This is a genomic window from Cerasicoccus arenae (assembly GCF_014651635.1).
GTDB lineage: Bacteria > Verrucomicrobiota > Verrucomicrobiia > Opitutales > Cerasicoccaceae > Cerasicoccus > Cerasicoccus arenae.
This window is the reverse complement of sequence record NZ_BMXG01000013.1, coordinates 1-115,343: the sequence shown is the minus strand read 5'-3', so window position 1 is coordinate 115,343 and position 115,343 is coordinate 1. Positions and strand designations below refer to the sequence as shown.

The following is a 115,343-nucleotide window of genomic DNA, read 5'->3' as shown; positions in this document are numbered from 1 at the left end:
CGGGGCCTTGCAGGAAATCGGTGAGCAAGAAGACGATGGCCTTGCGCTTGATCATGCGATTCACGGTGTCTAGCGCCATGACCACGTTTGTTCCCGTGTGTTGCGGTTCGTGGAAGAGGATTTCGCGGATTACGCGCAAGACATGCTGCCTGCCTTTTCGGGGGGGGATGTATTGCTCGACCTCATCGGTGAAGAGCATTAGGCCGACCTTGTCGTTGTTTTTGGTGGCGGAGAAGGCCAGAACGCTCGCGATCTCCGCAGCGAGCTCACGCTTGGATTCATCTTCAGAGCCAAAAGCACCCGAAGCCGAGAGGTCAACGAGGAGCACAATGGTCAGCTCACGTTCTTCGCGGAATTTTTTGATGAATGGGCGATCCATCTTGGCGGTGACATTCCAGTCAATCGCACGCACGTCGTCACCCGGAGCATATTCACGAACCTCCTCAAAATCCATCCCTTGGCCCTTAAATACGCTGTGGTAGGCACCAGTGAGTGCGTCCGTGACCAAGCGATTGGTCCGGATTTCGATTTGGCGCACTTTGCGTAATATTTCGCGGGGAGTAGGCATCGGAAGATGAAAATGGAAAGGTTAAAGTTTCAGATAAAAGTCAAAGGAGGCGGGTTGGCCTTGTCGCACTTTAACCTTTAATCTTATTACTTTAATCTCCGTTCCGATCAAGGAACGGGCACTGTATCGAATATCTTGGCGACAAGCTGTTCGCTCGTGAAGTCTTCGGCTTCGGCTTCATAGGAAGGGATGACACGGTGGCGGAGGACATCGACGCCGATCGTCTTGATGTCTTGTGGAGTCACGTAACCACGGCCTTGGAGAAATGCCCAGGCTTTCGCGGCCAGGGTGAGAGCGATCGTGGCGCGCGGGCTGGCACCGAATTGAACGAAGTTATCAATATTCAGGCCAAAGTCACTTGGGCGGCGAGTGGCGAACACAAGGTCGACTACGTAGTCCTTGACCTTATCGTCGATGTAAATCTGGTCCACAACGGCGCGTGCAGCGAGGATATCTGTCGGGTTGATGACGGGCTCTACACTGAATTTAGGTGCGGTGGAGGCCATGTTGTCGAGTATTCGACGCTCTTCCTCGCGAGTCGGATAGCCGATCTTGAGCTTGAGCATAAAGCGGTCAACTTGGGCCTCTGGCAATGGATAGGTGCCTTCTTGATCAATCGGATTTTCGGTGGCTAGCACAAGGAAGGGGGCAGGTAGGAGATGAGTTTCGTCACCGAGGGTCACCTGTCGCTCTTGCATGGCCTCGAGCAACGCACTTTGCACTTTGGCGGGGGCGCGGTTGATTTCGTCGGCCAAAACGATGTTAGCAAAGATTGGGCCTTTCTTGGTGAAAAACTCGGCCTTCTGCGGATTGTAGATCAATGTGCCCACGATGTCGGCTGGCAAGAGATCAGGCGTGAACTGGATGCGCGAAAACTGCGCCTGCACCGCGCTAGCCAGTGTGCGTACGGAGAGCGTTTTTGCTAGGCCAGGAACGCCTTCGAGCAGGACGTGGCCATTGGCGAGGATGCCGACGATCAGTCGGTCGACCAAATATTGCTGGCCAACGATGACCTTGGCAATTTCTGCGCGCAGAAGGGGCACCCAAGAGGACGCTTCTTTCACGCGTTCGTTGACTTCAGAAAGAGTGGAAGCGGACATAGCTATGAGGTTTCGGTTAGAGCTGAAGCACCTTGCTTCGAGAAAAAGCAAGGCCGCTTATTTCCGAGACAAAGGTTCAGGATATAGGTTTCAAAAAAATGAGACGGAAAACGCCTCATTTATTCCGATTTATTCAGAAAAATCGGACTGTAGGGGTTGGTCAAGTCTTGCTTGGCCTGGAAATTAATCACGTTGGCGGATCGAAAAAAGCGAACCAGCCAACCAGACATCGGTATTGCGGAGGCGAATGCTGATCTCGCGGGCCAGATTCATGACGACCTGAGAGAAAGTCAGGATATCGTCTTCGGTGGCATCGTGAAGGTCTTCTCGGGAAAGAGACAAGCAAGTAGTTTCGTCTAGCGCACGAACCGTTGCTGAGCGCGGTTGGCTGTCCACCAGTTCCATCTCGCCGAATGTCTCGCCCTTTTGGAGGACGGCTATCCGCTCCGATGTAATTGCTTCCTTGTTAAAGACTTTCTTTTCGATGACCACGCGCCCGGAAGAAATCATATATAGCCTGTCGCCGGTTTCACCTTCACGAATAATTGCATCGCCAGCTTCAAAGTGATCACTGCGAAGGACCAGTAAGAAACGTTCAAGCGCTGCGTCGTTGATTTTATGGAACAATGCGTGGCGGCGTAGCAGCTCAGCGCCGACTTCGGTGACTTTGGCGTTAGACATAGTTTTGTGGTTATTTCTAGTTGGTAAGCGCCTGCTTTATCGTTTGTGCAATAAGTGCGGTCTAGACGTCGAAATACATGTTGAACTCATATGGATGTGGACGCAAGCGAATCGCATCGTGCTCCGCCTGCTTTATCTCGATGTAATTTTTAATGAAATCAGCGCTGAACACGTCGCCCTTGAGCAAGAATTCGTGGTCTGCCCTCAGGGCTTGCAGGGCACCACTTAGGCTGCTGGGGACGCGAGCGACATTGGAGGCGATTTCGGGCGGCAGGTCATAGAGATTCTTGTCCATGGCCTCGCCGGGATCGATTTTGTTCTCAATGCCGTCTAGCCCAGCCATTAGCAGAGCAGAAAAGGCGAGATACGGATTGGCGGAGGGATCAGGGCATCGATATTCAACGCGGATCGCCTTGGGACTGCTTGAGTAGGTGGGAATGCGGCAGATTGCAGAGCGGTTGCGTGCGGAATAAGCAAGCATGACTGGGGCCTCGAAACCAGGGGCCAGGCGTTTGTAGGAATTACTCGTGGGATTCGTCAGGGCACAAAGGGCCGGGGCGTGCTTGAGCAGGCCGCCGATGTAATAGAGCCCATTCTGAGACAGATTAGCGTAGCCTTCGCCAGCCATGAGTGGCTTACCGGATTTCCAAAGAGACTGGTGGGTGTGCATGCCCGATCCATTGTCCCCAAAAAGGGGTTTGGGCATGAAAGTCGCCGTTTTGCCGCGTCGATGCGCGACATTGCGCACTACATACTTGTAGACGCACATCATGTCGGCCATGCGCAGTAGCTTGTCGTATTTCAGATCGATTTCTGCTTGGCCACCAGTGGAGACCTCGTGGTGCTGGGCTTCGACTTCCAAGCCGAGCTCTTGCATGACAGCAACCATCTCATTACGAATATCCATGCCCTTATCCGCCGGTGGTGTTGGCAGATAGCCTTCTTTGGCACGGATTTTGTAGGCCAGATTGGGATATTCCTCCCGTCCAGTGTTCCAAGCGCCTTCAGCGGAATCAACGTGATAAAAGGATTCGTTGACGGATGAGCCGTAGCGAACGTCGTCAAAAATGAAAAATTCGGCTTCCGGTCCGAAAAAAGCAGTGTCGGCGATGCCACTGCCCAAAAGATATTGTTCAGCCTTTCTCGCAACACCGCGCGGTGAGCGTTCGTAGGGCTCACGGGTAATGGGGTCCTCAATATCGCAAAGCAAGCTCAGTGTCGCCAGCTCTGTAAATGGGTCCATCCATGCTGTGGTGGGATCAGGGATGACAAGCATGTCGGAGGCTTCAATGCCTTTCCAGCCGCGGATGGATGAGCCGTCAAAGCCAAGACCATCACTGAAAAGCTCTTCCGAAAGCTGGTTCACTGGGACGGTGAAATGCTGCCAGGCGCCGTGCAGGTCACAGAATTTCAAGTCGACCATTTTCACGTCTTTGGCCTGAGCCAGAGCGATTACTTCTTTTGGTGTCATTGCCTCCAAAGCAAAAGACATGTTTTTTATGTTTGCGAGCATTTAGCGCTCTCCCGTATGCACAGCGGTCTAATTGCCCCCAACATCCCCCCCTGCGTTCATGGCGGATAGATATTCAAAACATCATAAGGTCGCCTTTTTTGGCGACCTAACTCTAGCCAACTGCCTTGACTGGTGTGTTGTACTGTGTGTCAGCGGCTGGTTATCGCTGCTTATTTTCCAGTTGGGCGGTGCGCGACCAGACACGATGGTGATCTCTGTTGCGCTTCTGGGGGTTGCGTTGATGTTCCACACGCTTTGTCTGCTCGCGGATAATTCTCGGGACCCATTTACACTTAATCCGTTAGGCTTGGCTTTTTTTCCAGTGTTGCTCTACGTCGCACTGAATTTGTATCTGGTCAGTTCATACGGGTGGCGTGGTCAGGAAGAATTATTGGGACTGCTTCAGGGGATTGGTTTATTCTGGCTGACGGTTCAGAATTTCCGCACTCGAAATCACATCTGGTTCATGATGCTGGTCTTGGCTGGCGTCGCCTGCGTTGCTGTCCTGCTCGGAATCATGCAGTTTTTTCACCGTCCAGAGTGGCTTCCGCAGATATTTGATCCGCTTGAGAGCCAGATGTATCACGTTTGGCTGCCTACTCAATATCTGGGCCGTGCGACAGGTTCTTTTGGCGCTCCGACTTCTTATGCCGGTTTTTTGCTATTGATGGTGTTTCCGTTTTTGGTGGCAGGCTTCAGCCGCCGTTTTAGCCCGATGGCGCGCGCCTTCTTCGTGTATGCAGGTTTGATGCTTGTCGGGGCGATTTTCCTTTCGATGACGCGTGGTGCGCTGATTCTTTTGGCGATTGGGTTGTTCCTTTTACCCTTCGTCGTGAGGGCGAAGTTCAAGACCATTGTGATTGGATGGCTCCTGAGCGCATTGTTGCTTGGGGCTGCTTTTTTCCTCTTCTTGAACGTCAACGAGTCTTTTCGTGAACGCATCAACACTGCCATTGAAATCGGGGGTGAATCGAGCCGTCCAGTGATGTGGCATGCGGCGTGGAAGCAGTTTTTAGATGAGCCAGTCTTGGGTAATGGTGTCGGGGCATATGATTTCCTGTTCGAGGGACAGCGACCCGAGGGCTTCAATCTTTCGCCAGGCCATGTTCACAACGACTATCTAGAGACATTGGCCGACCAAGGTTTGATTGGATTAGTGTTATTTTGGGCTCCAGTGGCGCTGATTCTATATCTGGCTTTTCGTGAATGGCTTCGGCAGCCAGACACTGTAAGAATTAGCAGTATGCGGGATAATGGAGGTAATCTACGGATGCCCACGCCTAAGTTTCTTATCAGTGCGGTTGGGTTGGGGTTGATAATGTTTTGCGGTCATTTGTTCCTGGAATTCCATTTGCGGACGCCTGCCTTGTTGCTGTTGTTTTTTCTCTTTCTGGGGCTGCTCGCCAAGTGCGTTCCGATTAAGCGTGTGCAAATTAAGCGTACGGTTCCCTTGCGAATGGGCATACTGGTATGCGGATTTTCTCTAGCAATGTTGATCCCGCTGTGGGCGATTCCCCAATATGCGGCGCTCATCTATGTGCAGAATGGTCGGCGAATGATGACGGATTTCACCCAGAATCTTGAGGAGCTCAAGCGTGATGAGGCTTACTTTGATATCATGATCGGAACACTGCGGGAAGGTGTTCAACGCGCCCCGAAGAATGCCGAGGCTTGGTCAGATCTCAGTAATGCGATTGCCGCCCAAGATTACCTCCGGCCAGGACGGGGGGGGGAGTTTGGCCGGGAGGCGGAGGGATTTGCGCGCAAATCTTTGCAGCTAAACGCGAATCAACCACAGGCTTGGATTAATCTAGGTAATGCTTTGTCGCTGCAAGGGCGGATGATCGAGGCGGGCGAGGCTTACAGAAAAGCCACAGAAATCGCGCCGAACCGGTCCGATGTTTGGTATTTCTACGCCGCCCACCTGAATCTATTGATTTCCACCAGACCTCAGGCGCTGGAAGCTGTGGAGCATTCATTGCGTCTTCAGCCGGGACGAGAGGATTCCATTAATCTGCGCCGAAAAATTTTAGTGCCGTGAGCGCGACAGTCACTATTATCCGTCACTACAAAGAACGCTTGAGTAAGTGCTCGCTAGAGCCACTACGTGGGCGACCTGATTTGGTTTTTCTCAGAGCCAGGCCGGATTTTCGCTTCGATGCGACAGGCTATTTATTGCTGGCCCTTGATGCGCCTGAGCTCTCTCCGGCTGATGCAGGCTACCCGCTGTTGCTTTTGGATTCCACTTGGCGTCTGCTCCCTCAATTGATGGAAAAAATCGATGGCGAGCCGATCCTGCGCACGCTGCCAATGCATGTGCGAACTGCTTATCCGCGCGTCAGCAAGATTGCTGAGGACCCATCTCGTGGCCTTGCTTCGGTGGAGGCGCTTTACTTGGCGAAGCGGCTGCTCGGAGAAGATGATCCCTCGCTACTGGAGCATTACTATTGGCGGCAGGATTTTTTGCGTCAGTTCGGCGAGTAATCGATTTCTTCACTAAAAAAACGATTGATGCGCCTTCGCGCTGTTTAAAGGCTTCGTAGGAAATCAATCACTTGGTCGCGTTGAGCGCTGGGGAGCGTTCGAAAGGCTTCTTTGGAGGCTTCGCCTTCACCACCATGCCACAGAATGGCCTCGGTTAAATTGCGTGCGCGGCCGTCGTGCAGGTAGCGCGAATGACTGCTGACTTCTTCTGTGCGGCCAATACCCCATAGCGGCGGTGTCCGCCATTCGGTGCCAGCGGCGTCCCCCTCTTCCAAGGAGTCAGCTAAACCGTCTCCCATGTCATGTAGGAGTAGATCGGTATAGGGATGGATGCGTTGCCCGCTAAGCTCACTGAGTGGATGGTCATCAGTAGTAGTAACGGTTGGAACATGGCAGGCAACGCAGCCCATCGCGCTAAATAGTTGCTCGCCAGCAATGACGTCGGGATCGTCCCAATTGCGCCGCATCGGCACGCCTAGTAGGCGCGTGTAGTGAACCAGTGGGTCGAAATCGGTGTCGGTTAACTCCTCACCCGAATCTGGGTAGATCGGGTTGCTCACGCCGATGTCTTCGCGGAGGGCAATACCAGCCTGAGCACTTACTGAAGGCTGGGCAGCCTTCCAGCCGAACCGGCCTGGGGCTAGCTGATCAGTCTCGGGATCTGTTACCCAATTGATCCGGCCGGAAATGCCGTCGGCATTGGTGTCATTGGGGTCCTCCCAGCCTTCGAGCGTGCTCGTTGGGATCGCCTCAAGCAGGCCCATGCCGATGATTTTCGGAGCGACGCGAGGCGAGGTGATCGCCGTCAGGAAGCCCGGCCCTTGCAGCCCGGAAAAGGTATAAACGGGCTTGGCGAGAGAGTAGGCCCCCCCGTCGCCGAATGCGCCAGCCTGATTGGTGTATTGCACATGACCGCGCCCTTCGGGGAAGTTGCCCGTGGTCGCTCGGTCTTGCAACTGGACACCGTAGTCATCATGCGGAATTTGTCCGCTGGGCGAGGCCTTCGTCACTCTGAACAGCATGCCGTTCATCATCTCATTAATGGTGGTGGGGGGCTTGGCAGCGCCGTCGTTGGCGTGGCATTGGATACAGGATTTTGCGTTGTAGAGCGGTCCTAGCCCTTGGGATTCGTCAAACACGCGGTCAAAGACATTTTTGCCGGCCAGGAACTTATCCAAGGTTTCAGGAAGGGCGTTGTGAGCAGCTTGAGCAAAGGAATACTGAGTCTCGCTATAGACATCGACTGAAGTCGCCCCGCCGCTCCAGGCTACTTCGTCAGTGATGCGCTGGGTGAGCGCGCCTTCGCCGACGAAGAACCGGAAAATCGCGGTGTAATATTGCTGTCCCGTTCGCGTGCGTTGGAGAGTAAACTCAAGATCAATGAATTGGCCTGGGGTGACGGCGTCGATGCGCCAGTAGAATTTGCCATCGACCGGGATCATCCGGTGGCCCTCGGCGTAGTCGGCGCGCACGTCGATGCCACGTTCCTCGTGTGGCGTTTCGTCTAGGTCGTAGAGCTTGATGTCGACGAAATTCATGGGCTCGGCTGGATCGAAAACAACGTCCACGCCATCCCCATAATCCAGCAGCGTCAGGCCGAAATAGCTGCGATCAAAGTAATTTTCGACGTAGGGATCAAAGCGGAGTTCGTTCTCATGCCGGTCGCGGAAACGACCTGCCGCTAGGATTTCGAGGGGGGGGGGCTCCGTTGACTGGGTGGAGCCAATTGAGCGGGAAAATGTGGTGCTGCGGATGTGGTCCGGGGTGATCGAATAAAAATAATACTCCAGTAAATCACCGTCTTCAGCAGTTAGGGAATAGCGCCATTCGTCGTTGGTCTTCGTCATGAATTGCGCCTGCCAAGGGCCGCCATTACGGCGGAAGGTGACGATCATTGACTCCGGGTGGATGCCTGGCTGGATACGGATCGTTGCTTGGTCGGAGGCGAAATCAAGGCCGTGAGAGTAGCTTGCCGGGGAGAGGGGGGGGGGAAGTACGTCTTCGTACTCTGAACCGCTACCACCGCTACCACCGCCGCCACTGCCGCCGGAGTTGTCTCCTGCGATGATGTGTTGATAACTCGGGGTATCTTCCACGGGGCCTTCGCGATCGTAGGTGAAGTAGAAATTGACGCTGTCGCCGTCGGCGAGGGGGGGGGTATCGTAATGCCAACGCGGGCCATTGCCTGACATGCGGAGGTTTAGTTGGCTACCACCATTAACGGAATAATGAATGTCGGCGAAGTCACTGGGTACCAACGAGTAAAACTCAAATCGAAGCGTGCCATCGGCCAGTTCGGACACCCAAGCCACATAGTTTGGGCGAACATTGTCTGAGGCGGCGCTCTTAAAATTGTCCGCTGGTATGCGTAGCAGGCGGTAGAAAATGAGTTGCGGGTCGGTGTGTGGGACGTCGTAGGTGCGTTCTTCTCCATTGCCGAGTAGCACTGGTCCAATCGCGCTCCAATTGCTTAAATCAATCGAGTGCTCCATCAGGTAAACGGTGTCTGCCTGAGCGTTCCAGTGGATGCGGTGAATGTTTTCTAGAAATTCAATACGGGCGGCGAACGCCAGCATGGGAGCCAGGCCGATTGTGACCAGCAGGATCAGGTGTCGGTTCATGTGTTTGCTTGGGTTACTCGGGCGTGACGTCTGGTGATGACATCCACGAACCTAAGAGCACCCAAGTAGGGTTTTATTCCCAGTCTCCTGCGAATACCTCCCCGACCCCATACTTTCGCTTCCCCATGCTCTCCCCCACTCACCAGCGTTTACCCACTATCCTCCCCTCAGTCACACCGCGTCATCGTACCGTCGTCACTCCAGCACCTTTTGCGCAATTCGAAAAACTCTCGGTCAAGCGGGACGCTTGGTATGCTGTTCGTGGCGGAGGAGCCATTGCTTGCGGACGAGGCCTCCGGCGTAGCCGCCAAGTTCGCCGTCGGCGTTGATGACGCGATGGCAGGGGACAATGATCGCGAGTTGGTTGCACCCATTGGCGCTGGCGACGGCGCGGAACCCCTTGGGGTTGCCAACGTTTTTCGCAAGCTCGGCGTAGGCCCACGTGTCGCCGTAGGGGATCGTGGTCAAGGCCTGCCAGACGGTTTGCTGGAACGGCGTTCCGCGGAAGTGGATTGGGGTTTGGAAGCGCTGCAATTTACCCGCGTAGTATTCCTTGAGTTCCGCCTCGATGGAGTCGGTGATCGAGGTGCGTCCGGGGGCAATGGCGTAATGTTTGCGTTGGCGTTCGATCTCTCGCTCCAGTCCGCGGCGGTCGGTGAACTCCAGTAAATGCAGGGCCTTGTCGTCGGCGAGGGCGAGCATGGGGCCCAGAGGCGTGTCGAGCCATTCCGCGAGCAGGAGGGGGCGGCTCGAAGACTGTGGAGCCTCGCCCATGATGCGGGAAAAGGCGACCCGAAAACCACTCCCGGACTCGTATCCTGCGTTGAGTTGGGCGTCGATAACGGGTTCGCCCGAGCGAATGTTTTGTAAGGCTAGTCCCATACGGCGCGATCGTGCGTAGGCGACAAAGGTCATGCCGAAACGCTTTTTGAACTGACGGCGAACGGTGGAGGAATCGATCCCCAAGGCGCGAAAATCGGCGTCGCTCCAGCGTTTTTCCGGTTCGGCCTCGACGGCTTCGATGAGCTGGCGGACCAGTGCGGATTCCTGCTGAGGGAAGGCCATCGGGTGGCAGCGTTTGCAGGGGCGGTAGCCAGCGAGCAGTGCCTCTTGTGCCGTGTCAAAAAACTCGCAGTTCTCTCGCTTGGGTTTGCGGGCGGGGCAGGTGGCGCTACAGAAGATACCGGTGGTTTTAATCCCTGCAAAGAATACACCTTCGTAATGGCCATTCTTGGCTACAAGCGCCGCATAAAATTCGTCTGTCTGGTTAATCATCGTGGCAACAGCTTATCATGAAATCGGCATGTCGCCGCCGAAAATCAGGCACCGTATTTCGATTTTTACAATGCGTCTCATGGCTGAACTTTTAGCGATGAATATTAAGTGCGGGAGGCCGCTTTGCGCCGAAAGGCAATGATGGCCACGCCAGCGATGATCATGAACAGGGAGTAGAACGATCCACGCGAGAGGCCGAGAATCAGCGTGGCGTCCGGCTCGCGGAAGACTTCTCCTGCAATGCGTAATAGCGCGTAGCCGATCAAAAACTCGCCAGTCAATTGGCCGATGGTTCGCTTAGCTGGGTCACTGAGCCAGAACCGCGCCTGTAAATACACGGTGAGCAACAGGCCCTCCATGCCGGCTTGATAGAGTTGAGAAGGGTGGACGGCGGGCGTCCAGAAATACTCGCCATAGCCAGTCGTTGGGTTGCGCCAATAGTCGAGGAAGTGCATTGCCCAGGGGGCATCAGAGGGGCGGCCGTATAGCTCGCCGTTGATGAAGTTTGCGAGGCGGCCAAAAAAGACACCGGGGGGGCCAAGGGTCACGGTGATGTCGGCGACTTGCCAAAACGAGGCCTTGTTTTTGTAGGTAAACCAGACCATGCCGAGCAGAATCCCAACCATGCCGCCGTGGCTGGCCATGCCACCCTCCCACACACGAAAAATCATGAGTGGATCGTGCAAGAGTTCATCGAAACGGTAGAGCAGGTAGTAGCCCAAGCGTCCTCCGAGCAGGGTGCCGATCACGAGCGCGGTGAGCAAATCGGCTTGTTGCTCAGGGTTGAAGGGCGAACGGCCTTTCTTAAAGTAAAGGCGCAACAGTGCCCAGCCTGCGATGAACCCGGCGACGTAGGCCAGCCCATACCAGCGAATGCCGTCCACCGGCCAGCCCTCGGGAAAACGGAAGAGGAATGGGTCCAGTTGATGAACCCAATGCCCGGTGTCGGGGGGGGGGGGGGGGGGGGGGGGGGGGGGGGGATTTGCGCGATCACGCGGCTATCGATGCAGGGAGGGAGGAGGAGGTCAATACGGGAGATGTGCTTAGAGGGTGTCTAAACGCTTACATTGCAAAACACTGTCTATCTGTGTGCTTGGCTGAATGGTCTATAAGAGAGTGTCCCGTTATGCATTATCCGCTCTGTCTGACAGCGGATCAAGAGATCTCTGTTTTGGCAAATTGTAAGCCAGATTGTTTGCGAAATGCGACGGGAGATGTTCCGCGTAGACGAGCGAACGTCCTTGAAAAATGAAAGCGATCGCAAAACCCGCAACTGCTCGCAATGTCCTCAATGCTTTGTGTGCTGTGGTGTAGCAGTAGGCAACTGGCCTCTATCCTACGTTCGATTGCATAGCGGGCTGGCGTTGTTCCGGTCTGTTCCTTGAAGAGGCGGATGAATGCATTGGGATTCATGCCTACCTGTTGAGCGATTTGGCCTATCGGCATGGTACTGGTGGCCTGTCGATTGATGATTTGAATGGCGTCGAGTATGCGTTGATTGGGAGTCCTTGGCGTAATCCAGTCACTGAGAGGAAGCTGTGCCAAGCTCTGCGATACTATTTTGACAATCTCCCAACTATTCACCTGATCGCCAGTCATTGCTACGATGTCCTTTAAGCGTTTTTGCTCCTTGTTCGTAATTTCGACTTGCCGAGGGATGCAGTTCCTGCATTTGAGCGAATTGGTAAAATGCACAAAAAAATGAATGGTGGGGCTGTCCAGTTTGCAGGAGAAAGGAGTTTCGGGCGGGATAATAGTGATCCGGTTCGGGGGCAGCGAATATTCACTTTTATTCAGGTAGATGGTGGCACCACTCTTGTTGTTCCAGTAAAGCCGCCAGTAGGGAGCGCGTAAGTTATCATGGTTCCATTGTTCAATCTGCATCCAGTAGTAGCTGAGCACATTGAGACTGATCGTATCTCCTATGCTTTTACTCGATTGTAGATCGCCGAATGTGTGTATCATACATAAAATAGAATCTTATGTTCATTGATATACAAGCAGTATTTTTGTTAGAGTAAGGCATGTCAAATTCCCCTTATTCACTACGCTTTCGTCAGGTTCATTTAGATTTTCACACTTCGCCTATCATTCCAGGTATTGGTGAGCATTTTGATAAGAACCATTGGCAACAGACACTGAAGTCGGCTGCGGTGGATTCCATTACGCTTTTCGCAAAGTGTCATCACGGTTGGAGTTATCATCCGACCAAAGTTGGGAAAATACATCCTCATTTAGATTTTGATCTACTGCGTAAACAGTATGATGCGACGAAGGAAATCGGGATTAATGCGCCGATCTATCTTTCTGCCGGAGTGGATAATTTGGCTTCCTATGATCACCCTGAATGGCGTGAAATAAATAAGGATGGCGTTTTTACTGGGTGGTCGACGCGGATTCTGGAATCGGGATTTCACATGATGGATTTCCACAGCCCTTATTTGGATTACCTCTGTGAACAAATCCGTGAAGTGGTTCAGCTCTTCCCCGATTGCGATGGAATATTCCTGGATATCATTGCACAGCACCAATCTTGCAGTCGCTGGAGTCTTGATTTTATGAAAGCCAATGGGCTTGATCCTGCCTGTGAGGCTGATCGCAAGGAATCGTCACGATTGGCCGTGGAGCAGTATTATATACAGACCACAGCGGTGGCGAAATCGTTACGGCAAGATATGCCGATAATGCATAATTCGTCGCATATTTACCGTGGGCGACATGAGGTGTTGCCTTACTTTAGCCACTTGGAACTCGAGTCGTTGCCGACTGGTGGATGGGGCTATGATCACTTTCCACTGTCTGCTAAATATGTATCCAATTTGTCGTTAGATTTTCTTGGGCAGACCGGAAAATTTCATACTGCTTGGGGTGAATTCGGTGGTTATAAGCACCCAAATGCATTACGCTACGAATGTGCTGCCATGTTGGCTTACGGAGCAAAGTGTAGCGTAGGCGATCAGTTGCACCCGAATGGTATGCTGGATCAATCCACTTACAAGATCATCGGTGAAGCTTATCGAGAGGTTGAAGCGAAGGAGCCGTGGTGTCGTGGTGCAAAGCAATGCTTTGATGTGGCGATTTTATCCAGTGAAGCGGAAGGCGTTGGTGACCACAAGGCATCAGCGGATGAAGGCGCTTGTCGTGTTCTCCTTGAGGGGCACTTTTTGTTTGGAGTAGTCGACCGCACGATGGATTTTTCGGAATACAAAGCACTTTTGCTTCCGGATAATATTCGTATTGATGAGGCTTTGAAGGAGAAGCTAGATGCATATATCGCACAAGGCGGAAAATTGATTTTGTCCGGAGAAAGTGGTCAGTGGAAAGATCGCGAAAATTTTGCTTTCGATATTGGGGCTGACTACGAGGGGCTTAGCCCATGCTTTCCTGCGGACAGTGAGAGGAATCTAGGCCATGATTATTTTCTGCCAGTGCCTGAGTTGCGTGCTTCATTTGTTGATATGCCGCAAATTATGTATGAGCGCTCTCATCGAATTCGAGCGCAGGGAGGATGCTCGCTGGGGCAGATCTTTGATCCATATTTCAACCGGAACTGGTCGGACTTCAACAGTCACCAACACGCGCCAAATTTGCAGGAGTCTTCAGGTTATGATTGTGGGGTGAAGCATGGACCGATTTTGTATTTTAGCCATCCAGTATTTCGGAATTACCGGAGTTATGGCGCTGTTGCATATCGGCATTTTATTGTGAATGCCATCCGTTCATTCCTCGGAGGAGAGCAGCGGTTGATGACAAATATGCCTTCAACGGGACGCGCTTCCTTAACGTATCAAACAGACGAGCAACGATACGTGCTCCATCTGCTGTACGCGCCGACGGTGAGTCGGGGAGGGCCGATTCATTTATCCTTGGCGGAAGGAAAGAGGCTCGAAATCATAGAGGAATTACCAAGCTTGCATGGTATTGAAGTGAGTCTGAGATTAGCAGAATCGATCCGCACTGCTCGCTTAGAGCCTATGGGTGTGGACTTGCCATTCGAGCGGGTCGGTGAGCTGATCAATATCAAGGTCCCTGCGTTTTCCTGCCACCAGATGATTGTCTTGAAATCTTAATCAACGTATTGGCTACAACTGACTTACTCTAAGTAAACGGCTGGCTGGTGGCAGTTGCTGTTTAATCAGGAGTGAGCATTGTGCTGCCCCGTGGGATTAGTTTTAGAGGGGTCCGAATGGTATCTATGCGATTTTCTTTCATGCTATTTGTCAGCATCCGCAAAAGCGTTTGTGCATGGTCATTCGCCATTAAGTCAATGGAGCTTAGCGGTGGGTAGGTATATGGGCTGTGGACTGCATTGTTACAACCAATAATGCCGACTTGATTGGGGACTGAAATTCGTTGTTCTTGGAATGCCTGGAGTGCGGAAAATCCTACGTCATCATCGTGACTGAACACGCCTACTGGTTCTCTGGTCAATTGCTTTATGAGCTGGAGCGCCATCATTCGACCTCCATTGAAACCATACTCTTCGTCGTATATGATAATGTCCTTTGAGGGGATGCCTAATTCTTTCAGGAAATTGACAAAGCCGAGGCCTCGCATCCCTCGATAATCGCTGAGATAACCACCGAACACTGCGAACTTCCGATAGCCTTTCTGATATAGGTGCTCTGCAGCAATCCGGCCCATCGCATCCATATTGGGACTAAGGGACGAGCACTTTAGCCCATGGGAGTCGTCCAGATAGACTAGAGGGATTGGCAAGCGCTCGACCAATTCATTGACAAGTTCCTCTCCGCCGTAGCGAGACAGGACTAGTGCATCGCAGTAGTCGCCGCAAACGGCCTTATAGAGCATGCGATCAAATTGATCGCGGGGATAGGTGTATATCTGGACGTTGAAGTCAAATGACTCCTCAATCATCTTGATCTGCCTGACCAAGCTGCCTGAATAAAATGAGTCTCTGTAGGCAAAATCTAGATCGAGCAATAAATAGCCTATTTGGCGTTTGCGACTGTCAATGCGCTGATCGGAGCGCATTTTGTAGCGCAACTCGATGGCGGCGCGGAAAATCTTTTCACGGGTTTCATCACCCACCCTACCGTTGGGGCGATTGCGGAGAACGTTGGAAACTGTGGCTTGGACAACAGAACACCGATCCGCAATTTCTTGCATTGAGACACTCTGGTCTGAGCTATTTGTCTTTGCTGGCATGAGGAAAGGCAAACTAGCCTTTGATTTTTGAATCACGAGACATTTTTCTTAATTCTAAGCCCAGTCACGGTAGATTACCTCTCGCCTGTTCATGCGTATTGAGCTTCAAATTGCTTGGAGTGTAAGAGCGTTCATAATGCTTCTTGATGATTGCTTTGGCGGTTATGTTGGTCACTCAGATGTGTAAACATAGGCCTCTTTCATTGTAAGATGGTGATAAATAATCCAATTAATCATCTTAGGCGGTGTCTCGGATTTGATTCTGAGTATGCGTTTCATCTCAGATCGACGTTGTGTGGTGTTTGCGTAGAAATGGTGGGTCGGATTCTGGGGTAACATTCAAGATGGATGTTTGGTCGAGATCTTTCGGGATTATTCAGCGTGCCGGTTGAAGTTACTGATTCTAAGAATTCTTGTCATATAGGTGGTTAAAGGTGTGTGTGTGTGTGGTGATTTCCTGCTTCTATAAGGGCTGAGGGGATCTTTAAGTGACGCTGCATTTCGATTGGATTCTGTGTCTAGTTGCATCGCATAAAGTGAACTTTAAGAAAATAATTTGGCCAATTTATTTCTTTACAAGAATGAGGATGTCTATAGGATTGGTACTGAAATCAAAAAACATGTTAACCCCACTCTAAAAAAATCATGAAACTCATCTCTAAAATTGCTTTTCAGGCATGCTCGCTAACTTTGTTAGCCAGTTCACCAGCCTTGTCCGGTGCGACGCTCAACATGAGCGCAATACAAGACACCACGATTCTTACTGAAGGTTTCTTTCAGGAACTCCCTTGGGGCGGCAACGTACAGCTAGGGATGGCAGCTAACAATTATCAGGCTATGTTGCTGCGTTTTGATACCTCAAGCCTAGGTTCACTTAGTGGTGCAACAATCAATTCGGTGTCCATCACGTTTACTGCGGCAACAACGAACGCTGTGGCAACGCCAGGAAATGCAGGTAATCTGACATTCAGTCAATTTTCAGCTGCGAACAAGGGATGGGTAGAGGGTACGGGGACTGGAGATCAAGATGTCACTGGTGCCACCAATCCTTTTTCCAATAAAACCGGGCCGTTTGGCACGAACGAAGGTGTCGACTGGGCGAGTGGTGGAAATCTTATTGCAGGAGACACGCTGCTCTCTGGGCTTGATGTTTCTGCCAGCTATGATGCGGGTTCTTTTGCTGATGTCGTTTTTACTGCAGGGGAAACACAGACGTATACTATCAGTGGGGTAGACTCCGCAGCTCTTATCTCGGGCTGGTTGGGCGATTCTGATCTTGCGGATGCTGGGTTAGTGGTATCGATCAATGGCCCAGGGGGATTCTTTGGTGGCCGAGAAGGCTCAACTCTCGCATTCCAGTATGCATACAATAGTGTTCAAGCTGGAAGCGGTGCCGCCATTCTCACCGTTGATTATACGGCCATACCGGAGCCCTCCACTTATGCACTTGGTTTGGGTGTAGGCGCTTTCATCCTAATTGCGATGCGTCGTCGCTCGGCAAAAAGCTAAAGCGAAGGCCCGATGCGACTGATCTGTATTGGGTAATTTAAGTCCTATTTACAAGATCGACGCTCAACCCTCGGCTCCAGCGCCGAGGGTTTTTCTCCGTTTGATGTGTTATGCGCGAAGGGCGAGTGGGTTTGAAATTCTTCTTATAAATAAGTATAATTGAAGTATGATTATAGCGAAATCTAGCAATAAGTCATTGGAGTTTCCTGAATTGATATTGGGGTCTGCTTGGTATCCTGAGCAATGGTCTAAGGCGGTCTGGGAGCAAGACATGAGAGAAATGGTCGAACTTGGCTTTAATACAGTCAGGCTCGCAGAGTTTGCTTGGGCTAAACTGGAGCCAGAGGAGGGCTATTATCAATTTAAATGGCTGGCGGATGCATTGGATTTGTTGCACCAAAACGGTATTGGAGCAATTCTTTGCACGCCGACTGCAACTCCGCCGATCTGGTTGCTGAATAAATATCCTGAGATCGGATTTGTGGATGAAGACGACTATCAGCACAGGCATGGTGGTAGACAGCATGCGTGCTATAGCAACATCGACTTTCGCCGGTACTCTCGAAAAATCACCGAAGAAATCGCGATGGAGTTTGGTAAGCACCCAGCGCTGGTTGCTTGGCAAATTGACAACGAGTTGGGGTCGCATCAACAGCGCTGTTTTAATGAGGCGACCATAAAGCGTTGGGCTCAGTGGCTCGAGCAGCGCTTCGGAACGATTGATAATCTGAACGAGGCCTGGAAGACGGTCGTGTGGAGTCAAACCTACAGTGATTTCAGCGAAGTTCCCCCTCCGTATAAATTGCCATGCTACTCACATAATTTATCTCTGAAGTTAAACTACCGCCGTTTTATGACGGATGTGCTTGTCGAATTCCAGAGAGAGCAGATCGACATTATTAGGCAGCATAGTGATGCGCCAATTACTCATAACAGTACCTCGCACCACGATGAATGGCGCATGAGCCTTCATTTGGATTTTGCTTCTGTTGATGTTTACCCGTATGAAAATGCGCGGGAAGGGATACAGTATCGGTATGACTTAATGAGAAAGCTGAATCCAGCTGGTCGCTTTGTTACGATGGAAACATCGATTGAAGGAATCGTGGATGATGAGCTTTATCGGCAAGGATGGACGGGGTGTCATGCATTCATTAATTACTGTATGGGCTCTGGTGGGTTTAGTTTTTGGCCTTGGAGGCAGCAGGCTGGAGGTGCGGAGATTTTTCATCAAGCCATACTTCATGCATCTGGCCGTCGATCGAGTGGCTGGGAAAATGCGAAGGAAGCTGCTGAGTGTAGGAAATTACTGAGTCCACTGTTAAAAGACTTTTATCCTAAGAAGGCTGATGTTGCTCTTGTAGTATCTGATTACAATGCACGTTTCTGCTTTCTGGATCGTGCGGGAGGCATTGAACATAACTTTGATTACAGCAAGCGTATCCTTGAATGGTATTCCACGCTTCATGAATTGAGCGTTTGGCGAGATGTCATTTTTGATGAAGCTGAAATTGAAGACTATCGGCTCATCTTTTCTCCATACCTGCCATACGTCAGGCCTGAGCTACTTGATCGTCTTTGTGCGTTAGTAGAGGAGGGGAGCACCTGGGTGGTAGGCCCATACACTGGATTTTTGACAGAGGATAATGCGATTCCTGAGCAGGCGATCTTAGGTAATCTTGAACAACGAATTGGATTTAAAACGGAAACTCTGGTCATGCCAGGCGGACTTGATGTCGAGATTAATGGTCGGGCTGCGACGACTAGTCAATTTGCAGCTGTTTTTGATCCTTGTGAGGAAGATGAGGTCATCGGAACTTATACAACTGAGCGTTTCAAAGGAAAGGCATGGGGCTTGCGCAGAAAGTTCGGGAAAGGAACGATATATATTCTTGGAAGCCACATTGATGAGGTATCAAGACGTCATTTCTGGAAGGATTTGCTTCATCGAGAAGGTGTAGAGGTGAATGGTAATTGCGATGGTCTAATTGAGATCCCCATGGTGAACCACGATCATAGCAAAAGTGCACTGGGTATCTGTAACTGGACCTACGAAGAGGTGGACATCGAGATTCCTGATAAACAGCTTCTGGCTGCATCAAGTCGGACTAAATTGGTGGGAAGTAAACTTCACATGCCCTCACAAACTTGGGCTTTTCTTCAAGAATGAATGTGGCGCTAGGAATGACTGCCACAGATCGATAAAAATACTATAATTTATGAAAATCGAACGAATTTCTAATACGTATAAGCGACATCCGTCATGGGCAAATATGTCTGCTGATCATCCTGCTGAACGGGCGTCATGGATATGGGCAAGCGCCGAGGGCGAACAACGATGGTCCGTCATTCGCTTCAGGCTAGATATTGTTCTTAATGAAGATGCGGCTTTCCCCTTCCACATTTCTGCTGATCAGCGGTTTCAATTATATGTAAACAAGGAGTTGGTGGCGCTTGGGCCTGATCGCTCGGATGTGAACCATTGGTCAATCGCTAGTTACATGGCTGAATTGCCAGCCGGAGATTACTGTTTTGAGGTCATCGCGTGGTGGCTTCCAGAGAATTTGGCCCCAATGGCTCAAATGACTCATCGACCGGGGTTCATTTTTGCTGGCGAGGGAATGTGGACGGGTCGTCTTAATACTGGTGAAGCACCATGGCTGGCCTGCGATCTATCGCCCGCGATTGATTGTCAAGAACAGTCCGTCCCCGGCTACCACGCTGTTGGCCCTGAATTCCACTTCAATATGGAGTTAATTCATGACGGGCATCGAGCGGTACCAACGGAGGTTGTTCGCCGTGGATTGGAGCCGGAACGATTTGGAACGAGAGCCCCAGGCTGGAGATTACATCCTACAATTATGCCCGAGCAGAATGTCGAGCTATGGTTCGGCGGGCGGGTGCGTGCTGTCCGTGATGCTTTCCTGGGCACTTCCATTTCAGCGGCTGAAGCTGAAGGCAAAACTTCTCTAGTGCAAAGCTGGGATTCACTCCTGCAAAATCAAAATGGCTTAAAGCTTGATTCCGGTAGTTGTCATGAAGTGATTATCGATTTCGAGCAATACCTCTGTGGCTATCCTTACCTTGAAGTTGAAGGAGGAAGCGGAGCCAGTATCCGCGTGGATTGGGCCGAAAGTTTGTTTGAAGAAACCGACTCTAGCAATGTCACTTTATCGACAACGAAAGGCCATCGTGGCACCGTTATCGATAAATGTTTTGTGGGGCTAGGTGATGCGTGGATAATCTGCGGACAACGAAATGTACTGCCTGCTTTGTGGTGGCGTTCTGGACGCTATCTTCGCATTCGTATTCAGGCGGCCGATGAGCCTATACACGTTAACCGAATAGGAATTCGCACGACTGGCTATCCTTTCAATAATGAGGCTAGTTTTGATTGCGATTACAAGGAATTCTTGGAGTCATGGCCAATCCAGGTTGCAGGCATCCAGCAATGCGCCCATGAGCAATGGGTCGATTGCCCATACTATGAGCAGCTCTCCTATGTTGGCGACAATATCTGTGAGCTCGCTTTCTACTGTCTGACTCGCGATGATCTTATTACGAAAAGGTGCTTAGAGCTGTTTGACTGGTCGCGTCAGGATGGGGGCTTAGTTGCTGAGCGTTACCCATCTGCCTATCGGCAGGACTCTTTTACCTATGCGCTATTGTACCCGAGATTATTACGCGAACAAGCTTACTGGCGTGATGACGCCGATTTCATTAGTGAGCGGATTCCTGGCCTAAGGGCGTTAATGGAGGAGTGCCTATATTGGAGAAATAGCAACGGGCTAATTGGAAAAGTTCCGGGCTGGTCATTCATCGACTGGGTTGAAAGTTGGGATGAAGGTTGCGGGCCAGGAGTAAGGGACGGTGATTCCTCGCTGGTTAATCTACACCTTCTCTTCGCATTGAAAGATTACGCCGACATAGAAAATGGTTATGGAGAAGAATTTTTTGCCAATCGTGCACTCAGTCTTCTAGAGGAAATTGGCCAGAATCTTAAGGAACGTTATTGGTGTTCCGAAATGTCGCTTATGGCCGACGATAGTGCTAAAGAAAGCTTCAGTGAGCATGCACAAGCGTGGTCGATTCTTTCTGGAATACTTACTGAGAAAGAGCAACAAAGCTGCCTCGAGGCATGGCTTAAGCAGCAGGATCAATTGGCACCCATGTCGATTTACTTCTCCTATTATGCTTTGGATGCATTTTATAAGATGCGAGCGGATGATGCATTCTATGAGAGGCTAAGTTTCTGGGAGGAATTGCCGCGACTTGGATTTACGGCTACCCCAGAGCGTCCTGAGCCCTCGCGTTCAGACTGTCATGGCTGGGGAGCGCATCCGATCTATCACGCGTTTTCGAGTATAGCGGGGATAAGGCCGGTTTCAGCTGGATTCAATCGTGTTCATATCTCACCAATGCCTGGAGCGCTCTCGTTTATCAATATACGCATGCCACACCCCAAAGGCATGATCCATCTTGAATGGAAGCGGACTGAAAACCGTGAAGAATATAATATAAAATTACCGACAGGAGTAGCAGGCATCTGGGAGAGAAATAATCAGCGTCAGGAATTTACTGATTCGCTTTCAGGGAGCTGTGAGCTTTCAGGTGCCGTTACGGTTTCCTGAACAATGAATCAGATGGACAAGCTCGTAATTCAACCAAACCAATATGAATCATATGGACAATAATACCACAGTCAAAATCGGACTATTCGGCATTGGTCTTGATACTTATTGGGATCAATTTGATGGGCTTAAAGCAAGGCTTGAGGACTACCAAGAACAAGTTCGTTCAAAACTCGCGTCGTTTCAGTGTGAGGTTGTCGATGCTGGATTGGTTGACAGTGTTGAGCTAGCGCAGGTTACCGGAGAACGATTCCATGCTGAAAACGTGGATGTTCTGTTTCTTTTCGTCACGACTTACGCACTGTCATCAACCGTTTTGCCAGTGGCTCAGAAGGTTGGAGTCCCCGTGGTAATACTCAATCTTCAGCCTGTCGCGCAGCTGGATTATGATGCTTTCAATGCCATGGCTGATCGCGGTGAAATGACGGGTGTTTGGCTGGAGCATTGCCAAGCCTGTAGTGTGCCTGAAATCGCATGCGTCTTTAACAGAGCTGGTATCGATTATCATCTGGTTAGTGGTTATCTAGATGAGGATGAAGCATGGGATGAGATTCATGATTGGGTCGATGCCAGCCGTGTTCGTAAAACGATGCAGAACAATCGGCTCGGTGTACTAGGGCATTACTATTGCGGCATGCTTGATGTCTATAGTGATATGACGCAGCAGTCAGCGGTTTTTGGAACGCACTTCGAGATATTGGAAATGTGTGAACTCCATGCTCTCAGGGAGAAAGTGGTTACTGAGGATGTCACAAATGAAATCGATCGCTTTTATCGTGAATTCGACGTCTCTCCTAACTGTAGTCAAAATGAGTTAGTGCGTGCAGCAAAAACCTCCGTCGCTCTGCAACGTTTGGTGCAGTCGCATCGACTTGGTTCAATGGCCTACTATTATGAAGGGCAACCCGGCAACGCTTACGAGAACATTGTGACCTCGATGATACCAGGCAATACACTGCTAACTGGCGAAGGAGTTCCCGTAGCTGGAGAGTATGAGATCAAGAATGCACTTTGCATGAAAATTCTGGATACTCTTGGCATTGGCGGTTCCTTTTCAGAGCTTTACCTCTGCGATTTCAAAGATGACGTTATATATCTCGGGCATGATGGCCCCGCTCATCTTGCCATCGCCGAAAGCCGTGTGGGACTTGTTCCGCTTCCTGTTTATCACGGAAAGCCGGGCAATGGGCTGTCTATTCAAATGACTGTTAAGCATGGGCCAGTTACGCTTCTTTCGATTGTTCAACGCCGCGACGGTACACTGTTTTTTCTGATCGCGGAAGGGGAATCAGTTCACGGACCTGTCCTCAAGATCGGGAATACGAACAGTCGCTACAGTTTCCCAATAGGTGCCAAATCCTTCCTAAATGATTGGTCGAAAGCGGGCCCGGCTCACCATTGTGCCATTGGACTGGGCCATGTCTCGTCGAAACTCGAGAAACTTGCCGAATTGCTTAAGATCGATGCCATGAAAATTTGCTAGTTCGCTCAGGTCTTTGAGAGGTATTCGCTCCTCATTGAAAGCTTAGCTTCACGATGAGGGAAAATTTCTAAGTCCCCCCTCAACTGACTACTATTGAAAACATACCGCATGGTTAAATTTGTTTATCGTTATGAAACAATCAAAATCTAAAATCAGATCGGACTTACAACCAGCGACATGCCTTTGGCAAATTTATCAGCCTGATGAGGCGAAATATCGCTTTGCTGCAAAGGATCGTACATCGGCCAAGAAATGGACGAATCAAACCAGACAGGCACTTTCGCGCCAGATCGGCTTGAACCTTATTCCATCGGCTGATCCTAACGCATCTTTAGTCGAGGAGGTCGATAAAGGAGACTACATACGCCAGAAGTTATTGATTCGCACAGGTCCGAATTGTCTCATGCTAGTGTATCTTCTTTTGCCAAAAAAAAACGTACGGCCATTGCCTGTGGTCATGGCTTTTCACGGCCATGGATATGGTGTAAAGGACATCGTTGGCCTCTGGGAGGACGGGAAAGAAAGAAATACTCCAGATGGATATCATAAAGATTTTGCAGTGGACCTTTGCCGAGCAGGTTTTGCGGTCGCTGCGCCTGAGATCTCGTGTTTTGGAGAACGCGAGACGGACTTTTCTTACCTCAATGAAATCCCTGGCCAACCAGTTCCCAGCACTTGTATGCACTCGGCTCTATTGGCCTTTCATATGGGTTTATCGGTGATCGGTATGCGTGTTCATGATGGAATGCGACTAGTCGATTATTTGGAAACTCGGAAAGATTTGGATGTTAGCCGTTTGGGAGCGATGGGGATCTCCGGGGGTGGAATGCACACGTTTTTTTCCGCGTGTTTAGATACTCGTATTAAGGCGTCAGTTGTTAGTGGATACTACTCGACCTTTAGGGACAGCATTTTTGCAATGGCGCATTGCCCATGCAATGTAGTTCCGGGGTTGGCGAAGTTTGGGGAAATGTATGACCTAGTCGGTTTGATCGCCCCGCGACCGATGTTGATTGAAGCAGGTAGCTATGACCCGATTTTTCCGATCCGCTCAGTTCGAGCAAGTGTTGCCAGAGCCAGATCGGTCTATGATGTGTTCAATGCAAAAGACCAAATCCTGACTGATTACTTTGAAGGGCGGCACCAAATAAGTGGTAGAAAGGCCTACGCATTTTTGAAGCGCGAATTAGTAGCGTCATAGTAATCTGCGTGATGCGGTTAAGTCCTACTCTTGATTGGCTAGGCAGGCGTGCCTACTCATTGCAGTTGGCGAATATCTGGGCTCTCTGAGACTGTTGTTGGTCCAGAGTAAGAGCGCCCATCGAATTCAAGCGTTGTTCCAAGTGGCACATGAATAGTGATTTTGTCCGAGCTGATTTCAACTTGTATATCGCCAAATGGAGTCGGGACTGAAGCACAGGCCCATTCAAGGTCGTAGAGATTTGGTTCGACTGTAAAGCGCTTCCAGCCATCTGCTAGTGGACGAATGCCCATGACTGTGGCTGGCAGTATGGAAGCTGGGCCAGAACTCCACGCATGGCATAGGCTTTTGGCAAAGGGGCGTTCATAGAAGCTATAGATATCCTGATCTTCCTCCGCACTATTGTATGACTCCCAGAAAGTTGTCGCACCATGCTTCAACATGCCGCCCCAGTAGTATCTGATCTGAGAAATGGCGCTGTCTGAAGCTCCTAGACCGCTCAGTGCCATGCATTCGAATCCCTTCATGTACGGCGTGCCAACATCCGGGATACTCGTATCTAGTAGTGCCTTTTTAATCGATGATGCCTCATCGATCGTGGTCAGTCCAGAAATGACGGCCAGCAAGTTCGCGTGCCGCGATATATCTGAATTTTTCTGAGGATGAGCGCGCCATGCACTTGCTTTAGCATCCCATGCTTTGGAATATAGAACACCCTTCAGGGACGCGGCCTGCTTACGCCATTTAGATGCTAGAGATGATTCGTTCATGCGTTCAGCGAGGGCAGACCCACTGATCTGAGCCCACCACCAGAGAATCTGAAGCGCGGTCATTTTTTCCGCGTCAACCCAGTCGATAAATAGCCAAGCTCCAGGCTCAAGGGTGATAAGGCCTTCACTGTCACATCGATTATTAAGTAACTCTAGGCAGTTTTTTATCCGTGTCCATTCTCGGACGAGATGCTCATTATCGTCGAAATATAGCTGATAGAAATCTTCTGAAATAATCCACCAAAGTGAATAGTCGACGATTCCATTTATATCAGTGTCAGAGATGCCGGCACGTCCCAGAACAGTCAGGCTACGACGAATAATGTCAGCATCTGCAAAGCTATAAGAATTAGCCATTATGCTCATTGCCATGTCACCAGTCCAAGGTAGGCGATCACGTTTGATTCCATCAATCAGGAAGTCGTGCATGCACAACCGAAGAGTATAGGCGCTGTTCATCCAGATGCGAGTCAAGGTCTCATCAGAGCAGGCAAACGCACCAGCATATCGCGCAGGGTGAAACTGAGCAGTGCACCGTACATCTTTCGCTTCCCCTCCCGCTATGCGAACATACCGAAATGCCAGGGGATGTTTACTGGTCCATTGGCCATCGCATGTTTCTAGCAATTCGGTCGATTGCTCAAAGTCGGCGAGATTATTGTTCAACGCCTCTGCTGTGGATTCACCGACGAAAAGAACCGGTTTTTTGCAGCACGAAAAAACAACGTGACCGAGTAGTTCTCGCCCAAAATCAACCATTCCATTTTTTTCGGAAATAGGTGTCACATCTATGGTTGGTAGCTCTATTTTATGTGGTGCTATACCGGATTTTGTTTGAGAAAAAAAACGGGGTTTTGACCAAGTATTGCCATCAGAACTCCACTGCCAATCTGTGGGTTTATCCATTTCATTGCCTGTTTCTAATAGAAGGCAGGGTGGCTCATTGTTGTGTGTCCGAAGCTCAATCGATAGTTGGTGTTTTTGTGAAAATGCGACTTCTGGTATCTTGATCGTATGGGCAGTGTCAGTTCCATTTGCTCTGTGGATTACCTGTTCGTTAATTCTCACAATTATGTCGCCGACAGCGCGAAGCGTTAAGGTCTTTTTTTGCTGATTCGCTGGCTGGAATTCACAGCGAAAAATTACATGGCTAGCGGGCGTATGAAATGTCCCCGGATAGCTTACGATCAACTTCGCTGCTGAGACTTTTTTGCGTAACGCGGAAAGGCGCCAGCACTCAAGTTCTGCTTCGCCATATAGCCAGATTACTCTTGTTCCGTCAGCAAGATCAGGCTGTGGGTAAAGTTCCGCTGAAGAGTAAGCTGGGTCAATCTGCGCGAAAGACGATCTTTCATGAGCAGTCGATCGACGAGATTCTTCAATTGCTAGACCTTGAGTAGAGGGAGTCGACATCAGACGTTTTCTCTTTGATTAATCATTGGAGTTATTTCGCCGGGATTTCGATCAGCGTTAGCCATTCGATGCGGCCAGCTGGCATTTTGATTTCCAGCATTTGACGGTCAGTGATTACCAAGGTTACGGTTTCGGTTGGAGACCCATAGTCTCCAGGCTCTAGCGGTATACGAATTTCCGCACGTGATGATCCGGTGACTATTAGCTCGTCGCCCTCTCGGAAATTTTTCCCTTTGAATTGCAAGCGATAGGTTCCTGGTCTTGGCTTGACCATGAATATAGATGGTTGATCGAACCTTACGTAATCCTTTTCCAAGGGAGACCATAGCCATGTCGCAAATTCGTTTCTCCCATTGCTTTCGGGGGAGAACCCATAACGCTTCTCAGGGTCGTAAACATCTTCCGCAAGCACAGGAATGAACTGGCGAATTTTACCGACTTTCTTGGTGCCGATGTATTCAGTGGAACCAAAGTCAAAGAGTGCGGCTGACGCATTCGAATCGAAGACACTCCGTTTCTTACGAGCAACCTCCTGTTGGTTGGCTTTCTTTAGCAGCGATTCGATTGGCTGCATGTTCCCAATCTCGCTGATGTAAACAGGGAACATACTTAGAGGAAAATTCTTCGTGACTTCCATTTCGGTTTCTCCACCGAAAGCGTTAGTTACTAGGCAATGGCCAAGATCTAAGCCGAGAGTGCCTGAATCATTTGGAGCCCACGCTGTGAGCACATCGCCACCAGTCCGTTTCCAGTAATACATCCATACATTCGGATTCCCGGAGTCTAGTCGGGGAACGCGAGTTTCAGTTATGCCTTCAAACTGACGTATCTGTGTTGCTACGGTGAAATAAGAGGGGCGAATGGAGGCGTTGTCTCTTATGAGGCCAGCTCCAGCGTGCTGTGCTGGGACTGATCCAGTTTCTCGGTAAATGAATACTTTTTCAACTCCATTGGCGAACGCGAGCATGTTGCCACGTGGAAGTTTAGCCGCTTGGTGACGCTCCGTTAGTCCCATCGGCCCGCCAACATCATTGCCTAATTCAGTGATCCAAATTGGCATGCTGGGTTTTAGTTCGTCTCGCCAGTCTGCTAAGTCAGCGAGGTCTTTGACAAGTGTTTGGACTTCTTCAGGCTTAGCCCCATCTCGGTAGGCATTGGGATCTTCAGTGCTGGTTTCTGGCTCGTTTTTCCCAGAGTAGAAATGGGTGCTCATCACGTCGGTAAAGTCCAACGGTGTTTTGCCATCGGGGTATTGAAAGGTTCTCATCGTGTCTACCCATTCCATGGAGGATCCGGCCCAGCCTCCATTGGTTACGAGGGCATTCGGGTCAGCTTTCTTGGCGGCTTCTGCACCATTTCGAAAAAGCAGGTAGTACTCGCTCAGAGTGCCTACAAAAAATCCCCAGCCCGGGTCGGACAAATTCGGCTCATTCCACAGTTCGTAGGTGTTGACCATGTTCAGGGCACTCAGCTTGTCATCGGTCATGAGTTGATCGGCGGGCACGCTATTTGATCCATAGCGAGCCGCGGCCTGGAATATAGCTTTACCATAGTCGTCTAGATTTTTTGGAGGGTAGCCGCCGGAATTTCTTTTCACACCTGCAGGTGCGGAGCTTGCCCAATCGGGTGTGATGAAAATATAAGGCAGGATCGACATACCCGCCTCATTATATGCGGCGTAATATTCGTCAAAAGGGACATTCCATGGGGCAACGGAACCGTCGAAGCCAAATGTATCTGGTGCGGGATTGTAGAACGCCCACTTCATGTTTTCAAAGCGTACCCAGCCGAATCCTGCCCGTGTTAAAAGGGGGAGGTTGGTTAGGCCACTGACATTGATGCCGAAGCGGGATTCTGGCCTGATTTCCACGACACTTGCAGGCATGACAAAGTAGTCGGCAAGGGTCATCTCCTTTACGCTGCCCGCCTCTGCTATCATGCCAAAGACATAGGCATCTGGATTGAGAGGGGGAGTGGCTTTAAATGGAATCAGGCTAAAGTTCTTTGGCTCAACTTGGATAGTGATTGTTTCAGAAGTGATTTCCTTTCCGAAGGACGGAATGACAATGGCCTCATCATCAACTCCATCGTAGATAGTTAGCTGGGAGAGAGTGCGGAAATACTCCAGTAGACTGTTACCATCATTATGATAACGCAGGCGAATGAAGCGTGCCGGAAAGGGCTTGTCCGGCAGAACACTTTGCTCGCCCCACTTTTTGTGAAGATCAAGATTCTGTAGGCTTTCGACTTGCGAATAGGAATTTCCGTCGATGGATGCTGCGACATCTATTTTGTTTACCCAGTTAGAATCTCCGGCAATCCAAGCCAGTTTCGTGATTTCCCGAGTTTGTCCAAGGTCCACGAACTGAAAGATCTCGTTTTGCCCGCTTTTAGGGATGTTTGGATGAATGCTGGTCGGGCCTGTATTGTCCTCGTTGTCGGTTAGCGTGTTGTTGTCAATGTGTTCTCCGTTGATCTCCAGCCAGCTTGGTTGCCCTAGAGCATGGTCGCTGCCATGGATAGAGTCTGGAACCGTGAAACGCTTGTAAGTGGGATTCGTTTGGAGGCTGCTGCTGATTTTGAATTCCAGCGTATCCTCTGTGAAGTTGTGGATAGCGACTTGTCCCTGAAAAGGAGTTCCCGGTTCGCCCCAAGGAGGGGAAATGGATTGGATGCTGTAGGCCGTGGCCGTTGATTCAAATGTGCCTGAAGCAATCAGCGCATCGACACCAAAGTAGCTGGGGCCTGTCCGTTCTGTGAACCAGACTATGTGTACATTTCTAAGCGGAAAATCTGCTCTTCCTGTTTTGTCACCTTGATTGTAGGACTGTGAGAAGGTGTCGTCGAGAAGGTTGAATTCGAGCCATCGCCAGCCCTCCCAATCAGCAGCGACAAGCGCGGTCAGGGATTCATCCTCAGAATCGGAGATTTGGATGCCGACCTTACCGACATTGGATTCTGGAGCGAGATACACCCACATGCCGAGCATCTGAATCTCTCCGGGAGGATTGTCTATGATGCTAAAATCACCTTTTGCTCCAGCGATCTGGGCAACGCCTGAAAATTTAAGAACTTCTGCGCCGACTTTGGGTTCGAGGCCGAGGTAGGACTCGACATTCGTGGAACTTAGCTGCCATTTCGCCTGATAGCTTACTGCTCCGCGATCAAGGGAGGAAAGAAGTAGGCGTTGGGTACCGGCTGGTGCTGCGGCAATTCGAGAGTCTGGCGGGACTACGGGCTCGGTTTGGGCAAAAGATTGGCAGGCAATTGAGAGCACCAGGGCAGCTGATCCGACACCTTTCAGGGTGTTACATGAATAACAAGGAAGTGACATGAGTGTATGTGTGGGGGGTGAGGGGCTTAAATTTTTTCTAAAGAACTTGCATTCCAATAGTGATAATACAACGATAAATTTATCACCACAAAGAAATCCCTATTCATGAAAATTGTTCCTTACTCCTCTCATAATTCTTATTCTCGCTGGCTTGGTGGGCTTTACCTTCTTGTTGCGGCATTATGCTTCACGCCTGCACATGCTCAAAGCCGTGGAGGGGTCCGAAAAGTCTTAGAGGATTTTTCGGGCAGTGTGTGGCAACCTTCACGCTACAGTGCGGCGTCAGGCACTATTACGCAGGTTGATGACCGGGCCACTGATGTCTCTACGGGTGCCAGCATGGATGTCCGGATTCAGTTTAGCGGCCAAGGTAGCTTTGAGCACTTCACCGTGGAGCCAACAAAGGCTCTATATATCCCCGGTGATGTACAAAAAATTTCAATGCGGGTGAAGCGATTCGATAATCGAATTGGTCTCAAGGTAAATTTCATCGATGGCTGGGGGCGAGCGAAAGTTGACGGTAAAGAACTCGATTGGTCACCAAATCTAAATGACAATGCTGAGTGGCAGAAGGTTACATTTGATGTCCCCAAAGATTGGGTGCGGCCGATCGGAATATCTGGAATCTCTACGCATAATTACGTTTTTCAGTCCGAAAAGACTGAGGCACGATACTTGTTGGGCCGAATGGAAGTTGAAACTGATATTTCGGACGTAAATCCCGCAACGGGTGCTCTGAGGAGTTGGACACCTGAGCCAAAGCCAGCAGATGCGGCTAATGCGCTAAAGGAAGCTCCCAGCATTCCTTTGCTGCAGGCGAATCTCTCCACGGCGAAGCAGGCAAACATATTTGCTGGGGAATCCGTGGCATGCACGTTACAGGTGATCAATTGGAATGCTGGGACACTTAAGGGGAAGGCTAGTTTTCGGGTGATTGATCAGGACGGGCGCGTCGTTCAAATTTGGGAGGAGGCGCTAAGCGTTGAATCAATTCTGGCGCGGACGTATCCGGTGAAAGCTGACAAATATGGAATTTACCACGTCGAAACTCGCATAAAGTGGAGCGATAATTCGACGACAGAAAAAACGCTCACCTTGGCTAATGTGCCCTTGTTGCCTGAGCCAACCGAAGCTCAGAAGCTGACGTCGCCCTACGGACTTAATTACCATGGAGGAGGTGATCGACTCTTTGAGAGTTTCAAAAAGGCCGGCTTTTACTGGTACCGGGATTATGCCTTTCAGTTGGATTGGATGAGGCGGTCCAAAGGCGCTGATCGCAGCTACAGGGGTTGGCCGAACTTCCCGGAAATCTTGGCGGACTATGATCGTCTCGGATTGATCTGCATGCCCGTTTTATTCGCAGTGAGGCCCCCTCTTATGGAAGAAGGTAAAGTGGTTCGTATGGGTCCAAGTCGTCAATGGATTATGGACATTGCGGATATCATTGTCAGCTTTCCGAAAATTCGATTCTGGGAACTCGCGAATGAATATGACTTAGAGCACCCTGACGAAGAGCGCGCTTTGGGATGGGAAAATTACAATCTTTACCACAAAAAATTTGGTGAGTTGGTTTCTCTGTTGGGAGACGGTCAATTGACCGCAGTCGAGCAGGGAAGGGCGGGCATCTATCCCGTATTTATTGAGGATGCAGTAAGGGGCGGATATTTCGATGAAATTGGCGTCGTAAACTCGCATCATTACACTGGGACCGACGCTCCGGAGATCAATGTTGATAATTACAACAGTGGCGAGTGGCTTATTGAGGGCCGCAGGACTGGCTCGTATTTTGACGCATTGCGCATGGCAAAACGTGCGGCAAATGTTGACGGAATAAAGCGTGAGCATTGGTTGACTGAATTTGGGTGGGATACCCTTGCCGGCCCAGTGGTGACCCCTGCACAACAAGCCGCATTTCTCCAGCGTGGCTTCCTTCTCGCCTTTGCAGCAGACGCTGATAAAGCATTTTGGTTTTATAATTTTGACGTGGATCCAGTGACAGCTTCGCGCATCTTTGACGGCTGTGGGCTGATCACTCATTTGCATGAGCCGAAGTTATCCTTTGCCGCGATGGCTGGGCTTTCGTCTGTTTTGCCCCGCCCGGTCTATATCGGGAGCATCAATGTCGGCCCGAATACGGGAGGCTATGTATTTGAGAACGATGGAGAGCTTGTTGCAGGTTTATGGGTGATTGAGGGTGATGAAGGGCCAGTGGTCAATTTTCAGGCGGAGAGCCTTTTCGACTACCTTGGCAATGAGCTTGATGGATTGTCTGCGAGATTGGGGATGTTTCCGGTTTATGCGACGGGATTCAAAAAAAGCGATCCCCTCTATGCGCAAACCGCCTACAGTATTGAATCCAATCGTATGATCGTCACTTCGCCAGGCGACACGACTGAGGTGGACATTCGGGTTACCAACAATCGGAAAGAGTCTTTTAGTGGCTCGGTATCCATTGTCTTCCCACAAGGCTGGACGAAAGTATTAAATACGGCGGACTATATGGTGAAGCCTGGCGAGTCGCGTGATTTGAAGATGAATTTCACAGTCCCTCTCAATCAGGTGACTGGTGTTCTGCAGGCACGTGTGGAATGCACGGAGGGTGGTAAACTCGTGAAGTCGATGCCACTAGTCATCAAGGTTAGAAACCCTTATCGGATGGAGGTCTCGGCTTTAGAAGGTCGGCCGGGCCGCACCACGATTGAGGTCGGAATAGAGAATCGGTCCGTGCAAATGCAAGAGGGAGTGATCAGTGTAAAGCTTCCTGAGGCATGGCAATCCCACACGGGTGATCTAACAGTGTCTGCTTTAAAGCCGGGTGAACGCCGAGTTCTGGAAATCGATCTGACATGGACAGCGGATTGGAAGAATGATGAGAGCGCGATGGTGATTTTCCAGTCTCCCAAGGGAGCCTCCCTGCAGGCACCGATTATCCCGAATCGCTTCCCGCTCAAGAAGGCACGGAACTTGGAGTTGGACAGTGATCTCGGTGATTGGCCAGCGGAAGCAAAGCTGCCGGATTGGATGCTTGGATCCACGCGGATAAGCGCAGATGCCCAGCTCTGGCTGGCTTGGGCACCCGAAGGACTGTACGGTGCCGTGGCGGTAACAAATTCTCAAGCAGTGTCGAAGTATCCTCGATTATTTTGGGATGGGGATGCCTTGGAACTTTTCATTTCCACGCTCCCATCTAAGAAAAACAGTGCCTTTGAAAAGGGAGATCATCAGTTCTGGTTCGTTCCGAATTTTGAGGAAAATCGCGTTTATGTCGGACAGTGGAAAGTGAATGACGAAATTGAGAAAACAATTTTTGATATTCCTGGGATAAAAAGTTCTGCTCGGCAGACCGCCGATGGCTACATCATGGAATTTCTCCTCCCTTCCTCAGTGTTTCAATACTTCTCGCCGAGTGCTAATGCTGAATTTGGCGTGAATGCTAATCTTCTGGTTAAGGGCTTTGATGCTCCTCGCGAGGTGTATTGGCCGAGGAAAAAGGATACGACTGTCAGCCCTCAGCCGCTCAATTGGGGCAGAATGAAATTAACGGACTAGTTTTGAGTCCTCTTGGGGGGGGGGGCTACCCTCCAAGAGCTGAAAAGCATGGAATTTGTGTTAATTTCTCAGAAGAGACTTGCATTGGATTATTTGATGATATAGAAATCACTATATTATCAGTTCAGTGTTTGGGGGCTCCCCAAACCATGGCCCATTTAACCCCGTAGATATGATGCCCCCCCCCCCTCAATTGCCTTGGTCCCGCCAGATGTATTATTCATTGGTCATTGTTGTCATGGCCTTACTGTTCACGTCTCCTAGTGCGGATGCAGTCAGCTATCCGGAACTGAATGAGGAGAACTTTCCCTCCGCGAGTTATGATGACGGCAACGCCACAGTCCTGAAGTATCGCTATTTTGTTCCTGTGAACTACGACGCTGGGGATACGAGCACGCTCTATCCACTGGTTTTGTTTCTTCATGGGAACGGCGAGAAGGGCACGAATAACCATTCGCAGATGCGCAACAACGCCAATGGTGCGATGATCTTTGTTTCCAGCGACAGTCCAGACAATCAGACTGATTTCCCTTGTTTCTGGGTGGCACCGCAATGTCAGTTAGCTGACTGGGGTGACAGTTACTTGCCGGCCCAAATAGAAGGAATGCTCGATGATTTGATCGCAAATTACCATATCGATCCTGACCGAATATATATTACCGGCTTATCCATGGGGGGGGGGGGGGTTATTTCTCAAATCGATGCGTATCCCGGTCGTTATGCGGCGGCTAATCCCAATTGCGGTTGGGCTACCAGTGGTAGTGCGAATGCCTATGCTGATATCCCGCTCTGGGCCTTTCATTGTGCTGATGATGGAACAGTTGGTGTTAATGGCTCTGACCAGATTGCCAATCAAGTTCGCTCTGCAGGTGGCACAGCCATTTACACCCGCTATAACACAGGGGGGCATTCCGGTGCATGGTCACGCGCTTACAATGCAGCGACACCGCTGGTGCCTTGGATGATGTCCCAGCGCCGCGGTCAGGAGCCCTTTTCACTTGTCGGACCCTACCTCAAGATAACTTCACCGACGACGAGTGGTAATGTGTCTACTTCATCCGATAGCTTGGATCTAGGTGGCGTTGCTGATGCAGACACAACGGTCATTCGATACCGGAATAACCAATTTTTTAACGAGCCCCCCCCCATCATTAGCGGAACCGCTAGCTGGACCGTTACAGCGACTCCACTCCGTTCTGGGCAAATTAACCCAATTTATCTCGAAGCGGATACCATTGCATATGCCTCGCCGGGGAATGGAAAAACGACAACCAATGCCTACATTTATATCAACCGTGTAACGGGGGGGGATGCGGTCCAGCCGGTTGTCACCATAACTTCGCCAACAAGTAGTGCCACCTACGCGACGACTGCATCCACGGTGAGCATTGCGGGTTCGGCTTCAGACAATGTCGGTGTAACCAGTCTTACTTGGGGAAATAACAGGGGTGGCAGTGGTGTTATTGCCAATGTAGCTTCTTGGCAGGTGGATGATATTCCGCTGCAAGCTGGAGCAAATGTCATTACAATCACCGCGTTAGATGCCGCTAACAATATTGCGATGGACACGATTACGGTGACTCTTTCGACGAACCTGATTCCTCAAGTAAATGCGGGCGCAGATGATGAAGCGGCTTTGGTCGCTGGCACCGCAGAGGTCTTACTTGAAGGTATTGTGAGTGATGATGGCCTGCCTCTGGATGGAGAACTCACGATGCAGTGGACAGTCATCAGTGGGCCAGATGTAGTCACGTTTGCTGATGCCTCTCAGGCGGAAACAACTGCTAGTTTTGCGGCGACTGGAAGCTATGTCCTGCGACTTACGGCTGACGATAGCGAAGAGACCAATTTCGACGAAGTTACCATTGTGATCCACCCTGAGGGAACCCCGATTGGGATCAAATATCCGACCGTAAATGCGACCAATTTCCCGTCTGGAAGTTATGACAATGGTAACCCTACGACCTTGAATTACCGATATCTGATTCCCGAAAACTACGACGCGAACGATTCCGAAACGCTCTATCCTCTGGTCTTATTTCTTCATGGAGCCGGTGAGAAGGGAACGGACAATAGCAAACAGCTTGGGAATAATGCGAATGGCGCGATGGTTTTCATTTCGACTGCCAACCCAGACAATCAGGAAGATTTTCCGTGCTTTTGGGTGGCACCGCAGTGTCAGTTATCTGACTGGGGAGCGAGTTACTTGCCGGGTCAGATTCAGGGAATGCTGGACGACTTGATTGCCAATTACCGTATCGATCCAGATCGTATTTACATAACGGGACTTTCGATGGGCGGGCAGGGTGCGGTTGTCCAACTGAATAATTATCCCGATCGTTATGCGGCGGCCAATTCGAACGCTGGATCGGTTCCGAGCGCGACGGCAAACAATTATGCACACATCCCGATGTGGGCCTTTCATTGTGCTGATGATGGAACGATAGGGATCAATGGGTCTGACCAGATTGCCAATCAAATGCGTGCTGCGGGAGGCACGCCAATTTACACCCGCTATGACACGGGCGGCCATTCTGGTTCATGGACACGCGCCTATAGCACAGGGACGCCCTTGGTGCCTTGGATGATGGCTCAACGCCGTGGTCAGGAACCTGTTTCTCTCGTCGGCCCTTATGTGAAAGTGATCTCTCCCACGACGAATGGTAGCACAGCGACCTCGGCAAGTAGCCTTCTTTTGAGCGGGGTAGCTGACGCCGATACCACGGCTATTCGATATCGTAACAGTCAATTCTTTAACGATCCGCCCCCGCTTGTAAATGGAACGGCGAGCTGGAGTGTTACTGCCACACCACTACGAGGTGGAACAATCAACCAAATCTACCTCGAGGCAGATACTATTGCCTATTCTGCGCCTGGAAATGGGAAAACAACAACCAATGATTGGCTGAATATTAGCACAATTCGCTATGATGTCTGGTCGGTTGATAATGGGCTGGTTATCGGGAGTAACAGTGAATTAAACGATGATACTGATGGCGACTCTCTCATCAACCTTTTGGAGTATGCATTTGGATTGAATCCAACTGGTGGGTATGAGGCTGATCTTTCTCCGGAGAATCCTTTGTTTGCCAACAGTGGTTTGCCCAAACTGGATTGGGGGATTGATGGGAGCCTGCAATTTGTTTTCCCACGAAGAGTGGACTATGCTGCCGCCCAATTGACATACACGGTTCAATATAGTAGTGACATGCAAACTTGGATGGATAGCTCGGTGGCACCAACCGTTATTTATACGGATGGTGATATCCAAGTAGTTGAAATAGCCGATCCTCTTTTCCTCGAGGATGATGCAGGCAGCCATTTCCTTAGAATTTCAGTTACCGCTGACAACTAGAGTCTGAGGTTCTTGTTGTCGTATTCAGTGGGTGCTGTTGTCTTCTATGTGGGGCTGTGTTTTCCCAGGTTTTGATGATAAAATAATGAACTTATTACTTTACAGTTGCTGGAGGTATGATAGTCTTCTTCATAAAGAGTTGCCAGTTTCCCTCAGGCTTTATACTCTAAAACCTGCAATGAGCGGTTTTGTTGATGCAAAGTGGAAAAGGGAAACCGAGGTGATAATCGCCAAAACATACCATCTGTCTGGCAATGCATAATTCAATTAAATCCGCCCATCGCAGAGCATCGATTGGTTTAGTTCCACGAACTAAAGAAGCGGGTTTCGCGCTTGTGGTGTCGTTGCTCCTAATGGGATTCATACTGATGATGATCCTTAGCTTATCAACGATGCTACGGGTTCAGATATCGTCCACAGTGAATGAAGAGCATAGTATTCAGGCTCGGCAGAATGCACTTTTGGGTTTGAGTGTCGCGTTAGGTCAACTTCAGGCTCAAATGGGCCCGGATCAGAGAGTTAGCGCATCGGCGGAACTGATTAAATCTGGAGATAGCCCAGGAATTCCCGAGATTGCATCCAATGACCTGCGCCGTCACTGGCTGGGCGCTTGGGATGCATCGGAAAATGCTTATGCAGATACGGATACCTCATCCATGCTCTGGGTGAATGCTCCTAATGCGGCACATTTATCATGGCTAGTGTCGGGGGTCGAAGATACGGTCGGCGCTGTGCCCAGTACAGTCTTTAACTTGGATGAGAAGGGCATTCCTTTGGCCGACTCAGGTTTGGCGATCATGGCAGGTGGTAAATCTGTTGGTGATGGAAATCTTGAGGACTTTGTCTATGCGCCGATAGTTGATATACCAACTGATCCAGGTCGTAGCCTATCGTCTGGAGCCTATGCTTATTGGATTTCTGATGAGGCGCAGAAGGCTCCGCTCAATCTTGTTGATGCGCGTTACGTTGACGTCAGTGTTAGCTCGAAGTCACGAAGCGACCTTATGGCACCCGAACGTGTGGGCATTGAAACGGTTTCAGGGTGGAAGGAATATGATCTTAAGAATGGTGACTTGGCTCGTTCTCTGAATCGCTTAATGTATCTGAGCGATATCAATTTAGTAGAACAGGGCTACTGGGCGGATGCGATTCCTGACTACTTCCACGATTTCGGAATGGGGGCCACAATGCTGCAGACTGATGTTCGCAATGGCGGTCTCAAGAAGGATTTAAATCTGTTGTTTGAGTTATCTGACGAAAATTTCAATGGCTCACCATACGGTGGTAATCCAGACGCGGAACGTGTCGACAATCCAGAAACCGATGTTGGTTATTTAGATCCATACGAGGGCGGAGCTGTTAGTTACCTCTTCAAGCATCCCGTGCCAGATATTTCCGCAAACGCGTATCTCCGTGGCCCGACATGGCATTTTCTTCGTAGCTATTACAATTTGTATAAGGATGTCTCAGGCGCTGACGCAGCGCCATCAATTGCGTCTCGGGCCTATCGGCCGAACACCATCGATTATGCGAATGCCGCTGGCTATAATCATGATTTTGCCATGCGATACAGCTTTGTAAATGTAATGGGAAGTGCGAATAAAGGGAACAGCGATGCCGACATTGATCCTTGGGACAACTTCGTCAATACGAAGGTTAAGCCGATTAAGGAGTGGGAGATTAGAAGTGGTCCAGTGGATGTCCCGAGATTGACGGGGCACGAGGTCGCGCCTGTAGCGGTGCGCATGTATCTTGTCTTTAGTCTGGCTCAGGTTTCTTTGAATCATGTCTATCGAATCGCTCGTGACGAATTGGGTGAGCCGCTTTTGGCCACTTATATAGACGAAAATGGTGAAACTCAAGAGAGTGAGGATGGCTGGATAATGGAGGATTCAGGCCCCGGTAACATCATTGCGCTCAAGGTGCAGCCGGTTGCTGTACTATGGAACCCATATAACGTGAGCATTTCCTTTAATGCTTATAAGCTAAAATTCACGAATCCCAAGATGGCTTTTAGCTTTTCTTGGCGTGATGTCGGTTCGCTTACTACCGAAGGTTCTTACACTGCCACTTTTAATGATCTGATGAAATCTGCAGTTCCCGTGCATCATCTAGTTGACGGACAAGTCATTAACCGAAATCTGGATTACTTTGAATTCTTGTTCGGAAATCCACCCGATGGCGATGATCCCATAATTCTTCAGCCAGGTGAACAGCGGATATTTAGTGCTGCTGAGGAACTAAGTATGGCTGATGTTAGAGCTAGCGATAAGCCGCTTTTTATGGAGCCTGGATGGAATACCAATGGAGGCATACTCATGTATCGTAGTGAGCTCGATTCTCGTCATAGAATGACGCAGCGTGCAAAAAAAAATCCGGATGATGTCCCTCCTGCAGTTGAAATTGACAATATATCGGCTGAGTATGAAGTGAGCGTTGATGATGTGTATTGGGTAAGCAAATATAGCAATTTTGCCTCTGATCGCGCGGCGAATGACGAACGAATTATCCTCTTTGACTGGCAAGACTATTTGCTGACGGATAAGAACAGTATTAAAGAAGGAGGAGATTTTCTGAAAGAAGACTTCGCGCTTCGTGCTATGGGTGGAGGGTATTCCACTCCATCTGGAGAGAATCCGAGTGATGTATTCAAAGACATAAAAAACAACCGGATTTTGCCCTTGGATTTTGTTAATGGAACCTGTCCATTCATGTATATGGAAGTGCGGATTAATCCAGCCAATACTGATTTAGGCGTATCGGTTGAAATGTTAGGAAACAGCAATCCCTTTGCTCTGCTTGGATCTTCTATGTTTAGCGGTGATGTGGTTACGGATCGCTATGGTGTGTTCATGGGCCCGATGTCCGGGTTCGCCGATTATAACAATTTGAGGCCGCAGACTTTTCTCAATGATACGCGAACTTACTTTGGATACGGGTATGGAGTAGACGTTGGGTCAAGAAGTGTGATCCTTCAAGAAATTCCAACGATGCCATTATGGTCACTCGGCTCATTGCAGCATGCCAATATTTCCAGTAGTGGATATATGCCAAGGAATGCAATTGGGAATTCTCAGGCAACGCCTTTTGTTCCAAGTGATGAGCTGGATTTAAATTTCAAGATGCAGTGGGGTATCATGCAACCAACGATGTATGATGTTTCCTATTTGAGTAATGAGGTTCTCTTTGATTCTTATTTTTTCTCCAGTCTAGCTCCAGCATCAGAGGAATTGACGGTTAGTCAAAGACTCGATTCGATTGTTGAGGTTGCTGAGGATACTGGTGTGGATCCGGTACTTTCCAATCGGCGTTTTGCCTATTTTGGGGATGATGACTATAGTAAGCTTCGCAGTGATCTTATCGGGAACGATGGTTATACTAAGTCTGCTGCCTATTGGGCTCCTGAGGGTGGGTTCAATATTAACTCAACGTCAGTTGTCGCGTGGAAGGCTTTTTTGGCCGGAAATTTTGGCCGGGAATTTGATTACTACGATGGTACTTCAATAAGAAGCGATACCTCGGTGGGAGCTCTCTATTCGCGGGTTTCATTGCCGAATGCTGAAGTTGGCTCAAGTGGCAATATTAAGGATGACTGGAATGCGCCTATTAGCTTAACTGACTCACAGCTTGATGCACTGGCAGTGGCGATCGTTGATGAAGTGAAAGCGCGTGGTCCTTTTTTAAGCCTTTCTGACTTTGTTAATCGACGGCCTGGATCTTCTGACGTGAATCAACAGAGGCAGGGGGCATTGGCGCGGGCGATTGATCAATCTGGAATTAATAACGAGATTGGGGAAGCAGGAGATGACGCCTATGATTGGGTTAGTGATGCTCGATTTAATGTGGATAACACTCTTGGAAGAACATCAGCGGGCATTCCTGGTTGGCTCACACAGGCAGACGTACTGACGCCGTTGGCACCATATATTTCCGCTCGCTCTGATACATTCATCATTCGCGCTTATGGTGAGGCGACTACTGGGATTGAGGGAGATGTTGCCTCAAGAGCATGGTGTGAAGCATTAGTGCAGCGCGTCCCTGAATACATGGATCCCACTGGCAACGATCCATGGGCTGAAGTTTCTGATCTAGTGGATGGAGGGATTAATGAAACGTTTGGCCGGCGTTTCAAAATCATTGGTTTTCGCTGGCTGAGTAAAGACGATGTGTAATTTTATTTTGAAGTATTGGTCTCTCTATAGCGTCTTACTATCGGGCTTTATTTTTCCGTCGCTGGCTTGTGCTGCTGATGCGGTAGCAAACGTAGAAACTACCTTTAGTTGTGTAAGCTGGGGGAAGCCAATTAAAGATACCCTGTATGTTCGTTCGGACGGAGAAATGATTCCACTACGTGTTCATAGTATGAGGCGTTCGAGTGAGGTCGATTATCATGGATCGAATCCAATTGTGTTTTTCCGAAAAGGAAAGGATGGGCAGGAGCAGGACGCTTATCAACCCGTTGCGCAAGTTCAGTTAGATGGTTCGATCAAGAAGCCGCTTTTTTTCTTTGCCGGTGAAGGTGGGAATTATAAAATTGTGACTTTAGAAGATAGTTTCGATAAATACCCGACTGGCAGTTACCGATTTTATAACTTCACTGAGCGTGATTTGATCGCTAAAATGGGCGATGAAATATTGCAGCTCCCCCCTAAGAAAACAGCGTATTTGCCGCAGCCGTTTACTGGCACGATAGAGTATCCGATTGCCTTCGTCGTGCGTGAGCCAGGTGGCATTCGGCCTCTGTATACAAACATGTGGACTCATGTTGGACGATTTCGCTATCTGATTTTTGTATCCGATTCAGACTCCCGTGATACGGGTTCGATGAAATTCCGAATCCTGTCAGACTACGCGAAGTAAGTGTAGCTCCCTTATCTCGTGCGACTGCTTTAAGCTTTTTTCTGTGATGCCACGTTCTAATAGGATCTATACGCGCTTACATGGTGATAAGGGAGTCAATATATCCCCTTTTGGCTGGTTATTACTATGTATCCATCCATTTTCTATGCGTTCATGAATACTACAAGCACGTGAAATCGCGTAGGTTTTTCAGTTAAATAAAAATGAATTATAGTGTATCAAACAGATCTCCGATTATCGAACATGACACGAGTCGAACTTGGTCATGGTCTTGGAGAGAATTTATGGGCCCGGAGCCAACAGTTGAAGTCTGCGCTTTAAAGTATGGGAAACGCTGGGCTTACAGTTTGGATATCGATGATATGCCCGTGACTAATTACACTGTATCATTTCCCTTGCTTTCAGGTTATCACTTTACTGATGCGCCGCCCGGTGTTCGGGGAGGAAATCGTAAGCCTTTTGTTGGTAACGCAGCAGTATTCTCATCGCATGTGAATCCAGCCGATGAAATTTACAATTCGACTCTGTTGTGCTGGGCACAAATCCAAGAGATGTGTAAAGCGGGCTGGGCAGTTGCCAATCATGCTTATTCTCATGCGGACTACGGTTTGACGGAGGAGCAGATGCGTAACGAGGCATATTGGAACCAGGTTTTAATCGCATGGCACACGTCGAACACTCTGGCCCCAAACTATTTTGTATACCCAAGCGGAGATACTGCCTATCGCCCGTTTCTTAAAGATTACCAGTTACTGTCTGGTGGTCACGTGGGTGAGCCTGTGTCCAATATACATCTTAAGGACTTTGACTGGACGGACCTTAAGCGAATTTTCCTAGATGAAGATGAGTGGTCAAAAACCGATGACCCTTATCATCAATTCCCTGATCCAATCCAAGATGGAGATGTTGTTGTCGACATTACTCATGGAATGGATGTCGAGCCGAATCACCCTAACCGGATCCGTTGGGAGAGGCGATTAAGCATGATCCAGAGCCTTTATGGCGAGGGCGGGGCGGATGATATGTGGTCAGCGTCGATTGATGAAATTGTGGCCTATGATATTGCAAGGCGTACCGCCGCCGTTGATATTTCGGATAACCAGCTAACGCTCTTTTTGGATGAAAATGCGCCGGCTTCTCCGATTACTTTAACGATTGCCGGGATTCCAGAATCCGTTCACCTTGAAGCACCGGAGGGAGGTTTTCTTTACCGAAATAAAGATGTTGTCTGGGTAACGACCCCCTCGCTTGGTGGTCCGGTTGGTAGCCCTTTACCCACTCCAAATGTCCGCTGCATTTACAATGGCCCCGTTACGGATCTCGATTGGCCAGATGCAATTGAACTAGCTGGTGTGCGGGTTCTTCAATATGATGTTGAGAAAGGTGCCACACTTTCGATTGCTATTGTTACATTGAATGGCGCGGTTGTTGAAGTCGGATCATGCGGGGCAAGCTCAGATGCGGAATGGAAGCTATTTTCCTCGGTTCCAAATAAATCTCCGTGGTCCGCAAAAGGATTGCGTGTGGTCGGAAACACCGAAGCTCACAAGAAAATGGAAATTTGGGTAGTGGAAGGGGAGGCGAGTTCTTAATGAATAAAACTTCTGTATTTGGATTAGTCCTATGTTTTGCGGTGCTGATTAACGCCCATGCTGCTGATCGCGAGTGGTCATGGTCGTGGCCGGATTTTTCTGGGCCAGAGCCTATGGCTGAAGTCTGTGCGCTGAAGTATGATAAGCGCTGGGTCTATAGCCTTGATATTGATGACTCACCAGTCAGCACTTATACGATATCTCTGCCAGTTCTCGCAGAGTACCACTATACTGATGCGCCTCCAGGAGTCGAGGGTGGGAATCGTAAGCCTTTTGTTGGTAATGCGGCATTGTTTGCTTTGCGTATGAATCCTAGCGGTGAGAATTATCACATATACATGCTATCCTGGGAGCAGGTCCGTGAAATGTGCGAAGCTGGGTGGGGGGTTGCTAATCATTCATATTCGCACGCTGCGTACGATTTGTCTGAAGACCAGTTGCGTAACGAAATATATTGGAATCAAGTTTTGATCGGGTGGTTTACTCCTAACAGACGTGCGACCACTTATTTCGTTTATCCGAGTGGCGATACCGCCTATCGACCTTACCTTGCGGAATATGGATTGTTGGCTGGTGGAATTCAGGGTGGTCCAATGACCAATATCTATCGTGCCAATCTCGATTGGACCGACCTTAAGCGAATTTATCTAGACGAGCCAAGGTGGGCATCCATTGGTGATCCGTATTTTGATTTTCCCGACCCACTATTAGATGGAGATGTCGTGCTTGATTTTGCTCATGGTATGGAGCCAGAGCCGGATCACCCGAATCGAATCCGCTGGGCGCAGCGCCTTGAAATGATTGAGTCTCTGTACGGCGAAGGTGGAGCAGATGATGTGTGGTCAGCGCCGATTAATGAGGTCGTTGCATATGATATTGCTCGGCGAACAGCAGAGGTAAACGTTTCGGGTAATCATCTGACGCTCTTCGTGGATGAAGACGTTCCTTCATCGCCAATTACATTAAAAATTACAGGTATTCCAGAGTCGGTTGAATTGATTGCTCCAGAGGGGGGATTACTGTACCGTCAGGGTAATGTGGTTTGGGTGACAACCCCCTCACTTGGTGGTCCGGTCGGAAGTGCTTTGCCAACGCCGAATCTCCGCTGCATTTATAATGGACCGGTTGAGGACATCGACTGGTCGGAGGATATCGAGCTCGGAGGCGTTCGTATCCATCAGTTCGGTGGTGAGGCGGATGAAACCATCACAGTTGAAATCGTTGAACCCGATGGCGATCGGCTTGAAATCGGTTCATCGACTGGATACTTGCCGGCTTCCTGGATCTTAATTTCTTCAGTGCCGAACTCTGATCCCTGGGAGGCGAAGGGCTTACGTCTAAGCGGGGTTACTTCAGCGCACAAAAGAATGGAGGTTTGGGCTATTGATCCAATAGATGCATGGCGCAAAAAGTATTTTAATCAGGTAGAGCCGTCTGGTGATGCTGGTGATTATGCAGACCCGGATCGAGACAGTCATATCAATTTTGAGGAGTACGCGTTTTGCACTGACCCGAATAGCGGATCAAGCTTGCCCATTGTCCGTCCGATTCCTTGGTCTGAGGACAAGGGATTTGGAATAGAAATCGACTGCCGCTCTGGTTTGGTCGCGCCCGTCTATCTTCCTGAATACTCGGATGACTTGGCGGAATGGTCAGTTGGAGGAACACTTGATGGTGCGCCTTTTGAGAACGGAGATGGCACACTGACTGCGCGTTTTATGGCACCATTAATAGATAATTGTTTTCTGCGTGTTTCTGCAAAATAAGGAATGTCATAATGAATTTTTAGAATGAATCACAGCGCGCCCTTCTGGCGCATCTCGTTCCACCCTAACCTCATAAATAATGAAAAAGATACTTCAGGCAGTATATGCGTGTACGTTGTTACTCGCTATGCCTTACTTACAATCTCAGCAAATTCTGTTGGATTTTTATTACCCTGTCCCATCACAGCCAGATAACAGTGGCAAGTATTGGGAGGCGATTATTTCCTATGACCCAGTCGTCGACTTGACCGATAGCTCGGGCAATAATACTGGTATTTCGCTTGAGTTTTCAGGATACTGGGGTGCCAACTCTTCCGGTACGCTTGATCCTGCTTCGAGCCTTGGTGCATTGGCCGAATTGAATGCCGTTAGCGACTGTTTCTATGTCAGCTCAGCAGGAGGTACTTTAACGTTCTCGAATTTGGATCCAGCACTTCGTTATACGTTTAATATATTTGGATCACGTGATACGACCATTGTCCGTGAAAGCGGCTATGAGGCCGTTGGAGCCAATACTGTTTCAAGTAGCATCGTTTGTAGTGGCCCGGGTATTGGTATTGGTAGCCGCCCCAATGCGAATAATGATTCGATTGCATCACTTTCCGGTTTGATACCAGATGCGCAGGGGGAGGTTCAATTGAATGTGTCGGTTCTCCAAGGAGGTTACGCTTATATTAATGCCATGGAGATTATTGCTGAGTCGCCAATCGCCACAGAAGTTATTCCGCCAAACAGCATCATTGCAGGACTGGGTAGCAATGTTCAGCGCGTCCTCCTAAATCCGCTAGAAGATGGTGGTGTTTTAGCGACATTTAGTTGGAACATGCTCTATGCAAATTATGAGCCGTACAATGAAGTAGATGCGAAGGCAGGCATTACAGCACTTGAATTTTTCGGAGCATCGACAAGTAATGCCAAAGGTGATTTCAGGCTCAACGAGAATGTCCCCGGAATAATCGATTACTTTGGCATTTGGGTTTATCTACACTCCGAGTCCAATGTGTATGAGGTAGGCATTCAAGTGGAAGATGCTGAGGGAGAGCACCTTTTCTCGCTGCATAATGCGACTTGGGAAGGCTGGAATTGGCTAGAAATACCCACGACTTCAGAAAGCTTCCGAGAGTCCTTCGCCCAGCCAGATAAAAATGGTATCATTGATTTCCCCATCAGAAATGTGTCATTTGTATGGTTTACAGGTGGTGCCGGGACAACATCGCTCGGCGTTGATGGCCTAGTCATTGCAACTCAAATTACGGGTGCTCGGGATGATATTGAAGTCGAGTTGGCCAGCCCAGATTGGGGCTATGCAGACACTCCCTTTCAAGGGATGATTGTGGTCAATAATTATAGCGACCAGACTGTGCCGGTAACTGTCGATTACTCAATACAGACGAATCGAGAACTGTATGATGAAATGTTAGTGGACCCTGTCTTTGGTAATGATCATGCGCAGGGCGCATTGAGCTGGGTCGTGCAAGAAGGGGTTACTATACAAGACAACTCACTCACGGATGACGATTCTGCGACTAGCTACAGCACGCCTTGGCATAATTCTGGATTCACTGATCTATTCCAGTATGTCGATTTGGGACAAGTCCGAGACATTGTCAAAATGAACTACCTATCTGGTGACGCGAACTGGGCAAGGCTCGTTGACTTCAGTTATTCGCTGGATGGTGTCAATTACACGAATATTCCTGAATTGGTGGATTTTGATATGGAAGGGAAATGGTCAATGGTCGAGTTGCCGTTTACCGGAAGCTTTTCAGCACGATACATTAGGCTGCACCATCATACGGCTGTTGGACAGAGTCTCGAAGTACTTCGCGCACCATCATCGTTATTCGTTTATGACGGTACCGCTGATGACACGGTGGCAATCCCTGCTGTAGGTGACAATATTGAGTCTCGTACTACCAGTGTGACGGTTGCACCACACTCGTTTGAAATGGTCTCACTTTCCACATCGACTCCGCTAGAGACTGGTTCCTATTATCTAGGAATCGATGCGCAAAGTAGTGTTGGGCGAAAGCTGTTTCAGTCCAATTATTTCATCATGCCGGATACATTGGTGGCTCGTTCTGCTGCTTCGCGTTTTGGGATGAATGTTTCCCTTCCGGAATACATTGGGATCCATGAATGGCTTGGGGTCAGTTACGTGCGTTTTGAGAATATGAAGTGGCCTTTCTTCAGTACTTCGGAAAATGACTATGATTTCTCTGGTGGTGTTGCACCCTGGCATGTTGACCTCACTTCATACATGCAAGAATACAAGGATGCAGGGTTCTTCCCACTGCCATATATCTTATACACGCCAGATTGGGCGACTACTGCTCCAGTCGGGGTGACACAAAATCGGGGTGGCTATCCTCCTGCCGATAATCAGGATTACGCCGATGCCGTTTTCCAAACGGTTGCTCGTTTTGGTGCACAGACCCATCCGGTTGGTGTGCTGAAAACCGCAGATGGGCTAAGTGGATTAAACACTGTTAATCACTTCGAGCTTTGGAATGAGCCGAATCTGAATGCGGCTAGTTGGGGCTTCTTTGTGGGCACGATGCCAGAGTATTTTGAAATGTTCCGTGTGGGTGCAGAAGCAGCACTCCTTGCTGACCCAACGGCCACGATTAGTCATGGTGGGTATGCGGGCATCGACTTAGCGACGGTCGGCCAACTAGCCACGTATCAATATTCAGATGGCAAGACGCCACTTGATTTCACGGATATCATTAACGTTCACTATTACAGTGGGCAACAAGATCCAGAGACGGCGACCAGTGATGCGAACAATGGCGGTAATCTGAACTTAACTTATGAGGAGCTATTGCAAGAGCTTTCAGATTGGCGTGATATTAATGGATCAGGCAAGGAAATCTGGATGACGGAAACCGGCTACGATGTCGGTGGTCCTATCGGTCGTACAGAGCGCCATCAGGCCGCCAAGCTACCACGCAACCTGATGATTATATTGGCGAATGGTGTGGAGAAAGTTTTCATCTACCGCGAGACCGGAAGTCATGCTTCACAGCATTCAGGTTCTGGATTGATGCGCAATGACGACTCGATCCGCCCGTCTTGGTTTACTACCGCGACGCTGATCCGTCAGCTTGATGGGGTCAGCGCGTTGCATACGCCTCGACTTGCAATGGCAAACACGGATATCTGGGCCTATCTCTGGGACAAGGGAACGAGCGAGGTCTTTACGGTCTGGGTGCCGGATGTCGCACAAAGCACAACACTTGGCATTGATCTTGGACTTTGCACTGTAACGGATGCATTTGGCAATACTCGTCAGCTGAATGTGGATGCGAATTTCCCGGTTACTGACATGCCGGTTTACATCACCAATTTTGGTGACGATACCGCGCTGACTGCATTGCAGCCAGTGCAGTAGATTAGTCTTAGTCGGAATTAATCGGTGCGCCTTCTTTCGGGAAGGCGCACTTTTTTTGTTTCTGGTAAATCGTCGCTGTTGGTAAATTGCGTGACGCTTTCACCGCGTTTTCGATTCTATCATTCTTTTGCTTGATAAGTATCGTGAGACGATGCAATTTCGGATCCTTTTTTATCGAGCCTTGAACGGTAGAGGAGAAAAGGTATGTTGCATGAATCGAGTTAAAAATTGGCTAGGAATTGAGTTGGACGTTGTGAGCCAGCGCGAGAAGTTCGTATCCCTATTGGGCGGATTGATCGCGATTAGCGCATTGATATTCATCGTGAATAATATCTGCGACTTACCTCAGGGGACAGGTCTGATTGCTTCTATGGGTGCGTCCGCGGTGCTTTTGTTTGCAGTTCCTCATGGCCAGCTTTCACAGCCCTGGCCTGTGGTAGCTGGGCATACGGTATCGGCTCTCATTGGCGTTACTTGTGCAAGGTATATACCAGGGCCAATATTAGCCGCAGGATGTGCAGTCGGCTTGTCAATTTGGGTGATGCATCAAATGAAATGTATCCATCCGCCTGGTGGGGCGACTGCGCTTGTTGCGGTATTGGGCGGAGAGGCGGTTCATGGCTTAGGCTATCGGTTTGTTCTAGCACCTGTTTTGGGCAATGCCGTGGTCATGGTTATGCTGGCCGTAGTCATCAACTATGTTTTCAAATGGCGACGTTATCCAGTTGGGCTAAGCGTTGGTGTGGAGGCGACTCTGGGTAGTGAAGCGGGTGACAATACCAGCCATGAGCATATATTGTCAGCACTACGCCAAATAGATCTGTTTGTTGACGTGGCTGAAGACGATCTGGTGAAAATTATTCATGCCGTTAATGCGGGACAGGCGCAATCGCATCAGTCGAATTCAGATAACGGGATAATGACGGGCACGGCACCAGTAGTTCCCCTTCGATCAGAACAGGATGAAAAGGCGCAACTCAGCGTATTCGATTTACCGAAAAGCGGAACCATACCTAACGCAACAAAAGAAGAGGCTCTCGTAGAAATGCGATGAAGAGGGGCTGGCCAGAAAGGTTTCCAGTTCGCTAATCAGCAGAGATGGGCATCTTTGTTATTTCCCGAGGCCAAGCGTAAGTCGCCTAAGGATACACCGGAAATTTAGCGGTCCTTTGAGCGGCGTTTCATGTAAGATGCGATGTAAGAGCACTGGGCAACAATTTCGTATTGATTCTGTTCGGCGTATGTGAGTGCGGTCTCAGCTAATTTCGCTGCTATCCCGCGTCCTTGCATGTGAACAGGAACGCTAGTATGAGTGATGACAAAGCGCCGTTGCTCTTCAATTTCGTATTGGAGTACCGCATCGCCCTTACAGATAAACTGCCTATTCTTTGGTTGATGCTCTACCTTAGGGGAATTGTCCGAATCACTGTCCATCGTATGTTTAAATTGTTCCTGCAATGCCGATTTATCAATTGCTCAATAAATACGAATTTCCGGCCTGGCAAATGGTCAAGGAGAGGCAATGCGCCCCCCCCTTGATTCTCAGAACACAAGATTGAGAGCAAGAGGATTGACCCGTATTTGGCTGATTGCATTCTATTAAGTCTCCAGTATGCCACCCAAGCTTTCAAAGAAGGATTTCGAGCTGATTTCTGAGTTCAGATACACGCTACGGAAATTTCTCGGATTTAGTGAGGCAGCGGCCGCGGGCTATGGATTGAGTTCGCAGCAATATCAGGCCCTTCTGGCCATTGAGGGCTTTCCTGGACGCAACTGGGTGACCGTTGGCGAGCTTGCTGAGCAGTTGCAGATTGCACATCACAGCGCTGTGGGGTTGATCAATCGGATGGAGAAAATCCAGTTGGTTTCACGAGAAAAATCCTCGGAGGACCGTCGCCGTGTCCAGGTATCCCTTACGCCCAAAGGCAAAGGATTGCTTGAGAGTCTTTACTGGGCCCATCAGATTGAGCTAAAGACGATCGGCCCCAAAATAGTTAAACTACTTCAGCGAGCATCATTGGATGAATCGCCAGGTCGGAAAAACGCCAGCCCGGTTTGCTATCTTGACGAAATTGAGGACTGAGATTCTCCATAATTCTCTAGCACCGGATGGTTTGTGATGGCTTGCTGTTTCTAATTCCTGAGAAACATCCCCCCTATGAGTATCTCCGATGCTGAATGTTTCGCATCGAGGTACGAAAAATCGCAAAAAAAAACGCCGCAGTCCATGAGGGTTGCGGCGTTCTGAAAATCTCGATGATCGCTTAAGCACCAGCTTTTGCTGCAGATTCGACCAGCTTGACAAAAGACTTGGCGTCGAGTGAAGCACCACCAATAAGGCCGCCATCAATGTCAGGCTTGGCCAGTAGGCCATCGGCGTTCTCTGGCTTCATTGAGCCGCCGTAGAGGATGCGGATCTTATCACCAGTAGCCTTGCCGAAGCGGTCACGTAGTAGCACGCGGATGACACCATGGACTTCTTGTGCCATTTCAGGCGTAGCGGTCTTGCCAGTGCCAATTGCCCAGACGGGTTCGTAGGCGATCACGACTTGTTCGGCCTTTTCAGTTGGAATGTTCACCAATCCACCGAGTAGCTGAGTTTCAACGACCTTGAGCGTGTTGCCGGCTTCGCGCTCATCGAGCTTTTCTCCAACGCAGAGAATCGGTTTCAAATTGCTTTCGAGGGCGGCAAGAACCTTTTCGTTAATCTCTTCGTCCGTTTCCTTGAAGTATTCGCGCCGCTCACTGTGCCCAAGAATTACGTGGCTTACGTAGAGCTGGCGGAGCATTGCGGCGGAGATTTCACCGGTGTAGGCTCCACTGGGCTTGGCATGCATGTTCTGCGCGCCGAGCTGGACATTGCTTACCTCGCTGAGGACTTTGGCGCTGCTTTCCAGCGATGTGAAAGGTGGGCAGACTACGACGCCAACGCCGTTTTTGTCACCGAGCTCGAGCACAATGCTCTTGATCAGTTCTTCGGCGTCTGCCGCCGTTTTGTTCATCTTCCAGTTGCCTGCGATCAGGTATTTGCGTGTGTTTGCCATGTTGATAAATCGTTATTTGGTTTCGAGTGCAGCAACACCTGGGAGGGTCTTGCCTTCGAGGAATTCGAGGGAGGCACCGCCGCCCGTGCTAATGAAGCTGACATTGTCGCCATTGCCGCTCTTCTTCACGGCTTTGACGGAGTCACCGCCGCCAATGATCGAGATGCAGTCTGCCGCAGCAACTGCGTCGGCAACTGCAAAGGTGCCTTGGGCACAGGCCTTAATTTCGAAGACGCCCATGGGGCCGTTCCAGAGGACTGTCTTGGCGCTTTTGACGGCGTCTTGATAGATTTCAATGGTCTTTGGGCCGATGTCGACGCCTTCCCAGCCTTCAGGGATGTCGCCTTCGACGACCTTGACTGAGTTCACTTCACCTGCGCCAAAGTCGAGCTTGTCAGTGATCAGGTTGTCAACGGGCAGAAGAAGATTCACGCCTTTGGCCTTGGCCTTGGCAATGGCTTGCTTGGCGGTGTCTACTTTGTCGGGCTCAGAAAGGCTGTCGCCGACTTTTTTGCCGTTGGCTAGGGCAAAGGTGTAGGCCATTGCACCCCCAATCAGCATGGTGTCGCACTTGTCGAGAAGTGTGTCGATCACGGTGATCTTGTCGGAAACCTTGGCACCGCCGAGGATAACAACGAATGGGCGTTCAGGAACCTCAGTTTTGCTGCCGAGATATTCCAGTTCCTTTTCGATGAGCAAACCAGCCACCTTCGTTTCTACGAGGTGTGCAACACCTTCGGTGGAGGCGTGGGCGCGGTGTGCGGTTCCGAAGGCATCGTTGACGTAAGCGTCGGCAACGCTCGCAAGTTCCTTGGCGAAGGCTGGGTCATTGGCTTCTTCACCAGCGTAGAAGCGGACATTTTCCAAAAGGACGACATCACCATTAGTCATGGCAGCGACTGCGGATTTAACGGACTCGCCAATGCAGTCATCGACGAACGTGACGGGCGCACCGAGTTTATCTGCGAGTTCCACGGCGATGGGTGCCAAGGTGAAATCGAGGTTCTTTTTCCCCTTGGGACGACCCAAGTGAGAGCAGAGAATTACTTTTGCGCCTTGTGCGACGAGGTGCTTAATGGTCGGCAGGGCACCAACAATTCGAGTGTCATCGGATATTTTGCCTTCCGAATCAAATGGAACGTTGAAGTCGCAACGCACGAGAACGCGCTTGCCGGCGAGATTGACATCTTGAACAGTCTTTACAGTGGCCATAGGGCGTCCGATTCTCGCCGCCTCTGGGTTGCTGACAAGACGAAACTTGGCTTCTGGGCGTAAAGTTTACCTGACTAACGCAATCGTTAGCCGTGCTAATGTCCTTAGAGCAGATTAAGCCTTAAGGGCTTCTTCTTTCTTGGGTTCAGATGCAGCAGGCTTATCAGCCTTGGCTTTTGCCTGCTCATCTTCGTTGAGGGCCTGCTTAAAGGTGTCTTCCGCGCTTTTGGAAGCGTTTTTGAATTCACGGATGGCTTGTCCAGCGCCGCGAGCGAATTCCGGCAGTTTTTTGCCGCCGAATATAATCAGACCAAAGATCACCAGCAGGGGGATTTCCCAGCCCTGTAGATTTCCAAGAAAGCCCATAGGCAGGCTGTTTAGAAACATGTTCATAGGATTAATGTAACTCAAGTTTCGCCGAAGTAAACCCTCAAAATCAATTCGAGTTGCAGGGGGGGGGGGGCTACTTGAGGCGGAAGGTGATTGTCATCAGGCCATCCCAGCCGGATGGGCGGGGGCCAATGGAGATCGTGCTTTGGACGGCCTGTTTGATAGACTCGACAAAGGCGGTAGGGCCGTTGGAGCGGAGAATTGTGACTTCACCAATGCTGCCATTGGGATAGACGCGGAAGCGGACATCGGCAGTTTCCTGGCCGGAACCAGCGCTGGGCTTGTTCCAATTCAGTTCAACTGCGTTGCGGAGTCGCTGCTGGTAGCTGGCCAAGAAGGGGGAAGCAGCTTGGGCGGTGTGGCTGGGTTGCGCGGAGGTGAGGTTGGAAAGGTCAGGCTTGATGTTGATTTTCGGGGCCTCGACTTGGTGCTGTGGAGTGGGAGCAGGCTTGGTTTCGCGGCGTTTGTTATCCTTGAGGAAATCCTTGAGATCGACCATCTGCGGCTTGCGCGGCTCTGGTTTTACTACTTCAGGCTTAGGTTCTGGTTTGGGTGGGGTTACCGGTGGGGAGGGGGGGGGAGGGGGTGTTTCGACGATTGGCTCTGGTTCGGGTTCGGGCAAATTGATGTCCGGCATGTCGCGGGGCATGATCTCGTTTACCTGTATTTTCTCGACCTCAAGCCTTGGCGGGGCGGGGGTGGCAGGAGTGAGAGGGGACTCGTCAGGGAGTATCACCAGTTCCAAGACAATGGGTTGCTCCTCGGCCTTGATTGGGTTGATAAAGATGACTAACGCCAGCAAACCAATCGCAATGCTATGCAGTACGATTGAGGCAATAAAGGCTTGGCGATTGTTATTCATTAGGGAGTCCAATTCTGTCTCAGTACTAAGGAAAAGAAAAGCGGGTAATTTGTTTCCGCAAATTTTCCCTTATCTGATTCCGCCCCCGGGGGGGGGGGGGGGGGGGGGGGGGCTGAGTTATCAGGCCGACAGAATTTCGCTCGTCTACTGATTGGGGAAATGAATCTCGCCAAGTGTCGCCATTGAGACGCTCACTTCACTTATCTAAGAATGCCGATTATCGGGTATCGCGCAAGTCTTTTATGGTGAAAATTTGGGCATCTAAATAATTAGATGCTTTCAGCAAGTTCTGAGGGGGTGGCGCCTGCGCTGACTTTTTGGAAGCTGCGGCGGAGCTTGGCGACAGCCTGCGTGTGGATCTGGCAGATGCGTGCCTCGGTAACGCCGTAAACTTCGGCAATGTCCGACAGGCGTTTGCCCTCGTAGTAATATTGGATGATGATCGAGCGCTGGCGTTCGGGTAATTGATTGATCAGTTCGGCGACTTCGCCGATCATTTCATTGCGCTCCAGGCGCTGGAAAACTGGTTCATCGCGCTCATCGGCGATGGTTTCGTGGAGATTTGGCTCGTCGTCGCGTTTGGTGGCGTGGCTTTGGTCAAGGGAGACAAAATGGATCGTCTCAGCGTTGACGCGAAAACGGTCATATTGCTTGGCCGACAGCTTAAGCTCTTTGGCAATTTCGGAGTCGTTAGGGGCGCGACCTAGCGTTTGCTCCAGTTTGTCAACGGTTTGGCGCAGTTGGCGGACCTTGGCGCGGCGGGTGCGTGGAAGGGCGTCCATGCGGCGCAGTTCGTCTAGAATTGCGCCGCGGATGCGGGTGCCTGCATAGGACTTAAAGGTCTTGGCGTGCTTCGGCTCATAGCGGTCAATGGCGGCAACGAGTCCGGTGACTCCAACGCTGTGAAGTTCATCGGCATCGGCGCACGAAGGCAGGTGGGCCAGCATGCCATTTACAACGGCTCGCACAAGAGGGTAATATTCTTCAATCAGCTCATCACGGGTGGGCTGTGCGTTTTGATTGTCAGATGAATCGGAGATTGGGTGGTCGGCGTACATGATTTTTTAAAGTTTAATTAACAAACAATTAGCAGAGCACATGCCACATTTTTTATTTAATTGTAAATCATTGATAATTAAGATGATATAAATAGCCCTACAAAAGTAGGGTTTTTAAGTAAGACTGCTGTGCATTGTAAATGCATTGTAAATGCAATGCCTATGCCTTGCTGCAATTGTTTTAGAGGTCGATTCACGCCGTTTTGGCTGAAAATCCCTTCGTGGCTAGCAAAAGCTCGGCAAGATGCTGAAACGGGTTGAATCAGCCTCAAATAGCATGGCTTGAGCGCTGTAATCTTTGCAAAATGCAGCGCAATTCATCGCCGGGTAACTATAAGGCTACGAAAGCTTATGGTGCAGAATGCACTCCTACGTGTGCGCGGAGAGGCAGAGTCTCCTCTATCTAGTGCCGTGAGTCAGGTATTGACTCTGAATTCATGAAAGCAGCCAACTACGCCTAATTTACTCAAGACACCCAGACGTAACCTTATGAGGAGGTTGGCTTTCGTTACGGCTCTGCGCCTTTGCTGGTGATTTGCGGGTTTGAGCCGCGTTACATAAGATCGGGGTTTGGCTGGTGCCACTTGGTGGTTTGCGAAGCTGGCGGTGGCATCGTAGTTGGGCCGACAACCTCCAGAATATATGGCGTGCAGGTTCCTTGTGTAATGCGTTTTTCAACGACACTAAACCGCGCGCCTGACTGGTAATCGAAATCGGGCAAATCAGAGCGGGAATAGGACGTCACTCGACCGTTAATCAGAAACCGGACTTGTTCGTCGTCACTGTCGGAAACGACCGCGACCGCCGACGTGCTATCATATTTGCATGGGCCGCCAATCAACTCGGTAGCGGGCGGTGGTGTTTGAGTGCGTGGTTGGCAGGCGGCGAGCAACGCCGCAGCGCCGATTAGGAAAAGAGTACAGTGTGGACGCATGCCCGTAGACTGCCAACTGGCGGCGGTGGGGTCAAGGTTGGTAAGAAGGTTAAAGTTGGGAGGTTAAAGGTTAAAGTCAGCCATTCCCAAGGTGGAGCCTGGTGTCCCAACCGGGCTGTTTCATCCTATTGATGAGTGAGGCAAGGAATGCCTGGTTGGGACACTGCGCTCCACTTTTGATTAAACAAAATTAGAAAAAGGGCCCCCATTGCATAATCGCGAGGACACTGAACACGCGACACTCGAAGTTAGCGTTAGCGACATGGGCCAGCGCATCGGACTTTAACCTTTAGCCTCCTCCCACCCAAGCGGCATAATCTGTCGAGCTGCTGTCGGCCAGGGTGACAATCCACTGGGGAGTGTCGTAGGGATGCAGGGCCAGCAGTGCGTCGCGGACGGCTTCTTGCCGATTGGCGGAAAACTTCAGTATGAGGCGAAATTCTTCCTCTTGGCACAGCTTGCTTTGCCAGCGGTAGATTGATGTGACGGGGCCGGTGACCTGAGCGCAGGCAACGAGCTTTTGGTCAACCAGAGCTCGGCCAATTGATTCTGCCACTTCGCGCTGGGGAGCGGTTGTCCAGCCGATGGCGATTTTTGGGTCTGCGGGATTCATTAATCAGTAATTTATAGAATAATCAATCGATGCAGAAGGAAAATAGTAGGTGGGAGGTGGAGCGAAAGAAACGACGATTATTGCAACCTATTGCGTTCGGCTTTCCTTGTCCCTCGATTGGAACATGGATTCAATATTGCTTATTAAACTAATAGTAATCCGTACTGCTTGTGCACTACCTAGTGGCAAACAGACTTCCCCAGTGTATCAATGAATAAACTATTTTCTCGCGCGCTTTTCCCTCTCTTGTTGGCAGCTTGGTTTGCGGCTCAATCCGCCATGGCCCAAGACGTTGTTATCGCCCAAGCAGAACCGATCGTCCCGAATACCGGATTTGAGACGGATCTTGATGCCGACGGTTGGCCGGACTCTTGGGCCAAGCTCAAGACTGGTGGTAGCTGGGAAGAGGAAAACGGTAATCGTTTCTTGCGCTTAACCAGCATGGAGCCAAACGGCACGACGATGCTTTACCAGGAAATTTCTATCCCTGAAGGGGTAGGAGCGATCAAGATGACCTGGAAGCAACGCATTACCGGCCTCCAACGTGGTAAAAATTCGTGGTTTGATGCTCGTATCATGATGGAATTCATGGACGCTGAGCGTAACAAGGTCAGCCCTTCGCCACCAACTCCGCATTCTGGCAAGGACACTGACGGTTGGGAGGAAAAGGAAATCGCGTTTCTCGTGCCGGACGGTGCTACGATCCTTAAATTTATGCCGAGTTTGTTGCAGGTTCAATCAGGCACGTTCGATATCGACGACTTGACGCTGATGCCGACTGACCCTGAGCCACTTCGTGAGGCAGCGGAGGTCGCACAGGCGGCGAAGGCGATCAAGGATCAGGCTCATCTGGAGAAAAAACAGGCGAAGGCCGCTAAAGTTCTCGCCGAAAACGGCACACTCGTTCCCCATTGGAACCACGAAAATAAGCAGGCTGGCAAGGGTAACATTGCTGAGGAAGACGGGAACAAATTCCTGCGCCTCGTCAGTCCTGAGCCAGGTAAAATGGTTATGGATTACCGAGAGGTGGACATTCCTGCCGGAGTGGAGGCGCTGGAGCTTAGCTGGAAACAGCGCGTTACTGGCTTGAAAAAAGGCGATAAGCCGTGGTTCGACGCCCGCATTATGATGGAGTGGAAGGACGCCCACGGCAAGAAACTCAGCACGAAACCATCTCCGCCCTACACTCAAAAAGACACCAATGGCTGGGTGGAGAAACGCACTGATTTTCTGGTGCCCGATGGCGCTGTAACGCTGGTGATGATGTCTTGCCTCTTTCAAGCAAAGGCTGGCACTTACGAGTTGGACGATTTCATTCTCAAGCCAACGGATCCGGCAGACATTCTGGAGCGTAAAGCTGCCCGTGAACGACAGATTGCTGCACGCTTTGTGCCTGATGAAAAGCCTGACAAAAGCAAGTGGCCCAAGATGCTGAAGGTTGTGGGCAATCGCCTCCATGACACCGATGGCAACGAAGTCTGGCTACAAGGCGTCAATGCTGGCGGCTTGGAAACCCTGCCCCAGGATGACCAACCCGTGAAATCTCTCGTCGTCGCCATTGACGAATGGAACTCAAACTGCGTCCGCGTGCCAATGAAGGAAGAATTCTGGTGGGGCAAGAGCCCCTATCAGCAAGACGGTGGCAAGGCCTTTCGCGAAAAAATCGACAAGATGATCACGTTGGCAGCCAACCGAGGGGCCTACATTGTGATCGACCTGCATCGCTACCGTGCTCCCAAGCAGGAACACGCGGACTTCTGGAAGGAATTTGCAGCCTTATACAAGGATCATCCAGCGGTGCTATTCGACGTTATGAACGAGCCACACGGCATCTCTTGGGAGGTTTGGCGCAATGGTGGTTTTGTGGGTGAGGAGAAGGGCCAGGATGAATCCGCATTCCTCACCGATGATGAGAAAAAGAAGAACCGGGGGTTCCAGTCCGTTGGTATGCAGGGGCTCGTGGATGCCGTGCGCTCTACTGGGGCCAAGAACATCGTCATCGCGGGTGGTATTTTCTGGTGCAACGACTTGAGGGGCATCGTCAATGGCTACGCGTTGGATGACAAGGGCGGCAATGGTATCATGTATTCCTGGCACACCTATAACTGGCATGAGGGCTGGGAGGAGAAGGTGTTGCCCGTCGCCGAAAAATACCCAATTTTCCTAGGCGAAGTTGGTGCTGACCCAAAGAAGATGGAATTCGTCCCGGCTGACGATCAGGAAGATCCCGCAACTTGGGTGCCCGACATGCTAGGCTTCATCCAAAAGCATAAAATCAATTGGACTGGCTGGTGCTTCCACCCACGCGCGACACCGCGCATGCTGTTGGATTGGGACTATACGCCCACGCCATTCTGGGGCGTTCCGGCCAAGGAAGCCCTCGCCGGTAAGCAATTTGAAATGAAAAAAATGCGCTAGGGACCTACGGCTTTATCCAACGATTTACTCGTTGAGCAATGAAGCGGTGTAGGCGCAATTCACAGACATTTTGCACAGGCGCGCAGTCTTCACCGGACTGCGCGTCTTTAATTTTTGCTGGGCAAAAATCTTTGGATGCAATGGTCGATTGCCAGAGCTAGGTCGATTAGGCCCGCAGCTCGCCGGAGGTCATTTCTTCAAGGAAGCTGGCGTAGGTCTGACGAACGCCAGCAGGCAAATCGATTTGTGGCGTCCAGCCGAGAGCGCGCATGCGGGATGAGTCCATGAGCTTGCGCGGGCTGCCGTCGGGGCGGGAAGTGTCCCAGACCAACTCGCCTTCAAAACCCACGACATCGCGGATGATTTCAGCGAGTTCCTTAATCGTGACGTCCGAGCCATAGCCAACGTTGACCAAGTCGGGCGGCTCTTCGAGCTCGAGTAGATAGACAAGAGCGGCGGCGAGATCGTCCACATGGAGGAATTCACGCATTGGCGAACCAGTGCCCCAGAGCGTGATGCTAGGCGCGCCGGACTCTTTGGCCTCATGGAAGCGGCGGAGCAGGGCAGGGAGCACGTGAGAATTCTCGCCGTGGTAGTTGTCCCGCGGTCCGTAAAGATTGGTGGGCATGGCCGAATGATAGCACACGCCATATTGCTTGCGGTAGTATTCGCAGAGCTTGAGGCCCGCGATCTTGGCGATGGCGTAGGCTTCATTGGTAGGCTCCAGTGGGCCGGTGAGTAGGGCGTCCTCGCGCATGGGCTGCTCTGCGAGCTTCGGGTAGATACAGGAGCTGCCGAGGAAAAGCACGCGGCCGACGCCATGCTTGTAGGCACCGTGGATGCAGTTTTGCGCCGAGGCTAGGTTTTCGTAAATGAACTCTGCCGGGTAGGTGTTGTTGGCGTGGATGCCGCCCACCTTGGCTGCCGCAACGACGATGACGTCGGGCTTTTCGTCGGCGAGAAATTGATCAACCGCCACCGAGTTGGTTAGGTCGAGCTCAGCTCGGGTGCGGGTAACAATGTTCGTGTAGCCCTTAGCCTGGAGCGCGCGGACCGTGCCAGCGCCAACCATGCCGCGGTGCCCAGCAACGTAGATTTTGGAATCAGAATTCATTGGGTAAAAATTTCTGGCAAAAGAGAGAACATAGATTGCGGACGGGTCAAGCCAGCGTTCCGCCAGACTAAGGTTTTACGCAATGCGCAGAGCTGGGGGGGAAACAAGAGATGTGCTAAAACCGTCGCGCCACGCCGGTGGCGTTTTGATAAGCAAGCTCTTGCTGGGCGAGTTCGAGGTCGGCGTCGACCATGATCTGGACGAGCTCCTTGAACTTAATCTTGGGCTCCCAGCCGATTTGTTTCTTGAGCTTGGCAGGGGCGCCGATGAGCAAGTCGACCTCGCTCGGGCGGTCGTAGCGGTCGTCGTAGTCCACGTATTTCTCCCAATCGAGATCGAGTCGGGCAAAGGTTTCCTGGACGAATTCGCGGACGGAATGGGTCTCGTTGGTCGCGCAAACGTAGTCATCGGGATTGTCCTGTTGGAGCATCAGCCACATCGCTTCGACGTATTCCTTGGCGTAGCCCCAGTCGCGCTGGGCATCGAGATTGCCGAGGTAGAGCTTGTCTTGCAGTCCGACCTTGATGCGGGTCGCGGCACGGGTGATTTTACGGGTGACGAAGGTCTCGCCACGGCGCGGAGATTCGTGGTTGAAGAGGATGCCGTTGCTCGCGTGCAAGTTGTAGGCTTCGCGATAATTGACGGTGGTCCAGTAAGCGAACACCTTGGCGCAGCCGTAGGGCGACCGCGGCCAGAACGGAGTGGCTTCGGTCTGAGGAACCTGCTGCACCTTACCAAACATTTCCGAGGAGCTAGCCTGATAGTAACGCACATCTTGCGTGAGGCCAGCTTCGCGAATGGCCTCCAGGATGCGGACTGTCGACAGGCCGGTAACATCGCCTGTATATTCGGGGTTGTCAAAGGACACGCGGACGTGGCTTTGGGCACCGAGGTTGTAGATTTCGTCGGGCTTGAGCTCGTAGAGCAGCTTTACCATGCGACTGCTGTCGGCCATGTCACCATAATGAAGGAACAGGCGGGTGTTCTTCAGGTGAGGGTCGCGGTAGAGATGGTCAATGCGCTCGGTGTTAAAGGTCGAGGCCCGGCGGATGACGCCGTGCACTTCGTAACCTTTTTCGAGGAGTAATTCAGCGAGGTAGGAACCGTCCTGGCCGGTGATTCCCGTAATCAGGGCTTTCTTGGGCATGGCGGACTTTATAACAACATGGTCTGCATTGGCTAGCGCGAATCGACTGCTTGAGCAGATGAGGGAATTTTCTCACGGAGACACGGAGCTCACCAAGGCCACTCCAACGAATTCTTCTTTACCAAGCTAACCTCTGTGAACTCCGTGTCTCCGTGAGAAAATTCCTCGTCGCGTTCGTTATCAAAGGTAGCAAAATCCTCCGGTTTGAATTGCCCTTGGGCGAGGAGGGCATCACTGTTCGCCCATGGAAAAAAGCGAGATTGTCGGAGTGTTGGAGGAGATTTCCGAGTTGTTGGAGCTTAAGGGGGAGAACCCATTTAAGGTAAGAGCTTACCAATCGGGTGCCCGCGCGCTGGAGTCGCTGGAGGAAGATCTGGGCACGGTTATCGAAGACAAACGCCTCGGCCAGATTAAGGGCATCGGTAAGGCGCTCGTGGAGAAAATCACCTCGCTGCATGAGACAGGCAAGCTGGCTTATTATGACGAGCTCAAGGCCTCAGTGCCCGAGAGCATGATTGAGCTGCTGACTATTCCCAACCTTGGGCCCAAGAAGATTAAAAAGCTCCACGACGAGCTGGGCATCGACAGCATTGACTCGCTCAAAGCTGCCTGTGAAGCGGGCAAAGTTGCTGATTTGGCGGGCTTTGGGGCTAAGACCGAGAGCAAGCTGCTGACGGGTATTGCCAACCGCGTGGCCTACCAAGCGCGCCACCATTGGTGGACTGCTGCCACCGTTGCCGAGCCAATTGTCGAGGCCTTGCGCGAGCTGCCCGAAGTCGACCGTGCGGAGGCGGCGGGCAGCCTGCGTCGCAAGCGTGAAACGGTGGGCGATCTCGATTTTATTGTGGCCTCGAAAACACCGAAGCCGGTTATGGATTGGTTCGTTGGACTGGAAGGCGTGGAAGAAGTCACCGCTCATGGACAAACAAAATCCAGCGTCCGCTTTCAAGGCGGTTTACAGGCAGATTTACGTGTCGTGCCGCCGGAGCAATTTGCCTTTGCGCTGCTGCACTTCACGGGGAGCAAGGAGCACAATGTGCACATGCGCCAACGAGCGTTGGAGCGCGGCTGGTCGTTGTCGGAATGGGGCTTGTTTGACAAGGATACCAAGGCGGATGATCCGGATCGCCAGTCCGTTATTCAGGCCGAATCCGAGGCTGATATCTACGCGAAACTTGGTCTGAAATTCGTGCCGCCGGAGCTTCGTGAAGACCGTGACGAGATCGCAGTCGCGGAGAAGGGAGATTTTCCGAAGTTCCTTGAAATCGAAGATATTAAGGGCGTTTTTCACAATCACACCACTGCCAGCGATGGGCACAACACGCTCGAGGAAATGGTTACCGCTGCGCAGGAACTGGGCTTCGAATACCTGGGCATTGCCGACCATTCCAAGGCCAGCTTTCAAGCCAACGGCCTCGACGAAGAACGCCTTGCTGCGCAGATTGAGAAAATTAGCGAGCTGAACGCCAGCGGGAAATTTACCTGTCACGTCTTTGCCGGCAGCGAGGTGGACATTCTCAAGGACGGCAGTCTGGATTTCGCGGACGACGTCCTCGCGAGCCTGGATTACGTCGTCGCTTCAGTGCATAATTCGCTCACGTTGAGCGAAGAGGAGATGACCAAGCGGATTATTCGAGCGATTGAGAACGAGCACGTCACCATGTTGGGACATATGACTGGCCGCTTGCTGTTGAAGCGTGAGGCTTATGCGGTGAATATTCCCAAAGTGATCGATGCCGCCATTGCGAACGACACCATTATCGAGCTTAACGCTAACCCTTGGCGCCTTGATCTGGACTGGCGCTACTGGCGTCAGGCGGTGGAGAAGGGGTTGCTGACATCAATCAATCCTGACGCGCACGATACAGATGGCCTCGGGCTGTTCGTGGCGGGAGTTAATGTGGCGCGGAAAGGCTGGATCGAACCTAAGCACGTGCTCAATACCCGCCCGTTGGCTGAGATTAAGACGTATTTGGGGCTGTAGCGCCGGAGTCGTTCGGAACAGATTACGCTGAGGTGTCGGCAAGGTAAGAGTTTGGTTACGGGCAGGCTTGGTCCTTGTCTGTTGGGGCGGTTTGGGTGATGTGATTGGGTCGACGCCGTTGCGGCGCAAAAACCAAGAAAAGACTCATGTATTCTCCAGACACACCGCCCACAGAGTCTGAGCTGTATCAGGAAGCATCGGCGAAGACCGTGCAGGAATACATTGATGAATGCCCCGTGTGGTCAGACGGCACCAAGTCATCCGTTACGCCGATGACAGTTATGCAGTGGCGCATCTGGATGTTGGCCTCAGCGGGGAAGTTTTTCGAAGGCATGGTGGTCTTCATGACGGGCGTTTGCCTGCCCCTTATCTCGGTGGAGTTCGGGCTATCGGCGGCGGATAAAGGCTTTGTAACAGCGGCGACATTAGCGGGTATTTTGGTGGGGGCCTCGGCGCTGGGCGGGCTCTCGGATTTGGTAGGCCGTAAAACGATGTTTATCGCCGAGATGGTTATCTTCACAGTGTTTTTGATCGCGCTGTCGCTGGCACCCAATTTCTTCTGGCTGGTGGTGTTTCTCTTTGGGGTCGGGGTGGCGCTAGGCTGCGATTACCCGACGGCGCACCTCGTCATTTCAGAGAGTATCCCCACGTCGATGCGGGGTCGACTCGTGCTCAGCGCGTTTGCTTTCCAGGCTATTGGCGCGCTGATGGGCACGATTATTGGTTGTATTATTTTGCTGAAAGACCCTGCACCGAGTGCCTGGCGATGGATGTACGCTACGGCGATTATTCCAGCGGTCCTCGTTGTTATTGGCCGTTTTTTCGTGACCGACAGCGTGCATTGGCTGGTGTCAAAAGGGCGCATGGAAGATGCTGAATATGAGACAAAACGGCTGCTCAATCGCCGTCCGCAGTATCCTAAGGAGGTGAAGCTTAGGCACACCCACGACGCCAAGAAGCCCCGGCCCAAAGCGCACTACGGCCTGTTGTTTAACAAAGACAATCGCAAGGCGACTATTTTGGCCTCACTCCCTTGGTTTTTGCAGGACCTGAGCACTTATGGCATCGGCATTTTTACGCCAACAATTCTGGCAGCGATGATCGGAGCCAAGACTTCAGAAACGACGATCAAGGACATCATCCATAACGACATGCTGGCCTCGAAGGGGTCGGCGATTATGGATATCCTGTTCGTTTTGGGGATTGTCTGTGCGATCATGCTGGTTGACCGCGTTGGGCGGATCAAGTTGCAGATCATTGGCTTTATCGGCTGTGCGCTGGGGCTCTTGCTGGCTGGGTTATCGATGAATGCGGACGGCGGGAACAACATGCTTCTGCTGTTCGTTGGCTTCATGCTGTTTTTCTTCATGACGAATCTCGGGCCCAATGCGATGACTTACCTGATAGCGGGCGAGGTCTTCCCGACGCACGTGCGCGGTATGGGGGCTGGGTTTGCAGCGTCATTTGCCAAGATTGGCGCAGTGTTGACGGCTTTTCTGTTCCCGATCTTGTTGGCTGATATTGGTACGGAAATGCTGCTCTTTTTCCTCGTGGGTGCCTCGGTGCTGGGGGCCGTGGTCACTTTCATTTTTGCGATTGAGACGCGGGGGCTGAACCTCGAAACGATTGGCCAGCGCCAGACTGACGAGGAAGTTGAATTTGAGCGAGAGGCCGACGCCGAACTCGCTTGAGCCTCGACGCGATCCTTCGTGTCTGCCAGATTTCTGGACGTGAAATCCATCTCCTCGCTCAAACCTGAACCACCGCACTTGGCCTTCGCTGATGCTCGGGCGTGGGAGACATGGCTCGCTGCCCACCAAAACGACGAACTGGGCATTTGGATGAAAATTGCTAAAAAAGACAGCGGTATTGCCACCGTTGATTATCAGCAGGCGTTCCGCGTTGGCCTATGCTACGGCTGGATCGACGGGCAGAAACGGAAGTGTGACGAGCAATATTTCCTTCAGCGCTTCACCCCACGTCGCGCCCGTAGCCTATGGTCACAGCGCAATGTGGGCATTGTTGCAGAGCTAATTGCCGCTGGCAAAATGCAGCCGCGTGGGCAGCAGGAGGTCGACGCTGCTCAGGCGGATGGTCGTTGGGCGGTGGCGTATAAGGCCTCGTCTAAGATCGGCGTGCCGGATGATTTTCAAGCAGCACTCGACGCTGACCCACATGCCAAGGCGTTTTATGAGTCGCTGACGAAGACTCGCCGGTATTCGTTTCTTTTTCGGATCACCACGGCCAAGCGCGCGGAAACGCGCCAGCGCTGGATCGACCGTTCGATCGTCATGTTGGGGCAGGGGGAGACCTTTAATTGACAATTATTAAGTGGCTTCTGTGGCCCAATCATTTGCTTGCTTCATCTGAATTTTATCCACCACTTTAACCTTTAAGCTCACCACTTTAACCTCCCTGCAAAAGGAGGGTGCGCCTTTTTTTATCGCCTCTACAGGCGCTATTGATTACGCCACATCGTTTTTCTAGACGGTAAAAACGATTCGCATTTCCCGAAACTGCCCAATTTATGAATATTTGTTGTATCGGAGCTGGCTACGTGGGTGGACCCACGATGGCCATGATCGCCCTTAAATGCCCGGAACACCGCGTGACGGTGGTCGACATCAACGAAAAACGCATCGCTGCCTGGAACTCCAACGAGCTGCCCGTATATGAGCCTGGCTTGGATGAGGTGGTCAGTGAAGCGCGGGGCCGCAACCTCTTTTTCTCGACCGATGTCAATGGGAGCATCGCCGAGGCGGATATGATCTTTATCTCGGTCAATACGCCCACCAAAAGCTACGGTGTGGGTGCTGGGCGTGCGGCAGACCTGAAATTCATCGAACGCTGTGCCCGCCAGATTGCCGAAGTTGCCAAGGGCAACATTATCGTTGTGGAAAAATCCACCCTGCCAGTACGCACGGCGGAGTCTATCCGTCGGATTCTTGAGGGTTGCGGCGGCGAATTCACTTTCCAAGTGCTGTCCAATCCAGAGTTTCTGGCCGAAGGCACGGCAGTCCCTGATTTACTCAATCCGGACCGCGTGCTTATTGGCGGCGAGCAGACGCCTGAGGGCGACGAAGCCGCCAAGACGCTGGCCGATGTCTACGCGAAATGGGTGCCACGAGAACGCATTCTGACCACCAATGTCTGGTCTTCCGAGTTGTCCAAGCTGACCGCTAACGCATTTCTGGCTCAGCGAGTGTCGTCGATCAATGCGATCAGCGCCCTGTGCGAAGCGACCGAGGCCAATGTAGACGAGGTGGCGCGCGCCATTGGGACAGACAGTCGCATCGGCCCCAAGTTTCTCAAGAGCTCAGTCGGTTTCGGCGGTTCGTGCTTCCAGAAGGACATCCTGAACTTGGTTTATCTGTGCGAACACTTTGGCTTGCCGGAGGTCGCGGCTTATTGGGAGCAGGTTATCATCATGAACGACTACCAGAAGAGCCGTTTTGTGCGGCGCTTGGTGCGGACGTTGTTCAACACGGTTTCGGGCAAGAAAATCGCTATCCTCGGCTTCGCCTTCAAGAAGGACACCAACGATACGCGTGAATCGCCAGCGATCTACGTCTGCCGCGATCTGCTTGAGGAGCAGGCAGAGGTCCACATCTTCGACCCCAAGGTCAAGGCTTCGCAGGTTTTTGCGGACCTGCAGCAGGATGCCCTCAATGGGAATGGCGAGCCGAACCCAAACATTATCATCGAAGAGGATGTTTATGCTGCCTGTGAAAATGCACATGCTGTGGCCATCCTGACAGAATGGGACCGCTTCCGTGATCTCGACTGGCAGCGCATCTACGATAATATGCTCAAGCCTGCCTTTGTCTTCGACGGTCGCAACATCCTGGACGCGCCTGCTTTACGTAAGATGGGGTTTGAGGTTTACGGAATCGGTCGGTAATATAGGCGTTTTATATGTGTGGAATTGTTGGATACATTGGTAAGCAGCGGGCGAGTGCCATTCTGCTGGAGGGTTTAAAGCGACTTGAGTATCGAGGCTATGACTCGGCGGGCGTAGCCCTGCTGGACGACAGCGGCATCGAAGTCATGAAGAAAACCGGGCGCGTGGAGAACGTCGCTACGATCGTGAACCGCCGCAATTCCACGGCCCAGATTGGCATCAGCCACACCCGCTGGGCGACGCATGGCGGCGTCACTGACGCCAATGCCCACCCACACCTTTCCTGGGATGGCCGAATCTCAATTGTGCACAACGGCGTTATCGAAAACCACGATGCGTTGCGGCGCTTCCTCAAGGGCGAAGGCATCGAATTCGTGAGCCAGACGGATACCGAAGTGCTGGCTAACTTGATTGCCTATCACTACGCCCGGGAATCTCTGGAAGGTGAGGGGGCTACGCGCCTCATTGCCGCTGTCCGCCACAGCTTACGTCTGATTGAGGGCACTTATGGCATCGCCGTCATCTGCACCGAATTGCCCAAGGACATCGTTGGCGCGCGCAAGGGCAGCCCGCTTTGCTTGGGGATTGGCAACGGGGAAAACCTGTTGGCCAGTGATGTGGCAGCCTTTGTCGGGCGCACTCAGAACGTTGTCTATCTGGACGACGGCCAAATCTGCCACCTTACCGCGGACGACTTTTCCATCACCACGGTCAATGAAGCCGAGGAGTCGGTGGACCCAGTCATCAGCCAGATCGACTGGAAGATTGAGCAAGCCGAGCTTGGTGCCTTCACCCACTACATGGAGAAGGAGATTTTCGAGCAGCCGATGGCACTGGAAAACGCCATGCGTGGCCGCTTCTCCGACGATGAATCGACTTCCAAATTTGGCGGTTTGAATCTGGATGCGCGTGAGTTTCGTCACGTGGACCGCATTGTTTTTCTGGCCTGTGGCACTGCCTGGCACGCCTGTCTCGTTGCCGAATATTTAATCGAGAAATATGCCCGTATTCCCGTTGAGGTGGAGTATGCCAGTGAATTTCGCTACCGTAATGCGCCGCTGGACAAGAATACGCTGGTCTTCGTGATCAGCCAAAGCGGTGAAACCCTCGATACGCTGGAGGCCCTCCGCGAGGCCAAGCGCAAGGGTTACCGCGTGCTCGGCATCACCAATGGCGTCGGCTCCACGATTGCTCGTGAGACCGATGGCGGTGTTTACCAACATGCGGGGCCGGAAATCGGCGTCGCTTCCACGAAGGCATTCACCTCTCAGGTCTTGATCGGCGGTATGCTCGCCCTGCATTTGGGCCGAATGCGTGATTTGTCCTTCAGTGATGGCCGGGAGATGGTTAAGGCCTTCCGCAGCTTGCCAGGCTTGGTTAGCCAAGTCCTCGGGCAAGCCGAGCAGATTAAGGAAATCGCCAGTCGCTACACCGATTACGAAGACTTCCTATTCCTCGGTCGTCAGAGCATGTTTCCGATTGCGCTCGAAGGAGCACTCAAGCTCAAAGAAATTTCCTATATTCACGCCGAGGGCTATCCAGCGGCGGAGATGAAGCATGGGCCCATCGCTCTGATCAGTGAGAAATGTCCGAGTGTGGTGTTGTCTCCGCATGGTGACACGTTTTCGAAAGTGCTCTCCAATATCCAGGAAACGCGGGCGCGTAAAGGCCGTGTAATCGCGATTACCAGCGCGGGCAAAGACTTCCCGGAAGAGGGTGCCGATGACGTCATTCATATTCCGCATGCCCACGATTGCGTCATGCCAATCTTGGCGACGATCCCGCTTCAGTTGCTGGCCTACTACATCGCCGTCAATCGTGAGTGCGACGTCGATAAGCCGCGCAACCTCGCCAAGAGTGTCACGGTGGAGTAAGTAGCGATGGCCAAGCCAAAAATCCTCGTTACCGGCGGAGCGGGCTTCATTGGAAGCGCGCTGGTTTGGGCACTGAACGAACTTGGGCGCGATGACATCCTTGTGGCTGATTTCCTCGGTGAGGACGAGAAATGGAAGAACCTCGTGCCGCTTAAATTTGCGGACTACGTTGAGGCGGATGAGTTGCTCGAATTACTCGAGGACGATGCCTTGACGGACATTGAGCTGGTCCTGCACTTGGGGGCGTGCTCGGCCACAACGGAGCGCGATTGCCGGTATCTCATCCAGAATAATTTTGAATACACGAAGTCGCTGGCCAGCTGGGCGCTGGGGCGCGGGGCGCGGTTCGTCTATGCCTCCTCCGCTGCAACTTACGGCGACGGTGCGCAGGGGATGGATGACCAACTGGAGGATCTGCACGCACTGCGACCGCTCAATATGTATGGATATTCCAAGCACCTGTTCGACTGTTACGCGCAGCGTGAGGGGTGGTTAAATAAAATCGTCGGTCTAAAGTATTTCAACGTTTACGGTCCAAATGAAGACCATAAGGGCGACATGCGCAGCGTCGTACATAAGGCTTTCGGGCAGATCCGTGAAACGGGCAAGGTGTCGCTCTTTAAGAGTTACCTCCCAGACTATGCCGATGGCGGGCAGATGCGCGACTTCCTCTACGTGAAGGATGCAGTGGCGATGACCCTTCATCTGGCAGAAACGTCTTCCGCCAATGGTTTGTTCAACTTGGGCAGCGGTCAGGCGAACACTTGGATTTCCCTCGTGACGCCAATTTTCACGGCTCTAAACTTGCCAGTGAATATTGAGTTCATCGAGATGCCCGATCAACTGCGCGGGAAGTATCAGTATTTCACGAAAGCCGACACCACAAAGCTGCAAGGTAGTGGTTTTGCGGGTTGCCAATATTCGCTTGCGGAGGCGGTTACGGACTACGTGGCGCAGTATCTCACGCCGGGTCGTCACCTCGGCGATTAAATTCAGCTGCCGCCTCGAAGCTACTCGGCATCGAGGTCAGCCTGATCTACGACGACGAGACCGGCCTTGGGCTTGCCCTTCCATGCCTCGTTGACAGCCTGTTGGAGTTGCCGGTTCAAGGCATTATACTCTTGTTGGCCGGCGGCTATTTGCGTTTGGATATTACTCATCTCGGATTGTCGCTGAACTCCCTCGGGATTGGCCACCGGGCCCATGCCCATCGGAGCGCCAATGCTGGAGCCGCGTAGGTTAGGCGTTCTCGCTTGCTGTTGGCTAATCTTTTTCTGGAGCTTTAACTGCTGAACATTGTCCAAGACCTGCTCCATTTGCTGGGCGATTTTTTCGACGGCTGGATCACTCTTTTCGGCAATTCTGTAATGGGATTCCTTTACTGCGGCATCTCCACAGCGCTTTGCCATGTAGAGGGCGACGTTGGAGTCTGAATTCGAGAATGAAATGGTGATGGCCCCCGCTTGCTCGGGATCAGTGTTCGCCGTGATGTTCTGTTGAATGCTGTTGGTGATGGCGTCCGAGTTCTGGTAGTTGTTGATGCCCACGCTGTTGGCATATCGTTCCTTCCATTCATTGGGCATTTGGCCCACGGATTTGGCAAAATCACTGGTTTGGAGGTAGGTCACTGCTTTGCCGATCACTTGCTCTTGGTTTAGGCCAAGCATGTCCGTGGGCCAGATGAGCTGTAGCGTGGTGGTGGCGGTCGCGGCGCTTAGTGTCTGAGTAGAGAGCCAAACAAGAAAGACTAACGGTGCGAAGATTTTTTGCATTCAAACAAATTGCAGCAAAAATAGCCTTTGTGCAATGCGTGTTTTGCGGCCCTTGAAGCTGGGGCGTTCATCTTAGTAAAAAATGTTCAAGAAAACTTGAACATTGTCGTGTTTTTGTATGTCATCTACCTTGTGTCGAAGGTTTCGCCTCAGTCTACCCCCCCCCCCGAAGGAGTCGTTCCAGCGCCTCCCGGACTTGTTTTGGATGAGTGGGAATTGACGATCATTGAAACCTTCGTCCACGCCGCGCAGCTAATCGGCATCCCAAAATCGGTCGGGCAGATTTACGGCCTGCTTTTTTGCAGGGAAGAGCCGTTGTCGATGGACAGTATCATGACGGCTTTAGGTATTAGCAAAGGCTCTGCGAGCATGGGGCTAAAAACCCTCCGGCAGATTGGTGCTGTCAAAACCGTTTTTATTATCGGGGATCGTCGGGACCATTATTCGGCGGAACTCCGCCTGCGTAAATTGGTCTCCGGTTTCATTAGCGACCAAGTCCAGCCCCATCTGAATGGCGGAAAAGAACGCCTGGAACACTTGGAAACTTTGTTAAAAGATTTGCCCGAGGAACGCCGTAGCGTTGCCGAACAGCGCTTGGGCTATCTACAGTCATGGCTTGGCAAAACCACGACTCTGCTGCCAATCATCCGAAAATTGCTCTAACCGAGCACCATTTTGTTTCCTGGGAAACTACCCAGAAACGCCCTTATGGGCCTTAACACAGTAAACCACTTTTTAAATTGGCTTTCCGCATCTCGCGGTCCCGGCCAAGGGCGGCAGCTTGATTAAATCACTGATGGAAGCGCATATACTAAAGCAGATCAATGAGCTGGGCGAAGTCGTAGCGGCTAGTCGCTCTTTGGCACCGAAAATTAGTGATTCTGGCCGCCATCTCATCAAGGTCCTTCGCTCCGGCGGGAAAATTCTTACCTGTGGTAATGGTGGTAGCGCTACGGATGCCTTGCACCTGGCAGAAGAATTTGTTGGCCGCTATGATGGCGAACGCGCTTCGCTGCCAGCGATCTGCTTGAGCGCCGATGTGTCTGTGCTGACATGTATCGCGAATGACTATGGTTTCGAGGCCGTTTTTTCGCGTGCTGTCGAGGGGCTCGGCCATCCCGGCGATGTGTTAGTTGGCATAAGTACCAGTGGTAATTCCGCCAATATCCTCCGAGCGTTTGAAGCCGCCAAGGCGAAGGGGATGACCACGATATTACTCAGCGGAAAAGACGGAGGTAAAGCGCGTGGCCAGTGTGACTACGAAATCATCGCTCCCAGCGAGACGACGGCCCGCATCCAAGAGATTCACACGCTGATTTTACACTGCTGGTTGGAAATGGTTGAAGCCGAGACTTGGTAAATTTTTTATGGATTTAGACGCCATTATTAAGAAGCTTCCTGAGGCGAAATTGCTCGTCGTCGGCGACGTCATGCTTGACCACTACATATGGGGCGATGCAACCCGCATTTCACCCGAGGCACCCGTGCCTGTGGTTCATGTTTTTAATGACACTTGGCAGGCTGGTGGTGCGGCAAATGTCGCGCTCAATCTGACCTCGCTGCAAGTCTCCACCACGATCATGGGCGTTTGCGCCGACGATGACGCTGGTACCAAGCTCAAGGAGATTTTCACTGATCGAAAGGTTGGCTACTCTGGTTTACAGACAGCAGCCAATGCACCGACCATCCTCAAGACCCGTGTCGTCGTGCAGAAGCAGCAGATATGTCGCATTGACCGTGAGGCTGCGCCAGTTGCATATGCTTTACAGACTGGTGATGCGCTTCGCTCTGTCTGTGATGGAGTGAATGCGGTTATCGTTTCTGATTACGCCAAAGGCGTTGTGACGGGGGACCTTCTGACGGAGCTTACTGCTATTTGTGCCGACCAAAAATGTCTGCTCGCAGTAGATCCCAAGCCACGTCGTCGATTGGATTACAAGGGTGCTGATCTGATGACGCCCAATCGTAGTGAAGCCCTTGAACTCGCCGAAATTTCGATCGGTCTGCATGATGAATTCCCAGCTAAAGCTGTTTGTCAGGCGATTTGGGAGCGCTACCAACCGCATCGCCTCGTTGTTACATTGGGTGGCGATGGTATGCTACTGGCCGAAGAGGGTAAGATTCTCGGGCGTTTGCCGACACGTGCTCAGGAGGTCTTTGATGTTTCTGGTGCCGGAGACACTGTAATCGCGGTGCTCACTGCTGCATTGGCAGTTGGAGCCAGCTTACTAGACGCCGCGCACCTAGCCAACGCCGCCGCTGGCGTAGTCGTCGGTAAATTTGGTGCCGCTACAGTTTCGCCCGATCAGCTTGGCAATGCATGCCGCGATTCTCATTTGCCATTGATTGATTCATCTCCAGCCCTCAAACAAATCTGATGCCCGTTCAACTTGTCACTGGCGCTGCCGGTTTTATCGGCCAGCAAACAGCCTCCCAGCTTTTGGCCCGGGGTGACCACGTTATTGGCGTGGACAACCTCAATGATTACTACGACGTTCGTCTTAAAGACTATCGTCGTCAACAACTTGATAACCACGAGAACTTTAGCTTTCGTCATATCGACATCGAAGATGCGGCGACGGTAGACGCGTTATTCGACGAATTTCCGATCGAGACGGTCTTCAATTTGGCTGCTCGTGCTGGAGTTCGTTACAGCATGGAGAACCCTCACGTGTATTTAAGCACAAATGCTGAAGGCACGCTGAATCTCTTGGAGGGGATGCGCCGTCATGACTGTCAAAAGCTTGTGCTCGCCTCGACTTCGTCGCTCTATGCGGGGCAGAAAATGCCTTTTACGGAGGACCTGCCCGTTAATACACCACTTTCACCCTACGCGGCCTCTAAGAAAGCGGCTGAAGTGATGGCCTACAGCTATCATCATCTTTATGGTTTCGATGTGTCGGTCGTTCGCTTTTTCACGGTCTTTGGCCCGTGCGGTCGACCAGACATGAGCATCTATCGATTCATCAAATGGATCGACGAAGGTGTGCCAATTTTACTCTTTGGCGATGGTGAGCAGAGCCGTGATTTTACCTTCGTCGAAGATGTTGCTGCTGGTGCCATTGCGGCAGAAAAAAAGGTCGGCTACGAAATTTTCAATATAGGGGGGGGGCGTAATCCAATTTCGCTCAACACGATCATTGGCTGGATCGAAGAAGCCCTCGGCAAAAAGGCTGAATATGAGCGTAAACCCTTCCATTGTGCAGACATGATGGAGACTTGGGCCGACATCTCAAAGGCTGAGCGCCTCCTAGACTGGACGCCAAAGATTGATGTCCGCGACGGCCTCCAACGCTGTGTCGATTGGTATCTGGAGAATAAGTCCTGGCTTAAGGATATCGAAGTTTAACATGAAGCCGCTCATTTTTATTGCTGGGCCTTGCGCTCTGGAAAACTGGGATATCTGTGCGCCCGTTGCTGAACAGCTTGTTCGTTGGCGAGATGAATTTGCCTGCTTGCAACTGACTTTCAAGGGGTCTTTCGACAAGGCCAACCGCACATCTCTGGATAGCCCTCGTGGGCCTGGGATAGATGAGGGGCTGGCCTTGCTGGCTCGTGTAAAACAAGAATTTGGGCTACCTGTACTGACCGATTTCCATTTGCCGCAGCAAGCGGCAGCAGTGGGGGAGGTGTGCGATGTATTACAGGTTCCGGCATTTCTCTGTCGGCAAACAGACTTGCTCGTGGCTGCCGCTGAAACTGGCCGTATCGTTAACGTCAAAAAGGGCCAATTCCTCTCGCCGTTTGAGATGGAATACGTTGTCCGTAAGTTGGAAGGGGCCAATGCCAAGGAGATTTGGCTCACGGAACGGGGCTCGACTTTTGGTTATCAGAACCTCGTCGCCGACATGCGTAATTTCAGCATCATGGGGCAATGGGGGCACCCAGTGATTTTCGACGCCACGCATAGTGTCCAGATTCCGGGTGGTGCTGGAGGTCAGAGTGGTGGGCAGCGTGAATTTGTCCTTCCATTGGCCCGGGCCGCCTTAGCTGCGGGTGCCGATGGGCTTTTTCTGGAGACTCACCCCGAGCCATCCCAAGCAATTTCTGATGCGCAAAGCCAAGTGCCGCTCGAAGAGTTGAAAGAGACACTGCCTGCGTTGGTACGACTTTGGGAAGCATTGAATTAGAAAATGAATCGCAGGTTTTGCGATAACATTAGACATTTGAATCACTACGAAACAGCCCAACAAGTCTTCCGAGACGAAATGGCTTCGCTGGACCTGACGCTTCAGCGCATCAGCAGTCAGTTTAATGAGGCGGTAGACCTTATCCTCTCTGTGAAGGGTAAAGTGGTGGTGACTGGCTTGGGCAAATCTGGACTCATCGGAGCGAAGATCGCCGCGACATTAGCCAGCACGGGGACACCAGCAATATTCATGAATGCAGCAGAGGCACTGCACGGCGATTTAGGTTACGTATCTCAGGGGGATGCAGTGCTAATGCTATCGAATAGCGGCGCTACCATTGAGCTAGTGAAGATGCTGCCGAGTTTGGACCGATTGGGCGCGCCGATCATTGGTCTTTTGGGAAAATGCGATACGCCGCTGGCTCGGCGCTGTGACGTTGTGCTTAACGCTGCGGTAGAAAAAGAAGCATGCCCTTTGAATCTAGCGCCGATGAGCAGCACTACGTGCGCATTGGTCATTGGTGATGCGCTGGCCGCGGCGTTAATGAAAGCACGAGGATTTCGCCCAGACGAATTTGCACTGCGTCATCCTGGTGGCGGTTTGGGTGTTCGCCTCCTGCTCAAGGTGAGCGATCTCATGCACCGTGGTGATGAGCTTCCGAAGATACTGCCGAATGCTTCTTTTCGTGATGTGATCGCCGAATCGACTCGTCCTAATTTGGGTGCGGCGTGTGTGGTTGATGAAGCTGGTGCCCTCCAAGGGATTATCACTGATGGAGATGTTCGTCGCTCACTTTTGCAGCCTGACATCATTCAAGCCCTTGCCCGTGAGCTTATGACAGTCAACCCAGTGGCTATTGATATCAGTACCACGATCAATGATGCACTGGAACTGATGGAGGCGCGCAAAATTTACGTGTTGCCGGTTGTTGAAGGCCCGAAACAGATATTGGTGGGGATGTTGCGGATGCACGATATTCTGGCAGACTTCTCGCCAAATTCTCGTCGGAGTTGAGTATTGGAATGAAGATATTGGTTACAGGTGGTTGTGGTTTTATTGGATCAAATCTGATCCGTTTGCTGGTGTTGGAAAAATCCGAAAGCGTGGTTAACGTAGATAAGCTAACTTACGCTGGTAATCAGGAATCTTTAAAAGATTTGGAGAATCATCGGGCTTATTCATTCGAGCAGGCTGACATCGCATCGGCAACCGATTTGAACCGTCTATTTGCGCAGCATCAACCGGACGCAGTGCTTCATTTAGCAGCAGAGAGCCACGTGGATCGCTCAATCGACGGTCCGGCCGAATTCATACAGACCAATGTCGTCGGTACGTTTGTTCTCTTGCAAGCTGCGCGTGAATATTACGAATCACTGGCGACTGAGCGTCGTGAAGCGTTTCGTTTTGTCCATGTATCGACTGACGAAGTTTTTGGCTCGTTGATGGCCGATGATCCAGCTTTTTCAGAGAGCACGGCTTACGACCCTCACTCTCCATATTCCGCGAGTAAAGCGGCGTCAGATCACTTGGCGCGGGCTTGGGGCGAAACCTATGGCCTACCAGTCATTGTTACCAATTGCTCTAATAATTACGGGCCTTTTCAGTTTCCGGAAAAGCTGATCCCGGTGGTAATCCTCAAATGTCTTCGAGGCGAATCAATCCCGGTTTATGGACGGGGTGAAAATGTCCGCGACTGGCTGTATGTAACCGACCATGCCGAGGCATTGTATACGGTGCTTACACGCGGAAGAGTCGGTGAGACTTATAACATTGGCGGGGGAAATGAACTGAGGAATATCGATCTTGTTCAGACGCTTTGTTCGATCATGGATGAACTCGTGGAAGAGGCTCCGGCGGGTGGACACGCATCGCTCATTACTTTTGTCTCGGATCGGCCTGGTCATGATCTGCGTGTTGCGATCGATGCATCAAAGATCGTGCGTGAACTCGGATGGTCACCACTTGAAGGAGGCGGAAACGGTTTTCGTAAAACGGTTCAATGGTATTTAGAGAATCGCAGTTGGTGGGAGTGTATTCTGCGTGGCGATTACCAACTCGAGAGATTGGGTAAAATCGGATGAAGGGAATCATCTTAGCTGCTGGTACTGGGACTCGTCTATATCCGATCACACTCGCTGTTTCCAAGCAGTTGATGCCGATCTACGATAAGCCGATGATCTATTATCCGTTGTCGGTACTCATGCTAGCGGGCATACGCGAAATTCTGATTGTCACAACTGCCGAAGACGGGCCAGCTTTTCAGAGGCTTCTAGGGGATGGTAAGTCTTTAGGGTGTGAGTTTCATTACGCAGTTCAAGAAGTGCCTAACGGTCTTGCGCAAGCGTTTGTCATCGGCAAAGAGTTCATTGGAGATAGCAAAGTTGCTTTGGTGCTTGGAGATAATATTTTTTACGGATCTGGCTTTAGCGAACTTGTTCAAAGTCATACGGACCCGTCTGGCGCGGTGGTGTTTGCTGCCCCCGTACAGGACCCTCAGCATTATGGCGTAATCGAATTTGATCAAAGCAAGCATGCGATTTCTATCGAGGAGAAACCGCCCCACCCAAAGTCCAATTATGCGGTTCCCGGTCTCTATTTTTACGATAACGATGTCATCGCTATTGCAGAGTCAGTAGAGCTTTCTGCTCGAGGTGAATATGAAATTACCGCGATCCATCAGGCTTATCTGGATCAAGGGCGATTGAGCGTGGAAATTTTTAACCGTGGTACTGCTTGGCTCGATACAGGGACTTTCGCATCCCTCAATGAAGCTTCGACCTTTGTTCGTATTGTCGAGGAGCGTCAGGGACTTAAGATCGGTTGTATTGAAGAAGTGGCCTATCGTAGTGGATTTATTAACGACGAGCAACTACTCGAGTTGGCATCCAAGCTAGATAAATCCGGCTATGGAGAATATCTACGGACGATTCTTCAATGAGGCAACAAAACTCAATTGGCTTGGGTGAGGCCTAGTCAGCGAGACTGTCGAATTTTGTTATCCATTTGAGCAAAGCCCTATCAGTCGAAGCCTATCGGCAAGCTACGGACCCGAACCGTAAATCAAAATTACGGATTGAGAAGGAGGAATGGTTTGCTTTGGCCGCGCTAGCGCCGGCGGTGGTGATTTCACCCTTTCTTTTGGGCGGCATGGTTTGGTGGTCACAAGTTACAATTGCTTGTCTACAGGTTCTGGCTTTTGTTCTGGTTGCCACGCCCATAACGGGCCTCGCTTCTTGGCGCGGACGAATGGTGCGTTTACTGCGCTTCCCACCCTTTTGGTTGGGCGGCTTATTTGTATTATATGTTACCATCCAGGCGCTCAATCCGAGTTGGGAGCAGATCTACATCAGCGAGACACAGTCTTACGTCACTGAGCGAAAGCCAGAATATTTTATTCAGTGGCTACCCACGAGCATGAACACAAATTTCTACACCATGAACGCTTGGCGTATGGTGGTGTTCTGGTCTGGCGCTTGGCTGTTTGTCGCTGCGATGTGGATGGGGCTGAAGAACCGCTCAGCTTGGTTGGCATTGGGGTGGATCGCATTAGTAACTGGTGCGATTCTAAGCTTGGCCAGTATCGCGCATCATTTGTCATCTGATCCGAATCTGTTTTGGCTTTCAAAATATAAGCGAAGCATTGGAGCTTTTGGGCCCTTTGTTTATCGAAACCAGGGAGCTGTGTATCTGTATCTGACGATGGGACTGGGATTAGCGATGTTCCTCCATTTCCTCCGGCGAGGCCATATGCGCTCAGGATTGCCTTGGGTTGCCTTGGCATTATCTTTTGCCTGCCTGCTGGGGGTGGCTCTAAACCCCTCTCGGGGCGGTTGGTTAGGCGCAGGGGGGATATTGGCGTTATTCCTTGTCCTGTTGCCGTTTTCAATACGTTGGACTCAGGGTATTTCTCTGCCGGTGCTTATTAGTTCGGCAGTGATTGTTTTAGCACTTCTTGGAGTTGGCTTCTGGGTGGCGCGAACTATGGATTTTTCTGAAATAGAGAAGAAGTGGGCGACTTTTAGTGAAGGAGATGATGTGTCGTTTAATGCACGCTTTATTCTGAGCAGATTGACTTGGGAGATGTTTGAAGAAAAACCATGGACAGGTTGGGGGGCTGGAAGTTTTCAATACCAATTTCCATACTATGGGCTTTCTTATCCAGAGTTATATTTTGCCGGGAAGCCAGGTTGGAAATCCTATGGTAAAGTAACAAATAACTATAAGCAGTCGCACAATGACCTTTTCCAGTTTTTGGCTGAATATGGAATTTTTGGCTGCTCTTTGCTCGTTTTATGCGGTGCATATTGTTTGTTTTTTCCTGCGATGACAGGCTCAGTCTTAATCAACTTATTGATGGTGGTAGGAGTGAGCTTTGTGTTTTTAGTGCACAACATGGGTGATTTCTTCCTGCAGAATTCAATTAGTCTCAGTGCATGGCTTCTACTTTTAATGATTGGCTCTTGCATGTCATCGAAGAGTGTATCTAGGAATCCATTGCAGCTAAGATGATTAATTACTGGCATATTAAGTTAAGAGAAGACGGTTAATATGAGATTGTTCTCAGTAGGTATACCAGCAGTTTTTCGGTGGGCAGGTATTGATAAAGCAATTTTCCTCTCAATCGTACGTCAGGGCTGGGGTGCTCTTGCAGGGCCAATTACCCTGTTCTTTATAGTAACATTTCTCACATTACCAGAGCAAGGATACTATTATACAATGTTCAGTCTCATTGGTGCTAGAATGCTCTTTAATGCCGGTCTTGGCCAAGTCCTCGCTCAATACATTGTCCATGCATTGTCGGGGAAATCAGTTGAAGCAGATCTTAGTAAAATATATAAGATATCGTTTGTTTGGTACGGATTGTCCTCGGTTGCTTTATTTTTTGGGGTCGCAATTATTGGCTATTATATCTTTTCAGCTAAGTCTGATGATGTGGCTTGGCAAGTGCCGTTGGTCTTGGTGAGCATCGGAGCATCAATTGGTTTGGCTTCGACCCCACTGAGTTCAATCGCCACTGGATTTAACCGAGTAAAAGATGTTGTGGCAATCGGCCTGATTTCCACAGTCATTCTCACGCTTGTTAACTGGGGATCGCTGGCTTTGGGCTGGAAATTGTATTCTGTCGGTTTCTCTTTACTTGTGGGCAGCGTTATATCTTTGGTTCTCCCTTTTTACATGTTTCGATCCGAATTGAAGCGGTGTCGTTCCGGAGATTCTTCAACAAGCCAGATTCACTTTTTAAGTGATGTGTTACCCCTTCAGTCTAAAGTTGCCTGTTCATGGGCATCTGGTTATGCCCTAACACAAGGACTGACGCCAATTGTCTTTGCAGCGATGAGTCCAGCAATTGCGGGACGATTTGGTTTCGTGTTATCAGTAGCACTTTTGGTTACTAATCTGGCTATGGCTTGGGTGTCTACTAAGGCACCACTGTATGGGAATTTGGTGGTATCGCGTGATTGGCTTGGGCTAAGAACTCATTTCCAGAAATCTTGTTGGCAAATGATGGGCTTTTGCTTGGGTGCGTTCGTTCTGTTGTACCTGGCTTTTGCGCTGATATCACAGCTACATCTGCCATTCTCAGATCGAATTTTGGGAATGACTGACATCGCATTTGTATTCATTTTCTACTTCTCTCGTCTGCCTGCTGTAGCGATGAATATCTTCAACTGTGCGTTTAAGAAAGACTGGATTTATCAAGTTCAGGCGGTCAACGCAGCATTTGTGCTGCTATGCGCATATGTCATGCTCGGGGTATATGATACGAGTCTACGCACGACATTGCTGGTTCTATCGGCCTCTCAATACTTCTTCTTTTTGCCGATAATGATTGGGGTGACTTATCGAGGTGTACGTCAGTATATTGCCAGATCGATGGATCCAACATTCTAAAGCTTTTGGCAATAAATTAATTACTCAAAATTACTTTAAATTTATGTTTGGTTTTCTAAATAATTATAAAAATGTCAGTTGCATATTGGCATTTCTTGTAGGTGCAACCATGGGATTTGATGTTACCCTTATTGGACGGGTTGCTGTGGCCGAGCTAATAATTGCTCTCTCAATTATACCACTTTTCATGTGGCGGAAATGGAACTGGTTTAACGCAAATTTTTATCGGGCTTTTGCGCTGATTTGTTTGTGGGTTTTTGGAGTTATGATTTGTGATCTCATTAATGGAACTCCATTTTTCCTTTTTTTGAGATCTGCTGCGAGGCCTGTGTTTGTGCTGTTATATGTACTGTTTTTTATTGGTGTTTTAAGTCAAAACCCTCGGTCCATACTCGCCTTCGCCTATGGTAATGTCATTACGGGAGTCGTTAAATATTTTCGGCCTTCCTCGTTTGAATCGGAGGTTGCTCTTGATGTTGGAAGCTATGCGGGTATCGTTTTTCGTGTAACTCCGATGGTTCTGGCTATTTCGATTGCTCTGGCAATATTAGTGTACCAAAAAAGCAAGTATCTGTCCAGTCTAGCGCTTTTATTGGGCGGAGTGGCTATGGTGTTAGTTGGAGGTGCGAGATCAACGCTGCTTATCATGGTGCTGTCATCAGCTGTAATGCTTTTTTTGGCCGTTCTTTCGGGATCTAGGAGGCGATTCCAAATGAACTTTGCCCGTAAGTCATTTCTGTGTGCAATTGCTGCGACATCACTGGTGATTATTTATGGGTTTTATGTCTACGCAGCACCAAAAGGTATGCTAGGTGACGATCAGCAACAAAAATTTGAAAATCAGAGACGAACTGTTTTTGGTGTTACTCCACTGGGCTTTTTCTTGTCAGGGCGTCCACAAGTTTATGCAGCAATGCTAGGTATTGTGGATAAGCCAATATTGGGCTTTGGTTCATGGCGACAGGATTTGACCTCATATTACCTTCTGGAGGCTATTTCTTCCTTAGGTACTGATGCTCAGGTGATTGATCGGCTGCGTTCAAAATCGCTTAAAGGTGGGGCTGGCCACTCAGTGTTATTTCAAACATGGGTCGAAAACGGACTGATTGCGGCTATGTGTGTAATTGCTATTGGCTATCTCTCTGTTCGTGTATTCGCATATTATCTGTCCTTTGATAATCCAATATTGGCATTCATTATCCCAACTATGGCGATGTTCTTCTGGGACTACTTTTTCTCGCCACCCTCCATTTCTGTTCGCTTTACAATGGGATTTGTTTTGGCGAGTTATGTAGTTTACATGGATCGATCGTCAAATCGTAATAAAGGGCTATTGATGGCTTTGAAGTAATGGTGGGATTACGTCTATATGCGCCTCGTGGTATGTGGGTTATTGTCTTATTTTATGCATATTTGTTTTTTAACATACGGTAGTATTTCGAAAATTGCGACATTGAAACGGGCAACCGGAATGGCTGGCCCGTTGATGGAGCGTGGGCACAAAGTCTCAATTCTTATTCAAGATACAGAGGAAAATCGATTGCGTGTGCAGCTTGAATGTCCGACTGTACATGCCTATTATATCAAAGCCGGGGGAGTGCGAGAGGATTTGAAGGCTCGAATTGGAAAGGTGAACGAAATTAAGCCAGATTGTGTTTGGGTTTGTGGCCCTGGAATCAGGAATTTTGTAACGAAGATAAAGGGGTGCCCAGAAGGATTAGTTATTGCTGATCACTCTGAATTGTTGTCTGCGATCAAGAATCGGCATTTTTTTAGGCGTGCTTACGATTATCTGGTAGAGACGTTCTTTGCTTCAGTCATACAAGAGCACGTTGTTTCGAGTGTATATCTCAGAGATAACCTAAAAAGGCGTTTGAGGATGTTAGGACGCAAGGTGGACCCTTTTTATTTCCCTTATGCTTTTAATAGCAAAGTGATGTTAACCGAAAATAGTTCTATTAATAAAAGTATCGTATCAGAGCATGCGAGGTACCGCTGTATCGTTTACCTCGGGACATTCTCTGAGAACTATGGGATATTTGATATGATACGAGCGATTTCTGAGGTCAGTAAGAATTATAGTGATGTGCGATTGATTTTGATGGGGCAAGGGCGCGAAGAAGAACGTGCGAAGATACTAGTGAAAGAGTTGGGTTTAGAGGAGCATGTGAAGTTTGCAGGCTACGTTCCCGAAGAATTACTAGCTACGTATTGCTCTCTTGCGTACGCCTTTATTTGTCCGCTACGTGACACTGTCCAAGATTGGGCTAGGTGTCCTAGTAAATTGTATTTATACCTGCCTTATCGGAAGCCGATTATCACCTGCAAAATTGGCGAGGCTGCACAAATGTTTAAGCAAGAGGACTATCTTTACCAACCAGGTGATTTGAAATCTATGGCGCGGGCTATTGGAAAAACGCTTTCTGATGAAGCGATTCCACTTGGAGTTGATCCATCAATGCACACTTGGGAGGCAAGGGTAGATGCTTTTCTTGATTGGGTTTCCGTAAATCATCCACGGTTAACTAAAGTGTAGCATGCCTATAAATTATTAATTTACACATCAGATGATTTTTTCAGGGGATAGACTGTCTAACGGCTCCAAACACTATTTTTTCGGGTTTCATGACATTGTTTGCTCAGACGAGTTCGGGCGGTACGTTCTAGCATTAGAAACGGAAATTATTGATCGTCCGCCGATTCCTGGTCAATCAGTGAGTGTCGGTTATATCTCAACCGAGAATGGTGAATTTACTAAGCTTTCGGAAACTGAAGCGTTTAATTTTCCACAGGGCGCTCGGCAGCAATGGATACCTAGAACGCTAGAATTTGTGTTCAACAAAAAAAATGCTGATGGTTGGGGTGCCGTACGTATGGATTTAGGCGGACACGTCGTAATGGAATATGACCGTGCTATTTACGCGATTAGCCCCGGCGGGGATATTGCGATGTGTCTCAATTTTGAACGGATGCATCGTTTGGGTGGATATGGATATATAGGCATTGAAGATGTCTCTCAAGCAGATGACGCAGAGAGCGGTGTCATATTTATTGATGTAAAAACTGGCAACCGACTGGATTCCTTCAGCTTAAGTGAGGTGATGGCGTGCGGTGACTTTACTGTGACTGATGCATCTTTGCACTATCTGACTCATGCCGTATGGAGCCCAGACGGTCGACGAGTTGTGTTTTTGCACCGCTACTGGCTGCCTGATGGCGGCTTAACGACTCGCGTCCTCTGTTTTAATATAGAGAGTCGAGAGTTAAAGCTATTGGCCGTTGGCGAGTATAGTCATTCCGCTTGGCAGAATGAACAATCAATCATGATTTGGGGGCGGCGTAAAAGCGCACTGGATGCAGCTCGCTCCATGCGTGGGACAAGTGCAAGGTTGATATCCCCATTGTTGGCCGTGGCGCGGAAGTTTAAACGTCGCATAACGCGTCGTGCCTTAGCTACTGGAAGAAGCAGTTATTTGAGGATTAACGTGCTTGATGGTTCGATTGAACCTATAGGTGTATCTAAGCTCACTCGAGACGGGCACCCAATGTGCAATCGCATTTATTCGGATTGGGTGGCAGTGGACGATTATCCTGATGCTCATGGTGTTCGAAATCTGATGCTATTTAATTTCCTGACTGAGCAAGTGACTCATTTAGGATCATACAGGAAGCTTGACGCTCTCGCGGATATGGAGAGCATAGAGCAGGCCCAGTACGGTATGGATCCACGTGTCCTTAAGAAGTTTGATGTAAATGAGTTTGCTTTCACTCGGAGTGGTTTGCATTGCGATTTGCATCCACGTTGGGGAGGTGATTTCAAGCATATTTGCTTTGATTCGATTCATGAAGGCACTCGGCAAATGTACTGGATGGATGTTGCCGAGTTTATTTCAGGAGCTTCTGGAGGTGTTTCTTCTCTGAGTGACTAAGTACTTTCCAGGTTTCGGCTATTTGCGAATCGTAGGAATTGTATCTGTCATATGGATACACTCTTGCGATACAGCACCGGTGGCTCAGGCATTGAATATATTCAATCAATATGCTGTGCCTGTGTTTGTTTTGATGGGTGTCTATCTGATCGGAATACACCAAATTCCGCCGCAGGATAAGGTTGCTTATCTTCACAAACGTTTGATTAGGCTATTTGTTCCCTTAATTCTATGGTCAACTGTCTATATGGTTGCATGATACGCAAAAGGCATTTTTCTAGATCAAGAGCTGCCTCAATTGAGCTTCATAGGATTGTTTGAAGGAAAGGCTTCATATCAATTATGGTTTCTTCCTGCTATTTTCTTATATCAACTAATGTCGATGATCTTGACGGACAAAAAGAATAAACGCTACCTGTCGATTTTTGTTTCTAGTCTGTTGTTAATTGTCCTGACATACTTGGTGTTGTCACCATTGTTCGATGGCTTTTCGAGTGGATTTGAGAATCGTTTTTTTTATCACTTACCTTTTGCGTTTGTAGGCATATTGTTGGCTATTAGCTATCGTGTAGGAATTGATGTGCAGCGGCAGGTCACTTACATCGCTATTATGTCACTGTTGTTTGTGGCTTCCTCTTTTATCTCTGATCAATTTTTTCTTTTTGAGTTAGCTTACGGGACTATGATATTTGGGGCAGGATTATGTATTCGATTGAAGCCCCAAAAATGGATCAAGTTAGTCTCTAAATCTGTGATGGGCATTTACTTGATTCATGCGCTATTTATTGAATCACTTCAGGTCTTATTGGCTCGGATTGGATTCGCCAGTGATAGTCTGTTGTTTGTATTAATGATAACTGTTTTGGTTTTTATACTGTCTCTGACGACGACTTTATTCTTAAATCAATTTAAGATAGTTAAGCGGATTCATTTGTTCGGATGATCGTTGTATGATCGCTATTATACAATCTACAGTGCTTGAGTATCGACTTGGATTATATCGTATCTTGCGCGAACAGTTGAGTAATGACTTAAAGGTGGTTTGCGGTGAGCAAACAACCGATCCGAATCAGCGTACACCGGTTGAGGTGTGGGATTTTGCATCAAAGGTTAGAAACCACTATTTTGCCGGTGATCGTTTGCTATGGCAGCAGGGTGCGTATCGGCTTCTAAAAGATTGTCCTCTGGTAGTGGTTGATTCTAACATGCGTTTTGTTTCAACTTTATTGCTATTGCTCAGTCGTCGACTGCGTGGATTGCCTACAGTTGCATGGGGACATGCTAGTGGTAAAAGTCGTATCGGTCAGTTTTTTAGAAAATATTACTATGGCAGGTTCTCCGGGATTATTGCTTATACAGAGAGCCAGAGACTAGAGCTTAGTGAACAGCATAAGAACTTGCCGATATGGTCGATGTGTAATGCTTGTTTGGGCATAGAAGATTGTGCACCTGCGCCAGTGACATTAGCTGAATACACCGATTTCATTTTTGTTGGACGATTAACAGCTCGAAAAAAACCGGCCCTTCTTATTAAAGCGTTTGTTAACGCAGTGCAACGTGAGTTGATTCCTGCGGTCGCACGGCTAGTGCTTGTCGGAGATGATCAGGCCCGCTCAGATTTAGAGGGCTTAGCGGCGGACAGTGGAATCGCAGATCGAATAATTTTCACCGGATCTATCCATGATAAGTCACAACTTCGAAATTTATACAAGCGCGCGATTGCGGCAGTATCGCCTGGATACGTTGGCTTATCAGTTACTCAGGCAACGGGTTTTGGTGTGCCTGTCCTAGTGGCTAGAGATGAACCTCATTCCCCAGAGATTGAAGTTTGTCGTGATGGTTTCAATTCTCTCTTTTTCCCATCAAATGATATTAGTGCTCTAGCGGATCTGATTGGTAAAGTTTACAGCGAACGTGAGCTATGGCATTCACGTCGTGGGAGTATTGCCGAGGACACGGCTAATCGTTACAGCTTTGAGCGTATGGCCGACACTTTTTTACGAGTTGAGAGACATTTTAACCGTTCTGTTATCGAATGATCAAACTATTGCATTCAGTTAGTGCTTTTCAAGTGGTTGATGGCGGCGTGCCTCGAGCGGTAGCGGGTTTGATTGACCCGATTAGTCATTTTCCTGAGTTCGAAATTCAACTGCAGCATGGTGAGGATGGTAAGCAGCAGCCATATCCCGTTGACCCTCTCATTCAGCGGCGGCCAATACCTTTCATTGCACGCAAGCCATGGCAGCGGATTTTGCCTACTGGGTTCAAGCAAGCCACCTTGCTTGCAAACAGTAGTAGCCGTTTTGATCTAGTGCATCATCATGGGGTTTGGTTACGCACCGCTCATGATGTTAGTGTCGCCTGTCGCGAAGCCGGTTTACCTTTGGTGATTTCGCCGCACGGGATGTTTGAAAAGTGGTCTTTGGCGCACAATCGCCTAAAGAAACGGCTCGCGTGGAATCTATACCAAAAATCAGATTGCCATGGTGCACGGGCTTTTCATGCGACCTCAAAGATGGAAGCTCAGGCAGTACGTGATCTGGGGATGAAGCAACCCATTGCACTGATCCCTAATGGTGTGTCAGAAATTTCTGCTCAGCCTTTAGATCCCGAGGCCGTGAATAAGACCAAGCAGCGCCGAATTGCGCTTTATTTCTCACGACTTAGCCAAAAGAAAAATGTGCCTACTCTGATAGAGTCATGGGCTAAATTGCGACCAAAAGACTGGGAATTGATCATTGTAGGTAATGATAGCGAAGGAGTTACTCCGGAACTCATTGCCATGGTTGAGAAACTTGGATTATCAGATTCTATTTCGATACCTGGCCCCATGTTCGGTGCCGATAAGGACACAATTTTTCGCCGTGCGGATTTATTCGTACTACCCACTTTTTCTGAGAATTTTGGCATCGTTGTGACGGAGGCGCTACAATATGGTCTTCCTGTCATCACCACTACTGGAACGCCCTGGGAGGAATTGTCAGTGAGAGGTTGTGGCTGGTGGGTGGAGCCAACAGTTGACGCCTTTGGCGGTGCATTGGGCGAGGCTCTAAACATGACGCCTGAAGCTCTGAGTGCGATGGGCGAAAAAGGAATTCCATGGGTGCACGAATCATTCCTCTGGGAGCCACTCGCACGGCAGCTTGCTCAGTTTTACGAGTGGCTACTTGGTCGAGGTGATAAGCCCCAATGCGTCATAGACGAGTGACAAAGATCATCCTCAGTGTTGTCATCCCCACGTTCAATAGTGCCCAATATTTGGTCGATTGTTTGGATTCAGTGGCGCGTGAAGCGACGGCTGGCGTTGAATTTATTCTGGTTGATGGGGCTAGCTCCGATGAAACCTTAGATATTTGTAAGCGTTATCGTGACGTGTTAGACGTAATTATGTCCGAGCCAGATAGCGGGCAGAGCGAAGCCTTTAATAAAGGATTTCGGCGGGCTAGGGGCCGCTACTTTACATGGCTAAATTCAGACGACGTTATTTGCCCAGGCTCGCTTAGAGGAGTATTAGATTTTCTATCGAAAAGTGATGAGGCATGGATTACGGCGAATACTATTTACTTGAATGCCGATGGTCGCGTCATTCGCTATTTGTGTGGAGGTGGCTTTGAGGCGTTTGCAGTGCGTTTGGGGTTGTTGAACATTTTTGGCCCCAGTTCGTTTATACATCGTGATCTATACCAGAAAGTTGGCCCACTGAATGAGGAGATGCATTACTGTATGGATGCCGAGTACTGGTGGCGGATTGTGAGCAGCGGTCAACGTTTTATACGGATGCCGATTTATTTTTGGGGACTGCGCTTGCATGATCAGGCTAAAACAGCCAGTGCCGTTGTGGGTGGGGAGTGTCCGCCTGCGATGGCTGCAGAAGCGCTTCAAATTCGGAAGCAATACCATCCTTGTAAGTCATCCTTTGCTCGCTGGTTGGCGTTATGTCTTGTCAGGATGTATCGGATTTTAAATTTCTCATTACCTCGCTCCATATTGGCAACGCTGCGTAATCGTGGGAAATCTTTAGTCAATGGGTAGATCTCTAATTATAGGTACTCAGGGGAGACTTATCTACAGTGGCCCCGGTACATTCATGCGCTATCTAATTGAAGGAATCGGTGCCGAGAGGTTGGATGCGGAAATCCTTTACCCCCATTCGCACGTGGGCGTTTTTGGAGCAGATCGCCCATTTATAAATTTTTTGCCTAGCGCTGAACCATTTTACAATAAATTTCCGGGAAGCTGGATCATTGCTAGTTTTATTGTGTATCTCCGTTTGCGAATCGGTGGGCGCTATCGTAGTTGCTCGAACGTTTGGTTTGCCGATCGTTTTTTTGCGCTTTTTTGCGTGATGGATCGACGGCTACGTCGTTCTGTTGTTGTAATGGTCAATGATGGTACACGAATTATGGAATTGGAAGGAGCGGTGAAATTAGCGCCTACTGTCAGTAACTTTTTCTGTCGAATTCGGACTCGGATTTTTTTCGCCTTGGATAAATTCATTACGCGTCGGGCTGGTTTGACGGTAGTGAACTCTCATTTCCTCTCCGATCAACTGGCCAAATGCTACGATCTACAGCCATCCAAAATGGTGCATTTGTATAAAGCTGTCGACTTGGATGCCTTTCAGCCTAGTCCAGTGAAAGCCAAACTAACGTCACCCTATCGAGTGCTGTTTGTTAAAAATCAGTGGCATATAGGCGGGCTGGATGTTCTTTTGCAGGCGTTGGCAAATTTATCGACTCGGTCGTTTACGCTTTCTGTCATTGGGGTAGCAGACGAGACGGAGCAAGATGAGATTCGTAAGTTGGCTAGTAAAGCCGGGTATCTAGGTGAGTTAATTCAACTCGGGATTGTGCCTCGCGAGCAGATTATCGAGCATTACGCTACAGCGGATTTTTTTTGTGTACCTTCTCGTCGGGAGGCACTGGGGGTCGCCTTTCTCGAGGCATTGGCAGCGGGCTTACCCGTGGTCGCAACTGATGCAGGAGGTATTCCAGAAGTCTTGAAACAAGGGGAGGCAGGCTTTATGGCAAGGCCGGGAGACGTTGATTCGCTTGTAGTCGAAATCCAACAATGCCTCGACAATGACGAAGACCGGCTCAGTCGGCGACAAGTTGGGCTGGAGCACGTTAAGTCATTTTCAAAAGAGCGCATGTTTAAACGAATGTCCGAGATTATGGCCAAAGCAAATGCTCAGCCCAAAGAACGAATCATTACATGAGGACTATGTCGCATATGCGAAAAATTCGAATTATCACCTATCACCATCCTGCTAACTTCGGCGCGGCATTACAGGCATATGGGCTACAGCAGGCCATTGCAAAGATGGGGTATGAAGTCTCGTTCATCGACTACCGGCCAGATCACTTAACGAAAGGGGGAGGCTTAATCTGGCCGCGAGATCGTTGGTCTCGGCGCGCTAATTTGATTAATGTTTATCTCCGTGTGATGCATCTTCGTAAGCAGCTCATGGGAGACGGTGGTAAAACAAAGAAATTTGAAGAATTTCACCGCACACATCTACGTATCGAAGGCACAACTTATGATAACCTTCAAGATTTGAAAGCCCGCCCGCCCGAGGGCGATGTCTATGTGTGTGGGAGTGACCAGATATGGAATGCGTCGGAGCAGTTCGGTATTGATCCCGCCTATTTCTTGGATTTTGGATCGGCAGAGGTGAAGCGAATTTCTTATGCGGCCAGTTTCGGTCGCCCTTACGTGCTGCCGCGTTTTCAAGAGGAAACTGCCCGCTTGATAAAGCCACTCGACGCGATTTCGGTTCGCGAAAAAAGTGCAGTCCCTCTAGTACAAGGCCTGTGTGGGCGATTGGCTGAATGGTCGCCCGACCCTACATTATTAGTTGATGACGGTTATCCTCTGGCGATTGAACCAGACAGCGATAAAGATTATATTTTTTCTTATACACTTCGTAGCCGTGAATTCGTACAGCAGATTGAAGAGAAGGTCGCCAGTCAGACTGGGTTTTCGGTTATATCTCCGGAAACCCTGCATGAGCGTAAGGAGAGGATTGGCCCACTTGAGTGGCTGGGCTATCTAAAGAATGCTCGTTTTGTGATCACCAACAGTTACCATGGCACCTTGTTTAGCATTATTTTTCGTAAGCCATTTTTCTTTGTGGGACTACAAGGAAAGAAGAACAGTTTCAATGAACGTTCTCTGTCATTACTTGAGCGATTGAATTGCACCGATCGGTTTGTGTCTAGCGATAATGAGGTTGATCTCTCTGCTTTAGCCGCCCAAGAAATTGATTACGAGCGTATTCATGCAGCTGTGGCGATCTGGCGCTCGGATGCCCAAAAATATCTTAAGGATGCCATTGAAGGCTAAGTTTTTCTACATGCTAAAGGTCATACAATATTTCTGGGAGTACCTGCGTGATTTCCGCCTGACGCTGGGTTATAGTTATCATTCGCCTTTCGAAGAAGAGAATCGGCGACTGTATTATCGGATCATCATTCTTGCCCATGCAATCGAGAAGGGGCTTTCCTTGAAGGATCCACGCGATCTATTTGGGATCAAGAAATTGCGCGATATGATGGGCCTTCTCGATCGTTATGATGTCGGCTTTTCGCCCTTCCCAGTTGAAATGGCTAAAGGTGCTATCGAGTCCTATGTGAAGCTTCATCGAAGTAAGACTCCGGATGCCCCATTTCTTGAAGAACTAGAGGCGTATCTCGCCAATTCTGAAACCCTATCGCAATGCGAAGGTAATGGGGGCGCTCGCAATATTGAGCCTGGGCATTTCCCGAGTGAAGCGTCACGTCAGGTCGGGCAGGTTTTTATCCAATCCCGATTCAGCTGCCGGAACTATGCGCCAGTGAAAGTCTCAAAAGAAACTATTCGCAAGGTTCTGGAGATTGCTCAATCTGCTCCTTCGCAGTGTAACCGCCAGTCAGTTCGCGTTCATTGTTTTCAGTCTCCTGATCAGATTAGCAGCCTCTTGTCATTACAGGGGGGGACTTCAGGGTTCACCGAATCGATTCATAACCTTTTTGTTGTTACGTCTGAACTGACTGCTTGGGGTGGTTATGGCCAACGAAGCCAGAGCTACGTTGATGGCGGACTCTTTTCACAAAACCTTATGCTGGCACTTCATGTGCATGGGCTGGCTTCCTGTCCGCTCAACCTAGCGATAACCAATGCGAAGGAAGCGAATATTAAGAGGATTTCGGGCATTCATCAACGAGAGCGATTGATAATGATGATTGCGTTTGGGGAGCCGGGTGAGGAAAACTTACTGGCAGCCAGATCGGCCAGAATCCCACTCGAATCAGTATTGTTGTTTCATCCATAAATTCGCCATGATCGAGGAGATTAAAAAATACAAATATGAGAATAAGCTATCTTATTCCAATCGTATCATGCGGTTGATTTGGCAGTTAGTCTCAATTGTATTTTTTCGTTTTACACCAGAGTGTTGCATGCATGGCTGGCGGCTTTTGCTCTTACGAATGTTTGGGGCGACTCATGGTCAAGGTTGTCGTGTGTCCCCCTCAGCGCATATATGGGCACCCTGGAATTTGAAATTGGGTAACTTTGTTTGTATTGCGGCAAGTGTTGATTGTTACAATGTGGACAAGATTGTGCTTAAAGACAAAGTTACTGTGAGCCAACGTAGCTTTCTCTGCACGGCGTCACATGACATCGATTCTTTGCAGCGGCCTCTGATTCATGCCCCCATTACTATCGAACAACACGTTTGGGTTTGTGCTGAGGCGTTTGTAGGGCCAGGCGTGACAATCTTTGAGGGAGCAGTTGTGGCAGCTCGTGCTGTGGTTATTAAAAATGTCGAGGCCTGGGCCGTTGTTGCTGGTAATCCAGCTAAGAAAATTAAACATCGAAACTGCGTAGAAATGCAGACGTGAAAAATGTCGGTATCCGTTTTAATATTAACTTATAATGAGGAGGTGAACCTCCAGAAATGTTTGGAGTCGGTGGCTTTCTCCGATGATGTATGGGTTTTGGATTCCCAAAGCTCTGACCAAACTGTAGCGATCGCCCGTAGTGGTGGTGCAACAGTGCTTACTCGTGCTTTCGATAATTATGCGGCACAACGTATGTATGGTCTCCAGCAGGATTTTAAGCATGATTGGATCCTTATGCTCGACGCCGATGAGCGTATCTCACCCGAACTTGCGACCGAAATACAGAGCGTTATCCAAAGTAATAACTCCTCCGTCACTTTGTATCGTGTGCGGCGGAAGGATATGTTCATGGGGAAGTGGCTTCGCCGATCGAGCGGTTACCCGACATGGTTTGGGCGGCTTTTTCGTCGTGGAAAAGTAAGGGTGGAGCGAGAAGTAAACGAAGAGTATTATACCGATGGTAAAGTCGGTTTGCTCCGGGAGCATCTGATTCATTATCCCTTTAATAAAGGCATCGAATATTGGATCACCCGTCATAATATATATTCCTCAATGGAGACGGATCGGCTTGAAATGGAATTGTCCAGTCAGAGTATTCCTTGGAAATTGTTTTTAAATAAAGACCCAATGCTGCGTCGTCGGGCGCTAAAGCAGTTCGCCTATCGGATGCCATTCCGTCCCTTTGGGGCATTTATTTATTTGTATATTGTCCGGGGTGGATTTCTTGACGGGGCGGCGGGATTCAGGTTCAGCACGATGCGAGCTGCTTACGAATTCATGATTGATATTAAGCTACAAGAGGCGAGGTATCGCCGTAAAAATGAGCAGGGGTAGCTGGATTATTTTGAATGCGCATCTGGATTGTTAACCCTTTCGACGACATCCCTGGCGAGGGCACGCCACAACGTTATCGGACGCTCTGTGCGGTGCTTGCGCAACGAGGGCATGAAGTTATCTGGTGGTCTTCGCGGTGGAGTCATCGTCGTAAGCAGAATCGGGATCAACCTACACTTGGCAGCGAATCATATAGCCTTCGATTGATCGACGCGCCAGCTTACAGCCACAATGTTAGTTGGGCTCGCGTTCGCAATCATCGTCAGTTTGCACGGCAGCTTCAGGTAGCGGGTGATGAACAAATTGCCGCTGGGTATGCGCCCGATTTGGTCCTCTTCAGTTGGCCGCCGATGGGAACCGCCACGGCGGCATTTCATTGGCGCGAACGCTGCGGCTGCCGAGTCACCATTGATTTAATGGACGCCTGGCCTGATAATTTTTTAATGCTGGTACCAAAACTACCCGGCGTCCGTAGATTATTGCGTGGGCTCCTCCAACCTTGGTTTCGGCGCGCGACCGAAGTTTGCCAGCTAGTTGACGCCGCTTCTGCCCAATCTCAGGCTTTTGCGGATTTTGTCCGCCAATATGGCGGGCCGGATGGTGTACACGTTTGTTATCTCGGCGCATCTACGCAAGGAACTCATTACGTAGATCGTCCACTTGGCGGCGATTTACGAATCCTCTATTTGGGAGCGATGGGTTCGGCCTACGATTTAGAAACCTTGCTGTATGCGATCAGTCAATTACGATCCGAAAACTGGTCTGTAAGGTTGGATATTGCGGGTGAAGGAGAACGCCAAGCATTGCTCAAGGTGCTATGCGATGAACTGCAATTGAATGAATGTGTTACGTTTCATGGCTATCTGCAAGGGCAGCCGTTGAACGATTTGTTGGCAGCGAGTGATGTCGGCGTTATTCCGATGTTGCCGGATTCACTAGTGGCCGTTCCCTACAAAGCTGGGGATTACCTTGGCGCGGGATTACCAGTGATCAATAGCTTGCCGGGAGAACTGAAATCCCTGCTCGAAAGCGCGAAATGCGGTCGGTTTTATCAAGTGGGTGATGCAAAATCCTTGGCCAATACTCTTAGGCCTTATGCCATAGATCGTCAACTCGCTCGCCGAGAACGTCCTGCTGCAAAAAAACTGTTTGCTGAGCATTTTGACCGTGCAAAGACTTATCCCCGCTGGGCAGATTGGCTTGAGCGTCAAGTGAGCTAGTTGTGGTATGATCGCCAATAAAACAGACAAGCGGGTGATGCCATCCGTCGCCTATCATTATCGCCAAGAAGGCTGCGCTTTCAGCTTGGAGCAGGTATTTTCTGACGTGCGTGGTGCCTTGTCCGAGGGGATTCAGCAAGAGGCGTTCTACTGTCCTCACCGACGTGCTTCGCCATCCGCGATGTGGGCCAATGTCCGACAGGCTCGGCGCAGCCAATGCGTGGTGAATCACATTACGGGCGAGGTACATTATCTGGCGCTCGCATTACCACGACGCGGTCTCGTGCTGACGATTCATGACAGTGGCGACACCAACGCCTTTCGTGGATGGAAGCAGGCGATTTTCCGCTGCCTCTGGTATACTTGGCCGATTCGTCGCGCCGCTGCCGTTACTTTTATTTCCACCTTCGCTCGTGAATCAGTTGAGTCGTTGGTCGGCTTTCCGATTAAGCACGCTTGGGTGATTCCTGATCCCGTTTCGGCCCGCTTCGTTTATTCGCCCAAAGTATTTCCCGAAAGTAATCCACGTGTTCTCTGCTTGGGAACGAAGACGAACAAGAACATCGAACGCTTGGCCGAAGCCGTGGGTGGTCTGCCGGTCGAACTGCGAATTATTGGACAGCTAAGCGAGTCTCAGAATGCGGCGTTGGCCAAGCATGGCGTCCGCTACACGACTGCCGCGAAGCTGACGGCGGACGAGATTTTTGAAGAATATCAGGCAGCGGATATTGTGTCGTTGGTTTCAACCTTTGAGGGGTTTGGTTTGCCAATTGTTGAAGGGCAGGCAATTGGGCGACCGGTGATTACCTCCAACACCTGCGCCATGCCTGAGACAGCGGGGGAGGGGGCGCTTTTGGTGGATCCAATGAGTGTCGACGACATACGCGAAGGCATGAAGCGTCTTCTCGCTGAGCCAAGTTTACGCGCCGATTTAATTGAGAAGGGCCTTGCCAATGCCCAGCGTTTTACGGCTTCTTCGGTCGCCCGCCAATATGAAGCTGTTTACGCCGCCATCGCTTAAAATGAAAAAACGTCTCCTCATGATCAGCCAAGTCTACGTGCCCGATCCGGCGGCCGTGGGCCAATACATGGCCGAGGCTGCCGAGGCCTTAGCGGAGCGCGATTGGCAAGTTCGGGTGCTCACTGCGGATCATGGCTATGACGATCCCACGCAGCGTTTTCCCTCTCACGAAGAACTGGGCGGGGTTTCTATTCGCCGCTTGCCATTTTCGTCGTTGGGCAAGGCCAGCATGAAGCAGCGCTTAGCTGGCCAATTACTCTTCTGCGCACAGGCATTTATTCATGCGGTTTTTACGCGTAAACTAGATGCAGTTTTGGTGACGACCTCTCCGCCGATGGGCGGCATCTTGGGCTGGGCAATAAGCCTGGTGCGGCGCGTCCCCCTGAAATATTGGGTCATGGATATCAACCCGGACCAGGCACTCGTAATGGGCAAGGTTACCGCTAACTCACCTATGGCACGGCTGCTGGAATGGGGAAACAAGCGGGTCCTCGCGCGTGCGTCCGATGTCATCGTTTTGGATCGCTACATGGAGGCGACGATGCGCCAAAAACTATCCACCAGTCCCGCGCGTTTCCACGACATCCCACCTTGGCCGATGGAGGGCCATCTGGAAAAGATTGCCCATGCCGAGAATCCCTTTCGGAAAGAGCATCAGCTAGATGGCAAATTTGTGGTGATGTACAGTGGTAACCATTCCATGGTCCACCCGCTCAGTACGATTTTTCAAGCAGCCTTGCGCATGCAGGACCGCGAAGACATCGTATTTCTGTTCATTGGCGGCGGGGTAGGGAAGGAAGAACTGGAGGCGCTGATGGTTGAGCATCGCCCGAGCAACATCCGCTCGTTGTCGTATCTGCCGCTCGATCAGATTAAGTATTCCCTATCGGCGGCAGACGTGCACTTGGTCAGCATGGGCGACAACATGGCGGGCATCGTCCACCCCTGTAAGTATTATGCCGCACTGGCCTTGGCCAAGCCGATCCTGCTCTTGGGGCCGGAGCGTTGCCACATTGCCGATGTACTGGCCGCGCGCAATTGCGGTTGGCGTGTTGATCATGGGGCGGTAGATGAAGCAGAGCGTCTTCTGCGTTCCTTGGCGGATTTGTCTCCGGAGGTCTTAAAGGCCAAGGGCGAAGCGGGACACCGGGCGCTTGAGGAAGGCATGGGGAAGGCGTATCTCATGGACAAATTTAGTGTTTGTATTGAATAATACAGTAGTCATTTATTTCTTAACAAATTGTTATGCTTTTACTCCGCATTCTAAAAAGTATTTTGGATCATCCCATGAATAAGGGGGCGTCAGTGCAGGCATTGATGCGTTTTGCAAAATGGCAAATTTCCAGCCGAATCGCTCCAGGCGCTATTGCATATAATTGGATAAACGGCTCAAGGATTCTCGTACATCCCGGAGAGACCGGTCTAACCGGAAATGTCTATTGTGGGCTACATGAGTTTACGGACATGGGATTCCTATTACATTTCCTAAGAGATGAGGATGTCTTCATTGATGTTGGAGCAAACGTAGGTTCATACACCGTCTTAGCTTGTGCCGTTGTTGGAGCGCATGGTTATGCTTTTGAGCCGATACCCACGACTTACTCGCGACTAGTCGATAATGTGCGCCTCAATAAAATGGAGGACATTGTTGTTTGTATTAATAAAGGCGTCGGTGCGGAAAAGGGGGAATTGAAGTTTACGTCTGGTAGGGATACGATGAATCATGCCATTTCCGAGGGTGAGCAGGAGCAAGCGGTTGACATGATCTCAGTTCCGGTCACGCGTTTAGATGACGAATTAGCGAATGTGTCTCCAGCCTTAATGAAGATTGATGTTGAGGGCTATGAATGGCCAGTATTACAAGGCGCGGATTCGATTCTGGATTCATCCTCTCTAAAATGCCTGATTTTGGAAACAAACGAGCTTGGTATGCGATATGGGTATGATGAATCGTTGATCATCAATTTACTCACTAGTAAGGGGTTTCAGGCCTATAGCTATGATCCATTTATGAGGAAATTGACTCCTCTTAAGAGTGGTAGCAGTGAGAAAGGTAATACTATCTTTATTAGGGATCATGACTACGTGCAGGAAAGGCTGAAAAGTGCTAAGAAATACACGGTTTTGGGTACTCAATTATAGCCTAATATTGGCATGGGGCGATTCTCAACTCCACTCATCTTAGTTGCGGGCGGCGGCGGCTTCATTGGCGGCCATTGGATTGACCACCTGCGTCGGCGCGGTGCCCACATCCGTGCGGTGGATCATAAGCCGTTGGATCAGTGGCATCAGCGTTTTGACGATGTGGAAAATCAGGTGCTCGACCTTCAGCATTTGGCAGTCTGTCAGGAGGCGGTCGCCGAATGTGGCGCTGTTTACAATCTGGCGGCGGATATGGGTGGCATGGGTTTCATCGAGAACAACCGGGCACTCTGCATGCTCAGCGTCCTTATCAATACCCATCTACTGATGGCGGCTCGGGATGCGGGCGCACGAGATTATTTCTACGCTTCCTCGGCTTGTGTTTACGCGGCTGGCAAGCAGCTCGATGTTCACAATCCCGGGCTCAAGGAGGCGGATGCCTATCCCGCAGAGCCAGAAGATGGTTACGGCTGGGAAAAGCTTTTCAGTGAGCGCATGTGCCGTCACTTCCGTGAAGATTTTGGACTGCAAACCCGTGTGGCCAGATTCCATAATGTCTATGGTCCGCATGGTTCGTTTGACGGTGGACGGGAAAAGGCACCCGCCGCGATCTGCCGTAAGGTGGCCGCCGCCAAGCTTTTTGGCCCGCTGGAAATCGTCATCTGGGGAGATGGCGAGCAGACGCGCTCTTTTACCTACATTGACGATTGCGTGATGGGGATCGATAAAATCATGGCAAGTGATGTGGTGGACCCGATTAATCTGGGGAGCGATGAGCTGGTCACCATCAATGAACTCGTTAGCATGGTGGAATCCATTGCGGGCGTAACGCTCAAGCGGCGCTACGAGCTCGACGCGCCCAAGGGAGTCCGTGGTCGATGCAGTGACAATGCGATGATCCAAGAGCGTCTCGGCTGGGCACCATCGATTCGGCTTCGTGAGGGGCTGGCACAGACCTACGCTTGGATTGAGAACGAAATGAGGGCAGGGCGAGCTTCCTTATAATGATTCTTTTTCGCGCAATATTACTTTGTCTGTTTGCGCTTCCACTGGCGCTTTGGGCGAAGGGTCCGCGCACGTCGCCAACCGATAACGAAATCGTTCTTCTGTGGAGCGCGGATACGATTATTGGCCCGGTCTATTATTCGGCGCACGAACAGGCGGGCTCACCCGTGCGGCAGGTTGCAGAAGACTTTGCCCGCATTCTTGGCATTGCCGCTCAGTGCGATTGGCCCGTGGCTCCAGAGCCGACGGACACGATTACAGCGCATGGAATCTTCATTGGGGAGACCATTCGGGCGCGGCTGGATGGCGTTTATGGGACTGTGGATGGTCGCCCAATGACTGGGCAAACCCGGCGCGAGCTGCTCGATTCGGATTCGTGGGAGCGAACAGAGGTTCTCGCGCATCCGCACCGATTGGTTATCAATGGAACGACGGCTGAAGCCACCCGCAGCGGCGTTTATCGCTTTCTACAGGAGGATTTGGGCTGCATTTGGGTGCAGCCGGGTGAGAGCGGGGAAGTGATTCCCCAACCAAAGCGATTCGCTTTACGCGGAGGGCGTCGCACACTGCAACCAGACTTTTACGACCGCAAATTCCTGCTCGGCGGTGGCTTGAGAGTTGACCAAGCGGACGGCCTTTGGGCCTTGCGCAATGGAGCGAGCGCCCATTTCGACTTTAACCACAACCTGTATCGGATTTTTACGCCCGGCGTGATGGCTGATAATGAAGAGTGGCGGGCCTGGCGCTTTGGTAAAAGGTCCCCACTGAGTGACATTAAGGGCAGTGGGTCGCAGCCCGACTTAATAAATCCCGAAGTGGTGACATTTGCGGCGGATTATGTAACAAAACATGCCCAAGCGAACGCTGATTTATTGACCGTTTCCTTGGCCACGAACGACTCCATCCGCTACGACGACTCCCCCCCCACCCGAGACGCACTCACGCCCTGGGCGTATTTCCGAGGCAAGCCGAATTTCTCGAATTTAGTGTTCGGCTTCACGGACCGCGTTGCTGAACTCACTACGGATGACTCCGAAACCAATAATTCCCCCCCCCCCCCTTACATCACGCAACTTGCCTATATGTGGGCGGAGCCCCCCCCCGATTTCGCGGTCAATGCACGCATAATGCCTTATCTCTGCTCGGACCAAAGCCAGTGGTACGACCCACAATACCGGGCAGATGACGAGGCCCTGATCACCGCCTGGAGCGAGGCGGGCCCGCGCATGCTGGGTGCTTGGGAATACTATCAAGGGCAGCCTTTCCTGATCCCCCGGTATTTTCCAACAATCATGGCGGAAAGCTTGGGCTGGCTCTGGGATCATCGTGGTCGTGGGGTCTTTTTTTCCGGCCGACCTGTGTGGGGGTTCGATGGCCCCAAGTATTGGCTTGCAGGGCAATTAGCATGGGGAGTTGAACAAAATCATCGCGAGCTGCTGAAACACTATTTTCAAGCGACGTATGGTCCTGCGGCAGAATCAATGGCCGCGTTCTTTGATGCATGCGAAGTGGCTTGGATGACGCAGCCGGGCGAGGGCATGTGGCTGAAATATTGGGACAATCCAGACCAGTTTGCCCTGTTCCCGCCTGCTAAATGCGACGAAATGAACGGTTTGCTTGATGAAGCGACTGCGCGCGCAAACGCGATTTCCGAGTCGGCTGATCGGGCGCGAGTGATGTCACTGATCGCACAAACTCAGGAAGCGTGGGCGGTGACTCAGGCGGGGGCCACTCTCTATGAGGCTTGGCGCGAGGTGCCTTATCCATCCTCGGGCGTTGGAAGGCCTACCGAGGAGCTGGTTGCCTTTAGGGCCGCTCATTCAAATTGGCTGGAAAGCAAGAAAGATATGTTTCCTTCTGCGGCAAATTTCATCAATCAGTTGGATCACCTAAATCCAGCTGCGCGCTGGTCGACCGGTTGGGAAAGCGTGGCGATGGAAGATTTTGGCGGGCCGATTTTTGAGGGAGACCTCTTAGGCGGTGGTCCGGAATCGATTGATCCGACCCGTTTTGTGCGGGGATGGGCCACAAAGGCTTCGCATGCTGAGAATATGCATGTCATCCGCATCGCGGGCCCAGAAGGGCGTCTGCGGGTTAGTGGAGCCGATTATTTCGTAATGCTACGCTGGCTTGAAATCCAACCGGGAGTTCAGGGCGAATTTCGGATGGAAGCATTAATGCGAGGCGTTATCAGCCCTGGTAGCCAAGCAGAGATCCAACTTTATTTTATGGATGCTAAGGGCAACTTTTCCTCCCCAATACGCCGCGACCGTCTTTACCCGGGAGAGTTCGCTGAATGGGTAACTCTGGCAGCAATGACCCCTATGCCTGAGGGGATGACACATGTTTGTGTTCAGGTTAATGTTTCTGATCAGTTTCCTGATGACTGGATCGAAATTAATGGGATTGATTTGCAATATCGTATGGGTTCTGACGAGAGCATGGCTTTTTCCGAATGATCTGGGGTAATCATTTCAGCTTGCACCCATCCGTGACTAGAGGGTACCTACAGTGCGTTGAATATATTCCTCTTTCCAATCCAGCATGAATGAGTTGTCGAAATACTTCGTGGTTTTTGGCGTCGGCTTTGCTGTATCGCTGATCCTCACGCGAGTCATGATATGGCTCGGGCCGCGTTTGGGCATGATTGACATGCCGGATGAGCGTCGTATCCACAAAACGCCGATACCTAGGGCTGGGGGAGTTGCGGTATTCTTGGCCTTCAATTTCGCTGCGGTTTGTCTGTACGCCTATATTTGGCCTTGGACCTTTACTGGACGACTGGATGAGCAGTGGTGGCTCAGTTTCTTGGCAGCATCTTCGATCCTCTGTGCAGTTGGTATCTGGGACGATATAAAAGGAACGAGTCCAATTATTAAGCTGGGAGGTCAAATTGCTGCCAGTTGCGTCTTGTTCTTTCTCTCGGGTAAAGGGTTCGATCACATGCTGGGGATAGACTTCCCTTGGTTTATTAATCTGATCCTGACTATTGTCTGGTGTGTTGCGCTAATCAACGCGTTCAATCTGATTGATGGGCTGGATGGCCTTTGTGGTGGTTTGGCGATTATTTCTAGCCTAGGTATAGGTGCGGCCTTCCTGCTGCGTGCGGAGCCAGCAGATTCTCTCATTGTTTTGGCGCTGATCGGTTCGGTTTTGGGTTTTCTTCGTTACAATTTTCATCCGGCGCGCATTTTTCTGGGAGACACTGGCTCCATGTTCTTGGGGTTTGCATTGGCCTCGCTTGCTTTGGAGAGTGCGGGCAAATCTACGGTGCTAGTGAGCATTGGGGTACCTTTTCTTGCCGCTGGCGTGCCGATCATGGATACAATCCTTGCGATTTGGCGGCGTTCAGCTCGGCGTTTGACTGCCAAACTGGGGGGGGGGGAAGAAGGTCCAAAGATCATGGGGGCGGACAAGGAGCACCTGCACCACCGTCTGTTAGAAGCCGGGTTCTCGCAGCGCAAAGTCGCGGTTATTCTCTACATGGGTAACTTGTTGCTGGTAGCGATTGGGTTGTTTTCTATTTTCATGAGCAAGGCGTTGGTCGGGCTCTTTCTCATCGTGTTTATTTCGGGTGTATACGTCGTTGTGCGGCACGTGGTGCACGTCGAAATCTGGGATACTGGGCGTCTTTTGGCAGAGGGCATTAAGCGTCCGGGGCGTGCAGTGATCGGTATGATCGTATATCCGGTTTGCGACTTAATCTGGCTCTCGATATCGCTGGTGGCTGCAATGTTGCTACAATACCCCGCAATGATGGGGTTGGGCGTGGGAGAATGGGCACAATTGCTTCCAGTTTGGATTTCTCCAGTATTCTTAATGTTGGTATTGGGACACACCTATTCAAGGGTCTGGTCGCGCAGCAATTTTCGTGATTACCTAATTTTATTCTTTTCGCTTACAGTTGGTGTGCTGCTGACATTTGCCTTTCTATCGGCAGCGGATGCGGATCTGAAAACCGAGAACCTCCGCATCAGCATTATGTTCGCCTACTTCAGTATGTTCGGGATTTTTGGAGTGCGGGTGATCACTCAGACCTTACGGGAGTGGATGATGATATCTGCGCTGAATGAGCGGGCAGCGAGTCGCTATGTCGTCCGGCATATACTGCTTTATGGTGCTGGTAACCGTGGTGCGCTTTACCTGCGTGAGCTTCGACTAGTTCATCCAGATGAAATGGCCACGCGTAAAATCATCGGCTTTATTGATGATGATGTGAATCTGCGTCGTCGATTCGTGCATGGGGTCCGTGTGCTCGGGCATTTGGAAGAGCTAGAAGATATTCTGGGTTCCCACGATATCGACGAAATTGTTATCACGGCGGATCTGCTCGAGGTTAATGAATCCCGGATCCGCGAAATCACTGCTCGGCGAGGCGTACTCCTGAGTCTCTGGAGCACGGTAACCGATGAAATCATGCATGAGACACATGAAGGACAGCAGGAGCCTCAAAAACCTTCTATACCGAAGTAATTTTTCCATTGGCGCATTCATGCGCATGGTTATGATGGACCGTTTAAATAATCGAATTTCTGTATGAGTTTTTCCCCTTTGAATGAAGCCCGCATCGCGGTTATTGGTTTGGGGTACGTGGGCTTGCCATTGGCGATCTGTCTAGCGCGCCATTTCAATGTGATTGGCTTTGACATCAGTGAGTCGCGAGTGACTCAACTGAAGTCGGGCTTGGATGTCACCGGTGAGGCCAGTCCTGAAGACCTGGAAAAGAGCACACTGGAGTTGACGACGGACGCCGCTCTCTTAACCAAGGTAGACGTTTTTATCGTTACGGTGCCGACTCCAATTGACGTCTATCGCCGTCCTGACCTGACCGCTGTTTGCGCCGCTAGTAAAATGGTGGGCCGACACATGAAAAATGGGGCCATCGTCGTTTATGAATCCACGGTCTATCCTGGTTTAACGGAGGAGGTTTGCGTACCGATTCTTACCGAAAGCAGTGGCTTGAAGTGGCGCGAAGGCTTTTTCGTAGGTTATTCGCCAGAGCGAATCAATCCTGGTGACCGTGAACATACGGTGGAAAAGATTACTAAAGTAGTGGCGGGAGATACTCCTGAGACACTTGATTATCTGGCCGAACTTTATGGGAGTGTGATCATTGCCGGAGTGCATCGCGCCGAAAGCATCAAGGTAGCAGAAGCCGCCAAGGTAATTGAAAACACCCAGCGTGATTTGAATATTGCCCTCATGAATGAACTGGCGGTGCTCTTTGACCGGTTGGAAATCCCCACCGACGCCGTGCTCCGCGCTGCCGGGTCCAAATGGAATTTCCTACCGTTCCAACCTGGCTTGGTGGGCGGTCATTGTATTGGCGTGGACCCGTATTACCTGACGCACAAGGCGCAAGAGGTCGGCTTGCATCCAGATTTGATTCTCGCCGGTCGGCGTATCAATGATCGGATGGGAGCATACATCGGGCAGCAAATTATTCATGGGTTGATCCAATCTGGCAGTATGGTGAAAGGTGCCCGCGTTTTGATCCTCGGCTGGACCTTTAAGGAAAATGTGCCCGATACCCGCAATACCCGCGTCGTCGATGTCTATCAGCATTTGACGCAGTTTGGCGTGCAACCAATCGTGTGCGATCCTTTGGCTGACCCCGAAGAAGTCATGGAGGAATATGGCGTGGAAATACTTTCAGATCTGCCGCCAGAAGGTGAATTTGATGGTATCCTTGCCGCCGTTCGTCACCGACATTTTTGTGAAACACTTAAACTCGATGCGTTGCGAGCTCGATGCTCACCTGAGCGGCCTAGCTTGATCGATGTGCGGGGCATGTTTGGACGCGACGAGGCGAAAGCTGCCGGGTTTGAATATTGGCGTTTGTAATCTGGAACTGGCCCAATGAGCGGCTAAAATGCATATCCATGAAGCGCGTGTTTGATTTCCTTTTTGCTGCGACGCTCCTGTTTGCATTATCGCCATTGCTGGTTCTTTTATGCATTTTAGTGCGTATTAAGTTGGGGAGCCCGATTTTTTTTATCCAGCCTCGACCGGGACTCAATGGCCACGTGTTTAACTTAATCAAATTCCGAACGATGACGGATGCATGCGACCAAATGGGTAATCCATTGTCCGATTCACAGCGGTTAACGTCGTTTGGACGCTGGTTGCGCGGTGTCAGTTTGGATGAGTTACCGGAACTTTGGAATATCTTACGTGGTGAAATGAGTTTTGTCGGGCCTCGCCCACTGCTCGTGCGTTACCTGGTGCGTTATACTCCAGAGCAGGCTCGCCGCCATGCCGTGCGTCCGGGAATTACTGGCTGGGCTCAAGTTAATGGCCGAAATGCTATTACGTGGGAGGAGCGTTTCCGTCTCGATGTCTGGTATGTCGATCATCGGAGCTTCATCCTTGATCTCAAAATTATTGCGATGACTCTTGGTAAAGTGCTGCGGCGTGAGGGCGTGTCACCCGCCGGAGCCGACACCATGCCAGAGTTTATGGGAGACCAACAATGAGTCATGATTCAACTTTTCGTCTGCATCACATTGGTTACCTCGTCGAGAATATCGATACGGCGCGTCAGCATTGGGTTGATGTTTATGGTTACGAATTGGACGGCGAAATCATCCACGATGCTGGCCAGCAGGCGTTGGTTTGTTTGTTGCGTCAACCGAGTGCCTCGCATTGGATTGAACTGATAAGCCCTGACTCTACCGACAGTCATTTACAGCGTGCTTTACAGCGCAAAGTATCGCTGCATCACGTGGCTTACGCAGTGGATAATTTCGACTCATCGATTCAGACACTTCGGTCTGGCGGATGTGTTCCGTTGGGGAAACCGGCAATCGGTGTTGCCTTTGGACGACGAATTATGTGGTTCCACGATCCCCTACGTGGACTCATTGAACTGATCTCACCCGGTCCTGGCTCTTATCAACTGAACCATTCGCTCGCCGACTAGCCCATCGATTCATCATGTCCACACCCTTACTCATTATTGGCGCTGGCGGTTTCGCCTTGGAGGCTATTTGGCTCGCTGAGGCCATGAATACCGTTAAATCGGCCGACTGGCACCTCGTTGGACTTGCCGATGACTCGGTTTCTGCTGGGGAAACAATAGGCGGCTTGCCTGTCCTCGGGACGCCCGATGTGGCAGCCCAGCAACTTCCGTCGGGTACGGCCTTTCATATTGCTATTGGAGATAATCGCGTGCGCTTGCGGTTGGCCGATGAACTAATTGCACTGGGCTTAACGCCAGCCTCACTCATCAGCCCAAAGGCGGAAATCGCTTCCGATGCCCAGATTGGACTCGGAAGCTTCATCGGCCACTTTGCCTCGATCGCACCTCAGACCGTTATCGGAGCGCAGGCGCTGATCAACGTTTCTGCGGTCGTGGGACACGAGGCTATCATCGGCGATGGCGCGCAGCTTTGTCCCGGCGTGGTGGTGACTGGGCGTTGCCGAGTCGGGCGTGGCGCATTTCTCGGCAGTAACGCAGTTCTCCAGCCCGGTGTGTCCATTGGCGATTACGCGTTGGTTTCCGCCAACACATTTGCTGCCAGCGATGTTGAGTCTGGTGTGACCTTGGCGACGATGCCCGGACGGCCTGTTTTTTCTCGGAAACGGCGTGACGAAAAACCTCGCGCTTGACAACGCCGCTGCCGACCTTCTGTTCAAATACCATGCAAGATAAACTTCGCGACCTCGTCATTGCCCAACTCAAGATTGATCCGAGCCAGTATTCGGATGACCTCGGTGCGGGCGACATTCCTGAATGGGATTCTCTTGCGCACATGAATCTCATCATGACGATCGAACGCGAGTTTCGCATCACCTTTGATGTCGCCGATGCCGTAGATCTGGAAACGGTGGGCGATTTTCAGGATGCGCTCAAACGCTATTCGGCACGCTAAGCCGATTGGCATTGGGTGGGAGGGGATTTTTACACAGTGACCCACTTGGCTTTGCATAAACTATCGGACATTATCGTCCAAGGCGCGCTTCATTGGCCAACACGTGAAGCAGTTGCTGACGCCAGTGGCTCGCTAACTTATGCCGAGCTGGCAGAGCAGTCCGCTCGTGTTGCGGCATGGCTTGTAGGGGAGGGGATACGACCGGGGGATCGCGTCGCTGTGCATTTGCCGAACAGTGTTCGCTTTGTGGTGGCACATTTCGGTGTCCAGTCGGCGGGAGCGGTTTCAGTGCCGTTGGACCCCGCGCTAACGCCTCCACAGGTGGCTGCTATTATAGCCAGCGCCGAGCCGAAATGTTCGTTGGATGCGAATTCGTCTTGGGGCGAAATTGAGGCCGCTACGCCGCTCGTTTCGCCAGTAAACTGTGCCGCTGATGATCTAGCAGCGCTCATGTTTACAACAGGCACGACGGGGCAACCTAAGGGCGTTATGCTGACCCATGCCAACATCTTCGCTGCGTTACGGAACATTGTAGATTTTATCGGTTATACTGAGCAAGACCGTGAAGTCATTACGCTGCCTCTATCGCACAATTTTGGTCTTGGGCATGTATATTGCAATCTGCTGGCCGGGGGGGCGGTTTATTTGGAACCTGGCTTGGCCCGCGTTGGCCGTGTATTGAAGGCAATAAAAGAGTTTGGCGCGACTGGTTTTCCGACTACGCCGCTTGGCATCGCTTTGTTGCTTGATCGTTATGGCGAAGCCTTTGCCGAACGTGCGCAAAGGCTACGGTTCATGGTTGTCAACTCAGCTCCACTTCCTCCAGAGCGCGCAGCGCAGCTTCAGGCCTTACTGCCGCAGCTTAATGTTTTGGTCTATTATGGGCTGACGGAGGCTTCGCGCTCGACGTTTATTTCGCTCACTCGCGAGGGTCCAGGGCGCTATCGTTCCGTGGGGCGTCCGATGAAGGACGTTGATCTTCAACTGGACGCCGATGGCCAAGTGCTAATTGGCGGGCCGACGGTGACGCCAGGCTATTGGCGTGATCTTGCCGCAACGGAATCCGCACTAAGCGCTGGCGTGCTGCATACTGGCGACTTGGGTCGTTTTGACGCCGATGGCTACCTCTACATTACTGGCCGAATTGACGACATCATTAATTTCGGCGGTTATAAAATCAACCCGCTCGCTGTTGAGCGTGTGTTGGAGCAATTCCCCGGTTTGTCTGAGTGCGCGGTGGTGGGCAGTGATTCGGTCGTCGCGTACTATGTCGCCGCTTCCGAGTTGGATGCAGATGCGCTCACGCAATATTGCCGCGGGCAATTGCAAGTCTACGAAACGCCCACGCAGTTTGTCCGCATCGACCATTTACCTCGAACTGAAAGCGGTAAGCTCAAGCGGAAAGTGCTTATTTCTGGTGGTGGTTGACGCTTGGTTTATTCGTCTTTCATCTTAGGCTATTGATTGTTCGTATGCTGCAAATTCGCCTACCTTTACCTCGTTTTGTTTCTGCTGGAGAAGTCTTCAGTGGCCCGGGATCATTGGGTGCGTTGCGAGCACTCGATGCATCCAAGGCGGCGGTGTTGGTTTCACCTTCGGTATTGACGAAGCATCGTGGTGCATTGGAGCGTGCGATTGGTGCGGAGGCGTTAATGCTGATCGAAATGCCACGCGGGGAACCGACGCTGGATGTCTTGACGCCTATCTTGGCGCAATTGGAAACATTTCAGCCGGACTGGATTATCGCGGTGGGTGGCGGATCGGTGATAGACGGTGCCAAGAGTGCCTGGGTGCTTTACGAGCATCCTGCCGTCGCGCGAGATCGATTATTCCGCATGGGCGGCGTGCCAACTTTGCGCGGCAAAGCAAAATTCGCTGCTGCACCAACGACCGCAGGGACTGGTTCGGAGGTGAGCTCGTCGGCGCTTTTAATTGATTCAGAAACCGGGACCAAGCGCGCTTTGATTTCGCATGAACTGTTGCCTGATGTCGTCGTGCTCGATCCGCAATTGGCCATTGGCTGTTCGCCTATGGTCATTGCGCATGCCGGGCTTGACGCACTGGCGCATGCAGTGGAGAGCTACGGATCGCGGCTGGAAAATACCTTGGCCGATGTGTTGGCCGAGAAGGCAGCGGCAGAAATTTTTTCAGCACTCCCTGATTATTGGCGTACACCGGACGATGAAGGACTTGCACAACGCTTGATGAATGCAGCACTGCTGGCTGGCTGGGTGCAAAATCAGAAGGTCCCCGGCATCGGTCACGCGATCGCACACCAGTTGGGATGTTATGGCGTCGCCCATGGACAGGCAACAGGCCAGTTGTTGGCTTCCGCGATTCGCTTTAATTGCGGGAATTCTGCGACACGTAGTAAATACGATGTTTTGGCGGCTGTGTTGGGCTTCAATAATTCCGCGGGCTTGATCGATCAGATTCAGGTGCTGGTGTCATTGCTAGAAGTAGAAGCGTTGCCGAACAAAATTCACACTAATTTGGGCCAGATTACCGTTGGCGCGTTGGAGGACCCATGTGCTCGAATGAATCCGCGAGATGTTGACGCTGCTGCCGTAGCCGAAGTGCTGGAGGCCAGTCGATGATCGACCAATTACTCCAAACGCCACCTTACTCATTGCCGGCTGATGAGCGAACAAAGCAGCTTTTAGCGGCGATGTATGAGGCTTATCAGCATCACTTTGACCACTGTGCTGCCTACCGTCGATTCTGTGAAGGCCGAGGGCTCGTCCGTTCGAGCGTCTTCCTGGATTTAGCTGATTTTCCTTATTTGCCAGTACAGGCATTCAAGGAGTCGGCTGACTTGTTGCGCTCGGTTTCGAACGATCAGGTGAAATCAACGTTGCAATCGTCAGCCACTAGTGGTCTGCCGAGCACGGTTGCGATCGACGCGATTACCGCGAAGCGCCAAGTTCGCGCATTGGCTGGTGTATTGAGCGCTGCGTTAGGCCCTAAGCGTCGTCCGGTGGCGGTGTTCGATGTCAACCCGCGTAGTGGTGGTGGCATGTTGGGAGCGCGTAGCGCCGCAGTGCAGGGCTTTCTTAATCTTGCCCGCGAGGTGGAATATGTCGTGGCACCCGAGCACGGTGTCCTAACTTTGCAACGCAAAGTTTTAGAGGAGCTAGCTGCACATTGGCGAAATTCTGAAGAGCCGGTTCTGTTATTTGGTTTCACTTATTTGCTTTATTCATTGGCGCTGGAGCCGCTAGCGGATGCGGGAGTCACCTTGCAATTGCCTGCTGGCTCGCATCTGGCTCATTTGGGTGGATGGAAGAAATTGGCTGATCGCGCAGTGTCTAAGGATGTATTTGCCGAGAAGGCGGCGAAGGTATTTGGGTTGCCGCCGGAGAACGTCGTGGATTTTTACGGCTTTACCGAACAAATGGGTGTGACTTATCCCGATGGTCCAACGGGCGATAAAACAGCCCCCGCTTTTGCCGAAGTGATTGTCCGCGATCCGCAAACGCTAATGCCCGCACCCGATGGCGAACCCGGCCTTCTCCAGTTTTTAACACCCCTTCCTCACAGTTACCCAGGTATCTCGGTGTTGACGGATGATATCGGGGTGATCACTGGCCGTGACCCCATTGGCGACTGGCAAGGGACGCGCTTTCGTGTGCTAGGACGCGCGAAGCAAGCGGAGGTTCGAGGCTGTGGCGATATTCTGGGCGATAAAGTCGCAGCAGCTCGAAAGCGGGTGGCTAAAGGGCAGGGCGATTTACGATTGTTATTTTCGTCGGAAGCTGCTCCGGCAACGCAGGCGCGCTGGGATGCGCCGTTGGCGATGGAATCATTGCCCAAAGTAGACTCTGTGGCTGACTTGGCTGAGCGACTACGCATCGGTCGTAGTCGTCTGGATGCTTATTCGGTGGATGACTTGATTGCACTGATTGCAGCCGTAGCGGAGCGTTGGGTCGCCCCGGATTCACCCTTGGCAGAGCTTCGCCAACAAGGCCTGATTTTCCTAAGCTCATGGTGTCAGCCAGAGCGTTTATCGCGGCTGGCAGACGATAGTTTACGCGGACATCGTAGCTATCTTGACGGGCCGCGCCCTGTCGGCGGTAACCGTGTGCGTCAGCTCGGGGCGCGACATCGTGGGCTAGTCGTTCATTGGCTTGCGGGCAATGTGCCAGTGCTTGGAATGCTTACGCTGGTGCAGTCTATTCTGGCACGTAATGCCAACTTACTGAAAGCCGCGAGCCGGTTTACGCGGGTGTTGCCGCTCTTGCTGGAATCATTCCGTGGGTTGGAGATTAAGACCCCCGGAGGGCGCACGTTATTGGGAGATGACCTGCTTGCTTCCCTTGCGATCGTTTACTGTGATCGAGATGATCGTGTGTCAGCAGAAGCGATTTCACGCGAAGCCGATGTGCGTTTGGCTTGGGGAGGGCGTGAAGCGGTGGAAGCGGTGTCTACTTTGCCTCGCAAAGTGAGCGCCGAAGATATTATCTTTGGGCCGAAGTTATCCTTTATGGTGATTGGTCGTTCGGCACTGGCAACCGAGCGCGCCTTTCAACGACTTGCCCGCCGTGCGGCGACAGATGTATGCGTGTTCGAACAGACGGGATGCGCCTCACCACATACAGTATTTATTGAGCGTGACGGGGTATTTTCGGCAGAAGACTTTGCCACGAAATTAGCCGCTGAATTAGATCAGGCGCTGGTGCGCTTTCCATCGCCCCCGATCAGCGCAGACGACGCTTCACGCGTGGAAGCACGTCGTATCCGTGGCGAATTGACTGGTCGCGTATGGCGTTCGGCTGGAGTCGCATGGACAGTGATCCTTGATGATGCCGGTGCGGAGTTGGCACCCCCTTGCTATGGTCGTGTGATTACCATAAGGGCGATTGATCAGGCGGAAAATGTGTTGCCGCTAATCAATGATAGTATTCAGACGGTGGGGCTGGCTCTATCGGGTGAGCAGCGGCTCGACTTTGCGCGCCGAGCCGCTCAACGCGGTGCCGAGCGTTTCCCCGATATTGGACGAATGACGCTGTTTGAAGCGCCTTGGGACGGATTGTTCCCGCTGGATCGATTGGTTAAGTGGTATACGCTGGGCGGACCAATGTAAGCTATTGAGGGGCGTCTTGTAATACCCGCGGTTTGATTGCCTTTGCGGGATGGCCCACAGCAACCATCCATGGAGCAATGTCATTTACGACGACCGCTCGTGCTCCAACCACGGCCCCATCTCCTATGGTGACGTCTGGGCCCACAAAAACACCAGCGCAAATCCAAGCATCTTGGCCAATCGTGATCGGTGGCATCAAGAGGGGCATTGTTTTGTCTGTGTAGTCGTGAGTGCCGCTACAGAGGTGAGCGCATTGGGAAATAGTGGCTCGCTGACCGATCTTGACGAGGCCGTGATTATCCACGAACACGCCTTCACCCAATGCAGCGAAATCTCCGATCTCAAGATTCCAGGGATAGGAAATGACGGCTGCCGGATGAATACGTACGTCGCGGCCAATACGCGCGCCGTGGCAGCGTAGGATTACGGAGCGCAGTTTGAAAAGAGGGACTGGAGTCAGGCGGAACAGAACACGCCCGCATTCCCATAATCCCCGTCGAACAATGTATCTGCATGTGTGTTTCCGCCCTGCACGATTACCTTGAATGTCGAGCTGGCTCATTATATTTCCCGTAGGCTACAGTTGTGCCTGCACGGGGGCTTGGGGCGGGGTCAGAGTCAACTCGGCTAAATCAGTGAGGATTTCCTGCATGATGGGTAGGTCCCAGATCTCGTCAATTGGCTGATTGCTGTTGATTCGGACGAAGAATTGTTCGCGCTGCTGATGAAGCCCATACGTAAAGAGCGTTTTGATGGGGTCCCAGCGATCCCATTGACCTGCACGTGAGCGGTTGACGTAAATTTCGTCACCCAATACATGCCAATAGGCAACGTACTGAGTGTGACTGTTCTTTTCCAAAGTGCGTATTTCGGCGGGATAAAGTGGCTGCTCGCCCAATCGGCAAGGCACGGAGTATTCGCTTTCGCCCTCGATCATTGTCCAACCGCTGCGTACCCAGCAGACGTCGGGTGTGTGGGACTGAACAAGGCGCACGGGCATCATCTTCGGTTCCCAATAGGCGACATAGACCCCGATCTGTGTTTTTCCACGCACATATGTCCGGTAGACTGCTTGTGAGAAATTCAGAATACCTTCTACTGTTTCCTCCATTGCCTCGGTTTCGGCTAAGGGCTGGTCTTCAATCTCCCAGCCATCATATTGCGATAATAGGCGTTGCTGGAGCTCCCCGCTCATCGTCTTTGGCGGAGTATAGAAAAACGCGGTGTATGCGAGGGCAATAAAGCTGCCCGTTGCAATGATGGCACCGAAGATTAAAAAGATTTTGCGCATGAGAAAAAATGTGTCTGCGAATTCGTCGTATAACGCGAGAAGTCGCTGTAAATAGAGATGACATTATCGGTCATCCGTTCCAAACTTTCAACCGAAAGTTTCGTTTCATGAGCCCATCCCGCATATTCCTATCCTCTCCCGACATGACGCCCACTGAGCGTGAGGCCTTGCTTGCTGCGTTTGATTCAGGATGGATTGCGCCGGTCGGGCCGCACTTGAAGCAGTTTGAGGAGGCCTTGTGCGCCGTCACAGGCGTCGAGCACGCTGTGGCGCTGTCCTCCGGTACCGCTGCACTGCATTTGGCTCTACTTGAGGCAGGTGTTGGCTTGGGTGACCGTGTTTACTGCTCGACCTTGACCTTTATTGCCTCAGTGAACGCAATCCGTTACTGTGGGGCAGAGCCAGTGTTTATCGACAGCGAGGCCCAGAGTTGGCAGATCGATCCAGATATTCTCGCCGAAATGCTGAAGCGTGATGCCGCACGTGGGCAATTGCCCAAGGCAGTACAGGTGGTCGATGTCTATGGACAGTGCGCCAACTGGGATGCGATTATCCCGCTTTGTGAACGTTATGGTGTGTCCGTGGTGGAAGACGCCTCCGAGGCATTGGGGGCAACTTACCAAGGGCGAGGTGCCGGTTCATTTGGCCGAGCTGCGGCCTTGTCGTTTAATGGCAATAAAATCGTGACGACTTCGGGGGGCGGGGCTCTTTTGACCAATGACCCAAAAATCGCCGAGCATGCGCGCCATTTGGCGACCCAGGCGCGCGCACCAGTCCGTGAATACCTTCACCATGAGGTTGGTTACAATTATCGGATGAGCAATTTGCTGGCGGGGCTGGGACTGGCGCAGGTGTCTCGTTTGGATTCGATGATCAACCGCCGTCGCGCGATATTTGACCGTTACTTTGATGAACTGGGGAATGCGCCAGGAGTTGATTTCATGCCTGAGGCAACTTGGGGCCGATGCAACCGCTGGCTGACATGCCTAACGCTCGGTAAGGCGGCCGCGTGCACCTCAACTGAAATGATTGACGCCTTGGAAGCGGAAAATATCGAAGCTCGACCCGTTTGGCAACCAATGCATCGCCAACCTGCTTGTGCAGGCTATGAAACGCTGAACCGCGGCGTTGCAGATCGATTGTTTGAGACTGGTGTTTGCTTACCCAGTGGCAGCAGCTTGAGTGCTGAACAGCAAGGCAGAGTTATCGCAGTTGCGCGAGAACGTCTCTCTTGATCTACCTGTTTAATTAAAGGGTGGGTGCCCTTTTCAGAGACAACGACTTCGAGCAATGCAGCATGTGGAGTAGGCTCGAATGGGATCACCTTCAGTGCGGGGAGGCAGTTACGCTTTCGTTTGTCCAAGGTGGAGCTTGGTGTCCCGACCGGGCAAGCCCTGCCTCACCGCCAAAAGGATGGAATAGCCCGGTTGGGACACCGGGTTCCACCATTGGGAGTGACGACTATGATAGAGCTTATTGCCCTAATTCATGTCGGTGAATTTAGCTTTGAGATCGAAGTTATGCCTATTTTTTATTGGCTTTTTTTAACTTCTTCTCTTCGCGTTTTTCTTTCGGCGTTTTAGCCGGCTTCTTTTTGTCGGTTTTTTTAGCGTCCTGTCCTTTAGCCATATTTGTCTTCTTTGTTTTGGGTAATTAAAAAAAAGCATCTTTTACGCATGATGAATACCAGCGCATGGTTAGCCAAATTCATTGTGTGACTACGACTGCTGCTTCGGGCGCTTTGAAAGCCTTGCTGTAGTAGCCAGATGGGTCGAAGCAGCAAACTCTCTTTTTTCCCTCAGAAAGCATCGCACAAGCATCGTTGATTCTTTTTGTGCGAGTCCGAGATTGTTTAGCTGATTCAATCCAGTGAATCCAGTCTATCCGAGCGATTGTCGTCGTCTTGTTCCAAACCTTATGAGCTTCAGGCACAGTTGAAAGAGCTTCTTGAAGATCAAGTGGAACTTCAGGCTCGGGTTCCTTCTCCATGGAGAATATTTCGAAGGTGACTATTTCGCCAATATCAAGGCATGCTGCTTTCTGGAGATTTTCATCTATCTTTAGCCAATGGCTGAGCTGACCATCCGGTTCGAGTGTCGCCTGAAATGGGTGTCCGTGTATTTTTCCTTCCACTGTCGTTCTTCCTCGTCTCGGCAGATTTTCACTAATCTTCTTTGGCAAAACCACGAATGCCCATGAATCATTGTCTCCTGTCTTTGCTGGACGAAGGAGAGCCGCTTCAAATTTATGTATTTGGTTTTTCTTAGCCATTTGTTGTGCACTCCTTTTAGTGTCGACCAAGAGAATATCGCAATATTGGACGGAATCGGTCTTGGCTATGCCGACTTCCATGAGAAGGCATTTCAAGTTTAAGTTTCAAAATTTCAATTTTGGGTGTTCATCCCTTGGTGTGTTGGGGCTTTGTGCTGAGGTTGGTCTTCCGGTTTG

At 50.7% G+C, this 115,343-nt stretch carries 87 protein-coding genes and 1 pseudogene (1 of these 88 running past the window's edge); 63 read left to right on the top strand and 25 right to left on the bottom strand.

Annotation, left to right across the window (positions count from 1 at the left end; all coding sequences use genetic code 11):
• From IE065_RS11585 to glnA, 4 genes are all read right to left on the bottom strand, one after another.
• Window positions 1–568 carry the 5' portion of a DUF58 domain-containing protein gene (locus tag IE065_RS11585; RefSeq protein ID WP_189515195.1) on the bottom strand. The gene continues 356 nt to the left of window position 1, outside the view, so the window shows 568 of its 924 coding nt (coding positions 1–568); the start codon lies at window positions 566–568; its stop codon lies beyond the left edge, outside the window.
• A 107-nt stretch (window positions 569–675) separates the two neighbouring features.
• A complete protein-coding gene (locus IE065_RS11580; protein WP_189515193.1) occupies window positions 676–1,668 on the bottom strand; it encodes an AAA family ATPase in 993 nt (330 codons plus the stop codon).
• A 183-nt stretch (window positions 1,669–1,851) separates the two neighbouring features.
• A complete protein-coding gene (locus tag IE065_RS11575) occupies window positions 1,852–2,349 on the bottom strand; it encodes a cyclic nucleotide-binding domain-containing protein (RefSeq protein ID WP_189515191.1) in 498 nt (165 codons plus the stop codon).
• 61 nt (window positions 2,350–2,410) lie between these two features.
• Window positions 2,411–3,841, bottom strand: a complete 1,431-nt coding sequence (glnA, locus tag IE065_RS11570; protein WP_276529937.1) for a type I glutamate--ammonia ligase — start codon at window positions 3,839–3,841, stop codon at window positions 2,411–2,413.
• Between the two features lie 79 nt (window positions 3,842–3,920).
• Here glnA and IE065_RS11565 point away from each other — a divergent pair, with 79 nt between their 5' ends.
• Both IE065_RS11565 and IE065_RS11560 read left to right on the top strand, forming a co-directional pair.
• A complete protein-coding gene (locus IE065_RS11565; RefSeq protein ID WP_189515189.1) occupies window positions 3,921–5,903 on the top strand; it encodes an O-antigen ligase family protein in 1,983 nt (660 codons plus the stop codon).
• On the top strand, window positions 5,900–6,346 hold the full coding sequence (locus IE065_RS11560; RefSeq protein WP_189515187.1) for a hypothetical protein: 447 nt from the start codon (window positions 5,900–5,902) through the stop codon (window positions 6,344–6,346). The genes IE065_RS11565 and IE065_RS11560 overlap by 4 nt, the downstream gene beginning before the upstream one ends.
• A 44-nt stretch (window positions 6,347–6,390) precedes the next feature.
• Here the strand turns inward: IE065_RS11560 and IE065_RS11555 are convergent, their stop codons facing one another.
• The 3 genes from IE065_RS11555 to lgt all read right to left on the bottom strand — a co-directional run bounded on the left by IE065_RS11555 (window position 6,391) and on the right by lgt (window position 11,126).
• A complete protein-coding gene (locus tag IE065_RS11555) occupies window positions 6,391–8,967 on the bottom strand; it encodes a di-heme oxidoreductase family protein (RefSeq protein WP_189515185.1) in 2,577 nt (858 codons plus the stop codon).
• A gap of 234 nt (window positions 8,968–9,201) precedes the next feature.
• Window positions 9,202–10,242: a bifunctional transcriptional activator/DNA repair enzyme AdaA gene (locus IE065_RS11550; protein WP_189515183.1), complete on the bottom strand. Its 1,041-nt coding sequence runs from the start codon at window positions 10,240–10,242 to the stop codon at window positions 9,202–9,204.
• Between the two features lie 104 nt (window positions 10,243–10,346).
• On the bottom strand, window positions 10,347–11,126 hold the full coding sequence (gene lgt, locus IE065_RS11545; RefSeq protein ID WP_200163312.1) for a prolipoprotein diacylglyceryl transferase: 780 nt from the start codon (window positions 11,124–11,126) through the stop codon (window positions 10,347–10,349).
• Window positions 11,127–11,168: 42 nt separating this feature from the next.
• Between lgt and IE065_RS18220 the strand changes: the two genes are divergently transcribed.
• Window positions 11,169–11,300: a hypothetical protein gene (locus tag IE065_RS18220; RefSeq protein WP_268244961.1), complete on the top strand. Its 132-nt coding sequence runs from the start codon at window positions 11,169–11,171 to the stop codon at window positions 11,298–11,300.
• Between the two features lie 97 nt (window positions 11,301–11,397).
• Here the strand turns inward: IE065_RS18220 and IE065_RS11540 are convergent, their stop codons facing one another.
• The gene (locus IE065_RS11540; RefSeq protein ID WP_189515181.1) at window positions 11,398–12,207 is read right to left on the bottom strand and encodes an AraC family transcriptional regulator; all 810 of its coding nucleotides are present in this window, start codon (window positions 12,205–12,207) and stop codon (window positions 11,398–11,400) included.
• A 59-nt stretch (window positions 12,208–12,266) separates the two neighbouring features.
• On the opposite strand from IE065_RS11540, the gene IE065_RS11535 reads away from it, so the two are divergent.
• On the top strand, window positions 12,267–14,312 hold the full coding sequence (locus IE065_RS11535) for an alpha-amylase family protein (RefSeq protein WP_189515179.1): 2,046 nt from the start codon (window positions 12,267–12,269) through the stop codon (window positions 14,310–14,312).
• Window positions 14,313–14,373: 61 nt separating this feature from the next.
• Here IE065_RS11535 and IE065_RS11530 read toward each other — a convergent pair whose 3' ends face one another.
• The gene (locus IE065_RS11530) at window positions 14,374–15,447 is read right to left on the bottom strand and encodes a LacI family DNA-binding transcriptional regulator (protein ID WP_189515177.1); all 1,074 of its coding nucleotides are present in this window, start codon (window positions 15,445–15,447) and stop codon (window positions 14,374–14,376) included.
• 609 nt (window positions 15,448–16,056) lie between these two features.
• Between IE065_RS11530 and IE065_RS11525 the strand changes: the two genes are divergently transcribed.
• The 5 genes from IE065_RS11525 to IE065_RS11505 all read left to right on the top strand — a co-directional run bounded on the left by IE065_RS11525 (window position 16,057) and on the right by IE065_RS11505 (window position 24,235).
• Window positions 16,057–16,920, top strand: a complete 864-nt coding sequence (locus IE065_RS11525) for a PEP-CTERM sorting domain-containing protein (RefSeq protein WP_189515175.1) — start codon at window positions 16,057–16,059, stop codon at window positions 16,918–16,920.
• A 166-nt stretch (window positions 16,921–17,086) separates the two neighbouring features.
• Window positions 17,087–19,090 carry a beta-galactosidase gene (locus IE065_RS11520; RefSeq protein WP_189515173.1) on the top strand — a complete coding sequence of 668 codons (2,004 nt, stop codon included), beginning with the start codon at window positions 17,087–17,089 and terminating at the stop codon, window positions 19,088–19,090.
• Window positions 19,091–19,139: 49 nt separating this feature from the next.
• Window positions 19,140–21,551 carry an alpha-L-rhamnosidase C-terminal domain-containing protein gene (locus IE065_RS11515; protein ID WP_189515171.1) on the top strand — a complete coding sequence of 804 codons (2,412 nt, stop codon included), beginning with the start codon at window positions 19,140–19,142 and terminating at the stop codon, window positions 21,549–21,551.
• A 52-nt stretch (window positions 21,552–21,603) separates the two neighbouring features.
• Entirely contained in the window at window positions 21,604–23,034 is a 1,431-nt protein-coding gene (locus IE065_RS11510) for an L-fucose/L-arabinose isomerase family protein (RefSeq protein WP_189515170.1), read from the top strand.
• Window positions 23,035–23,164: 130 nt separating this feature from the next.
• On the top strand, window positions 23,165–24,235 hold the full coding sequence (locus tag IE065_RS11505) for an alpha/beta hydrolase family protein (RefSeq protein WP_189515168.1): 1,071 nt from the start codon (window positions 23,165–23,167) through the stop codon (window positions 24,233–24,235).
• 56 nt (window positions 24,236–24,291) lie between these two features.
• Here the strand turns inward: IE065_RS11505 and IE065_RS11500 are convergent, their stop codons facing one another.
• Both IE065_RS11500 and IE065_RS11495 read right to left on the bottom strand, forming a co-directional pair.
• A complete protein-coding gene (locus IE065_RS11500) occupies window positions 24,292–26,418 on the bottom strand; it encodes an alpha-L-rhamnosidase-related protein (protein WP_194500032.1) in 2,127 nt (708 codons plus the stop codon).
• Between the two features lie 31 nt (window positions 26,419–26,449).
• The gene (locus tag IE065_RS11495; RefSeq protein ID WP_189515164.1) at window positions 26,450–29,752 is read right to left on the bottom strand and encodes a GH39 family glycosyl hydrolase; all 3,303 of its coding nucleotides are present in this window, start codon (window positions 29,750–29,752) and stop codon (window positions 26,450–26,452) included.
• A gap of 105 nt (window positions 29,753–29,857) precedes the next feature.
• Between IE065_RS11495 and IE065_RS11490 the strand changes: the two genes are divergently transcribed.
• The 8 genes from IE065_RS11490 to IE065_RS11455 all read left to right on the top strand — a co-directional run bounded on the left by IE065_RS11490 (window position 29,858) and on the right by IE065_RS11455 (window position 49,322).
• The gene (locus IE065_RS11490; protein ID WP_189515162.1) at window positions 29,858–33,301 is read left to right on the top strand and encodes an NEW3 domain-containing protein; all 3,444 of its coding nucleotides are present in this window, start codon (window positions 29,858–29,860) and stop codon (window positions 33,299–33,301) included.
• Between the two features lie 172 nt (window positions 33,302–33,473).
• Complete coding sequence (locus tag IE065_RS11485; protein ID WP_189515160.1) at window positions 33,474–36,656, top strand: PKD domain-containing protein; 3,183 nt, start codon at window positions 33,474–33,476, stop codon at window positions 36,654–36,656.
• 254 nt (window positions 36,657–36,910) lie between these two features.
• Window positions 36,911–40,828: a hypothetical protein gene (locus IE065_RS11480; RefSeq protein ID WP_189515158.1), complete on the top strand. Its 3,918-nt coding sequence runs from the start codon at window positions 36,911–36,913 to the stop codon at window positions 40,826–40,828.
• Complete coding sequence (locus IE065_RS11475) at window positions 40,821–41,516, top strand: hypothetical protein (protein WP_189515156.1); 696 nt, start codon at window positions 40,821–40,823, stop codon at window positions 41,514–41,516. Before IE065_RS11480 ends, IE065_RS11475 begins: the two co-directional genes overlap by 8 nt.
• 347 nt (window positions 41,517–41,863) lie before the next feature.
• Window positions 41,864–43,108 carry a polysaccharide deacetylase family protein gene (locus IE065_RS11470; RefSeq protein ID WP_189515154.1) on the top strand — a complete coding sequence of 415 codons (1,245 nt, stop codon included), beginning with the start codon at window positions 41,864–41,866 and terminating at the stop codon, window positions 43,106–43,108.
• Window positions 43,108–44,874 (top strand): polysaccharide deacetylase family protein, encoded by a 1,767-nt coding sequence (locus tag IE065_RS11465; protein WP_189515152.1) that lies wholly within the window; start codon window positions 43,108–43,110, stop codon window positions 44,872–44,874. Before IE065_RS11470 ends, IE065_RS11465 begins: the two co-directional genes overlap by 1 nt.
• A 79-nt stretch (window positions 44,875–44,953) precedes the next feature.
• Window positions 44,954–48,268 carry a discoidin domain-containing protein gene (locus tag IE065_RS11460; protein WP_189515150.1) on the top strand — a complete coding sequence of 1,105 codons (3,315 nt, stop codon included), beginning with the start codon at window positions 44,954–44,956 and terminating at the stop codon, window positions 48,266–48,268.
• Between the two features lie 211 nt (window positions 48,269–48,479).
• Window positions 48,480–49,322 (top strand): HPP family protein, encoded by an 843-nt coding sequence (locus IE065_RS11455; protein ID WP_189515148.1) that lies wholly within the window; start codon window positions 48,480–48,482, stop codon window positions 49,320–49,322.
• Window positions 49,323–49,426: 104 nt separating this feature from the next.
• Here the strand turns inward: IE065_RS11455 and IE065_RS18390 are convergent, their stop codons facing one another.
• Complete coding sequence (locus tag IE065_RS18390; protein WP_189515146.1) at window positions 49,427–49,702, bottom strand: GNAT family N-acetyltransferase; 276 nt, start codon at window positions 49,700–49,702, stop codon at window positions 49,427–49,429.
• Window positions 49,703–49,880: 178 nt separating this feature from the next.
• Here IE065_RS18390 and IE065_RS11445 point away from each other — a divergent pair, with 178 nt between their 5' ends.
• Window positions 49,881–50,351: a MarR family winged helix-turn-helix transcriptional regulator gene (locus tag IE065_RS11445; RefSeq protein WP_189515144.1), complete on the top strand. Its 471-nt coding sequence runs from the start codon at window positions 49,881–49,883 to the stop codon at window positions 50,349–50,351.
• A gap of 181 nt (window positions 50,352–50,532) precedes the next feature.
• On the opposite strand, the gene tpiA is transcribed toward IE065_RS11445, so the two are convergent.
• From tpiA to cutA, 7 genes are all read right to left on the bottom strand, one after another.
• A complete protein-coding gene (gene tpiA, locus IE065_RS11440) occupies window positions 50,533–51,312 on the bottom strand; it encodes a triose-phosphate isomerase (RefSeq protein ID WP_189515142.1) in 780 nt (259 codons plus the stop codon).
• 12 nt (window positions 51,313–51,324) lie between these two features.
• Complete coding sequence (locus IE065_RS11435; RefSeq protein WP_189515140.1) at window positions 51,325–52,524, bottom strand: phosphoglycerate kinase; 1,200 nt, start codon at window positions 52,522–52,524, stop codon at window positions 51,325–51,327.
• Window positions 52,525–52,638: 114 nt separating this feature from the next.
• A complete protein-coding gene (locus tag IE065_RS18215) occupies window positions 52,639–52,917 on the bottom strand; it encodes a Sec-independent protein translocase subunit TatA/TatB (RefSeq protein ID WP_276529936.1) in 279 nt (92 codons plus the stop codon).
• Window positions 52,918–52,987: 70 nt separating this feature from the next.
• Window positions 52,988–53,776: an energy transducer TonB gene (locus IE065_RS11425; RefSeq protein ID WP_189515138.1), complete on the bottom strand. Its 789-nt coding sequence runs from the start codon at window positions 53,774–53,776 to the stop codon at window positions 52,988–52,990.
• A 269-nt stretch (window positions 53,777–54,045) separates the two neighbouring features.
• On the bottom strand, window positions 54,046–54,834 hold the full coding sequence (locus IE065_RS11420) for a FliA/WhiG family RNA polymerase sigma factor (RefSeq protein ID WP_189515136.1): 789 nt from the start codon (window positions 54,832–54,834) through the stop codon (window positions 54,046–54,048).
• A 553-nt stretch (window positions 54,835–55,387) separates the two neighbouring features.
• Window positions 55,388–55,768 (bottom strand): hypothetical protein, encoded by a 381-nt coding sequence (locus IE065_RS11415; protein ID WP_189515134.1) that lies wholly within the window; start codon window positions 55,766–55,768, stop codon window positions 55,388–55,390.
• Between the two features lie 289 nt (window positions 55,769–56,057).
• Window positions 56,058–56,381 carry a divalent-cation tolerance protein CutA gene (gene cutA / locus IE065_RS11410; protein ID WP_189515132.1) on the bottom strand — a complete coding sequence of 108 codons (324 nt, stop codon included), beginning with the start codon at window positions 56,379–56,381 and terminating at the stop codon, window positions 56,058–56,060.
• A 210-nt stretch (window positions 56,382–56,591) separates the two neighbouring features.
• On the opposite strand from cutA, the gene IE065_RS11405 reads away from it, so the two are divergent.
• Window positions 56,592–58,799, top strand: coding sequence for a glycoside hydrolase family 5 protein (locus tag IE065_RS11405; RefSeq protein ID WP_189515130.1), 2,208 nt, complete (start codon window positions 56,592–56,594; stop codon window positions 58,797–58,799).
• 166 nt (window positions 58,800–58,965) lie between these two features.
• Here the strand turns inward: IE065_RS11405 and IE065_RS11400 are convergent, their stop codons facing one another.
• Entirely contained in the window at window positions 58,966–59,913 is a 948-nt protein-coding gene (locus IE065_RS11400; protein ID WP_189515128.1) for a GDP-L-fucose synthase family protein, read from the bottom strand.
• A gap of 115 nt (window positions 59,914–60,028) precedes the next feature.
• Entirely contained in the window at window positions 60,029–61,060 is a 1,032-nt protein-coding gene (gmd, locus tag IE065_RS11395) for a GDP-mannose 4,6-dehydratase (RefSeq protein ID WP_189515126.1), read from the bottom strand.
• 244 nt (window positions 61,061–61,304) lie between these two features.
• Between gmd and polX the strand changes: the two genes are divergently transcribed.
• The 6 genes from polX (at window position 61,305) to rfaD (ending at window position 69,809) form a co-directional block, all read left to right on the top strand.
• Complete coding sequence (gene polX, locus IE065_RS11390; RefSeq protein WP_189515124.1) at window positions 61,305–63,044, top strand: DNA polymerase/3'-5' exonuclease PolX; 1,740 nt, start codon at window positions 61,305–61,307, stop codon at window positions 63,042–63,044.
• Window positions 63,045–63,190: 146 nt separating this feature from the next.
• The gene (locus tag IE065_RS11385; protein ID WP_189515122.1) at window positions 63,191–64,735 is read left to right on the top strand and encodes an MFS transporter; all 1,545 of its coding nucleotides are present in this window, start codon (window positions 63,191–63,193) and stop codon (window positions 64,733–64,735) included.
• A gap of 39 nt (window positions 64,736–64,774) precedes the next feature.
• Entirely contained in the window at window positions 64,775–65,365 is a 591-nt protein-coding gene (locus IE065_RS11380; protein ID WP_200163314.1) for a YdeI/OmpD-associated family protein, read from the top strand.
• Between the two features lie 206 nt (window positions 65,366–65,571).
• Window positions 65,572–66,945 carry a UDP-glucose 6-dehydrogenase gene (locus IE065_RS11375; RefSeq protein ID WP_189515120.1) on the top strand — a complete coding sequence of 458 codons (1,374 nt, stop codon included), beginning with the start codon at window positions 65,572–65,574 and terminating at the stop codon, window positions 66,943–66,945.
• 14 nt (window positions 66,946–66,959) lie between these two features.
• Window positions 66,960–68,819: a glutamine--fructose-6-phosphate transaminase (isomerizing) gene (gene glmS, locus IE065_RS11370; protein WP_189515118.1), complete on the top strand. Its 1,860-nt coding sequence runs from the start codon at window positions 66,960–66,962 to the stop codon at window positions 68,817–68,819.
• Between the two features lie 6 nt (window positions 68,820–68,825).
• Complete coding sequence (gene rfaD, locus IE065_RS11365) at window positions 68,826–69,809, top strand: ADP-glyceromanno-heptose 6-epimerase (RefSeq protein ID WP_189515116.1); 984 nt, start codon at window positions 68,826–68,828, stop codon at window positions 69,807–69,809.
• A gap of 20 nt (window positions 69,810–69,829) precedes the next feature.
• Here the strand turns inward: rfaD and IE065_RS11360 are convergent, their stop codons facing one another.
• Window positions 69,830–70,591, bottom strand: a complete 762-nt coding sequence (locus IE065_RS11360) for a GumC domain-containing protein (RefSeq protein WP_189515114.1) — start codon at window positions 70,589–70,591, stop codon at window positions 69,830–69,832.
• A 108-nt stretch (window positions 70,592–70,699) separates the two neighbouring features.
• Here IE065_RS11360 and IE065_RS11355 point away from each other — a divergent pair, with 108 nt between their 5' ends.
• The 37 genes and pseudogenes from IE065_RS11355 (at window position 70,700) to IE065_RS11170 (ending at window position 111,604) form a co-directional block, all read left to right on the top strand.
• Window positions 70,700–71,254 carry a GbsR/MarR family transcriptional regulator gene (locus IE065_RS11355; RefSeq protein WP_189515112.1) on the top strand — a complete coding sequence of 185 codons (555 nt, stop codon included), beginning with the start codon at window positions 70,700–70,702 and terminating at the stop codon, window positions 71,252–71,254.
• A 133-nt stretch (window positions 71,255–71,387) separates the two neighbouring features.
• The gene (gene gmhA / locus IE065_RS11350) at window positions 71,388–71,951 is read left to right on the top strand and encodes a D-sedoheptulose 7-phosphate isomerase (protein ID WP_189515110.1); all 564 of its coding nucleotides are present in this window, start codon (window positions 71,388–71,390) and stop codon (window positions 71,949–71,951) included.
• 7 nt (window positions 71,952–71,958) lie between these two features.
• Complete coding sequence (locus IE065_RS11345) at window positions 71,959–72,969, top strand: bifunctional heptose 7-phosphate kinase/heptose 1-phosphate adenyltransferase (protein ID WP_189515108.1); 1,011 nt, start codon at window positions 71,959–71,961, stop codon at window positions 72,967–72,969.
• Complete coding sequence (locus tag IE065_RS11340) at window positions 72,969–73,940, top strand: SDR family NAD(P)-dependent oxidoreductase (protein ID WP_189515106.1); 972 nt, start codon at window positions 72,969–72,971, stop codon at window positions 73,938–73,940. Before IE065_RS11345 ends, IE065_RS11340 begins: the two co-directional genes overlap by 1 nt.
• Before the next feature lies 1 nt (window position 73,941).
• Window positions 73,942–74,721 (top strand): 3-deoxy-8-phosphooctulonate synthase, encoded by a 780-nt coding sequence (gene kdsA / locus IE065_RS11335; protein WP_189515104.1) that lies wholly within the window; start codon window positions 73,942–73,944, stop codon window positions 74,719–74,721.
• 78 nt (window positions 74,722–74,799) lie between these two features.
• Entirely contained in the window at window positions 74,800–75,735 is a 936-nt protein-coding gene (locus IE065_RS11330) for a KpsF/GutQ family sugar-phosphate isomerase (protein ID WP_343218638.1), read from the top strand.
• Between the two features lie 8 nt (window positions 75,736–75,743).
• Window positions 75,744–76,802 carry a dTDP-glucose 4,6-dehydratase gene (rfbB, locus tag IE065_RS11325; RefSeq protein ID WP_189515101.1) on the top strand — a complete coding sequence of 353 codons (1,059 nt, stop codon included), beginning with the start codon at window positions 75,744–75,746 and terminating at the stop codon, window positions 76,800–76,802.
• A complete protein-coding gene (gene rfbA / locus IE065_RS11320) occupies window positions 76,799–77,659 on the top strand; it encodes a glucose-1-phosphate thymidylyltransferase RfbA (RefSeq protein ID WP_189515100.1) in 861 nt (286 codons plus the stop codon). Before rfbB ends, rfbA begins: the two co-directional genes overlap by 4 nt.
• Window positions 77,660–77,724: 65 nt before the next feature.
• Window positions 77,725–79,230 carry an O-antigen ligase family protein gene (locus tag IE065_RS11315; protein ID WP_189515098.1) on the top strand — a complete coding sequence of 502 codons (1,506 nt, stop codon included), beginning with the start codon at window positions 77,725–77,727 and terminating at the stop codon, window positions 79,228–79,230.
• A gap of 39 nt (window positions 79,231–79,269) precedes the next feature.
• On the top strand, window positions 79,270–80,613 hold the full coding sequence (locus tag IE065_RS11310) for a hypothetical protein (RefSeq protein ID WP_189515096.1): 1,344 nt from the start codon (window positions 79,270–79,272) through the stop codon (window positions 80,611–80,613).
• A 43-nt stretch (window positions 80,614–80,656) separates the two neighbouring features.
• Window positions 80,657–81,964: a hypothetical protein gene (locus IE065_RS11305; protein WP_189515094.1), complete on the top strand. Its 1,308-nt coding sequence runs from the start codon at window positions 80,657–80,659 to the stop codon at window positions 81,962–81,964.
• A gap of 18 nt (window positions 81,965–81,982) precedes the next feature.
• Window positions 81,983–83,149: a glycosyltransferase gene (locus IE065_RS11300; protein ID WP_189515092.1), complete on the top strand. Its 1,167-nt coding sequence runs from the start codon at window positions 81,983–81,985 to the stop codon at window positions 83,147–83,149.
• A gap of 31 nt (window positions 83,150–83,180) precedes the next feature.
• Window positions 83,181–84,542 (top strand): hypothetical protein, encoded by a 1,362-nt coding sequence (locus tag IE065_RS11295; protein ID WP_189515090.1) that lies wholly within the window; start codon window positions 83,181–83,183, stop codon window positions 84,540–84,542.
• Window positions 84,535–85,485: pseudogene (locus IE065_RS11285) on the top strand (acyltransferase family protein). The gene IE065_RS11295 and the pseudogene IE065_RS11285 overlap by 8 nt, the downstream one beginning before the upstream one ends.
• A gap of 7 nt (window positions 85,486–85,492) precedes the next feature.
• Window positions 85,493–86,581, top strand: a complete 1,089-nt coding sequence (locus tag IE065_RS11280) for a glycosyltransferase (RefSeq protein ID WP_189515084.1) — start codon at window positions 85,493–85,495, stop codon at window positions 86,579–86,581.
• Window positions 86,578–87,750: a glycosyltransferase gene (locus IE065_RS11275; protein WP_189515082.1), complete on the top strand. Its 1,173-nt coding sequence runs from the start codon at window positions 86,578–86,580 to the stop codon at window positions 87,748–87,750. The genes IE065_RS11280 and IE065_RS11275 overlap by 4 nt, the downstream gene beginning before the upstream one ends.
• On the top strand, window positions 87,747–88,574 hold the full coding sequence (locus tag IE065_RS11270) for a glycosyltransferase family 2 protein (RefSeq protein ID WP_189515081.1): 828 nt from the start codon (window positions 87,747–87,749) through the stop codon (window positions 88,572–88,574). The genes IE065_RS11275 and IE065_RS11270 overlap by 4 nt, the downstream gene beginning before the upstream one ends.
• A gap of 55 nt (window positions 88,575–88,629) precedes the next feature.
• Window positions 88,630–89,760 carry a glycosyltransferase family 4 protein gene (locus IE065_RS11265; RefSeq protein WP_189515080.1) on the top strand — a complete coding sequence of 377 codons (1,131 nt, stop codon included), beginning with the start codon at window positions 88,630–88,632 and terminating at the stop codon, window positions 89,758–89,760.
• Complete coding sequence (locus IE065_RS11260) at window positions 89,757–90,887, top strand: polysaccharide pyruvyl transferase family protein (RefSeq protein WP_308437501.1); 1,131 nt, start codon at window positions 89,757–89,759, stop codon at window positions 90,885–90,887. The genes IE065_RS11265 and IE065_RS11260 overlap by 4 nt, the downstream gene beginning before the upstream one ends.
• Window positions 90,871–91,854 carry a nitroreductase family protein gene (locus tag IE065_RS11255; RefSeq protein WP_189515078.1) on the top strand — a complete coding sequence of 328 codons (984 nt, stop codon included), beginning with the start codon at window positions 90,871–90,873 and terminating at the stop codon, window positions 91,852–91,854. Before IE065_RS11260 ends, IE065_RS11255 begins: the two co-directional genes overlap by 17 nt.
• 7 nt (window positions 91,855–91,861) lie before the next feature.
• Entirely contained in the window at window positions 91,862–92,425 is a 564-nt protein-coding gene (locus IE065_RS11250; RefSeq protein ID WP_189515077.1) for an LbetaH domain-containing protein, read from the top strand.
• Between the two features lie 3 nt (window positions 92,426–92,428).
• A complete protein-coding gene (locus IE065_RS11245) occupies window positions 92,429–93,259 on the top strand; it encodes a glycosyltransferase family 2 protein (protein ID WP_189515076.1) in 831 nt (276 codons plus the stop codon).
• A gap of 14 nt (window positions 93,260–93,273) precedes the next feature.
• The gene (locus IE065_RS11240) at window positions 93,274–94,479 is read left to right on the top strand and encodes a glycosyltransferase family 4 protein (protein WP_189515074.1); all 1,206 of its coding nucleotides are present in this window, start codon (window positions 93,274–93,276) and stop codon (window positions 94,477–94,479) included.
• A gap of 7 nt (window positions 94,480–94,486) precedes the next feature.
• A complete protein-coding gene (locus IE065_RS11235; RefSeq protein WP_189515071.1) occupies window positions 94,487–95,500 on the top strand; it encodes a glycosyltransferase in 1,014 nt (337 codons plus the stop codon).
• 1 nt (window position 95,501) lies between these two features.
• A complete protein-coding gene (locus tag IE065_RS11230) occupies window positions 95,502–96,713 on the top strand; it encodes a glycosyltransferase family 4 protein (RefSeq protein ID WP_189515069.1) in 1,212 nt (403 codons plus the stop codon).
• 32 nt (window positions 96,714–96,745) lie between these two features.
• Window positions 96,746–97,642 (top strand): FkbM family methyltransferase, encoded by an 897-nt coding sequence (locus IE065_RS11225; RefSeq protein WP_189515067.1) that lies wholly within the window; start codon window positions 96,746–96,748, stop codon window positions 97,640–97,642.
• A gap of 12 nt (window positions 97,643–97,654) precedes the next feature.
• Window positions 97,655–98,647 carry an NAD-dependent epimerase/dehydratase family protein gene (locus IE065_RS11220; RefSeq protein WP_189515065.1) on the top strand — a complete coding sequence of 331 codons (993 nt, stop codon included), beginning with the start codon at window positions 97,655–97,657 and terminating at the stop codon, window positions 98,645–98,647.
• On the top strand, window positions 98,647–101,106 hold the full coding sequence (locus tag IE065_RS11215) for a DUF4838 domain-containing protein (RefSeq protein ID WP_189515064.1): 2,460 nt from the start codon (window positions 98,647–98,649) through the stop codon (window positions 101,104–101,106). Before IE065_RS11220 ends, IE065_RS11215 begins: the two co-directional genes overlap by 1 nt.
• Window positions 101,107–101,191: 85 nt before the next feature.
• Window positions 101,192–103,120, top strand: coding sequence for a hypothetical protein (locus IE065_RS11210; protein WP_189515062.1), 1,929 nt, complete (start codon window positions 101,192–101,194; stop codon window positions 103,118–103,120).
• A gap of 63 nt (window positions 103,121–103,183) precedes the next feature.
• Entirely contained in the window at window positions 103,184–104,491 is a 1,308-nt protein-coding gene (locus tag IE065_RS11205) for a nucleotide sugar dehydrogenase (RefSeq protein WP_189515060.1), read from the top strand.
• Between the two features lie 38 nt (window positions 104,492–104,529).
• Window positions 104,530–105,123 (top strand): sugar transferase, encoded by a 594-nt coding sequence (locus IE065_RS11200; protein ID WP_189515050.1) that lies wholly within the window; start codon window positions 104,530–104,532, stop codon window positions 105,121–105,123.
• Window positions 105,120–105,569 carry a VOC family protein gene (locus tag IE065_RS11195; RefSeq protein WP_189515048.1) on the top strand — a complete coding sequence of 150 codons (450 nt, stop codon included), beginning with the start codon at window positions 105,120–105,122 and terminating at the stop codon, window positions 105,567–105,569. The genes IE065_RS11200 and IE065_RS11195 overlap by 4 nt, the downstream gene beginning before the upstream one ends.
• Before the next feature lie 14 nt (window positions 105,570–105,583).
• A complete protein-coding gene (locus tag IE065_RS11190; RefSeq protein WP_189515046.1) occupies window positions 105,584–106,258 on the top strand; it encodes an acetyltransferase in 675 nt (224 codons plus the stop codon).
• A gap of 32 nt (window positions 106,259–106,290) precedes the next feature.
• The gene (locus IE065_RS11185) at window positions 106,291–106,521 is read left to right on the top strand and encodes an acyl carrier protein (protein WP_189515044.1); all 231 of its coding nucleotides are present in this window, start codon (window positions 106,291–106,293) and stop codon (window positions 106,519–106,521) included.
• Window positions 106,522–106,566: 45 nt separating this feature from the next.
• Window positions 106,567–107,949 (top strand): class I adenylate-forming enzyme family protein, encoded by a 1,383-nt coding sequence (locus IE065_RS11180; RefSeq protein ID WP_189515042.1) that lies wholly within the window; start codon window positions 106,567–106,569, stop codon window positions 107,947–107,949.
• Window positions 107,950–107,993: 44 nt separating this feature from the next.
• Window positions 107,994–109,118, top strand: a complete 1,125-nt coding sequence (locus IE065_RS11175) for an iron-containing alcohol dehydrogenase (RefSeq protein ID WP_189515040.1) — start codon at window positions 107,994–107,996, stop codon at window positions 109,116–109,118.
• Complete coding sequence (locus IE065_RS11170) at window positions 109,115–111,604, top strand: LuxE/PaaK family acyltransferase (RefSeq protein WP_189515038.1); 2,490 nt, start codon at window positions 109,115–109,117, stop codon at window positions 111,602–111,604. The genes IE065_RS11175 and IE065_RS11170 overlap by 4 nt, the downstream gene beginning before the upstream one ends.
• 1 nt (window position 111,605) lies before the next feature.
• Here the strand turns inward: IE065_RS11170 and IE065_RS18270 are convergent, their stop codons facing one another.
• The gene (locus tag IE065_RS18270; RefSeq protein WP_189515036.1) at window positions 111,606–112,166 is read right to left on the bottom strand and encodes an LbetaH domain-containing protein; all 561 of its coding nucleotides are present in this window, start codon (window positions 112,164–112,166) and stop codon (window positions 111,606–111,608) included.
• Window positions 112,167–112,181: 15 nt separating this feature from the next.
• Window positions 112,182–112,895 (bottom strand): exosortase-associated EpsI family protein, encoded by a 714-nt coding sequence (locus IE065_RS11160; protein ID WP_189515034.1) that lies wholly within the window; start codon window positions 112,893–112,895, stop codon window positions 112,182–112,184.
• Between the two features lie 107 nt (window positions 112,896–113,002).
• Between IE065_RS11160 and IE065_RS11155 the strand changes: the two genes are divergently transcribed.
• Window positions 113,003–114,130, top strand: a complete 1,128-nt coding sequence (locus tag IE065_RS11155; protein ID WP_189515032.1) for an aminotransferase class I/II-fold pyridoxal phosphate-dependent enzyme — start codon at window positions 113,003–113,005, stop codon at window positions 114,128–114,130.
• Between the two features lie 472 nt (window positions 114,131–114,602).
• Here IE065_RS11155 and IE065_RS11150 read toward each other — a convergent pair whose 3' ends face one another.
• Entirely contained in the window at window positions 114,603–115,166 is a 564-nt protein-coding gene (locus IE065_RS11150; RefSeq protein WP_189515030.1) for a YdeI/OmpD-associated family protein, read from the bottom strand.
• Between the last annotated feature and the right edge of the window lie 177 nt (window positions 115,167–115,343).

What these genes read in the sequence shown, in the direction of transcription:
- IE065_RS11580 (WP_189515193.1), bottom strand. Translation starts at nt 1,668, where the DNA reads ATGTCCGCTTCCACTCTTTCTGAAGTCAACGAACGCGTGAAAGAAGCG.
- IE065_RS11575 (WP_189515191.1), bottom strand. Translation starts at nt 2,349, where the DNA reads ATGTCTAACGCCAAAGTCACCGAAGTCGGCGCTGAGCTGCTACGCCGC.
- glnA (WP_276529937.1), bottom strand. Translation starts at nt 3,841, where the DNA reads ATGTCTTTTGCTTTGGAGGCAATGACACCAAAAGAAGTAATCGCTCTG.
- IE065_RS11565 (WP_189515189.1), top strand. Translation starts at nt 3,921, where the DNA reads ATGGCGGATAGATATTCAAAACATCATAAGGTCGCCTTTTTTGGCGAC.
- IE065_RS11555 (WP_189515185.1), bottom strand. Translation starts at nt 8,967, where the DNA reads ATGAACCGACACCTGATCCTGCTGGTCACAATCGGCCTGGCTCCCATG.
- IE065_RS11550 (WP_189515183.1), bottom strand. Translation starts at nt 10,242, where the DNA reads ATGATTAACCAGACAGACGAATTTTATGCGGCGCTTGTAGCCAAGAAT.
- IE065_RS18220 (WP_268244961.1), top strand. Translation starts at nt 11,169, where the DNA reads ATGAACCCAATGCCCGGTGTCGGGGGGGGGGGGGGGGGGGGGGGGGGG.
- IE065_RS11540 (WP_189515181.1), bottom strand. Translation starts at nt 12,207, where the DNA reads ATGATACACACATTCGGCGATCTACAATCGAGTAAAAGCATAGGAGAT.
- IE065_RS11535 (WP_189515179.1), top strand. Translation starts at nt 12,267, where the DNA reads ATGTCAAATTCCCCTTATTCACTACGCTTTCGTCAGGTTCATTTAGAT.
- IE065_RS11525 (WP_189515175.1), top strand. Translation starts at nt 16,057, where the DNA reads ATGAAACTCATCTCTAAAATTGCTTTTCAGGCATGCTCGCTAACTTTG.
- IE065_RS11520 (WP_189515173.1), top strand. Translation starts at nt 17,087, where the DNA reads ATGATTATAGCGAAATCTAGCAATAAGTCATTGGAGTTTCCTGAATTG.
- IE065_RS11515 (WP_189515171.1), top strand. Translation starts at nt 19,140, where the DNA reads ATGAAAATCGAACGAATTTCTAATACGTATAAGCGACATCCGTCATGG.
- IE065_RS11510 (WP_189515170.1), top strand. Translation starts at nt 21,604, where the DNA reads ATGGACAATAATACCACAGTCAAAATCGGACTATTCGGCATTGGTCTT.
- IE065_RS11505 (WP_189515168.1), top strand. Translation starts at nt 23,165, where the DNA reads ATGAAACAATCAAAATCTAAAATCAGATCGGACTTACAACCAGCGACA.
- IE065_RS11500 (WP_194500032.1), bottom strand. Translation starts at nt 26,418, where the DNA reads ATGTCGACTCCCTCTACTCAAGGTCTAGCAATTGAAGAATCTCGTCGA.
- IE065_RS11495 (WP_189515164.1), bottom strand. Translation starts at nt 29,752, where the DNA reads ATGTCACTTCCTTGTTATTCATGTAACACCCTGAAAGGTGTCGGATCA.
- IE065_RS11490 (WP_189515162.1), top strand. Translation starts at nt 29,858, where the DNA reads ATGAAAATTGTTCCTTACTCCTCTCATAATTCTTATTCTCGCTGGCTT.
- IE065_RS11485 (WP_189515160.1), top strand. Translation starts at nt 33,474, where the DNA reads ATGATGCCCCCCCCCCCTCAATTGCCTTGGTCCCGCCAGATGTATTAT.
- IE065_RS11480 (WP_189515158.1), top strand. Translation starts at nt 36,911, where the DNA reads ATGCATAATTCAATTAAATCCGCCCATCGCAGAGCATCGATTGGTTTA.
- IE065_RS11475 (WP_189515156.1), top strand. Translation starts at nt 40,821, where the DNA reads ATGTGTAATTTTATTTTGAAGTATTGGTCTCTCTATAGCGTCTTACTA.
- IE065_RS11465 (WP_189515152.1), top strand. Translation starts at nt 43,108, where the DNA reads ATGAATAAAACTTCTGTATTTGGATTAGTCCTATGTTTTGCGGTGCTG.
- IE065_RS11460 (WP_189515150.1), top strand. Translation starts at nt 44,954, where the DNA reads ATGAAAAAGATACTTCAGGCAGTATATGCGTGTACGTTGTTACTCGCT.
- IE065_RS11455 (WP_189515148.1), top strand. Translation starts at nt 48,480, where the DNA reads ATGAATCGAGTTAAAAATTGGCTAGGAATTGAGTTGGACGTTGTGAGC.
- IE065_RS18390 (WP_189515146.1), bottom strand. Translation starts at nt 49,702, where the DNA reads ATGGACAGTGATTCGGACAATTCCCCTAAGGTAGAGCATCAACCAAAG.
- IE065_RS11445 (WP_189515144.1), top strand. Translation starts at nt 49,881, where the DNA reads ATGCCACCCAAGCTTTCAAAGAAGGATTTCGAGCTGATTTCTGAGTTC.
- tpiA (WP_189515142.1), bottom strand. Translation starts at nt 51,312, where the DNA reads ATGGCAAACACACGCAAATACCTGATCGCAGGCAACTGGAAGATGAAC.
- IE065_RS11435 (WP_189515140.1), bottom strand. Translation starts at nt 52,524, where the DNA reads ATGGCCACTGTAAAGACTGTTCAAGATGTCAATCTCGCCGGCAAGCGC.
- IE065_RS18215 (WP_276529936.1), bottom strand. Translation starts at nt 52,917, where the DNA reads ATGAACATGTTTCTAAACAGCCTGCCTATGGGCTTTCTTGGAAATCTA.
- IE065_RS11425 (WP_189515138.1), bottom strand. Translation starts at nt 53,776, where the DNA reads ATGAATAACAATCGCCAAGCCTTTATTGCCTCAATCGTACTGCATAGC.
- IE065_RS11420 (WP_189515136.1), bottom strand. Translation starts at nt 54,834, where the DNA reads ATGTACGCCGACCACCCAATCTCCGATTCATCTGACAATCAAAACGCA.
- IE065_RS11415 (WP_189515134.1), bottom strand. Translation starts at nt 55,768, where the DNA reads ATGCGTCCACACTGTACTCTTTTCCTAATCGGCGCTGCGGCGTTGCTC.
- cutA (WP_189515132.1), bottom strand. Translation starts at nt 56,381, where the DNA reads ATGAATCCCGCAGACCCAAAAATCGCCATCGGCTGGACAACCGCTCCC.
- IE065_RS11405 (WP_189515130.1), top strand. Translation starts at nt 56,592, where the DNA reads ATGAATAAACTATTTTCTCGCGCGCTTTTCCCTCTCTTGTTGGCAGCT.
- IE065_RS11400 (WP_189515128.1), bottom strand. Translation starts at nt 59,913, where the DNA reads ATGAATTCTGATTCCAAAATCTACGTTGCTGGGCACCGCGGCATGGTT.
- gmd (WP_189515126.1), bottom strand. Translation starts at nt 61,060, where the DNA reads ATGCCCAAGAAAGCCCTGATTACGGGAATCACCGGCCAGGACGGTTCC.
- polX (WP_189515124.1), top strand. Translation starts at nt 61,305, where the DNA reads ATGGAAAAAAGCGAGATTGTCGGAGTGTTGGAGGAGATTTCCGAGTTG.
- IE065_RS11385 (WP_189515122.1), top strand. Translation starts at nt 63,191, where the DNA reads ATGTATTCTCCAGACACACCGCCCACAGAGTCTGAGCTGTATCAGGAA.
- IE065_RS11375 (WP_189515120.1), top strand. Translation starts at nt 65,572, where the DNA reads ATGAATATTTGTTGTATCGGAGCTGGCTACGTGGGTGGACCCACGATG.
- glmS (WP_189515118.1), top strand. Translation starts at nt 66,960, where the DNA reads ATGTGTGGAATTGTTGGATACATTGGTAAGCAGCGGGCGAGTGCCATT.
- rfaD (WP_189515116.1), top strand. Translation starts at nt 68,826, where the DNA reads ATGGCCAAGCCAAAAATCCTCGTTACCGGCGGAGCGGGCTTCATTGGA.
- IE065_RS11360 (WP_189515114.1), bottom strand. Translation starts at nt 70,591, where the DNA reads ATGCAAAAAATCTTCGCACCGTTAGTCTTTCTTGTTTGGCTCTCTACT.
- gmhA (WP_189515110.1), top strand. Translation starts at nt 71,388, where the DNA reads ATGGAAGCGCATATACTAAAGCAGATCAATGAGCTGGGCGAAGTCGTA.
- IE065_RS11345 (WP_189515108.1), top strand. Translation starts at nt 71,959, where the DNA reads ATGGATTTAGACGCCATTATTAAGAAGCTTCCTGAGGCGAAATTGCTC.
- IE065_RS11340 (WP_189515106.1), top strand. Translation starts at nt 72,969, where the DNA reads ATGCCCGTTCAACTTGTCACTGGCGCTGCCGGTTTTATCGGCCAGCAA.
- kdsA (WP_189515104.1), top strand. Translation starts at nt 73,942, where the DNA reads ATGAAGCCGCTCATTTTTATTGCTGGGCCTTGCGCTCTGGAAAACTGG.
- IE065_RS11330 (WP_343218638.1), top strand. Translation starts at nt 74,800, where the DNA reads ATGGCTTCGCTGGACCTGACGCTTCAGCGCATCAGCAGTCAGTTTAAT.
- rfbB (WP_189515101.1), top strand. Translation starts at nt 75,744, where the DNA reads ATGAAGATATTGGTTACAGGTGGTTGTGGTTTTATTGGATCAAATCTG.
- rfbA (WP_189515100.1), top strand. Translation starts at nt 76,799, where the DNA reads ATGAAGGGAATCATCTTAGCTGCTGGTACTGGGACTCGTCTATATCCG.
- IE065_RS11310 (WP_189515096.1), top strand. Translation starts at nt 79,270, where the DNA reads ATGAGATTGTTCTCAGTAGGTATACCAGCAGTTTTTCGGTGGGCAGGT.
- IE065_RS11305 (WP_189515094.1), top strand. Translation starts at nt 80,657, where the DNA reads ATGTTTGGTTTTCTAAATAATTATAAAAATGTCAGTTGCATATTGGCA.
- IE065_RS11300 (WP_189515092.1), top strand. Translation starts at nt 81,983, where the DNA reads ATGCGCCTCGTGGTATGTGGGTTATTGTCTTATTTTATGCATATTTGT.
- IE065_RS11295 (WP_189515090.1), top strand. Translation starts at nt 83,181, where the DNA reads ATGATTTTTTCAGGGGATAGACTGTCTAACGGCTCCAAACACTATTTT.
- IE065_RS11280 (WP_189515084.1), top strand. Translation starts at nt 85,493, where the DNA reads ATGATCGCTATTATACAATCTACAGTGCTTGAGTATCGACTTGGATTA.
- IE065_RS11275 (WP_189515082.1), top strand. Translation starts at nt 86,578, where the DNA reads ATGATCAAACTATTGCATTCAGTTAGTGCTTTTCAAGTGGTTGATGGC.
- IE065_RS11265 (WP_189515080.1), top strand. Translation starts at nt 88,630, where the DNA reads ATGCGCTATCTAATTGAAGGAATCGGTGCCGAGAGGTTGGATGCGGAA.
- IE065_RS11260 (WP_308437501.1), top strand. Translation starts at nt 89,757, where the DNA reads ATGAGGACTATGTCGCATATGCGAAAAATTCGAATTATCACCTATCAC.
- IE065_RS11255 (WP_189515078.1), top strand. Translation starts at nt 90,871, where the DNA reads ATGCCATTGAAGGCTAAGTTTTTCTACATGCTAAAGGTCATACAATAT.
- IE065_RS11250 (WP_189515077.1), top strand. Translation starts at nt 91,862, where the DNA reads ATGATCGAGGAGATTAAAAAATACAAATATGAGAATAAGCTATCTTAT.
- IE065_RS11245 (WP_189515076.1), top strand. Translation starts at nt 92,429, where the DNA reads ATGTCGGTATCCGTTTTAATATTAACTTATAATGAGGAGGTGAACCTC.
- IE065_RS11240 (WP_189515074.1), top strand. Translation starts at nt 93,274, where the DNA reads ATGCGCATCTGGATTGTTAACCCTTTCGACGACATCCCTGGCGAGGGC.
- IE065_RS11235 (WP_189515071.1), top strand. Translation starts at nt 94,487, where the DNA reads ATGATCGCCAATAAAACAGACAAGCGGGTGATGCCATCCGTCGCCTAT.
- IE065_RS11230 (WP_189515069.1), top strand. Translation starts at nt 95,502, where the DNA reads ATGAAAAAACGTCTCCTCATGATCAGCCAAGTCTACGTGCCCGATCCG.
- IE065_RS11225 (WP_189515067.1), top strand. Translation starts at nt 96,746, where the DNA reads ATGCTTTTACTCCGCATTCTAAAAAGTATTTTGGATCATCCCATGAAT.
- IE065_RS11220 (WP_189515065.1), top strand. Translation starts at nt 97,655, where the DNA reads ATGGGGCGATTCTCAACTCCACTCATCTTAGTTGCGGGCGGCGGCGGC.
- IE065_RS11215 (WP_189515064.1), top strand. Translation starts at nt 98,647, where the DNA reads ATGATTCTTTTTCGCGCAATATTACTTTGTCTGTTTGCGCTTCCACTG.
- IE065_RS11210 (WP_189515062.1), top strand. Translation starts at nt 101,192, where the DNA reads ATGAATGAGTTGTCGAAATACTTCGTGGTTTTTGGCGTCGGCTTTGCT.
- IE065_RS11205 (WP_189515060.1), top strand. Translation starts at nt 103,184, where the DNA reads ATGAGTTTTTCCCCTTTGAATGAAGCCCGCATCGCGGTTATTGGTTTG.
- IE065_RS11200 (WP_189515050.1), top strand. Translation starts at nt 104,530, where the DNA reads ATGAAGCGCGTGTTTGATTTCCTTTTTGCTGCGACGCTCCTGTTTGCA.
- IE065_RS11195 (WP_189515048.1), top strand. Translation starts at nt 105,120, where the DNA reads ATGAGTCATGATTCAACTTTTCGTCTGCATCACATTGGTTACCTCGTC.
- IE065_RS11190 (WP_189515046.1), top strand. Translation starts at nt 105,584, where the DNA reads ATGTCCACACCCTTACTCATTATTGGCGCTGGCGGTTTCGCCTTGGAG.
- IE065_RS11185 (WP_189515044.1), top strand. Translation starts at nt 106,291, where the DNA reads ATGCAAGATAAACTTCGCGACCTCGTCATTGCCCAACTCAAGATTGAT.
- IE065_RS11175 (WP_189515040.1), top strand. Translation starts at nt 107,994, where the DNA reads ATGCTGCAAATTCGCCTACCTTTACCTCGTTTTGTTTCTGCTGGAGAA.
- IE065_RS11170 (WP_189515038.1), top strand. Translation starts at nt 109,115, where the DNA reads ATGATCGACCAATTACTCCAAACGCCACCTTACTCATTGCCGGCTGAT.
- IE065_RS18270 (WP_189515036.1), bottom strand. Translation starts at nt 112,166, where the DNA reads ATGAGCCAGCTCGACATTCAAGGTAATCGTGCAGGGCGGAAACACACA.
- IE065_RS11160 (WP_189515034.1), bottom strand. Translation starts at nt 112,895, where the DNA reads ATGCGCAAAATCTTTTTAATCTTCGGTGCCATCATTGCAACGGGCAGC.
- IE065_RS11155 (WP_189515032.1), top strand. Translation starts at nt 113,003, where the DNA reads ATGAGCCCATCCCGCATATTCCTATCCTCTCCCGACATGACGCCCACT.
- IE065_RS11150 (WP_189515030.1), bottom strand. Translation starts at nt 115,166, where the DNA reads ATGGCTAAGAAAAACCAAATACATAAATTTGAAGCGGCTCTCCTTCGT.